A 111,693-nucleotide genomic window follows, 5' to 3' on the forward strand; every position below is an offset into this window, starting at 1 on the left:
CAGCAGCATCCGTCGGCTCCATCTGCCGTTGCTTGTGGAACAGCATCAACGGGATGCCCAGCAATTCGGCCGCCTTAGATTCGGACAAGTATTGCTCCCCCAGCGCCCTGTAGGCCCATTGCTCGAAAAGCCGTGGATGCTCGCGCGGCACCTGTTCGCCCGGCTCTTCGCGGCGCCAGCCCTTGGCCGAGAAGCGCCTCCACAGGGAAAGGTGCGTCGCTTCGGCGATCACGCCGCATTGCTTGGCGCGTTGCAGCCATCCCGCCATGCTCAGCCCGAATTCATGCTTGAGGGCGAAAAGCTCCGGCCATTCCAGGTTGCGCCGCGACTGACCCAGGGCCTGGATGACGGCCGATTTCGGGGCCAGGAAAGCCCCGGCGAAACGGTCGCACGCTTGCTCCTCGTCGATCCCCGGAGCCAAGCGTCCGGCGAGCAATGAATGGCCTAGCTCATGGGCCAGGGTAAACCGCTGCCTATCCCCACGCCAGCGGGAGGATACCGCGATCACGGGGTAAGCGCGCCCATCGGAAGCGCGGGCCGTCGCCGTCAATCCCGAGAACCCTGGGTTCTCCTCATCGACGGCGATCACTAGGAGGCCAAGGGTTTCCAGGGTATCGGTCAGGTCGGCGATGGGGTTGAGACCGAGCTTCCAAGCCTCCCGAACCTGGTCCGCGCAGGCTTCGAGGTCATCCAGGGTTTCAATGCGCTGGGACAAACCGGCGGGAGGCTCGAAACGCAAGATGGGCGATTCAGGAAAAACCCCCAATAACTCCACCCGCTTTTCGACCATTTCGACAACTTTGATCTTGAGCGCCTCCTGCGCCGTTTTTCCGAACGACGCCAAACGGCGGAACTCGGGATCGACCAGTTCGACGTCGTGGGTGCGGAAGAAATATTCCGTGCGGATGCTGCAAGCCCTGGCCAGCTTGAGCAGTTGCGAAGAAGTGGGGGTCAGAAGTCCCTTTTCATACTTCTGGATGGCGGTGTGGGTAACCCCAAGGTGTTCGCCCAACGCGCCCAGGGTAAGGCCCGCGGCGAGCCGGGCTTGGCGGATGCGGGTGCCGATCATAGCGGTTTCCGGTTTAAAAATTTTTGGGAATTATAAAGCTTTTAAACCGAAGGAATGGTGGATTAGAAAAATGCCAGCCCTGGGGAAAGGGATCGCCGTGGCACCCTTCTAATTCATCATGCGAATGTGCCATTTGCAGATGAGTGGATCATTGCACCCGAAGCGTGTTCGGACATAAACCAAGCCTTCCATGCTTCCGACCTCAGTTCGTATCGAACACCGCCACGATATCAGGGGCGTCCAATAGGTTGTCGGTCCAGGCTTCCAATTGCTCGATACCGGCTTCCGCGATCCGAAGCTGGACCTCTTCACCCAGCGGGCCGAAACGCTTGCCAAGCAGGCGCAGGAGCAAGGCTTGGGCTTCTTGCCGACGCCCTTCCTGACGCCCTTCGCCGTAGACATCCTGGTAAAAACGGGTTTGCTTGAGTTCGATGTCTTGTATGCCGACCACCGCTTGATCTCCCCGCGGGTAAGTTTGGGTAGTTTGTAGACCAGGATGATTTCGATCAAATCCAGCCATTCTTTCATAGGCAAGGGCGGTGCCGGTTGCGCGGCCATGCGCCTATACACACCTGCCTCTCCAACGTGAAATAATCCCCTCATAGATTCTAATTACCGCCTAGTCGAGCCGGGCTTTCGACCGGGCGAAGTGGTTCCCTCTACCAAGATCAGGAGGTTTGCCATGGCCCATTCCCACACTCGCGGGGCCGAGTTGCTCACGCACGCCCTGACGCCTTCCATCGATTTGGCGCGGTTGGTTGAACTGCTCTGCGAAAGCTTAACCACCCTTGGCGGCGTGCCGGGCGGTTTCCTGACTTTCCAGAACAGCCAGGCCAAGTTCAACGTCGCCGAGGTGCTGAATCGCCTGGAAACCCTGCCGGAATTCACGCGGCTTTGCCAAGGCGGGGACGACGCCGGATTCCTCCGGTTAGCCAAGGCGCCCTCGGGCTACGCCAGCGCCAAGATGGGCAGCCTGCTCGCGCCCGGCACCGAGAAACGCGCCAGCGCTGCCTTGGACCGCTTGCGCACAATCTTCGGCGAAGCGCTTGACCGGGGACTGTCCATGGAGCCCGCCGGTGCTTTGTGCTTCGAGTCGTTGGAAGCCCTGCTCGAAGCACTGCACAGCAAACTGGGCATCAAAGCCACGGCACCCCCCAGACTCGCCACCGTCCACGCCGTGGGTTTCGCCGCGAGGAACCGCAAGCCCGCCGAACGCTCCGGGGATGTAGCCCGGGTGATTTCAGCGGTGGAAACCGTCCAGGCCGGTTCTTGGTTCAAGGATTTTCAAAAAGGGATCGCCAACCATTTCCGCAACAACGACCACGATGACGACGAGATCGACCCGATCCTCGACGCCATCCAGGAACAACGGGGCATGCCCGGCTCCGAAATCCATCGCTTCGAATCCTTCCTGGCCGATGAGGCGCTGTCCCGTGTCCGACTGCGGGTCGGTTTCGGATTGATGCGGGCGCTGGCCGAGAAAAGCGGCCATCCCGGTTTCATGGGCTATGTGTCCCGCGCCATCGGGGGGTTCGAGCGCTTCGCGAGCCTGTGCGGGGAAGACCTCGAATTGGATGCCAGCGCGGCCTACGGCCAGTCGAGCGTGGTCCGGTTCGGGGAGTTCCTGCGCAATTCCGCCGCCTATCGCGCCCTGCCGGTCTGGGCTTGGTGGACCACCCAGTTTTTCGAGACGGTCGATCAATCCGACGGCGGGTTCACGGCGCGCCGGGAGGTGTGCTATCGGTTCACCGTGAACGGCACGGTCCCCGAGACCGGGAAATGTGCCTTCGAGTCCCGGCTGGACCGGATCGAAAAGCGGCTCTGCGACCCCGATGCCAAAAACAAGGGCGCAAGTTGTAAAACCGCCCTGGCCCAATTGGTTTTCCTGCGCTTGGCGATTCCCGCTGGGGTCGATGATCCCCATTCCTTCGATATCCGCCGCGAAGCCGAGGACTTGGCCGCGCGGCTGAAAACCGACCCCTTGAACACCGTCCGCGCTCTCTTGCATGAACTCAGGCACCGGATTCCCGAGGTGACGGAATTCGCCAAGGCCTTGATCGACACGATCAAGACCAACCCGGATTTGATCGAGAACACCCACCGCAAGCTGGGCAGGTTGTGTGTGTCCATCCACAGGCAGGCGGTGGACTGGCCCAAGTTGATGGCGGCCTCGAACTTTTCGACCGGGGATATGCTCGCCCGGCCCGATGCGGATTCGGACTTCGAAAAATCCACCTGGCTCAAATATCTCGAAGTGACCCCGAACGTGGTGGAACACACGGGTTCCCTAGTGTCCTTTCCGGTGGATACTCATCTGGACGAACGCTCCTTGACCCTGACCGGGGAAAAACGCGACCTGTCGGTGTCCCGCCTCGCCGGACCCAAGGCGTTGGCGGTGCGGGTCATTCCCCTGAAACCGAACAAGGCCGGTACCGGGTGGAGCTTATCGGACAAGTTCACCGGGGAATTCGATGGCCTGCCGGGTGCCGTGATTGGCTATGACCGGCATAGCTTGATGCTCCAGAAGCCCAAGAAATACCAGGATAAGACCGTCCTGGAACAAGCCAGGGCGGCCAAAGGGGTGGCATTCGCGCTGCTGTCCTACACCTTCCTGCTCGAACTGGGGCGCAGCTTGGGCAGGCGGGCGGACTCCGAAAACCCGGCCCTGTATATGCTCCGCCTGCAACCAGGCGGCAAGCAATCCAAGGAACCCGACGGCAACGACACCGTCTATGCGGCCTGCCATGCCATCGAATTGGCCTTGGCCCGGGATTTCAACGTCCGCATGCAGGGACTCGATACCGACGGGGACCAAGACACCCTGTTCTTCCGCAAGCGCAACAGCCTGGCCGCCCTACGGGCCGGTGCGCCGCTCAGGATCAGCGGGGATGGCGTCGTGGATCGCCTGTCGATCCTGACCTATTCGACGCGCCCTTGCGATAGCCACCCCGATTTTCCGGGAACCGAAAAATTCCTCCTGGTGGTCCGCAGATACGATGCCCGGCAACAAGAAGGCTGGATGGATATCCAGGCCGGACGCACCAAGACCTTCGTGATGGAGGGCACCGGGGAATTCTGGGATCCCACCCCCGTCCTCGAAGAGATCGCGGATATCGAGCGGTCGGGCGGACGGCATGTCGCGCTGCTTTCCCACCATTACGGCAACCGCCATATTGGCCGGGCCTCGGAACGCCACGCCCCGCATTCCAGCCGGGATTTCCTGGAATCGGTCTGCGGCAAGTTCCCGGAAGTCTGCCTTTATCCCCTCCGGCGCGATGTGTTCCCGGCGACCCGGCTCCGAACGCGCCGGGGCGGGGAAAGCGGATTCGAGGTGGCGGATTTCAAAGGGCACGGCGGGATGTATGGTCGCCGCGAACTCGAACTGCTCCTGGGGTCCGATCCCGCCTACCGGAATTCCCAACCCATCTATACCTTCGCCACCTTGGCGGTAGTGACCGAGCGGGGTCGGCCCCAATCCGGGTTCTGCACCTACTTCTTCGACATGGACAGCCGCTTATCCAACCTGCAATGGTGCGAGGCCGTCCGGCAAAACATCTTAGGCTTAACCCCCGCCACCCAAGCCATCCGCGCCTCCATCCTCGCGGCCCTGCGGGGATTGCATTACCTGGAAAGCGAACGGAGCGCCGACAAGGGCCAAGTCTTGCCGGTCCTGGATGCCTTCGCCTGGGCCAATCCCAGCCAGCAAGGCAGCACGGGCGAATGGAAAGTGGTGTCCAGCCGCCGGGGCGGCGACCTGTGGCTCTCCTTCCCGGCTTTGCTGGGACAAGCCGTCAAGGTCTATCAAAAACCCTCCCACGGCCCGAAATCGCGGGAGGAGCGCTAATGGATGCCCCGGAATTCAAACGCAGGGCGGTGGAATATGGGCGGGCCTACGAAATCTTCGTCAAACGCGGGGTTCTGGCCTGCCTGCTGCAAACTGGCCTCATTCGGCATGACGATCCCCGGTGGGCCGCTTGGCGGAACACTTCCCTAGGCCAGGTCTATTCGGCGGTGCTGAAACAACTGGCATTCGTGGATGAATTCCAAAAGCGGGTATGCATGGGGTTCCTCCGCCACCTGGCAGCCACGGCCTATGGCAACGGCTACACGGCGATGCGCGAATACCTGTCCAGGGTGCCGGGACAACAGAAGCGGCTCGACCTGTCGGTCGTGGCCTTGTGGTGTCCGTTGCAACTGCCCGGCCCCTTGCCGCCGGACGCCGTCGCCGAATCCAAACAAGCGACCGCCCGGGAAATCCACGCGCTGCTGGGCCTAGGCGGCGAACCGGACCCCGCCTTGGTCGGGACGGGCAACCCCGGAAACGCGGATTTCCTGTTGTGGCTGGTGACGGGGCGTGGAGTCAACCATTTGTTGGCACAGGAATATTCGTTCAACGCCCCACCCGGACTCGATGACTTCTATGCCGAGCCGGGGCACTTGACAGAGTTCCTGCGCCATGCCCGGCTCATGGGCAGCCGTGGCGTGTTCTCGATGATATCCGCCGAAGTAGACCGCGAGTATTTCGAGCTTTCGGACGCCATGCGCTTGCATCTGAAGGCCTTCACCAGCGAGGACAAACCCCTCTACAAACTTTGCCAGGCGTCCAGTTACGCCGTCACGACCCTCCGCGAACTGGAGCGCCATGACAGGTTGCAAGGGCCATGCGTGGCGCGGGCGTTGGCCATCACGCCGGATGGTTTGGAAAGTCTGGCGGCTGAATATCACGTCGGAAATTCCAGCATCGATCCCAGGTTCACCCTGATGGACAACCTCGGGCAGGCGTACCGGGCTTCCCGTGCGGCGGGCGCGGCGACCGAGGATGAACTGGTGGAAGAAATCCAGCGGGCCTTCACCCAAACGCTGAGGCGCCTCCCCAGAGCTTTGCGGAAGGGGCTACAGGGACTCGCGCACGCGCCCAAACCCGGACAGGACTATTCGCTCGTGTTCCAGGAAACCATCGAGGATTTCGCGAACCCGATGTCGGTGTATCCGAAAGCGCAGGCACTGGAGTGGGTCGAACCCAACGGGGAACTCGATGCCTACCTGGGCGGGTCCGCCCGAGAAGCGCTCGCCCAGGCCATGGACCAAGCGGCCCCGGCGGACGATGCGCTGTCGCTGCGGGATATTCACGCGGCGGCGGTGATCGCCGGGCTAGCCTCGGCCAAGGTCGGCGAAATCAATGTCATCGGGCTGGTTGGGAATCCCGGCATCGGCAAAACCACCGCCGTGGTGAAACACCTCTCCGGCCATGGCAGCGGCTATTTCTTCGCCTATACCAGCCCACGGGTGGTCATCAACCGGGAGGTCACCGAAAAATTGGCCCGGAAGAAGGATGGCCAACCCGCCGGCATCCTGGCGGTCACGTCCAACTCGGAGATGATCGCCGCCGCCGCGCGTTTCCATCAGCGGCGAGTCGAGCTTGGCTTGGACACACCCCGCGCCGTGGATGGTGCGGTCATGGCCGATGGCGTGGGGAATCTGGCCAAACCCCACGGCAGCCTTTTGGTACTGACGCCCCAGGAAGCCTCCCAGATCGAACGGGAGGTCGCCGGTAGCCGCTACGGCAAGATCATGCTGTCCGAAAGTGAAGACCTGCTCCAGGCGAAACCGGCCACCGGCGTGATGCGCGCCATCGCCAAGGCGGCACGGGAACTCATCCGGCTGAATCCCGCAGTCCGCCGCATGGTGCTGACCTGCGCGACCCAGGGCTTGAAGGACAAGGGCGCACGGGGGACCACGATGGACGCCTTGTCCGAGTTGTTCATCAACCGGGCCGATAGCGGTCCGGCGGCGGTCGCCGAACGCCAGCGGTTCGCGGAGAAAATGCCCACTATCGTGGTCATGGTCGACGAATTGGCGGGGGATGGCGCGGGTGCTTTGTTCGTCCATGGCGTCGCGAAATGGCTGAGGCGGGAATTCATCGACCCGTTTGACGAGCGGGGTTCCCCGTTTACTGTGGTCCTGATCGTCGCCGATGCTTCCCTGAGCAATGAAATGGTGCTGGACCGGTATTTGTCCGCTGGTCACCGGATTCCCGACAAAGTCTTGATCTCCAAATCCCACGGCAAGAAGCCCTTCGCCTTAGCCGCCACCCGCACCGCGATAGGCGACCGCAAACGCCAACCGGTCCTCCACGTGATGACCAATAGCTATCCGGCCCGATCCCTCGCTATCGACTACAAGATCAACCTGACCTCGGCGCGGATACAGGAAAAGCCCAATGGTTCCCTGGAGACCCCGCGCGAAGCGATCAGGCGGACCGTCGACGAAGCCCTGCTCCGGTCGGCGGCGCGTGAAATCGTGGCGGCGCGGATGAAAGGCGCGCGCCAGGTGATCTACTTCGCCCAGGACAAGCAGTTCCTGCGCGAGCTTCAGAACTGGCTGGCCGACGACCCGGAAGCCTCGGGCTGGCCGGGCGGCGAAATCCAGATCATCGACCAGTCGGTGCCCTCGCGCCAACGCGAAAAATTGCTGCAAGAGGAAACCCGCGACCGGATCGCCGTATTCCTGATGACCTCCTCAGGTGCCCGTGGCGTGTCCTTTCCCAGGGCGGACTGGATCATCGCGTCGGTTCCCCGCTTCAACGTTGAATCCTCCCTGATGGAGATCGCCCAGTTGATCTACCGGGGCCGGGGGATGTACCACGACGAAGAAGGACGGGAAGTTTCCGGCGATGATGTTCCCCGCCATTTGGTGATGTTGATCGACGATTACCTGGTACACGATGGCCCGCCCGACCGTCGGCAATGGCTGCGCCAATCCCTCGACTTGATGACCCTTCTCGTGATGCTGAGGTCCACCCTCCTCACCCGAATCACCGGGGATGCGGGCCTCCGGCAGGACCTCGCGCTGGTCCCGGTGGGACGCATCGGCTTCGAGGAAATCGCCAGCCAGATGTGCCAGCATGTCGAGGACTTCCTGCACGAATCCACAACCTGCGTGATGGATAGGCACATGGCGGAGTACGCCGGGCTATTGAAGGCCGCGAGCATGAACTGCACGAAACTTTTCAGCCGTTTCCGCTTGCGGGGGACGGGGCGGGAGGCTTCGGGAACGAAAAGCTTCGCCGAGGAAGGGTTCGCCCGTGGGTATTTCAAGCAGGCCTCGGAGCCGGGGGTCCGCTTGTTGCCCGAGGGCGAAGCCTTGCCGGAAATCCCCGGATACACCTTCTTTTCGGGACCGGCGGTACTGGAAAACTGGGCACACCTCGACAAGCGCGAGGAATTCCAGTTCGAGGGGCATCGGACCGATATTGACGCGATCGCCAGCGATCTCTACGGGCAGCTGAAAACCATCGACGCGACCCAAGGATGCCCATCGAAGCTCAGGATCGCAGCCCACAACCTGCTGCACATCTTCGCGAGGGAGAAGGACCAAGCCGGGAAATCCTATACCACGATCAATCCCCTGAGGTCCGACAATACCTGGATAGCGCTCCCGGCGACCTATCCCCAATTCGTGCATGACGGCATCCACGGGGAATCCGACGAGGATGCGGGCTACCGATGCGGCGCACCCGATATCTGGAAACTCTGCCTGGGCTTGGAGCTTTCATCCCACGGCACGGTGATGCCCCCCATTCCCCTCTACGATGGCAAGCCCTGGGCCGCCGCCGTCGGGCGCACGGATCCCTTGAAGCTCGGAACCGTTTTTGATGACCGATATTTCATGGCTTCCAACGAACTCAATTTGTTGAACGCGCTTTTGTTGATGGACTAGAAATCATCCGCAGGGGATGGCATTGGCACGGATGGGAGGACCGAAGTTCTGGTCCTTGCCAGCTGGGGTGGGGAAGGGGAAGAGTTCAAACGGGCGTGGTGGCTAATCGCACTGGCATTTTTCCATGGACTTTCGCGGAACATGGGAAAGAAATTAGAGGACTTTAGATTACCGTCGAGGAAGATGGCGGCTTTGAAATTTCTTGGAATGGCCAGAACTACTGGATTCCCAAATGGGATCGGAATCCATAAATCAGCAATTCTTCATCAATGCCGAGGGGGGTTACCCGAATGTCGAGATGTTATCAAGCATGTGGCAGCTAAAATGCAAACGTGAATATTCACCTATTTTTGGGACAGACGGAACCGTAAAATCCAAACGGCCTCAGTCTCCCCAGCAATTACCCGGATACATGGCTCATGCTGATGCAGTTTAGAGAAATCATCCAACTCCCCGAAACCGAGCGTGCAAGGCCGGGAATAGGAAAATGCATTAGGCCCTAGGAACCGCCCCGTGCGGTAAGCCATCAACCTCTGGCACCCTGACTGGGCTATCTCTGGATCGCCAATTACCGGCCAAGCGCTTTGGCTGGAAAAAAACAAGAAAACGTCATGGACAGCTTCGAACCGCAAGACCGCTCCATTCATTCCTCCGAAAACCCCGAGCCTTCTACCTCCGAACTCTTTTCGGGCAAATTGACCCTTGCCGAGGCGTTGCAGAAGGTCCGGGCCAAGCTCCTGGATCTTTCCTCGCGGAACCGGTTGTTGAACTACCGCCATCCCCGGGGTAAGTCGATCCAATTCATCGACGCCCCCAACCTCGACTTGGTCTACGTCAAGCTCATCGACGGAAAGGGAATACGTCTCCTGCCGGTCCCGGAACCGCTGCCCGAGGAATATGAGAACAAACGCCCGGACCCCAAAATCCATGCTGCGACCCTCGGGATCAAGGTAGACGTTGAGTTCCCGCCGGAGTGCTGCGCCGACACCACTCACCAGCACACGCCCAAACTGCAAACCCCGTTCTATCCCGATGGCCTCGACAAGCTATGCCGCAAGCTTTCCAGCGAGGCGCGGACCGTCATCGAGGAGACCGGCACCAATATGCTCTATCTCATCCCTGGATTCCTGGAATTCTATGAAAGCGAATCCTCGGAGAAACCGATGCTGGCCCCATTGCTCGCGGTGCCGGTGTCCTTTGAAAAGCAAGGCGTCGATCCCCAAACCCGGACTTGGAAATACGATCTCCGCTTCACCGGCGAGGATTTCCACGAGAACAAAACGCTCAAGGAAAAACTGGGCCAGGACCATTGCTTCCAACTTCCGGAGTTCCAAGAGGACGATCTCCCTAGCACTTATTTCGCGCGTATCCAGGAATCCCTGAGGACCAAGAAGAGATGGCGAGTACGCTATCAATTGACACTGGGGTTCCTTTCGTTCTCGAAGCTCGCCATCTGGGATGATCTCGATCCCGATAAATACCCAGGGTTGCTTTCGAACGAACTGCTGCGCGCGATCTTTTCCGGGAGCGACTCCGGGAAAGGGGGCCATACCTCGGAGGATTATGAGATCGACCGGCATCCGCAGGGCAACATGCTCCTGATCTACGATGCGGATTCCTCCCAGCACAGCGCCATCATCGACGTGATGGACGGCAAGGACATGGTGATCAACGGGCCGCCGGGTACCGGGAAATCCCAAACCATTACGAACATCATCGCTGCGGCGCTCCACGCCGGAAAGAAGGTGCTGTTCGTCTCCGAAAAGATGGCCGCCCTCGAGGTGGTCCGGCAGCGCCTGGACCTGGCCAACCTGGGACATTTCTGCCTCGAACTCCACAGCCACAAGACCAACAAGAAAAAATTGCTGGAGGATTTGCAGGAGCGCATCGACATGCGATTCGCGCCGCCGGCGCAATTCCATGACCGGCTGGCCACCTTGGCGCGCTACAAGCAGGTGCTCAACGGACATGCCGAAATCATGGCTAGCCATTCAGGCAGCCAATTGGGTTTGACAACCCACGATATTTTTTGGAGGACCGAACGGTTAAGGCACAACATCGAAGCGTATGTGCCCATCGTCAATTCCCTGTTCATCGATGAGGCGGTCGGGTGTAACTACGATCGGATCCGGAGCCTCCACGATCGCTTAGGGGCCTTGGGCAAATGCCACCAAGCCATCGTCCACTACGATGCTCGGTACCCTTGGTGGGGTTTCACCCCACAAGGTTTGAAACCCGGCGACGCGCAGGCGATTGAAAACCTCATCCTCGAAGCCGAATCCTTGGCGACTGAACTGCATGGCGCCTTGAACGAACTCCAAGAAAGGACCCGATATCCCCATGAACCCGGCTTGGCGGATATTCCAATTCTCTTGACGAGCATCGAGACCCTGGCTGGACCGCCAGCCCAACTCGATGGCAGGTTGCTTGAACGCCTCACCTCCTCCGATGGCGTCGTACTCAAGGAAAGGCTCGAAGTCCTAGAGGAACTGGTAGAACAGGTTTCCATGGCCAATGGGCTTCTCATGGAAGCCGGCGGAACCTTACCCACCGGATATTCCCCGGGTGAGGCTCTGCTTGAGGACTTGCCGGACGCTATCGCCGCCACGCTCCTCCCCCAAGCGCGTTCGCTTACCCTGGGCCAATTCGATGCCAAGGTGGTGGTCACCCGTCAAACCGCCGAGCGCTTCACACCCCTGGCAGGTAGGGACGGATTCAAGTTCGTCCGTTTCCCGCCCGATTTTTCGGAGGCGTTGGAAACGAGGATGGATGCGGTTTCGCCGATCATGGCTCACAGTCTCCCTCGGTCGCGACTGATGGCGGGAGCCGCCCTTCTCTCCACCGAAGCGGGCCGCCGCAGGGCAGCGCTCTCTCGTATCCGGGTCGTCGCTGATCGGCGTGGGTTCGCATTGGACGATACTCCTCCGGGATTGGCGGCACTTGGCGAGCGGAACCTGATCCCGGGCCTACTTCCGGAGGCCGTGGTCGACGACGCGGTCCTCCAAAGATCGGAGCAATTCGCCAAATGGTTGTTTCCGGATATCCCCCTAGAGGAAATCCACAGGCGCTCCACTGAATTGCGTGCATTGCACGGTCGCCTGTCGAAGTTGATTGGCCGGGCCGAAGAGATCGCCGGGGAACTGGACCTATCCTTCGATACCCGGAAATCCCTCGCCCACATGGCGGTTATCGCCAGCATTGCGGAATCGGCGCCGCTCGAGTTGATGGACTATCGGCGTCCATCCTTTGCGCGGCATGGAGCCATCGACCTACTCAACGATGCCGAACGCCTGCATTCGAACGAACGTTCCAAACGTCAATCCCTGGAGCAGGACTTCTATTTAGAGGATCTTCCAGAAGCGGACTTGTTGAAACAGCACCTGCGCCTATTCAGGGAAGGGGATTCCTGGACCCATATGTTCAGTTCCCGTTGGCGCAGGGCCAAGAAGCAGTTCAGGAGCCTCTGTAAGGACAAGAAGCGCAAGCGCAAGGCCGATGAATACGCCTCCGGCCTCGACGGACTGCTCGGTTGGATTTCCATCCGCATCGCCTTCGAAAACCATGGAGCGTTCAGCGAAGCCTTCGGTCCGTTGTTCAAGGGGGTGGATACCGACTTCACCAAAATCAAGCTGCTCCAAGCCTGGTATTTCCAGAGTTCATCCACCTTGTTGCAGCATTCGGAATTAGCCCAATCCATCGATCTTTCCACCATCGACAGCCTGAGGCTCTCCAGGCTGACCCAATTGGCGCCGGAGATCCAAGACCTCAAGACCGGGTTCGAGGAATGCACCCGGACGGTGGGCCTGCTGCTCGGATCGATCGCGGAAAAGTTCGAGGCACAGTTTGCGAAATCGTCCTTGCAGGAATACGCCGCGAAAGTCCAAGAACTCGCGGTGGGGCTGGGCGTCGTCGCGTCATTCCTGGACGGATTGGTCACCGCCAAGGTCACTCCCCGACAAGCCTTCGAGCTATTGACGGCCAAGCGGGAATTGTCGGGGCTCCAGGAAGATTTCGCCCTCTTGGGAGCCGGGTTCCCGGAATTGAAATCGGAGGCCGAAGCGGTTCTGCCGGGATTTTCCCGGATATCCTGTCAAGGATGGAACGATTACCTGGATACTCTCGAATCCCTGGTCCAATCGATCCACGGGTTATGCGATTTCTCCGAACCCTATGTGGACGACGGCATCGCCATGGGCGACCTCCGGGATTTCGTGGCCCATAAGGAGGCGTTGACGCAGGAACTGGATCGGCTGACGCCCCGGCCTACCACCCTCGCCACCGATTGGCCGGGTTACCTCGCGGAGAGCACCTCACGCCTGGAGTCGTTGGAATCCCTTGCACGGTCCTTGACCGGAGCAGGATCCCAGGACTCCACGCTGGCGGACATCGCGGCCGCCTTGGGAAAAATGCGCGATGCCCACCGGATCGCCAGGGCCATACAGCAAGACCTCACGGCTTCGCGCTTGATCTCGGATTTGTTCAGTGGCGCCCTCCCTCCGACACAACCTTTGGCGGATACCCTGGCTTGGGCCAAGGCGGTGAGGAACAACCCCGCGATAAATGGCACCCCGCTCGGGCGCTCGCTGCTTTCTCCGCGCGCGGCCGAAGAGTACCCGTGGATATTGTCCATGCTCCGCAAAGCGGACGGGTGCCTGGACTCAACCCGGCGAACCTTGTCGGGACTCGGAGCATTCGGCCAGTTCGATTGGCATCACTGGAATGGGCTGGAACGCTCCCCGGAACCTGCCCACTTGGCCAGCGAATTACTGGAGAGGGTAAGCCGCGCCGCGCGGGCCGCCGACGCCCTCACTCCCTGGCACCATTACCATCTCGAAAGGGCAAAGTGTTTGGATCTGGGGCTGGCGCCCTTCGTCGATTTGCTCGAGCGGGAATCACTGACTTCCTCGACGGTCGCGGACGCGTTCGAATTCGTGTGCTACCGCTCCATCGGACGCGCCATTTATCGGGAATTCCCGGAGTTGGAAGGCTTCTCCGGCATCCAGCATGATCAGGGACGTGCCCAGTATGTCGCGCTCGACAAGGAAATCATCGGCCTGACCGGCAAGTGTTTCGCCCACGAAATCGACCGGGCCAAAACGGTCCCTTATGGTATGAACGGCACATCGGTTTCCCAGAAATCCGAAAAATGCCTGCTAGACCACGAACTCAACAAGCAGCGTAAGCACCTGCCCATCCGGCAACTGATCAAACGGGCGGGGCGTGCCATCCAGGCCTACAAACCTTGCTTCATGATGGGGCCGATGTCCGTCGCCCAATATCTCGAGCAGGGCGCCGTGGGCTTCGACCTGGTTGTCATGGACGAGGCCTCGCAGCTTCGGCCGGAGGAAGCCCTGGGAGCCATCGCCCGTGGAACGCAGATCGTGGTCGTGGGCGACCCCAAGCAGTTGCCGCCGACCAACTTCTTCGACCGGTTGACCGACAGCGGGGACGACGACGAGGAAGAAGTGCCCGCCGTGCTCTCGGGTTCGGAAAGCATCCTCGATATTTGCCAGCAGTTGTTCACGCCCGTGCGTACCCTGCGTTGGCATTACCGTTCCCAGCACGAATCCTTGATCTCCTTCTCGAACCACCACTTCTATCAAGGTAAGCTGGTGATCTTCCCCTCCCCGCATGGGACAAACCCCCGCCTCGGCGTGCGCTACCGGTATTGAGTAAGAGCGAGATAAATGGAAGACCGGGCGCGAGATAAATCGAAATGAACCGGAATGATCGAGAACCAAGCGAAACGGGCTGAAAAAGCGAAAACGGCAAACGCTCTGATCCGAGGAGCTAAGGAACCTTCATATACCGCCGGGCGATCTCCAGGATCGACCGCGAATCGGAATCACTGATCCCCAAGAAGGGCCGGGCCGGGATGTCGCCCCACGGGATGGGATGGCCGCGTTTGTCGGCTCCGAACGCGCCCTCCTCCGCGCCGAATTGTTGGGTGGCGGCGTAAATCATTGGCGAACCCACCAGCAGCGTGTTACCCCGCAAGAGATAGGTGATGGTGTGGGCCAGTTGCTTGCTGCGCCCGATCAGCGGCTTTTTGCCCGCTTCCAGCCGCTTGCCTCTGGCGTTGAGCTTGCCTTTCTTGGTTTTTAGCTCTTTCCGGTCGAGGAACCGCGCCATGGTGGTGGCGCTGTTGGGTGCCCAGGGCTGGCCGTCCGGTGCCGTGCCGGTGTCGAAGCGTTGCTTGGTGCTGGCGGCGAGGTCTTCCCCGATCTCGGCCAACATCGGCCTTGGGTTGGCCAGGGCGGTTTCCATCCGCTTGAGGACTTCTTGTACCCGCCGGTCATCGATCTTGACGGCGATCAAGTCGGCCATGGGAAATCCAGGGCCGATCCCCCATTCGCCAGCGCCTCCCGGAGCGCCGCGATGCGGCGGTCGATCTCATCCTTCGGCGTCTTCAACACAAGGTCGCCGTTGTCGTCGATCATCACGATATCCCCGTCGCTCAGTCCCAATTGGATGGCGAGCCATTGGCCGGCATACGGGCCGGATTCGGCGGCGAGCTTGGCATCGGCATCGATCAATTCGGCGACGATGCCCTCGCGCCATGTTTCGAAGTCTTCCGCGTTCATGCGATCCATCCCAGTTGTTTGAACATCGCGTCGATGGCTTCCGCAATGGGGGAAAAATCGTTATCCGCCCATTGGGAATATTGATAAAGGTTTCCGAAACCCCTGGTAAAGAGTATACCCTCCTGCATGGCCTTATTCTGGCCGCGCAAGGCTATATATTGGGAGTATGACCGCGCCCATACTTCTTTCGGGTCGAGCAGGTAATCGCGGAATGGCTCGGATGGAAATTCCGCCAGCCGGGTGATCGCTTCGGATTCTTCCACCGCTGTGATCCACGGCAGCCAGAACGGATCGTCCATATCCCACGCGCCCGCCTTGCCCATCGCCTGCCAGTGCAGGAAGTGGCCGATCTCATGCGCCAAGGTCAGTTCCGGATGCGGGCTGTTTTCGCTGACCGAGATGCTGATGGGCTTTCCATTGAGCAGTGCCCGGAACATGCCGACATCGGTGCGCGAGGAGGTTTTCTTGATCGGTATTTTGGGCAACGCCCCATCCCCATGCACCGAATCCACCGTATCGAGGGCCGCCCGGAGTTGCCCGGCGAATGCCCCGCGCATCGACAGCGCCAAGGCATCCGACACCGGGGTACCGTGCGGCCCGGCTTCCTGCTGGGTGATGGCCTGCTCCAATGCCTTGCCTATTCCTTCTGGATAGGCCCGGTAGTCCGGTTTCCATGGACCATCGCCCGACTTTTGAAACCCATAATCCACGCCGGCCGGGATGATGTGGTCGCGGCCCTCACGGTCGGTATAGGTGTAGGTGGATTCCTTCGGTGCCTTGTCGCGGCCCGGCGTGGGTTCGGCCACGGCGCTCAGGTAGCAATGGCAGCCATAGGCTTTGACGGGCCGGTGCGTTTCGATCCAAGGATCGTCGTGGCGCAGGGTGAGGCCGTTCCAGGAAACATGCAGGGGGCGGTGGTTTTCGGCGGGGCCGATGTTGTACTTGAGATAGGGCCGTGCGGCCCGGAGGTCCGGGTCGGCCAGCTGCGCGTCCCGGCCCCTGGCGTAGCTGGTCAGCATGTTCGTCTCGTAGATCGTCCGGGTGCGGAACGAGGCCGAGCCGTTGTAGGCCCAGCCGTGCTTGGCGGCGATCTTGTCGAACTCCTGGCGGAACCAGTCGATGCCCTGGCCGTCCTCCATGGCGGCCAGGACCGAGCCGTGGAAATCCGCCAGCAAATCCGCCGCCTTGCCATTCGCCACCACGAATGCCCGCTCATGCACCTCCGCCTCCACATCGTCGAAATGCTCGGTCGGGATGTAGTTGCCGCGCTTCTTGCGGAAGAAGTCGATCTGCTCGGCGAACGGGAGCCGGGCGTTGTCGATGCTGAGGGTTTCGGCGTCGGCGTTAAGGGCCATTTCAGCGCACCTGTTGCAGACGTTTGAGCCCTTCGTCCGTGATTTTGAGGTGGGGGCACGTTTTCCCTTTGCGGTATTTGACGAATGGGCTGGGCAATTCCACCGTTTCGACCAGGGCTTCCCGCTCCAATCGATTGGCGACTCCCGGATTCATGGAACTACGCGGCAGCGGTTGTTCGCTGATGTGCCGTAATTCTTCCAACGCATGGGCCGAAAGAGGGTGCGTCTTGCTTCCATTTAATGGTTTTTTCATGGGTTCGTGGCTCTCTAGGCATCATCGTCGATGGATTCGCCACGCTTGATTTCGTTGATATCCCATCCTGGACGTTCTTCCGCCATGATCTGCCGCACTTCTTCTTCGTCTGCGGCGAGAACCGTTGCTTCATTGACTTCGCATGAAAGCTGCGAGCCTATTTTTTCGGTTTTGCTAAACCGGACATGCCATTCGTACATCTCAGTGCCCCTGTTGAACATCGAACCGACCCGCCAAATCCGCCGCCAGCATCGCCTGGGCGAACAATTCCACCATCGCCCGCTTGTCGAGCGCCGGGAATAGCGCCTCCAGTTTGGCTTTGAGCGCCGCCAAATCCTCCGCCTCATCGGCAGCTTGGCGGATCACGGCCACCCATTCCGCCAATGGCCCCGCCGCCCGTTCGGCCAGTTGCTCGGCCAGGAGGCCCGGCGTGTCGGTGGCCGCGCCCGCGCCCTTGAGCGCCGCGATCCGCGTCGCCGCCGGGAGGTTGATGCCCTTTTCGCTGGTGGCGTCGATCTTCGGGATTTCGACCGGCGCTCCCGGTGCCAGCCGGTCCTGGTCGTTTTCGGCCTTGGGGATCTTGGTCTTGTCGTTGAGCCATCGCTTGCTGAAATCGCCACCGACCGCCACCAGCGTGGGCAGCGCGTTGGCGAGCTTCTCGACATCCTCGGCGGCCGCCGTGTCGAACACATGCCGGGGACAGCGCCGCCGGTCGATGTTCGCGCCCTCGGGGTTCAAGGCCAGGATCAGCCAGCCGAACGCGGTGAGCGTGCGGTCGATCTGGCGGGCGTCCGTGGTGGTGAGGTCGGCCTTCACCTCGCGGCGCTCGTTGGATTCGGTGGCGGTTTTGCCGCCCAGGCGCTGCTGGCCGGTGACGATCTTGCTGGCGGTGTCCTCCGCCCAGTCGATCATCAGCTTGAACATATCCGCGGAACTCGACGCGGAGTTCTTCATCTCCTCGATGGCCATCGAATCCGGCACGATACCGCCCGCCCGCTTGCCGATCTGCGTGACGGCCTGGAGCAGCTTGCGCTTGTCGTCGGGGGTGGCGTTGGCGGGATGCTTGCCGACCAGGATCAGCAGGCCATAGGTGTTGAGCAGTTCGCCCAGGTCGCGGATGGCGTAGTTGGCGAACAGGTAGGGCCAGGCCAGCGAGCGGACCAGGCCGATGCGCGGGGCGTAGCCGGAGCGGGCCTGGTGCTTGTGCAGGATCCACCCGCCGGGCCGGAGCTTGGCCCCCTCGGCGCTGAGGTCGCGCAGGCGGATTTTGCTGTGGGTCCAGGGTTCGAGGCGGAACCAACCTTGGGGCCGATGCTCGATGGCGGCGGGGAGCCACAGGCTCCCTTCGCGCCGCCAGGTCAATTCCTGGGCGGAGAAACCGTGGCCCATGGCGTCGGCGCAGCCCAGGATGATGTTGTCGACGCAGGGCCAATCCTGCGCCTCCTCATCCAACGGGTCGCCGATCCCGAAGATGTTGTCGAACACATCGTTCAGGAACGCGGTGGCCTTCTTCTCGGCCCGGTTCGCGCCATCGGGTTCGACGAAGCGGCGTTCCAGTGTCAGGAGCGCCCGCTCGCGCTTGCCCATCTCGGCGTCGCAATGGCCCCACTTCTCGCGGATGTCCAGCCAGAGTTCGGACTGCTGTTGCAGGTTCCAGCGCTCGGCGTCCTCCAGGATTTCGGCCAGCTTCGGGGGCGTCAGGCCGCGCGAGGGGTGGGTCTGGTAGGTCCGCTGTATCCAGGAGATATTGGGGTCGCTGGTTTGCGGTTCGGCCAGTTCGGCGGATTGGATGAGGTTACCGTGGATGTCGACGATCATTGGAAGGGTCCGTAGGCGCGGCGTGTCTGGTCAGCCAGTTCTTGCAGCCAAGTGATGAAGCCGGTTTTGAGATAGCAGCGCTGTTTGCGCTGGTTGAAGTCGAGGAAAACCAATCCAGCCCCGGAGTTGTGGACGTCCGCGGCGATGGTATGGGCGAACGCGGTGAGGGTTTCGCCGTCGCCGTTCTTCCGCCCGGATCGTTCCCAGGCCAGGAGTCGGGCGCAGATCATGGAGCGATGCGGCTCCCAGGCTTTCACTTTCATCACCACGCGCCTTCCCCTTCGATTCTCGGCAGATCGTCGTCCTCCGGTGGCCGCATGAAGTTCGTCGGCGCTTGGGCCTTGCCCTCCCAGCTGGCAGGCTTGCCGGGGAGTGGGATGAAGTCGATCTCCCCCGCGTCGATCCCGCTGGCGTAGTTCGCCAGTAGCCCGGCGACGTAGGAGTCGCCATGGCGCTGGCCCTTGCTGTCGGTCTTGCCCTCGGGCACGCGGGGCACGCCCCGGACCAACCGTACCGCGCGGTGATCCTCCAGGATGTCGTCGTGTTTGATCAGGGCGATCTGCCGATCCTCGAACAACGCCTTGTAGCGCGGCCCCTGCTCCCGGTAGAACGCCTCCGAGAGTTGGATGCCCTCCACCCGCGAGCCGAATCCGTCCCGGGCGGCCTCGGCGATGTAGGAACCGTTGCCGCCCGCGTCGATGGCGACGCCGCCCAGACGAGGCAGCGCGTGCAGCACGGCGAACAGCGCCTGCTCCTGCTGGCGGTGCGGGACGTTGTGCATTTCCACGATGAAGGGCACGCGGCGGTCCAGGCGCTCGCCGATCTCCATCGGCACGATGTCGCTCATATCGCCCTTGCGGGCGAAGTCCATCCCGGCGCTATGCCGCCGCTTGGGGTCGAGCAGATTGAACGCGGGCCGCAGTTCGTCGCCGATCCAATCCTCCATGATGCGGCGGCGCTTGGGTTCCGGCGCTTCGTTGAAGGCGCGGTCGCCCTCGAATCGCAAGAGCGGCCCCGATTCCGACATGCACGCCTCGACGATGGCCCTGGGCAGATATGTCCCGCCCCCGAAGGCCGGGACGCAGAACAGTTCCTCGTCCTCGTTGGGGCGGTAGCGCTTGACCAGGGATTCCCGCCACGCGGTTTCCTTCCCGGCGCTCCACTCCTGCCCGGAAACCTGGCAGATACGCCGGTATAGGCCATCGGCGAGCGCGTCGTCCAGGGTGACACGGTGCAGGCTGTAGTCGTACCGGCCGGCCCGGACATCGTTGATGAGCGTGTTGAACGGGTTCTCGTCGCCGTTGTGGGTGCTGATGAGGTGGATTTCGCCGCCCCACATGGTCATGGCCATGGCGGCCTTGAGCAATTCGGCCAGGTCGTCCACGAACGCGGCCTCGTCGATCACCAGCCGGTCGCGGGGACGGCCCTTGGACCGCAGGTTGCGCGGATTGCTGGAAAAGGCGTGGATCACCTTGCCGCTGGCGAAGTCGAGGGTGTACTTGCAAATCGACTTGTCGGGATTCTTGGGGTCGGGGAAGAATTCCTCCCGTATTTCCGATGATGCCGCCGCCCCGAAGGTCTTGGCCCAATCGGCGCAATCCGAGATGAAGCCCTGCGTCATCTCCTTGTCGAAGGAGATGTAATAGACGTTCCCGCCTCCCGCGTCCGCCGCATGGAGTACGGAATCCGCCGCCTCGCCATAGCTGAGGCCGACACGGCGCGATTTTTCGATGATCTTGACCGGGCTATGGTCGTCCATCCACCGCCATTGATAGGCCAGGAAGATGTCCTGATCGATCATTGCATCATCCTCGACGCGATGGCGGCGCGGATCGCCGCGATGCCCTCGGGGGAGACACCCGACTTGCGCCCGGCATCGGTGGCGGCCTCCGCTGCGGCGGCGCGTTCCTCGGCGCGGATTTCCTTCTCGCGCTCGGCGTTGAATTTGCGGCTGGCGATGTCCGCCCGCCCCAGGTCGGCCACCGCCTTGGCGATCTTCGCCGTGGTCTCGGCCAGGAGGTGCGGATCGTCGCCCGCCTCCTCGGCCTCGCGCAGGGCCACGGCGAGTTTGAGCAGCCGGGTTTGCAGGGCGCGGATGGTGGCCTCGCGGACGACGCCTTCGGGATCGTCGTTGGATTCCAGGCTTGCCTTGGCGACGTGGTACAGCTGGCGGCTCTCGGCCATGTCGGCCTCGAACTCTTCCTGGAACGCCCGGCCATGCCGATAGACCGCGCTGCGCCCGATCTTGAGTTCCAGGCCGGTCTCGGACAACCGGCTGTTCAGCCAGTCCGTCATCCCGGTGTAATCGCTGAACCCGTCGTCGATCAACCGCGCGTTGAATTCCGCGAGGATAGCCTTGGGCACCTCGGTTTTCAGGGTCGAGCGGCGGGCCATCAGGCCAGTTCCCCGGGGCCGGGCTTGCGGATGCCGGGGATGTCCCGCGCCCCCTGGATGTGTTCCAGCCCTTCCTCGCCCAGCATCCCGATGAACACGCCGCCGGATTCCCGCAGCGCGATGGCCCCCACGTTGTCGAGCCAGGCCAGTTCGGTGCGCACCTGGTCGCGGGTGGCGACGGTGCCGGACTGCCCGAGCCTACGCCGGAGGGCTTCCTGGTCCGCCGTGTAGGCCGGGGATTGGTTGAGTTGCAGCAGCAGCAGGAGCCGCAGGTTGTCGCGGTCGGTCATTTCGGTTTCCCCATCGCTTCCAGGTAGCCCTCGATCCGGCCCATGGATTGGTTGGTTTTCCTGATTTCCTCCAGCACGGTGTCCACGCGGCGGTGGACGGCGGAAAGGTCGTCGTGGGTGATCGAGTTCTTGACCTCGGTTTCCAGCGCCTGGACGCGCTCGCCCAGGCGCTGGAACGTCATGCCGGTTTTCTCCTTGTGGGTGTCCAGCGCGTTGGCGGTGGCCCGGCCCCGCGCCGAACTGATGCCGTAGATCGCCAGCCCGAAATTCAGGACCAGCGCTATGGCGGACCAGACGTTGAAATCGAACGACACATTCATGGCCACAGCCCGATGTGGATCCATCCGCCCTCGTCCACGATCTCCGGGCGGCGGTGGGCGGCTTTGATGCGGTCCTTGCATTCGGCCAGGAGGTTGTCGAGCAGCGTCTTGTGCCGCTTCTTCATCAAGGGGATATCGACCAGCGAAGGGGTCTGGTTCTTGTTGCTGGTCTGGACGATGCCCTTGAAATCCATCGCCACGCCGTGGGCATGGTTGCTCCAGCGCGGGGGGCGGATCAGGGCACCGTTCGCCCGGCGGGCCTGCCGGGGGTTGTAGACGCCGACATGGGCGATATTCCAACCGGCGGATTCCAGCACGTCGTGCATCGCGGCCAGCACGGTGTCGGCGAACGCCCGCCCGCAGAAGATTGGGCTGGAACTCAGGGTGGGGCCGCGCTCGGTCACGTAATAGACCGGCTTGTCCATGGTCGCCAGGCAGGGTTCCAGGACCAGGGGCGCATCGGCGGGGCGCGATGAATGTTGGCGGGACGGGACGACGATCATGGTTTCGCGCCCTCTTTGATGAGGACCGCGCCCAGGCCGCCCATGATTTCGGCGGTGCCCTGCACGGGGTTCCCGGCGGCGACCGTGGCGATGCCGACGACGATGGCGGTCAGGCCAGCCCAGGTGGAGGGTTCGCGCAAACGCGCCCAGAGGTAGGAGAGGATTTTTCGCATGGTGTTGCTCCGGTTGGACGGGACACCACGATACGCGAATATGGAAAAGCCGAGCCGCTGAAGCGTTTCAGCGTCCCGGCTCCGGGGGGGATTAGAACAGTTCGGTCTGCCTGTTCTTGGCGGGAGATTGGGTGCCGCCAATGATGTTGTGAATTTGCCGTTCCGTCAAATGGTGGAGCGCCGCGAGGTCGGCGGTGGAGAATCCGGCCCGGCGCTGGGCCAGGATGCCTTCGTTGCGGACGCGCAGCCAGGCTTTATAACAGCGCGGGATATGGAGCCACTGGCCCGGATAGGCGTCGGCCAGCTTGGTGGCGGTGTCCAGGCCGAGTTTACAAGCGAGGGGTGTGGACTCCTTCACCGGCGGCACGGGCACCCAGATGCGCCGCCCGTCGAAGAGGCGGAGGACATCGACGGCGACCTGCCGACCGCAGCGCCGGGCGATGTCCTGCACCAGGGTGGGCAGGCTGTACCAGTTGAGGCTATCCAGCCCGTCGAGTTCCACGGCGGGATTCCCTGTGGGCCGGCGTCCAGGTCATCGGCTTCCCGCATTCCGCGCAAACCACCGGCCTTTCCCAGATCAAGGCCGTCGCGGCCTCGCGGGGGACGATGCCGGTATGCTCGCCGCAGGAGAGCCGTCCTTGCTGGATTTCGCGGTACAGCCACTTTTTCAACCGCTCGATGGCGGCGTCCCAATCGTCGGGACCGAACGCCTCCAGGAGCGCCGTGACATTGGCCGACCGGCTATTGCTGGCCCAGCTGCACAGCGCGGATTCCTCCGGGGATTGGATGATGCCCAGGGCATGGCCGCGCAGCCAGAGCTTGCGTAATTTCCGGGCCGGGTCGGTGCGGTCGATGGGGCGGCTTTTCTTGCCGTCCTGCTGCTTATGCTGGACCTTGAACCCGCACGCCTTGGCGTGGGCGAGGAGGCGTTCGCAGCCCGCGATGTCCGCGTCGCGGAGGCTATCGACCCCGGCGCAGCGGCGCTTGATCGCGGCCCATTCGTCGTCGTTCCATTTGAGGTTGGAGCGGGCCACGTTGCAGAGCTTGACGAGGCGTTTGAGTTCCGCCTCCTGGTTGGCGGCGAACTGCGACTGGGCGGCTGGGTGTTGTTGGTGGGTTGGCATCTTATCTCCCGAGCGGGTCGTGGTGGTGGGGATAGGTGTGGGCGGACGGCCCGGCCTCGGCCAGGTCGGTGAACGCATCGACGCCGGACATATGGATCACGGCACCGTGGTATATCTTGCCGTCGAGCAACGGCCCTTTCGGCTCGTCGGATTGGATGCGCTCCCAGAGCCAATGCAGATCGCCGGTGGACGCGGCCAGGACGATGAACTCCCGGCCTTCGATGATGAGGCCGGTGCAAAGGCCGGGATGACCGACATGGCCCTTACGGCTGAGTTGCTGGCCGACCAGGACTTTGGGAGGGGTGTGTGTGGGTTCGGACATGAAGGGTTCCTCAAGTTGCGCCGCCCCGGCCTCCAGGGCGTCGGCGGCTTGGTGTTCCTCGCGGATGCGCCGGGGCGAATCCTCGTACAGGGCGGCGAGGCGATGGTTCGCCGCCGCCCGCCGCAAGGCGGCGATCCGCGCTTGTGTTGCCGCGTCCATCAGGTGGCGTCCGGGATGCGGGCGCGGTCGATCTCGTAGCCGAAGATGTTCTCGGACTTGATGGCCGCGCCGACCGTGACGAGGGTTTCGGTGTCGAGGTTCTTGAGCGCTTCCTTGTCGATTTCCTCCTTGGTCCTGATGCAGCCATCGAGCTTGAGGTCTTTCAGCGCTTGCAGGGTGTCAGCGACGCGCTTGACCAGCACCTTGGTCGAGAGCCGGTAGCCGACCGAGCCGAAGACCATCTGCTTGGTCTTGGCCTTGGCGAACTCGTGGCGATGGGCCTCGCAGAACTCCTTGATCGCCAGTTCCAGCCCCGCCTTGCGTTCTTGCAGGGGGAGGGAACCGGCCTTGGCTTCCGCCTTGGCGCGGTCGATGGTTTCGTTCGCGCCCGCCTCGATCAAGCCGAGATCGCGGTCGATCTCGCCGATCTGGCGGAGGGTGGCGTCCACATCGTCCCAGCTGTTGAGTTGGGTGCCTTCGATTCGTTTTCTTGCCATGGGTTTATCCCTTCTGTTCGAGCATCTTGCGGATTGCGGCGAGGGCCGCGCGGCCCTCGTCGGTGAGGGTGGGGGCCGGGGCGGCGTACCGCTCGGCCAGTTCGCGGCCTTCGTGCCAGCCGCGTATCCAGTAGTTGCGGAGGTCGGCGCGGCGGTAGGGGCAGCTATCGAGCGGCCCGCCCGCGAGGCCCGCCGCCGATCCCTGCCCATGGGCCACATCCTGGTTAATCGCCTGTTGGTTCAGGCGGTTCGCCCGCCGCCGCGTCTCCCGGCTCATCGGTCGGCGACCCGTCCGGCGGCGGGCTGTCCGAGGATGCGGATGGCGGCGAGGGCGAGGCGGAGTACGAAACCCCGCGCAACCGGGCCTGGGTCGCCGCGAGATACGCCCCGATCTGGACCGGCCCGCCGGTGTCCGGGTCCAACATCATCCCCGGCGGCAACGGCGCGGAGGTAGGCGATGGCGCGGGCGCGGCTGGTGGGGCCGGTTGCGTTTCCCGCAGCCGTTGGTGGTGTTCCAGCACCGAGACCACTTGGCCCCGGTCGTCCACCATCATGCCCAGCGGCAACGCCGGGGCCGGGGCGGATTGCGCCCGGTCCCTGGGCAGGGCTTGCCGCCGCTGTTCCTCCTGCGCTTCCGCCTGGGCTTCCGCCTTGAGGTTGGCTTGCCGGATGCGGCGCACGATGATCGACCGCAGCAGGTTGTGGTTGTCCAATGGCAGGTCCAGCTTGCCTTCCGCCCGCATCTGCACCAGGGTGTCGATGCCCCCGGCCCAGGCTTCCCGTGGCGCGGCGTACACCTGCCCCTCCCACTTGATCTCCGCCGCTTCGATCATCGGCAGCAAATCCTCCAGGAGCTTCGCCACCCGCTCCAGGGTGAGCGAGCGCTTGGCGGGCCGGAACAGGCCCAGGTACATCAAGATGGGTTTTCCAATCGGGGCGAGCCGCAGCGCCCTTTCCACGGCGTCGCGGGCGGCGTCCAGCGCCATCAGCGTGTCGAGGCTCATTTCCGCCCCACAGCAGGGGCATCGCAGTCGCATCCGGGGTCTCCTTGTGCTTGGTGTAGCGGATCAGCATCCCGTGGAGCGGGATGAGGTAGTCGTCGTGGAACAGCCCGCCGCCGATGCGTTGGGCGTTGTCGAGCCGGTCCATCGCCGCCTGGTGGCGCACGATGAGCGTGGGCCGGGGCCAGGTCATCAGCACCGTCTCGATGTGCGGGACGATCCCGCGCTTCTTGAAGAACGACCGGGCATGGCGCAACACCTCGATGGTGCGGGCGGTGCTGTCGCACGCGCCCCGGTGGTGGGCCGGCACGTTGTGGGCCCGCCGGATGGGGGCGAGGTTGGCGTTGGTGTGCATGGGCATGGGCGGTCTCCTAGCTGTTGAGGTGCTGGATCGGCGCGGCGAGGTCGCGCAGGTGTTGCGGCATGGAGGCCAGGGACAGCAGCGCCCGGCCCAGGCCGATGGCCTCGGCGTTGGTCAGGTCGAGTCCGACATGGATGTGGCCATCGACGAGGATCACCACGGCGGGGGCTCCGGTCTCGCAGTTCATGGACGCGCGGACCTCGACTTGGACGGATCGGCCTTTGTGGCGGTAGTGGGCCATTAGGATGCCCCCCTCAACTGGCCGCGCACGTCGATGATGACCGTGCCGTCGTCGTCGATTTGCAGGTGGTTGATGGTGCAATCGATTTCCATCACCTTGATCTGGCCGCTGCCGCCTTGCAGCCTCAGGCGCAATGGGTGATCGTCTTCCAAGGCCAGGGCGTATACCCGTTTCCGTAGCATGTCGAGCGTGATGATTTGGCCCATGGCTACGCCTCCCGGACCACGTCGGCGGAAACCTGCGGCACGCCCAGTTCGGCGGCGAGGTTCATACTGGCCGTCACCAGGTTGTTCACGGCCAGGGGATAGGTCAGGTCGACCGCCACTTGCCTACGCCCACCCGCGCTTTGGGTGGTGGTGAGCCGGGCGCGTAGGGCATCCACGGCATCCGGCGCGAATACGCCGGCCAGGGTCAATCCAGCGGCGGTGAACCGCGCCTCCAGGTAGCCCCGCAAGTCGTCGCCCAGTGGCGAGAGCGTGAGAAGCTCGCAGCGCTGGGTAATCTGGACCACGTCCGGGTTCAGCGGGTCGAGCCGGTTGGCCAGGGCGGGCTGGCCCATCAGGATGATGGAGAGCAGCCGCGCCCGGCCCGACTTGATTTCGTAGAAATCCTTGAGATGGTTCATCGTGAACTTGTGCAGCCGATGCGCGTCGTCGATCACCAGGGCGAACCGCTGGCCTTGGGCGTGCCGTTCGGCCAAGGCCCGCTGGACGCCCCAGGCGAAGCCGGTCAGGTTGGCCTGCCGCTTGGCCGATGGGTCGATGACATCCATGATGAAGTTCAGGATGTTGCGGGCTTTCAGCGGGGCACCCTTGTCGGAGTCGATGTCCATGCCGATGATGGGCGGGCGGATGATGGTGACGGGTAGCGCGTTGCGGCGGATTTGCTCCTCGCATTCGACGATCAAGGTGGTCTTGCCCGCGCCGGATTCGCCGACCATGGCCAGGAATCCGCCATTCCGCATCGCGCCCATCAGGGCTTCGCGGGCATAGCGGATATTGGGCGAGAGGAACATGTCCTCGTCGCGCTCGACATCCCCGAGCGGGGGGTTCATCAGCTTGAAGTGCTTGCGGGCCTGTGGCGACAGGCCGGATTTTCTCGGTAACATAGCGGTGTCCTCCGCGGACGTTGTGCTTGCTTCGGCTTGGGCGGCGGTTGCAGCCGCCGCCCAAAGCCCCTCGATCTCGGCCAGGGGAATCCCCCGGCCTTCCAAATAACCCTCGATCTGCTGCTTGATTGCCTCCTCCGGCGTCGCCGCCGGGAATTTGCCGTGGTTGATAAGCAGGCTCATGGCCGAAATGCCGAACGGTCGTCCGGCGTTGCGCCCGCCTTGCTGGGTCAGGGCGCGGCCCAATTCGGCGGGGCCGATGTTGTGCCGGCTAAGGGTCTCGCGCAGGTTCATAGTCCCGCCAGGTTTTCCAGTTCGTCGATCATCTGGTCGGCGACATCCTCGGACACGCCGCGTGCGGCCAGGAAACCCGCCCATTTTTCGTAATGCTCCTTCAGGAAATCGGCTATCAACAGGTATTCGGTTTCTTCCATAACTCCCTCTTACTTCACTACTTTCAAAACCGGCTTCTGTGCCGGGGCTTTTCCGCCCTGGAACTCTTCCAGGAGCGATTCGATGTCCGCCTCCGGCACGCCCTTGGGGTAGCGGCGTTGGAGGTCGGCGAAATGTTCGGCGGTCCAGGCATCGCCCATGCGGCCCTTGAGCAGCTTCGCGGCCTGGATGTGATTCAGGGGGATGAGTTCCAACCCAGGCGCGGTCAGCATTAAATCGACGGCGTGCTTCTTAATCCGGATGGGCGGTTCGGCCTCCTTCGCGGCCTTGCAGGGGTCGATCCTGCCATCGAAAGGGACGAAATCCTTGCGCCTACGCTTCTTCTCGTCTTCTTCCTGGGTGGCCGAGTTGCTGGCGAGCAGGGTGATTTCCTTGCGCAGCGTGTCCACCTCGGTGTCGGGGCGGCTCTTGTATTCCTGGCCGTAGCGGGCGGTGTCGGTATGGAATCCCCATTGCTCGTTGGCGGGATCGACCGTGCCGGTCACATCCTCCAGTTCGATCAGGGTCTCGCGGCCCTCGGCGTCCTCGACCAAGGCCATGGCGCATTCCAGGAAGGGATGCCAATGCACAGTCACCTTGCCGCGCGGGTAGGCACCGGGCACGCCGACCACGCTATAGGTACGGCCCTGGAACTCGATCCGCATCGCGTCGGAAATCTTGGGGGTCTTGGGGTCTTTGGTCGCCAATGAGAGCAGCACATCCATGGGCTGGGTGCGGACGAGGTGTTCCTCGCGGATGTGCATCCAGGCGTCCATCCGGGTCATGCCGTGGCGTCCCACCGTTTTGGTGGGGTCGCTGTTGTAGCGCAACTGGTAGGTCTGGGCCAGGGCGTTCAGGTCGTCGAACGACTTGATCGTGTGGCGCTGGAATTTCAGTCCCGACTCGAACCGCAATTCCACCCGCAATTGGCCGTTCTCCACCGAGCCGGTGGCGCGGGCGCGGCGCGGCTTGTGCGACCTCAATTCGATTCCCAGGCGGCGGCAGAATGTCTGTACCAGCCGGTTGTTGCCGATGCCGGGGTCCACATAGAGATGCTCGGGGCGTCCCTCGAACGGGTCGATGCCGGGGTCGGGCTTCGGGGCCATCGCCCAGCAGAGGAACTCGACGACATGCTCGCCGGATTCGCTGTGGCGGTAATAGCGCCAACGGGTCAGGTTGGTGGTGTGGTCGGTGAGGACGTAGCGGATCACGCGCCAACTGGCGATGGCCTCCAGATTGTGGGGCTTGTTCTTGTAGTGGACGGCCTCGTCGATCTCCTCGACCACCGCGCCGCCGTCATTGAGGTAGTAGAGGACACAGACCGAGGCGTCGATCTGCCACATATGGTTGGGATGCGGGGTGTTGAGCCCGTTGGCCGGCGCGGGGTTGCGCATCTGGTCCGGGTGCAGGTGATAGGCCCGCATGGCCTTGCGGATTTGTGAGATGGACAGCCGGAAAATCTCGCCGGTCTCGGGGTCGACCCGGCCCGCGATGATCTCGCCGTTGTCCCGCAGGACGGACACGGCCTCGTCCAGGGGCACGGCGCGGCGTTTGCCGTTCTTACGGTAGGTTTCCATGATGTAGGTCATGATGAGTTTGGCTTCTTCCAGGGTCAGGGCGCTCACGCCCGCCGCCGTCGCGCTGGCCTTGCCCTCCGGGGGCGTGCGCTTCTTGTTCTTGCGGCCCCGGATTTTCCGGGCCAGGGTGTTGAATGTGCCGCGAGAGACCCCGAGTTCCGCGCACGCCGCGTCGATGACGGCCTGCTTTTCGCCATGCGGGGTGGCGTCGAGCTTGTCGAGATAGCGGGTGACGATGACGGCGCGGCGCGGGTCCATCCTTATTCCCCTTGCTCGGCGGCTTTCTGCGCGTCGAAGTCGCGCAGGGTGGCTTCCCAGAGGGCTTTTTCGTCGTCGCCGGCGGCGGTGGCGAATATGCTGGGGGCGTCCTCGTCGGGGAGGATGTCGAGGTCGGTGGCGATGGCGCGGGTGATGGACATGATCCGCCCGAGCGCCTGGGCGATCACGGCGCGGCCATGCTCGGCCATGTGGTCGGTGTGGGTCGATTGGACGGCGAGGCAGTCGCGGAGGGCCAGCGTGCCGATATCGGTGTAGATCGCGAGGACGGTCGCGTCGAGTGCCTCCACGGCGGCGCGGGCCTCGGCCAGGGGGTCGGGCGGGTTGTTCTTCTTTTCTTCCAGTTGGTCTTGCAGGCCCATGATCGTCTCGGCCTGTTTGGCGATGAAGCCGTCCTTGGCGGCGAGGTCGGCCCGTGCGCCCGCCGCCCGCGCTTCCTCCTGGGCGAGGCGGGCTTCGAGCGTGGCTTTTTCCTTGGCAGCGGCTTTCCTCTCTTTGGCCCGCTCCTCCGCCTGCATGTCGATGATTCGCAGCAAGGCGGATTTATCGCCACTTTCGGCGGCTTCCTGGGCTTGCGCCTTGATTTCGTCGGGCAACTTCCGAAGGAGGCGCTTGTCATCTCGAAGCACGCCGAGGCGGTTCAATGCGTCGTGCGCCTTGTCACCGAATTCTTCAAAGGTCTTGATTTCCTCGTAAACGACGCTCGGGCTGGTATCGAGGGCGTTCTCCAGGTACTCAGAAAAATTTTTCGCGCCGCGAAAGATTCCAGGTTCGATCTCAATAGGTATGTGCTTGAAAAGCTTACGATCTTGTATTTCCTTGAGGATTTTTATTTCCGCGACCGCGAAAAATTTCCTAGCCCCCCCGGCCAGCATCGCCTGTCCATGAAGCTGGTTGGCTATGGCGCTTAGCTGGCTGGTGGCGGGGGTTTCTGGTTCGATGACTTGGGGCGTCACGTCGATGATCTGGTTCATTCGGGCTTCTCCTGGGTTTGTTTCCGGGGTTCTCCGAACGGGGTATCGCCGAAGATGTCGTTCCAAAACTGGGTGGCTCGTTTATTCCGCTCCTTGGCGGTAAAAACGGTGATATCCCATTCCTCTCCATGCCAACCCTCGTCGCCCATCTTTCTCGCGGTGACATCGACCGCCATTTTGAAAAAGTGACTGAGGTACACCCGCCCGTCCGGCGTCAGGTTCAAAAACCCGGTGGCCACCATGCGGCCCACATCGCCAGTGGCCTGTCGGTGGCTGATGCGTAGGGCTTTCGCTATCTCTTCGGTGCCGACGCGGGCGTGGTCGCTGGTGACGGCGACATATCGCAGGATTTCAAAAATCCGCTTGGTTTCGGTGAGTTGCATCGCTATTCCTCGGATTCATTGGTGGTCATGGGTTTCTAACGTTCTGGGCTGTTTCTGAATTAGGCATTGTTCGGCTGTTCGATAGGGGTTCCGGGTTTTTCCGGTGTGGTAGAGTTACCCCTACGTCCACCAACTTCCTTCCGCCCGCTAATGGGTTGGCCGTTCCCGTCGTAGCGGGAGGGCCAGATTTCCCAGGGCTTCACGCCGATAGCTTCCGCGATCAGGCGTTGCCCATGGGGCCAAGGGCCGCGCAGGCAGTTGCCCAGCGCCGTCCTTATATAGCCGTGGTGGATCGATAACCGGCTCAAGCTCCACTTCTCCGGGGTCTTGCGGAGCGCGGCCACGATGTCGGCCCGGTGCCAATCCGTCACAATTTTTTTGTGACTTATTTCCCTATCGCGTAGGGTTTTTTTCGTATTTACTGGTGTCTTCATGGCGATAAAGCTTAGTCATATGTGGATGTCGAGTCAAGCACATATGGATGTTATGGCTCGCATATCTGAATGGAGATTGTGGGGATGACAGCTACAGCAAGAAAATCAATGCCTTACATGGGCGATGAGCAACCAAAAACGAAGGTCGGACAGGGGTCTCCGTTCCTTTCTGATCTTGGTTCGCGCATAAATGAAGTGGCCGCAAAGGTAGGTGGCGCGAAAGTTCTTGCAGATATGGCTGGAATATCCGAGTCACAAATGCACCGCTACATCGCTGGAACCAGCGAGGCCACGGTGAGCAAATTGGTCGCTATTGCCAAATATGGTGGCGTCTCGGTTGCATGGTTGACCGGGGAAAGGCCAGTGAAAGAGCAGATTGCCACTGACCGTTTGGAGATAGCCTTGGATTTGCCGCGCTTGATGGATGCGGTGGAAACGGTGGAGGCGGGGTTACAAGCCGCGCACCGGAATATGAAGCCCCGGCCCAAGGCCGAACTGGTGGCGCTGGTTTATCAAGCCCTGGAAGAAGAGGACACGCCGACCAAACTGCTGCGCTTGGTCAAGGACGTGATCGCCCGGACACAACAACAATCCGAGAATGCCCTATGAAGGAAGAAGATAAGGAAGCAATTGCCAGGCTGATTCAGGAGACATCCGAATCCGCCCTGCCTGCGAACGAACCCAGCGCCAAGCCCAAAGCGCCACGAAGCCGGAAGAAAAAGGAGCCCGTGATTGCCGTGAACGGGAACGGCAATCAAGTCGCGGGGGGCGATATCAACAACACCACTCATATCCGTGTGGCGGGCAGCAGCCGCCCCAAGATCGAAGTGCTACCGCCGCCCGGTAGTATCGGTGCCAACCCGTTACTACGTGTGCGAATCGACGACCTTTTCAAACAGATCAACGATTTCCGTCATAAGCGGTTGGGGAAAAGCTTTAGGTTCAGTGGGATTCATGGCGATCTTGCCAAAGCTTTTGGTTTGAAAAGCAAGGAGTGGAGGCAAATATGGCTATGGCAGGAATCCCGAGCCGACGAGGTGATCGCGTGGCTCGAAGCCAAGCGGGACAACACCCAGCAAGGGCGGATCGAAAAGGCGGCGCGAGGTGAAGGCTATCGCCATACGCGCCCGCATTTATTCCGCATCGAAAAGGAATGCCTGGAAAAGCTGGGGTGGGATGGTTCGTCGCCGGAGGTGCGGGCGATGCGCTACCGGATGATCGGCAAGGAGTCCAGGGCGGATATGAGCTACAACGAATTAGCCCGCTGGGTTGCTTACGTGCAGGAAGAAGTGAAGCGGTTTCATGGGGAATGATCGGCGCTGATGTTTGTTGCAATAATCGAGGGGGGAAATATGGCGAACAAAGCTTTTTGTGGCTTGCTGGTTTGGGGATTGTTGGTTGGGGTGGCCCATGCCGAGTACGAGCATACGATTGTCTCCGGGAATTGGATCGGCTGTGTGAGTAAGGATGCCTATGAAAAACTGGTTGGATTCGCGGTTGCCAAGGATATGGAAGCCGGAGCGCGGATGATGATGTCGGGCCAATGCACGATGTTGCAGGCGGGTACCACGGTTTATTTGGCGGATGTGGAAATATTCAGCGGGTCGATAGGCATCCGGGTACGGGGCCAGACGCAAACAATCTGGACGGCCCGCGAAGCGGTAAGCCGATAGTCTCGATCCGGCCCGGCCTTGAAATAGAAAGGGGCACATCATGGCGGTAGATAGCAATGATCCACTAGCAATGCGGAAGCGGAAGCTAAAAGACATGATCGACCAAGCCGACAATCCGAAGACGTTGGATGCCGTCCAAAACGATCTTGAAAGGGATGAACAGTACAGGGAGCTAAAGCGGGAGATGGCGGACTTGCGCCGCCAGGTGCAGGGGCAGCAGACCCAGCGGGTCCGCCATGCCGCATGATGGCAATCAGGCCACGTCCGGCGCAACGTAAATAGTTACATTGCGGCGCGGGGAGGAATATGCATGGGCGAAGAATTCAAGGCGGCGCTCGACGTGCTGGTCGACCACCTGGGGACGGGCCTCGCGCCCGAGCGCCTCGCGGCGATGCTATTGGAGGCCTACCCGCCCCAGGAAGGCGAAGGCCCGGAGGATGCGCTGGGCAGGCTCCAGGCCGAGTTCGACGAACTGTGCGAGGGGCTGATCGGCTCCGTGATGGGGCCGGAAGAGGGTTTTGGTGTGGATGGCCGCACCGGCTAATTCATCTGGGAGATTCAATGCAAAGCGATCACGAAGTTATCGAAAGGGCAATGGACATCCTTACGTCGGTGGTCAATGTTTCCACCGGCCTGAGCCATCCGCTGGACGAGGCCAGGGCCAAGGAATTATTCAGGGCGCTCCATCGGCGCTCCGTCGATCTCGGGTATCAAGAAATCCACGACCAAGCCATCAAGCGTTCGTGGCCGGAAAGGCACGCGGCGGCGCTTGCGAAACTCGCGGAAAAAATCGGCAATGGAGGCGCGGTGCGAATCAGGCACCCGAGGGATTGGGGTGAGCCGACCGTCGACAGGATATTTTCCGAGTTGGGCAGGGCTTAATCGGCCTGCAAATCCGTCTCCCATTGCCCAACAAAGAAAAAGAGATCGTCGCGGAGCGCGTCGGTGCCGCCATGTGCGGCCGCGAACCCGGCGTCCCCGACTGCCCTTTTATAATCGGCGGCGGCAAGACAAACCTTTTCGCCGACGCCCAGGTCCGCATCCTGTAGCGCGAGCGCCCTTTCGGTCCTCCGGGGTTGGGATTGGCCCGATTGCGGGAATTCGGGGGCGGTATCGGTGCGGTTCGGATTGGCCATGGGGGGACTCCAAAAGGCTGGGATGTGCCGCCCAAATCATACCCCGTCCGCCGCCGATGTCATCCTTCCGCGAAACCGCCCCGTAGCGCCGGAATCCCCGTCCCCGCACCCGTCGCCCCACTCGACCGCCCACCCGGCTTTATAAAGCCTCCCTGACGCATTCCCGGCTATCCCATCCCCGTCTCGGGATGCTAGCATTCCCCCTCCCATCCCCCCGTTCCCCCATGCGCTGAAACGGTTCAGCGCCTCAACCGTTGCCATGCCGCCTATGATGCGGTCCATGGCAACCCAATCCAGAAAGACACTCATCGCGGCGCTCACGGTGGCCGTCCCGGCCCCGGATGGCTCCATGCAGATTTTCCCCGCCGGGCAATTCGACGCCCCGCGCGGATCGCTGCTCGGTGCCGGTCCCTGGCGGCTGGACGCCGCCGCCGCCACCGCGCTCATCGCCCGAATCGGGGCGCTCAGCAACGATATCCTGATCGACTACGACCACGAATCGATCCAGGAGGACGCCAAGCCGCCTATCCTCGCGGCGGGTTGGCTCGCCCGCGACGGCTTCGAGTGGCGCGAGGGCGAGGGGCTGTTCCACCGCTCGCCGACCTGGACGCCCGTCGCCGCCCAGCGCATCGCGGACGGCGAACTCCGCTACGTCTCCGCCGTTTTCCCCTACGACCGCGCGACCGGCCATCCGCTGGACATCATCAGCGTGGCCGTGACCAATTCCCCCGGCCTCGACGGGATGCAGCCCCTGGTGGCGGCATTGTCGGCGCGGCTGGCCGAAACCCCCGCTCTAAACCCGAACCCGGACACATCTATGGATGAACTCCTCGAACAGTTGCGTTGGATGCTGAGCCTGCCGCTCTCGTCCGGCGCGACGGAAATCCTCGCCGAACTCCAAAAGCTGATCGACAAGATCAAGGGGGACGGCGAGGTCGCGGCCACGGGCCGCGCCAACCTCCTGGTCTATATCGCCGCCTTGAAAGCCTTGGTGGGCGAGCAAACCGCCGCCCTGGCCGCGCTCAAGACCGGCCAGCCCGACCCGACCCGGTACGCCCCCGTCGCCCTGGTGCAGGAGCTACAGGCCGAGGTGCGGGCGCTCCGCCAGGAAGGCACCGCCGCCGAGGCCGGGCGCGTCCTGGAGGCCGCGTTGTCCGTCGGCAAATGCGCCACCCCGGCCAAGCGGACCTACGCCAATTCGCTGGCGGGGCTGGACACCGAGGGCAAGGCCATCCCCGGCGCGGTCCCGAACGTGGCCGCGCTCCGCGCCTACCTGGATTCGGAGGAACCGCTCGCCGCCCTGGGCGGTAGCCAGACCGGCGGCAAACAACCGGAAGGCGACGGCCAGCCCGGCCAACCCAACGCCACCGAATTGGCGGCATGCCGGATGATGGGGCTGAGCCCCGAACAATATAAGGTCGGAAAAGCCGACCTGGCCAAACGGTTCGGAGGTGTGAAATGACGGCGCTGGCGGCAGAACGCAATACCCCGCAGTTGGACGAAGGCATCTACGGCCAGCCGGTCAAGGCATCCGTAAAAATCTACAAGGGTGGCTTGGTGGTGGCCAGCGCGGGCTATGCCGCGCCGGGCACGGCCGCCACCGGCCTGATCGCCCTGGGCCGGGCCGAGGAAACGGTCGACAACTCCTCCGGAGGCAATGGCGACAAGAACATCCGCATCCGCCCCGGAGTCTTCCGGTTCGGGAATTCGGCGTCCGCGGACGCCATCGCCCAGGCCGATGCCGGGGCCGATTGCTATATCGTCGACGATCAAACGGTCGCCAAAACCAACGGCTCGGGCACCCGGAGTCGCGCCGGGAAAATCCACAGTGTGGATTCCCTGGGCGTGTGGGTGTTGATCGGCCTCGGCAACTAAAGGAGCACCCTCAATGCAAATCACGCCCGATACCCTTGCCACCCTCAACAACGGGTTCAACGCCGCCTTCTTGCAGGGCTTCAACGCCATCGGCTCGCAAGGCAACCAATACCAGCAGGTTTGTATGGAGGTGTCATCCTCCCATCGCCTGGAGAACTATGGCTGGATGAAGGATTTGCCCGGTGTCCGCGAGTGGATCGGCCCGCGCTTGATCAACAACCTGGAAGCCACCGGCTACCAGATCGTCAACAAGGACTGGGAGCATACGTTGGGCATCAAGCGCCCAGACATCGAGGACGACATCCTCGGCGTGTTCACGCTGGCGGTTCAACAGCAGGGCGATATCGTCGGCCGCCACCCGAACGAACTGGTGTTTGCGCAGACCTTGCTCAAGGGATTCACGACCACAGGATTCGACGGCCAGTATTTCTTCGATACCGACCATATCGGCTATGACGTCAATGGCGCGGAAACCTCCTGGAGCAACGCCGGTGGCGGTTCGGGCAGTCCATGGTTCCTGTTGGACTTGTCGCGCACCTTCATGCGCCCCCTGGTGTTCCAGATGCGCCGCGCACCCGAGTTCACCCCGCTGGTCAGCCCCTCCGACCCGAACGTGTTCCACATGAACGAGTTCCTGTACGGGGTCTATGCCCGGTACGCCGCCGGGTTCGGGTTCCACCAGTTGGCCTATGGTTCCAAACAAACCCTCGACGCCGCCGCTTATGCCGCCGCCCGCACCGCCCTGGGTACCCAATATCGCCCGGACGGCTCGGCCTTGGCGGTGCGGGGCACCCACCTCGTGGTGGGGCCGGGCAACGAAGCGGCGGCCAGGCGCATCCTGCTCGCAGAGCGGGATGCCGCTGGCGCGACCAACATCTGGCAAGGTACCGCCGAGCCGTTGATCGTTCCGCAACTCGGATAAGGAGACGCCATCATGCCGATCAGAATCACCAGCAAGCGCGATGGGTTCCGCCGGTGCGGCGTGGCCCATCCGGCCACCCCGACCGAGTATCCCGCCGACCGGTTCACCAACGAGCAGATCGCGAGGCTGCGGGCCGAGCCGATGTTGTTTGTCGAGATCATTCCCGACGAGGCTGGCACCCCGGCCAAACACAAGGAAGTCACGAAATGACCATGGAGGCGCAGCGCCCCGACCGGGCATTCTCCTTCGTCCAGGTCGACGGGCTGGGGCGGTTGATGGTCGTCGCCGCGACCGCCCATCCCGTGGACGCGAGCGGCACGATAGCGGTGGGCGGGACGCCCCAGGCGCTGCTACCGGCGAATCCCGCCCGGCGCGGGGCCTGGGTGCAGAACCTATCGGCGGGCGACCTGTGGCTCAGCGATGTCGGGGCCGCCGCCGCCGCGCCGCCGGCGCTCAAGCTCGTGCCCGGAGCCTATTACGAGTGGCCCTATCCCACGGATGGCGCGGTATCGGTTTTCGGGGCCACCACCGGACAGGCGTATTCGGCGAGGGAATGGTGATGCTGTACGCGACCCCGGCCGACCTGGACAACAAATTCGGCGCGAAGCAGATATTGCTGCTCGCCGACCGCAACCGCGACGGCGTCATCGACGTGGACGCCGAGGGCAAGACGCCGGTCGACCTGGCGCTCGAAACCGCCGCCCGGCAGATCAACAGCCGGATCGGCCAGCGCCTGCCCAACCCGCTCACGCCCGAGCAAGCGGAATCGCTCCGCGACTATGCCTGCCACCTGGCCCGCTACGAACTCTATTGCGACGTGACGCCGGACCACGTCATCAAACGCCGGGACGACGCCATCAAGGAACTGGACATGATCGCGCGGGGCACGCTCCAATTCGGCCTGGCCGGTGGCGACCAACCCGCGACCGTCCCCGCCGAATCCGGTATCGAAATGACCGCGCGGAGCGGCAACGGCCAATGGGACCGGGGGGGATTTTGACGGCCCCGATCATTTCGCAAGTCGAGGACGCCATCCAGGAGGCCATCCGGCGGGCGCTGCCCGGCGTGTTGCGCACCACGGGCACGATCCCGGGCGCGTGGGATGTGGAGGTCGCCCAGCGCGTCCTCCAGATGGCCCCGAGCGTCTGGGTTTCCCAGGAGGGTTTCACGGGGACCGGGCAGCCGCGGGTTTTGGATTGGCGGTTCGGGGTCTACGCGGTGGCGTCGATGGGCTATGAGGAGGACCGCCGCCGGGGGACGCCGGTCGAGATCGGCACCTATGCCATGACCGAACGCATCATCAGCTTCCTCGACAGCCTGATCGTCCCCGGCGTCGGCACCTTGCAGCTGCAAACCGGCCGGCCCCAGTTCATCGAGCCCATGATCGAACTGGGCGGCACGGTCGAGGGGTTGTTGTTCGGGATCCGGCTGCAATTCCCCCGGCCCGATACCGCCGCCCAGGGCGTGGAGCTATCGGATTTCCGCCAGTTCCATGGCGATTGGGACTTCGCGCCCATGACGTCCGGGCGCTGGGACGAATGGCTGGCCCAGGACCATTCCGGCCTGGAACCGGACGCACAGGACGATGTGGCCGGACCTTGAGCTTGGCGGGGAGGACGATCCCCGCTATATTCCCCCCGCCCACGCCCCGCCCCATGCGCTGAAACGGTTCAGCGCCGCGCCGCCCCTCCCGGACCCTACACTAGCTCATCCCTACCAGGAGATGCGCTATGCCCCGATATGTCCCCGCTCCCGGCCTCAAGGTCCGGGCCAAGAACGGACCCGTGATCCCGCCCGCCGGGATCGAGGTCAACCCCAACGATTCCTACTACTACCGCCACATCCAGGAGGGGGCGTTGGTCGCGGCGCCCACCGACCCGCCCACCGACCCGCCCGCCGACCCGCCCGCCCCCGCCAGGGCATCCGGCAAGAAGGCCCCGGAGCCGGAGGCGTCGAATGGATAACATCATCATCGCCGATGTGCCGACCAACCTACGCCTGCCCGGCGCGTACATCGGTGTCGATCCCTCCCAGGCCACCGGCAACCTGGTCCCGGCCATCCCGCGCAAGACCCTGATTTGGGGCCAGCGGCTCAGCACCGGCAGGGTCGCCGCCAACGTGCCCTACCGCATCAACGGCGCGGACGACGCGGCGCAGGGGTCCGGCTACGGATCAATGATCCACCGCATGGCGATCCGCGCCCGCGCCGCCGCGCCCTATGCCGACATCTGGTGTATCGGGTTGGCCAGCGATCCGGCCGGTGTCGCCGCGACCGGGCAGATCGAGGTCACGGGACCGGCCACGTCGGCGGGCGTCGTCTACCTCTACATCGCCGGCCAACGGCTTACGGTGGGCGTGTCGTCCGGCGACAGCGCCACGACGATAGCGACCAATATCGCCATCGCGGTCCAAGCCTCGGCCAGCCTGCCGGTCATCGCCACCCGCGCCGACGCGACCATCACCCTGACCTGCCGTTGGAAGGGCAGCACCGGCAACGATATCGATATCCGGTTCAACTATTACACGGGCGAGCAACTGCCCGCCGGGGTGCATGTGTCGATCACCGCCATGGCCGATGGCGAGGTCGACCCCGACCCGACCGCCGCGCTCGCGGCCATCGCGGGCGAGTGGTTCTACACCTGGATTTTCCCCTACACCGACCCGGCCCTCGCCGCCATCGTCGATCCCGACCTGGCCGACCGTTGGGGACCCATCGACCCGCGCCCGGCCCAGGCGTTCCGCCATATGAACGGCTCCCACGCCGACCTGACCACGTTCGGCGAGTCGCGCAACTCCATCCACTTCTGCACCCTGGGCCGGCGCGGCGTGCCCACCCCGCCCTGGGAGGACGCCGCCGCCTGGGGCTGTGCGGTCGACGCCCACGCGGCCAACACCGACCCGCTCTATCCGTTCGTGGGGCTGGCCATCCCCGGCATGATGGCCCCGGCGGTGTCCGACCGTTGGAGCGGGGTCGAGAGCAACAACCTCTGCTATTCCGGCATCTCGACGTTCACGGTCGACCGTGACGGCACCTGCCGGGTGGGCCTGGTCATCACCGAATACCAGACCAACAGCCTCGGGGTCGAGGATATCTCCCTGCTGTACCTCAACCACAAATGGGGCGCGGACCTGTGCCGCTACGAGGTGCGGGTGTGGGCGACCGCCTTGATCGCCCAAGGCTTCAAGCTCAGCCAATCCCCGAACGTGCAGAAGGTGGCGGGCGTGCTGGACATGGACCAAATGAAGGCGCTCAGCTTCCCGCTGTTCCGGTCCTGGGAGTCCAGGGGCATCGCCCAGAACTTCGACCAATTCAAGGCGGACGTGCGGTTCGCGGTCTCGCAGACCGACCCCACCCGCGTCAACGCGATCATCCCGCCGCAGCTGCTTAGCCCGCTGCATATCATCGCGGCGGCGGTCCAATTCAGGCTCTAAGGAGATATCGATATGGCACAGGTAGCAGGCCGCAGCCTGATCTTCCTCAACGGCACCCTTTGGGAATCCAAGAACGGCTCGACCCTCACGTTCGGCGGCATCAACCGCGAGCCGGTGGTCTCGGATAACAAGGTGGTCGGCCCCCGCGAAACCATCGCCGCCCCTTCGGTGGAGGCCACGTTCATACAGACCGCCGATCTCGACCTGGTCGCGCTCAACAGCTTCCAGGGATCCATCACGTTCCAGCAGGACATCGGATCCACCTGGATCATGTCGGACGGGTTCTGCGATGGGCAATGCAAGGTCAGCAATGGCGAGGTCACCGCCAAGTTCTATGGCAGCCGGGTGGAGCAATCGGCATGAAAACAGTCACCCTGAAAACCGGCTTCAAGATCGGCGATACCCACTATCCCGTAGTCACGATGCGGGAAGCAACCACCGCCGACCTGTTCGACGCCGAGGATATCGCCCCTTCGGACAAACCCCTGCAATATTCCGGGGCGCTATTGACCCGACAAATAACCACCGTCGCCACCATCGAAGGCCGTTCGCTCCAAACGCCGATCTCCTTGCAAATGATCCGCAACCTGTCGCCCGCCGATTATTTGGCCCTCCGTCTCGCCCTACAGGAGATGAGCGCCATGGGGGAGCCGCAATCCGCGAGCGGCGCGGAACCTACGAAGCCGTCCTCCTGATCGCCTTGAAAACCGGGTGGAGCGAGTCCGATATCCTGGCTTTACCCCGGTCCCGGTTTAACTTCTACTTGCGTACCATTCTCGACGCCACGAAGGAAAAATGAGCGGCAACCTGCGCCTGGTCCTGGAATTCATCGCCAATACCGCCAACCTGGTCAACGGCATGGGCCGCTCCCGGTCGGCGGTCCATGGCTTCGCCCAAGGCGTCAAGAACGAATTCGCGGCACTGCGCGGCACCTTGAACTCGGTGCAGGGCCAACTCGCGGGGATCGGCGTATCGGTCGGCGTGGTCCACCAGATCATGGAATCCGCCCGCCTGGACAAGTCGCTCGGACTGATCGGCCAGACGGCCGGCGCGAGCGATGCCCAGGTCGCGGGCCTGCGCGGCGAGTTGTTCCGCATGGCCAGGGACACCGGCAAAAGCGTGGACGATCTCAAGGAGGGGTTCGACGTGGCCGTGCAAAGCGGCCTCAAGATGGGCGAGGCGCTCCCGGTGCTGGACGCGGTCAATAAGGGCATGGCCGTTTCGACCGCCAGCGCCCAGCAATTGACCGGCTCGCTGGGGGTAGCCGCCGCCGCATACCAGTTCGATCTCGCCAAGCCCGGCCAAGCGCTCAAGCTGCTCGATGAGATGGTCGTGGCGGGCCGACTCGGTAACGCGGAACTACAAAACCTCAGTGATATCTTCGCCCGCGTCGGCGTCAATGCCGGCAGCGCCGGGATGGGGTTCGAGCAAACCCTGGCCTTCATCGAAGGGTTGTCTCAGGTCGAGCGCCAACCCGAGCGCCTCGCCACCCTGGCCGACAGCACGTTGCGCCTCTTCACCAATCTGGACTACGCATCGGCGGCGGCGAAGGCTTCCGGCGTCCGGTTCTTCGATAAGAAGGGCGGCCAGCGCGATCCCTTCCAGGTCTTGGCCGACCTCCGCGCCAAGTTCCGGGCGCTCAAGACCGAGAAGGAACAGGCGATCTGGATCGATCAAGCCTTCGGCAAAGCGGACCAGGACACCAAAAAAGGGTTGAAGACCCTGTTCCAGGGCGACGCCTTGGACAAGGTGAAAAGCTTCACCAACGAGATCAAAAACGCAACCGGCACTATCGAGCATGATTTGCCCAAGGCGATTTCCAACAGCATCGACCAGGTGGGTAGGCTCAAAGGCGCGTTGCGCCAAGCCGCCGACGAGTTCGCCCAGCCGATCAACGATACCCTGACCAATCTCATCAAGTTCGGCCTGGACAAGAAGGAGAACGGTGGCCTGGAGCTATCGGGGAAGGACATCCTGGGCGGGGCCGGTATCGGCATCCTGGGAACGATCCTCGCGGCCCGTTACGGCGGGAAGATGATCGGTGGCCTGGGTTCGGCGATACTGGGGACCGGCGCGGGCGTCGCCACCGGCAAGGCGGTGGAAGCGGCCACCGGGATAACGCCAGTGCGTGTGACCAATTGGCCGGATAACCTGGGCGGCGGCTCGATTGCCAGCACCGCCGCGGGTACCGCCGCCACCGCCGCCGGTGGCGCTGCCGCCGCCGGATGGCTCGCCAAGCTGCGTCCGGCGCTGGCGATCCTGGGCGGGGCCGAACTCTCGACGCTGCCCCTGTTCGGCGCGGGCGCGGTGGCGACCGCCGCCGGTGGCGTGGGGCTGGCCGGGTTGGCGGGGTATGGGGCCGGATCGCTCATGTATAAAGGTATCGAAGGCACGGAGTTCGCTGACAACATGGGCCGGGACATCGCCCGCATCCTGGCGCTGCTCGGCAACTCCGACGCCCGCGCCGCCCTGGACACCGAGCGCCGGACCCACGCCGCGGAGGGCACCCGGCAAACCCAGGATGTGATGGCCGCGGCTTTTCCCGTGACCGGCAACCTCGATTCGGCCCGTATCGGCACCGATATCGGTCGGGGAGTCCTGGGCATCCTCGACCAACTGCCGCGCCCGGCCCACGGCCCCATGCCAACCGACACCCAGGCCGCGACCCTGGCCGGCCACCTCGATCCGGCCCGCATCGGCACCGATATTGGCGACGGGGCCAAACGCATCCTCGACCAGGCGCTCTCCGGCGAGACCCAACGCGCCCTGGACCTCGCCCTCAAGGTGGACAACGCCGGGGCCGAGTTCGCCCGCAAGTTGCAAGGGATCGACCTGGGCGGGCAAATCACCCTCAGGATCGAAGGGGCACCGGCCCGCGTCACGTCCATGCAACCCAATAACCCGGCCATGCGGCTCAACGTGGATGCCGGGCCGACCATGGTGCTGCCGCAATGACCTGGCGCGACCAATACCAAACCGGATCGTTCCGGGGCGTCGGGTTCGGCACCCGGGCCGCGCCGCTGGAAGGCGGACGCCGGGTGGCCCTGCACGAATATCCGTTCCGCGACCTTCCCTACCCGGAGGACCTGGGCAGGAAGGCCCGGCGCTATTCGTTCGAGGCGGTCTTGATCGGCGCGGACTACTTCGCCGCCCGCGACGCCCTGATCGCCGCCCTCGAGCAGCGTGGCCCCGGCCTGTTGGTCCATCCCTATTTCGGGCGGATGCAGGTCCAGATCGAACGCTACCACTGCCGCCAGTCCACGGCGGAGGGCGGCACGGCCCAATTCGATATCGAGTTCTACGAGGCCGGGGCGGCGGCGCAACCGGACGCCACGCCCGACACCGCCGAAGCCGCGCAATCCGCCGCCGACGACGCCGAGGCCAGGCTCGAGGCCGCGTGGCCGGACGGATGGGCCATCGACAAATACCCACCCATCCAGGAGGACGCCGGCGGCATCGTCGAGGACGCCCTGGACGGGATCGACACCGCCCGCAAGGCCATCGGCACGGTCACCACCCAGGTCAACAGTTTCGTGGGCACGGTCCAGGCCATCAAGGCCCGCGTCTCCTCGCTGGTCCTGGCCCCGGCCAACCTCGCCAGCAGCCTGTTGGGCGTGGTGGCCTCGGTGCGGACCCTGGCGTCCACCCCGCTCGCCGCGCTCCAGGTCTACCAAGGACTGTGGGTCTATGGGCAATCCATGGTCGATCCCACCGGTACCGGCAAGGTGGCGACCGCCCAGGCGCGGAACCACCAAGCCCTGCGCCGCCTGGTCCGCACCTCGGCGGCGATCAACGCCGCCCGCGCCGTGGCCGACGCACAGGTCTACCGCTATATCGGCCCGGCCTCGCCCATCTATTCGGCGACCGGCACGCAGGCCGTCCAGGTCAATGGCCGCGCCGTGGTGCTGGCGGTACCCGACACCCCGGGCGCGGTGCCGGGATTCGCCAGCTGGGCCGAGGCCCAAGCCGCCCGCGACGCGGTGGTCGACGCCATCGCCACCGTCCAGATGGACACCGACGACGCGACCTATGTCGCGCTGTCCGCGCTGTCCTCCGCCGTGGTCGCCCACGTCAACGCGCAGCGCCCGGCGCTCGGCTGCGGCGGCAGCTACACGGCGGGCGCGGCCCAGCCGAGTTTGGTCCTCGCCCACCGCGTCTACGGCGACGCCACCCGTTCCGACGAGATCGAAATCCGCAACCACATCCGCCATCCCGGCTTCGTGCCGGGCGGCGTCCCCATCGAGGTGATCCGATGACCGTCTTATCCGCCATCGCCGCCTGGGCCATCGCCATCGGCATCCTGGCTTGGCTGCGGAGGAGGGCTGGGAAATGAACGAACTCACCCTCCTGGTCGGCGGCGTCCGCTTCGGCGGCTGGACCGAGGTCGAAGTGGTGCGCGGCATCGAGCAGGCGGCGGGCACCTTCCGGGTGGTCTATACCGACCGCTGGGATGGCCAGCCCACCCCTGGCCCGATCCAAAGCGGCGCGGCGGTCCAGGTATTGATGGACGGGGAGGTGGTGGTGACCGGCCACGTCGACCGCACCCTCGTCGAGTTCGATGCGCAGCGGCACACGCTCACGGTCCAGGGCCGGGACGCGGCGGGCGACCTGGTCGATTCCAGCGCGGTCCCGGCGCATGGCGGGCAATGGCTGAAGACCGACCTCCTGACCATCGCCCGCGAACTGGCCGCACCGTTCAAGGTGCCGGTCGCCGCCGGGGCCGACCTCGGCGAACCCTTCGACTCGTTCACCTTGCAGTCCGGCGAAACCGTCCACGAGGCCATCGACCGCATGGCCCGGATGCGCGGCCTGCTGCCGATGTCCGACGGGCGCGGCGGCCTGGTCCTGGCCAGGGCGGGCACCGCGACCGCCGGGGCGCTGATCGAGGGGCAGAACATCAAGGCCGCGCGGGCGGAACTCGACCTGACCGGACGCTATTCCACCTATATCTGCCGGGGCCAAATCCAGGCGCTCGACCACCTGGACGCCGACACCGCCTACGGCCTGCAAGGCACGGCCGGCGATCCGGGCGTCGAACGCCACCGGCCCCTGGTGGTGCTGGCGGAGGACCAGGGCCACCAAGCGTCCATCGACGCCCGCGCCGAATGGGAGTGCCGCCGCCGCGCCGCGCGGGGTGCCCGCCTCTATATCACGGTCCAGGGCTGGCGCGATTCCAGCGGGGCGCTCTGGAAACCCAACACGCGCAGCGCGATCCGCAGCCCCACCCTCGGCGTGGACGGTACCCTGCTCATCAGCGAGGTGCGGCAAACCCTGGACGGGGAGGGCACGCTGACCCAACTCACGCTGGGCCAGCCCGAGGCGTTCGACCCGTCGCCCAAGAAGGCCAAGCGCCGGAAGGCCAAGGCCGACAAGTACGCGCCGCTATGATCGACCAAATCACCAAGCTCATCGCCCCCCTGCACCGCCGGGTGCGCGGCATGGTCGCGCGGGGCATCCTGCGGTTGGTCGACGATGCCGGGGGCGTGCAGCGGGTGCAGGTGCAGGTGGGGCCGCAAACGCTGGACGGCATCGACCGCCCCCAGATGTACGGATTCACCAGCCACCCGCCCGCCGGCGGCGAAGTGGTGGTGGTGTTCGTGGGCGGCAACCGGGACCAGGGTGTCGTGATCGGCGAGGGCGACCGCGCCCACCGGCCCCAAGGGTTGGGGGATGCCACGGCCATCTACGACCATCGCGGCCAGGTCATCGTCCTGACCGCCGATGGCATCGAGATACGCGGGTCGGGGCGGAACCTCAGGATCACCGGCTGTCCCAAGGTCGAGGTGGACGGCGACATCGAAGCCACCGGCGACATCAAGGCGGGGGATATCAGCCTGCGGCACCACCTCACCGGCGGTATCCAGCCCGGTACCGGCGATTCCGGGGAACCCCACGCATGAGCGATATCGCGATCCGCCCGGACGGCACCGGATTCGACTTCGGCCTCCTCGAGGGCGACCTGGAGATGGACGCCACCCTGGAGACCGCCATCTGGATTTCGCTGTTCACCGACCGCCGCCTGCCGGACGACCAGGCGCTCCCGCCCGGCGTCGACGACCGGCGCGGCTGTTGGATGGACGCCTATCCGGAGGTTCCCGGCGATGCGATGGGTTCGCTGCTCTGGTTGCTGGCCTACGAGAAATGGTCCGAACCCGCCCGCCAGAAGGCCGAGGCATGGGCGCGGGAGGCGCTGCAATGGCTGCTCGACGACGGCGTCGCCGAAGCCGTCGATGTCGTGGCCACGTTGCCGCGCCCGTTGATGCTGGGCCTGGCGGTGGCGATCACCGATCCGGCGGGCCGGGTCAGCGCCTGCCAAACCACCGCGCCCTGGCCGGCGGCCTGACGCCTTCCGCTGAAACGGTTCAGCGCGTCATCGCCTCCCGCCCCGCCTACACTAGATGCTCCCCACCGGAGGCGTACCAATGGATAGCATCGTATTCCCGGATATTCCCACCAGCATCCGGAGGCCGGGGGCCTATATCGGCGTCTACGGCCCCTGGACGGGTGCGCCCGCCACCCGCTCGACTTCCGGCGGGGGGTGTTCGCTGTCCATCGCGGCCACGGATGCCGACAAGTTCGAGGGGGACGACGGCGCGACCGATTTCACCTTCACCGTGACCCGCACCGGCCCCACCACCAGCGATGTGTCGGTGGATTGGGCCGTGTCCGGCTCGGGCGGGAATCCGGCGACCGGCGCGGACTTCGTCGGCGGCGCGTTCCCGGCCGGCACGTTGACGATCCCCGCCGGACAAACCTCCGGCGTCATCGCGGTGCAGGTCCAGGGAGACACGGACGTGGAGCCGGACCAGGGATTCACCGTGACGCTCTCCAATCCCACTTATCAACCTTGAGGGCAAACCATGGGCTGCTCAATCGGCACCGCCAGCGCCACCGGCACGATCCGCAACGACGACTGCTCGCTCTCCATCGCGGCCACGGATGCCGACAAGTTCGAGGGGGACGACGGCGCGACCGATTTCACCTTCACCGTGACCCGCACCGGCCCCACCACCAGCGATGTGTCGGTGGATTGGGCCGTGTCCGGCTCGGGCGGGAATCCGGCGACCGGCGCGGACTTCGTCGGCGGCGCGTTCCCGGCCGGCACGTTGACGATCCCCGCCGGACAAACCTCCGGCGTCATCGCGGTGCAGGTCCAGGGCGACACGGACGTGGAGCCGGATCAGGGATTCACCGTGACGATTTCCAACCCCGTGCTTGGGTGAGGACATACCATGGCCTGCTCCATAGGCACCGCCAGCGCCATCGGCACCATTCGGAATGACGATGTGGGCCTATCGGTTTCCAACCTCGTGGCGGATGGGGACGAAGGGGATAGCGGCACCACCGAACTCTCCTTCACCATCGACAGGGTGGGATATTTGGATAGGGACGTATCCGTGGATTGGGCGGTGGTGCCGGCGGATACGGATTCCGCCGACGCGGCGGATTTCGTGGGGGGCGTATTCCCCTCGGGTAGCGTGACGCTGTCGGCCGGGGAGGCGTCCACGGTGATCGTCGTACCGGTCCAGGGCGATACCGATGTGGAGCCGGACGAGTTTTTCGTTGTCGAGCTATCCAACCCGGTGGGGTGTACCCTCATGGGAGATGGCGAGGGGGCCATATACAACGACGACACCGGGGGCAATGTATTATCCGGCGAGATACTGCTTTTCAGCATTTATAACGGGACGTTCTAGCCATGCAAATGAACTGGCCCACGGGGCAGCTAACCGCCATCTTGCAGGACTTGATCGATATATTGAGGGACGGCGGGGCACCGCCCCCCTACGACTATACGATATCATCGTATGTGTTCGGTGCCGCGCCCCCGGCCACGGAAAACATGCTGCTACAGGCGTCCGGGAACCTCGGACATGCGCCTATAGGCCCATTTGTGAGCCTGGATGGGACATACGCCAGTGGCAGTTGGGCCATCCGGAACGGCGATAGGGCGACGGCCGGTTTTGGGCGGCAGGTGGGGCTCCCGGGCGGCGAATTGCTCTATGCGGTATACGGACCCAACCTGGCGGGCTTTACGGAAGAGGAGCCGGAGGAGATACCGGGGGAGCCACCGCCCTATGATGTCAAGGACGGGTATTTCTATTCCAGCGATATCGGCGCGGGTATCTTTGGCGTCCAGAACGCCTCCAATAGCGTCGAGGACGAGACCGCCTTTATCCCGAACAAGCTGACGCCCCTCGCAAGGATGGCCATATTGAACGGCACGGTGGCGAAACTGGGGGTGCGGGCCGATCTCGTGGACGCCTCGGACACCCTATTGGCCACATGGACGTGGGCCTCCCGGGTGGCCCCGACAGTCTCCGGGCAGGTTTCCGTCCTGGCGTCGGCACCGATAGCGCCCACGGTCGCCGCGGTGGCTTCCGGTACCGCCGCGTGGCTGGTGTTCAGGACCGCCCTGGGGGTGGAGACGGCCCGTGCCGACGTGGGCGACAGCTGCTACCTGGGATTGACCAGCATCACCGTGACCGAGGGCGAACCCATGACGTGGGGCGCGGTGCGCCTGCATTCCGGGGGACCCTAGCCATGCCGTGGTCCAGACCCTCCCTGCCCGATCTGCTCGCCCGCTGCCGGGGATTCATGGCCTCACGCCTGCAAGGGGCCGACCCGGCCCTGCGGCGCAGCAGCAACCGCGTCCTGGCCGACCTCAATGCCGGGGCGTCCCACGAGATGCACGGCCACCTCGCGTGGGTGGGCCGGCAAATCCTCGCCATCACCGCCGATCCCGACTGGCTCGATTACCATGGCCGCGAATGGATCGGCCCGCGCACACCGGCCAGCCAAGCCCAAGGGGGCGTCCGGATCACCGGCACCGATGGCGGCGTCGCGCCCGCCGGTACCGTCTGGCGGCGTGCGGACGGGGCCACCTATACCCAGGACGCCGACGCCACCATCGCCGGCGGCATCGCGACCGGCGCGTTGACCGCCGTCGATTATGGCGCGTCCACCAACGTCGACGCCGGCGCGGTCCTCACCATCGCCAATCCCATCCCGGGCATCAATTCCTCCGCCGCCGTTGCCGCCGGTGGCCTCTACGGTGGCTCGGATGCCGAGTCCGACGCCGCCTACCTGGCCCGCATCCTGGATCGCAAGCAGCGGCCCCCCGAGGGCGGCAGCGCGGCCGATTATGTCCGTTGGGCCAAATTGGTGCCGGGGGTCACGCGGGTTTGGGTGACGAACGAAATGGGCGCGGGCACCGTGGTGGTGCGCTTCGTGCGCGATGGCGACCCGTCGATTTTCCCCAACGAGGCGTCCCTGGACGATGTCCGCGCCGCCATCGCGCCCCGCGCCCCGTTCCCCTCGGACTGGTACGTCTACGCGCCCACCCCCCAGGCCATCCCTTTTTCCATTTGGCTCTCGCCCTCGACCGCCGCCCTCCGCGCCGCCATCCAGGCCGAACTGGCCGATCTGTTCGTGCGCGAAGGTGTCCCCGCCGGTACGATCCCATGGTCCCATTTGGTGGAATCCATCGGTTTCGCCGTGGGATCGGGCGATTTCCGGCTGTTGTCGCCCGTCGACGATATCGTCCTCGCCACCGGCCGGATGCCGGTCCTGGGGGATTTCACATGGACCTGACCGGCACCGACTATCTGTCGATGCTCCAAGCCCTGTTGCCGCGCGGCCCCGTGTGGGCGGGCGCGGGCCGGATGGGGCAGGTCCTCCAATCCTGGGCCGACGAGTTCGCCCTGGTCGACGCCCGCATCCGGCCCTTGCTCCTGGAGTCGGAGCCGGAAACGGTCGACGAGCTATTGCCGGATTGGGAAGCCGAGTTCGGGTTGCCCGAGCCCTGCGATCCGGAGGCCGAACCCACGGACGGCGAGCGCCGGACCCGGCTGGCCGCGAAGGTGCATTACCTGGCCGACCACACCGAACCCGGTTGGCAGGCGCTGGCGGCACGTTACGGCGCGACCCTCCGGCTGGAATCGTTCCAACCTTCGGAGGCGGGCCTCCTGGTCGCGGGCGGGGAACTGCTCGGCGACCGGGCGCGGTACTCGTGGCGCGTCGTCGTCCTCACGCCCACGATCACGGTGCGCGAACCCATTTGCGGGGATTTCGTGGCCGGCGACCGCCTCGGCGACTGGGACCGGCTCCCCATCGAATGCGCGATCCGGCGACGGAACCACGCCCATTTGATACCCATATTCGGCTATACCGAGGATTAGGCAATGCGGCGGATCACCCACCCCATGGAGATGTAGGGCCATGCTCTTCGCACCCCAAGCGATCCCATCCACCACCATCGCCGCGCTGCTGGCCCTGCCCGCCGCCGCCTACGCCGGGCGGATGGTCCGCGCCACCGACTACGGCGTGGGCCACGGCTCCCTGTGGTTCTCCGATGGTTCGGCCTGGCGGTTGGCCGGGCCCACGGAAATCTACAACACCACCACCGATTTCGTCGGCACCTACGCCGGGGCCACGCTGGTGGCCCAGGTTATGTTCCCCGCCAATTCGCTGCGGGTGGGGGATGCCTTGTCGCTGGTCATCCGCACATTGAAATCAGGGTCCGCTGATTCTTTTGCCCGGAACATCCGGTTCGGCGGCACCGGGGATATAGGCATCGATAGCAGCGTGTTCTCGTTGGGGTATGGGTCCACCAACACCCATACCGCCGAGAATCCACGCCTCAAGATCGTTTCGGCCACGTCGATCCGGGTGACGACCGTCGGCTCGACGACCTCGTTCAGCGGCGGCACGTCCGCCGTGGGCGCGTCCGACACCACCATCCCGGACATCGCCGCGAACAACAACTATCTCAGCATCACCTTCAACAAGAACGCCGGGGCGGCGGGGGAAACCCTCACCACCAAGGAATTGACGATCACCCACCATCCCGGGCCCTAGCCGCCATGCAGAACGTCAAGACCCTCCAAGAACGCGACAACCTCAACCCGGTCCTGGCCATCCATGTCGAGGCGGACGGTTCGTGGGACTGCTACCTGCCCGGAGATGAATTGCCGCCGATGCCGCCGCCGCCCGAGAGCATCGTGGTGTCCCCCAATCAATTCCGGCTCGCCTTGCTGCAAAGCGGCCTGCTCGACGCGGTGGAGGCGTATGTGGCCGCGCAGCCACGCCCGGTCCAAATCGAATATGGCTTCGCCCCGCGAATCCATTCCCAGAATCCGCTGATCGCCGCCGCCGCCCAGGCGTTGGGGCTGACGGACGGACAGCGGTTGGCCTTGTTCCAACTGGCGGAGACGCTGTGAGGGTTGCCGACGCCCATCGAATGCGCGACCCGGCGATGGGTCCGCGTCCATTCAATACCTATATCCGGTTATGACGAGGTTTAGATAATGCAGCGAATTACCCACCCCAGTGCCGCCGCCGAATTACCCTCGGCCCGCGATTATGGTTCCGCTCCGGGGTATTTCATACAGCGCGACGTGGAAAATGGGATCGCGGGGACTTTGGTCACCAACGATTGGCTGAACGCGGTCCAGGAGGAGTTGATCAATGTCGTCATCGCGGGGGGAGGCACCCCCAATGCGGCCAACCTGGGGCAAGTGGCGGCGGCGATCTCCGCGTTGATCGCGGCGGCGATGGTGCCCGTCTGGAACCGCATCGGTGGCGCTAACGGCGATGTCGCCGGATACATCGCCCCGGACATCGACGCGCTATACGTCCCCGGCGAATATTATTACGGCACCTCCACGGGCGGCACGAAGCCGTCCACCTATGGGCTGGTCAAGGTCTGGCGCGAAACCGACCGCCTCATCTATCAAGTGGCCCAAGCGTCCAGCACCGGCCGTCTCTATAGCCGCTATATCAACAGGGACAGTGGGGATGGTTGGTCGGATTGGGAGTGCCCGGCAGCGGCGGCGGATTTGGCCCTATCCCGCCAAGGCGGCGTGGACGGCAACTTGCTGGAACATCCCGCCCCGGACATCGACGCGCTATACGTCCCCGGCGAATATTATTACAGTCCTTCTACGGCCGGGACGAAACCGTCCGATTACGGACTCGTCAAGGTCTGGCGGGAAAGTGCCGGCACCATTTATCAGCATGCGCAGCATTCCGGCGATGGCCGGTTCTCAACCCGTTATTACACGTCGGGCTCATGGACCGAATGGCATTTGTTCGCCCCCTACTTGGCCCGCGACGGCAGCATCGTTGGCGGTCCCGGCGAACAAGTGTTCGCGGCGGGTTCGACGGATTTCCAGCGAGGGACCAGCTATCAAGGGGATTTGCTGACGGTCAATGGGCCAGGAGTAGGGGCGTCCCATTTCGGGGAAGAGACATGGTGGATGTCGATGGGATCGTGGCCTATCAGCGGGACCGGCGATCCGGGCGATCCAGTCATATACGCGGGGATGTTCGTGCGGGTGGCTTGATTCCACGGTGAAACCGGCAATCCTCTACCGGTTTCACTTCCATTTATCTCGCGTCTGGGGGTTCATTTATCTCGCGCGGCTTCACGGTATTTGGAGAACGGAGCCTACAAGGACCGGCAAAATATCCTGGAAGCCCAACGGGTGGCCGATGCCGTGATCCACCACATGAAACGCCATCCCGAAGAATCCTTGGGCGTGGTGACTCTCAACCAAACCCAGAGGGACCTCATCGAGGATGTGCTGGACAAAAGGCTCCGCGATATTCGGGAGACCCAGGACTACCTGGCCGCATGGGAAAAAGAAGGTTGGCCCTTCTTCGTGAAGAACCTGGAGAACGTCCAAGGCGACGAGCGCGATGTCATCGTGATTTCGACCACCTTCGGGAAAGCCGAAGGTTCGGGAAAAGTCCGGCAGAATTTCGGTCCGATCAGCCGTCCCGATGGGTGGCGCCGCCTCAATGTCCTCTTTACCCGCGCGCGCCGGAAAATCGAACTCTTCACCTCCATGCAGCCCGAGGATATCGTTGTGGACGCAACGACACCAAGGGGTACCCGCGCCCTCCGGGACTATCTGGAATTCGCCCGGTCGGGCATCCTCACCGACACCCAAGTCACGGATCGTCCCCCCGACAGCGACTTCGAGATCGCCGTGGGGGAAATGCTCAACCATCACGACTACGAAGTGGTCCCCCAACTCGGGGTGGCCGGCTTCTTCATCGACCTGGCTGTGCGCAACCCCGACCGTCCCGGGGAGTTCCTCGCCGCCATCGAATGCGATGGCGCCACCTACCATTCCAGCGCCTCCGCCCGCGACCGGGATCGCATCCGGCAAGCCATCCTGGAATCGCTTGGATGGAAGGACCGGATTTGGCGGATATGGTCCACCGATTGGTTCTTCGATCCCCGTAAGGAATCCGCCCGTCTCCTCGAATTCCTGGCTGCGCGCCGCCAGATCGCTAAAACCGAGGGGGCGGCTTCCATCGTCTATGAGGAAACGGATGCGCCTTCCCTGGATACGGCGGGCGGTATGGAAATCGAGCCGATCGAAATGGATTCCGAGGCCACCGGGGAAGATTTGTATGTGGAGGTCGGCGACCGCGTCTTCTATTGCGATACCGATAATCCCGGGACCCGCCACGAGGCCACGATTGTGGATTATCCCAGCAATCCTAAAAAGGATTTGGTGAACGAAAATTCCCCCTTAGCGCTGGCCCTGCTAAACAAGGCCATCGGGGAGGAAGCGCGGTTCGAGGCGGTTGAAGGACATCCCCAAAATATTCGGATTTTGAAGATCCAGCGGCAAGCGAGCTTATGGACCTGACGACTCACTTGCCCATAAGTTTACGAAATCGGATTCGCTACCAACTTTTTCAAAAGACAAGACTTCGGCCTTTCCGGCCATCCGCGTTCCGGCCCCGATCTTTTCGAATGACAGCTTTCCGGGCCTGAAAACCTTACTGGACTGATTGGGCGAGCCCTACGGTAACCGGGGTGGCCTGGCTATTCAGCGGGGTCAGCCTATGACACACGCCCGGCGAAGACCCGGTCCGCCCGCTCTGGATCCTGGTCGTGGACCCCTTGGCGAAAAACCGGCCCCAGGCCTACTTTGTCACTGACACCGGGTTGACGCCCGAGCGGATCGTGGAAGTGTTCGTTTTGCGCTGGAGCGTGGAGGTCACGTTCGAGGAGGGTCGCCGTCACCTCGGCGTGGAAACCCAGAGGCAGTGGTCCGACCTTGCGATTGCCAGGACCACGGCGTGAAAGGCTCAAGTCGAGAACCAAGGCCCTCTTTCCCAATTCAGGCGGGCTATCCTTGCCGGAACCGGTCGGGCGACGACTGGATTGCTCATTTGTCGCAAAGAGGTACGTCGCCAATCCGGCGGAAGTATTTACCCTGTGCCCCTAGGAAAATTCCATCGAAACCCTTCGGAGGGAATATTCCCCTGAGATTCCCGTTGCAGGCGCTGCCCTCGGCAATATTGAACCATAGCTCTTGATTGTCGCTAGATTCCGAGGTTCCCACCGAGTATATCTTAATACTTGTCCCCTGCTTGATCGTATACTCCTTCCATAAATACCCCTTGTCCTCTACAGCGTCTGAATAGGTTTTCACATCCTGTGTGGCGACGTATTCACCCGGTTTAAAATCATCGCGTGGCGAATATGAATAGCCGTCCGCTTTAGCCGAATCGTAAGGGCTGGGCGGATAAGCGATATTGAGTAATTGATTGATCTGGGCGTCATAGGCCTGCTCTAGGCAGGCTACGTTTTGACATTTGTTCCTTACATTTTTCATCCAAGTAATTTGTTTATTTTTAAGAGATATTTTGGATGAGGACTGATTCAGGGCGGCCTTATAGGTTTCGCTCAATATGTCATCGAGCTTGGAAAGGGATTCGTTAGAGCAGATTGCGTTTTCTATGAAAGTGCTTGCTTTTTTGCAATCGAAGCTGACGGCGGCGGCGTTAGAAACGGCACATAGAATGGCTAGGAATATGGCGGCTTTCGTGTACATGTATCGGCCTATTTTCTTGGGCGTTGATTCGTAAATACGGGATGTTTGTTTTTCCCCTTACCCCTCCGGGCTCAGGGCATGCCGAGGGCGGTCATGGTGTTCATATTCGGGTTTGGTTATTTACCGGTTCCAGCAAAAAACCTAGCCACCTTTACCATAGCCAGCGTATCCAGCCCGCAATAATCCAAGAGCGCCCGGCGTAGGGCCTGCCGCCGGTCTTCAGTCGTCGCGGGATCGAGTATTTCCTGGAAGGCGGCCTGCGCCATCTGCCCGTCGGCGACTTCCATGCCTTCGTAGGCCATTTCCGGGGCGATGGTGGGCAAGACCGCCTTGATCGACCAAGAGCCGTGCTGCTCCGGGTGGTAATAATGCTGGCGGGCGATGGGCAGCAGATCGACGATGCGCCGGATGACATTGTCGATCCGAACCGCCAAGTCGGGGAATATAGGCCCGTCATTTCGCGTAAGCGGCTCCTTTCAAATGCTGCGTTGTATACGAAGACCGGGCCGGTTTCCCGCACTGCGGATAACAGGCTTTCGGTGAATGGACGGCGTGGATCGTCCGGCCCTTCCGCCAAGTAGGCTTGATGGCTCAGGCCACCATCGACAGATTCCACATGGCAGGACCATTGGAACGGTACCTGGGCATAGGGGCGGGTGCCCGGCCATATTGGAACGCAGGGCGCGTAGGTCTCGAAATCAATGAAGAACCGGGGGTAAGGCAGATTCCCTAAAATAGCCTTGGCCTGGGGGTCGAGATAAGCACTTCCATTTTGCGCGCAGGCTTGAACGCGTTGATGGAGGGGGTTCGTCAGGCGATCCACAGGAACATCGCGCAGGTCGTCGTAGCCCTCCGTGCGCAATTGCTCGGCCAAGGACTTGCCCCTGGGCAAATCATCCACGGAATAGCCGGGTTCGGTGGCTATCGCCGGTGGGGCGCAATATTCGAGGAAAGGACAGGGGAAAGGGGTTTCGCATTGTGGGCCCGGCGCGATGCTCGGTTCTCCGCCGTCCAGGGTCGACCGTGCCCCGGCTACCCATTGGGGAATATCGCCTAGCAAGGGCTGGATCTCTGCATCGACGGAAACTTCCTTGAGCAATCCCCGGTAATCGCCGTTGCCCGGATAAACGAAGCCATTGTCGATATGGCCGATCGCCACTTCCTGGATCGTCAAACCCGCCTGCCGGGCAACCCAGGCCTGCACCGCAGCGTCGGGGAGGTGATAGTCCTTGATCGAAGTCGAGGATTTAACCTCGATCAGGCGATAGCCATCCGCCGCTGGCAGTAGCAGATCAAGGCGGACCAGCACGCCTCCATGCTCGAAGGTGGCCTCGAACAGCGGCCTTGTCGGTTGGGCCAACAACGCTTCGGCGGTGTCCCGCAGGGCTTGCCGTAGATCGGCGGCCTCGATCAAGAGTCCGCCGGGATGGAGTGCGCGGGCGATGACGCCGACTTGATTGCCCGAATCCAAGCGGGCTTGGGTGGCGGCATCGAAGGCGGGTGCTAGGATCGGTTTGTGGACTTGCAGCCACAGGCGTTTCGGGCATTGCCGATGCGCCAGCAAACGGGACTTGGACAATCCGGACATGGTCGGCTCCAGGCGATGAAGTCACGCTCAGTATCCCTGGGCTGAGCGACGGTATAAGTCGCACTGTGGTCCGTCCAGGCAGTCCCTTACCAGGCCGGACCCTTGCAACTGTAGTCGAGGTTCACAAAATCTGAAGAATAGCCACGCGCCCGTCCTTGGAGCGCGGCTTTGGGCCATGGCTACGGGCTTGCCGATGCCGTTCCCGATGCTTGAGTTGGGGCCGTCCCTGGTTCCGCTGGGTTGGGCCTGGAGCGGTTGGCCTCCCACCAAGCTATAAACGATTTCGATAAGCCGTTCTCATCAAAATCCTCGGGGGTCAAATCCTTGTCCTCGGCCTCTATATACGTCAGATACTTCACCGCGCGGGAGGGGAATATTTGTAGATACCCACGCCACGAGTGGAGGATGTCCGGCATATCGACCTTGGCCAAGGCAAAGTCCAGGTAAATCCATTTACCCTTGGGTAGCCAAGGCGGTGCGCTTTCGCAGCCGAAACCGATTTGCAGTATCGGTTTCCCCGCCGACCTTTTCAGTTTGAAATGGAGGACCGGTTCCATCGCTCCCCATGAACTCCGCTTGCCGACGGTTGGCAAGCCTTCAAGCCAGTTGCCTAGGCTTGTGGCCTCACCGACAGTGAGGGCAGGATCCCGGAAACGCCAATTGCCCTTGGGATGGATGATGTCACCCTCGATCATCAGCCAATCGTCGAAAAGGGGCCGGTTTATTTCCGGAAATTCATAACCAGCGATGCGCAGTTCAACGGCGATGCCGTGTTCGTTCTCGAATTTCATGGATAAACCCTCTTGCTCGGAATAGAAATGCGGCTTTGGCGCGGAGCCTGAAGCCGGGTTCCAAGCGGAGCGGGTCAATATCCCGGTGTCGTGATGGGAGATTCCATGCGTTCCACCCTCCGAATCGCCCCGCTCAGGTTCCGGGGCTCACGCAACCGGGTTTGGGCTCCGCATGGTGTCATTATCAGAGGGGGGTGCGACGGAATAAGTCGCAGGAAACGGTTTTTTGGAATGCAAGTGCCGTCGCCACAAAACAGGGGGTGGAACTTGGTAGGGGTACCGGAAAGCTTTTGGTGCGCACCCACCGCGCCGCACCGAGAACATCCGGTCCCCACTTCGAAGATCAAAGCTTGGCTTGGACCAGCGCCTTCAATAAGCCCGCGCCCAAAGCTATCCGATCCTCGCTATCCACCTCACCGGCCTGGCGCACCGGGCACAGGTTGTTCTGTATTCCATACTGGGCGAATACTTGGTTTAGGGCGGCCAACTGGACCGGATCAGCCGGGATATCGGAAAGCTGCCATCCCTGATCCACACATTCGATCTTAAGTCCGCTCGCCTTCAAGGCCATGCGGCGGGATTCGGTCTCGTAACCATAAAACCAGGGCCATTGCTTGGAAATGGGATCGTCACCAACCCCACTAAGCTCCCACATCGCGTACAAATAGGGATCGCGGTAGAAGCTGCTCATCCTGGTCTTGTCGAGCATGCACGCGCCGTAGCCCGAGTTTTTGATCGCGTAGCGGCCCGAAGCGCCCTCGCGCATGGCCGGGTATTTCACGAAGTAGTACCGCCAGTCCAGATATTGATCCGGTTGCCGGACTTCGCAATCCCGCAGAAATTCCTGCTGTAGGGTGGCCAGGCAAGCCGGGATGTTGCCGCTCGAATGGGCAACCCGGTCGAGCAGGGCCATCAGCGGAACGACCAAATTTGGTTGGCCGCCGCCGAACACATAACGCCATGGAAGTGGCTCCGAAGCGGCGCCGAAAGCGGCCATCCGATAGCCGTTCCAGCGGTCCCATTGACGCGAATAGTCGCCCAGGGCCAATAAGGCTCCGGTTAATTCCTTCCAGAGATCTGGATGGTTGAACAACACCTGGAACGCCTGGGCCCGGCTTTGGAAAACGCTGGCGGACTGCGCGGGATCGAGATCGAAGGCGGTTAGGCGGCCCCTCAGCAAATCATGGTCTTCCAAGCCGTGGAGCGCATCCGCCAGGGTGGGTTCTCGATCCAGCAAAGCGGTTTTTTCGGCCTCGTTCGCCACTTGGGCCTGGTTGAGCGCGGCAATCCCCGTCAGCTTGTGATCGACCACCACCGCTTTCACGTCGGCGAGCAGGTCCGGCATCTTGTCCGCGCGGATTTCACCGCCAAGCGAAGCCTCGATCAGGTTGCGCAAACGGCGCAGGCGGCATGGGAAGTCGGGGGTTTTATGGATACGGTGCAGCAGCGTGGCATAAAGCAGCAAGCTATGGGCGAAGGTCCAGCCCGGTGCGCCATAGCTCCGGCAACAGGCCGCGAACAGGTCCACGGGACTTTCGTTGCGGGGCGCTTGGCCAAAGGCATTGAACAGCAACAGCGGAACGCTCGGGCCACCGGGCGTGGCGGTCATCCGCGCCTCGAACCAGGCACGGATATCCTCGCCCTGCCAAATATCGAAAGACTGGAACAGGAATTCCAGATGGGGGGTGGCTTTCCGCAGGTCCTGGGCGTAGACCGATGCGGCCAGATCCTCCAAACGGGTTTTGGCGTCGAAAGCCACACCGCCCACCCAGGCGTGCAATTCGGCGATGAAGCGGAAGTAGCGCATGAATTCGTCGTCGATGAGATGGTCGTCACCCCGGTAGCGCCAAAGGATATCCGACCATGCAGTATCCACCTTGAACGCGAAATCGCTGACCCGCGCCTCTGGATGGCTGGCGGCTTTCAGCGACTCGATGAATTGCGCCTTGAAATTCTCGAACTCGGTCAGCGGTTTGCCGCGCGAGTTCATCTTGATGTAGAGGTCGCTGGCCGTTTGCTCGGCGGGTATCGGCAGCAGATAGAAGCCGATGGCGGGGTGTTCCGCATCGACCAGTCGCGCCCACGCGGCCCGGCATCCGTCTTCGCCGCAATCCCCGAACCGTGCGTGCAGCGCGTCTAGCATCATCAGCATGGCTTGGATGGTCGGATCGTGTTCCCAGGTGTAGAAGTACCAAGGTTGGTCCCTTAACCAGCCGGAGAGCCCGCCCGCGTTGCGAATGTCTGCCTGGCCCGGTCGCACCACCTTAACGAGGCGCTCGCAGAACATGCGAGCACTGTCGCGTGTGTCATAGGTGAAGTGAGTCCAGGTTTGGCTGTCGAGGGGAACATCCGCCCGCCAAGCCAGGTACCAATGCAGCAGGAACAGTGTAGTAAGGCGTTGTTGCCCATCCAGGGGATGGAACGCGTCCCCTACCTGATCCCCATAGATGAAATCCAGTTTGATGCCCGCGCCATCCACCGTCACGGCCTGGTAAAGGGCATCGAGGAAACGCTCGCGGATGCGTTCGACTTCCTCCCCCGGACGACCTTGGGCATAGTCGCGCTGTATCAACGGGATTTGGATACGCCTTACTGGTGATGCTTCGAAAAGCTGGGCAAAACTGGTATTGGTATCGAAAGCGATTGAGGCCGAATTCATGGCATGGCTCCTCAGGGGGTGAGATAGGGCTGGAGCAGGTCAACGATGGCCCGGTAATAAGCCTCCCGGTCCCTTCGGCCCCAGAAGTGGATTTGCTGGGCGTCTTCCTCGGTGTAGTACTTTAGGAAGACATTGCGGGTGCAGATGGGGATATAGCCCCCCTCCCGGTCGATCTCCAATACCAGCCGCCGCTTAACCTCGAATACCGCGTTGTTTAGGCGGCTGTTGTCGTCGCGGGATAGCAGGGCGAGATTATCGATGGCGTGCAGGCCGTCGTCCGGGGTCATGCGGTAGTCGGGGTGGGTCAACTGGTCGATGACACGCTGGGACAAGGCTTCGAACTTGGAACCTAGGTTATCCGCTGTCTCGAACACCGCCAGCAAGGCTTCGATTCCGGCGATCAAGTCGCCGGTATTGGGCAAGGCCGGGAGCGCCTTAGCGTGCTCTCTCAACCAAGCTTCCCACTGTTGTTTTTTGGTAAGGCCCTGGGCGTTTTGGGCATGGATATGTTCCAGCGACCAGACCTTGCCCACATGCCGCCGGAATGGGAACCGCTGCCCGCTGCGCGAAAGGGTTTCCACGTTCATCAGCAACAAGATGTTGAGGAGTTTGAGATAGTCGGCCTCGTAGCTCAGGTCGCGGAGGTTGGATTGGCGAATGGCGATCCTGGCACGGATGCATTCATTCAATTCGCCCTCGAAATGGCTTTTGGTCAGTTCCTCGCGATGGACCCAGTTCCATAGCTCGCCGAAGTCCGTGCCGCTCGCCACCAGGAAGCCGATTTTGTTGTGGAGGCGCGGCTCGCGGAACCAGCCCAAAACCAGGGCGTGCATGTCCAACATCTGCTCCCAGAAGGCGACCCAGTCCCGTTCGATCCGTTCGCGCAGGGTTTCGAAGGTGTAGTGGGCGGGGCGCTTGCGTCCCCGTGGATAATCCTCCGGCAAGGGCGCGAGGGCGTCCAGCAATAGGCCGATGTGGGTTTGATATTCCCCGGTCGCCTCGGTCCCGGCCACGAAGGCCCAAATATCGGGATCGCGGAGGTCGCGTTCGATCATGTCCCACTGTGCCGCGACTTCCTTCGCCCGGTCGCTCTTCGAGAGCAATAAAGCCTTGACCAATTCCGCATCGGTCAAAGGAATCCTGCCGATGTTGAGGCGGGCGAACAGTGCGGCGGAATCCCTTTCGTTGTCTTCCGGGTGGTCGGGCGCTTCGTACCAGATGACCCGCACATTTTCTACCAGGAATGTGTGCAATTTGCTGGCTACTACCTCCTGGTGCAAAGGCTTTCCCCGGCCTTTGAACCAATCGCCAATGCATTTATAGGCGCGGTAAAGATGGAAGTAATCGATGCACGCCTCGCTTTCCTCGGGAAGCAGCGTGGTCAGATAAGTTTCGCTACCGAGGCGGGTTTCGTAGCATATCGAGTAAGGCGCGGCGTTCATCTTCCAACCCTGCCGTTGGATATAGAGGAAAATCAGGTAAAGCGTGGTCAGCCTTTGTTGTCCATCGATCAACTCCCATTCCTGCGCGCTTTCGTCGGCGGCTTGGCCGCGCGGTTTCACGACGATGGGTTGGAGGCTATAAGGCTTGCCCCCGCACTCCCAGAGATCGTCGAGCAGGCGTTTTACGTTATCGGTGTCCCAACGGTAACCGCGCTGATAGCGTGGCACGAAGAAGCGGCCTGAAATATGGCCCACCGGTTTATCGCAGAGCGGACTTTGCTTGGTTTGGGGCATAGGTATATTTACCGAATCTTTATTCATGTTATTGATACCTTGTCTTGAGTCTGAAAATAAGGGAGTTATTAAGTCGATGAGAGGCCAGGAATTCTGGCTACCGGAAACTGTAGCCCTAAGCCCATGGAATCTACTGAATCACCGGAATCCTCTCGGATTGCGAGGTCCAGATAATAAGGGCTTGGGTTCCCGTGGTGCCGTTACCGAAGGGGCGTGCGAGAGGAGTGGCCGCCATCGCTAGTCGCCCTTATATTTTTTGCCCATCCAATAAGTCTCCTTGGCCATGAATTCCCTGAGGTCGGGCGGTTCCATCACTTCGACATTCGAGCCGAACGACAACAGCCACCATTCCAGTTGGGCGGTGCGCAGCACGGTGGCGGTGATTTGCAGATGGTAGGTGTCGAAGTCCTCGGCCACTTGGTCCGCCGAGAGCGGCGTATCCAGCAGGTGCTGGGCGGAAGGCTTGTAGAACCGGGCCACCAAGCGGATTTTTTCCCGGCTGCCGCCCATGCCCATCAAGCCGTCGGCCAGGGCTTGATCCAGATCGAAGCCGGGTGGTCGGCGCGCCCCGGAACTGAGTTGCGGAAACCAAGCCCGCTTGATCCGATGCAGCGACAACACCCGCACATCCTCGTAGTCGTCCAGCATGCAGGCTAGGTACAGGACCAAGCCCTTCTGGATCAAGCCCAAGGGATGCACCCGGTATTCCACCGGCTCGTCCTGCCAGGGCTTCTGATAAAGCACGGCCAGTTCCCGCTCCTCGTGCAGGGCCTCATAGACCCGTTCCCGGACTTCCGGGCAAATCACCGGCGGCAATAGGGGTTGCTGGGCGGGCACCGCCCGGACCTTGTCCAGCCAGGAGCGCTTGTGCAGGTGCATCCTCAGCTTGGCGAGATGCTTGCGCGCCTGCTCGAACGCGCCGCTCAAGGCGGCCAGGGTCTCGCCGTGCAGCAAGGGCTTCAGGTATTGCTCCACCAACAGCAGAGTGATGGCCTCGTTGCGGCTCATGGCCGGAATGTTGAGGCTGGCGTCCTTGCGCCAGGCATAGCGGTGGGGTTTCCGGCTCTTGTCGACAACCAAAAGCTCGCCGAAGCGTTCTTCCAGCATCTCGAAAATGCGCTGGCCCCACCGGGCGTCGCTGTTGCTCACATCGTCCCAGCCCATGTCGAGCAGGAGGTTCTTGATGGTCTTGCCCTTCCCAGGCTCCGCGCGGGGTATCGCTTCCATGAGGTCCAGCACTTTCAGTAGCGAGGTTCCGTAGTCTTTTTGCGGCATGGCGATGGCTTCCGGAGCGGTGTTCAGACAAAGCCGATGGCCGCTCTGGGGCGGTCCGGCTTCAGGGCGCATTCGTTTTCCAAGGCGGCGAGCAAGGCCGCGCCCGTGGCGATGGGGCGGAAGCGGTGCTGGCGGGCGACGGTGGCGAAATCCCCCGGGGTCAGTATAGACAGCCTGGACAGCGCCGGACGCAAGGCCTCGGCGGGCGGCTCCAGGCCGAGTTCTGAACATTGCCGACAGAACAACAGCCAAGCCTGCCAGGGCAGGAGATAGTCGAACCGCAGCTTCAGGTCGAAGCGGCGCAGCGCCGCCGGGTCGAGCGCTTCGGCGAAATTGGTCGAGGCGGCCAGCAGCCCGCCGAATTGCTCCAACTTCACCAGGAATTCGTTGACCTGGGACACCTCCCACGCGTGGGTGGCGGCCTTACGCCCCGCCAGGAAGCTGTCCACCTCGTCCAGGACCAGCATGGCCCCGGACGCTTCGGCCTCGGCGAAGGCCTCGGCGATGTTCCGCTCGGTTTCGCCCACCCACTTGGACAGCACGTCGGCGGCGCTCCGGCCATAGACGGGCATGCCCAGTTCGCGCGCCAGCCAATGGGCGAAGGCGGTCTTGCCCGTGCCGGGCGGACCGCAGAACAGCAGCCGCCCGCTCTTGCAGCCCGCCAGGCCTTTGGCGATTTGCGCCAGGTCCATATCCACATTGACGAAAGCGGTGTCATAGGTGCCCGGCAGAGGGATGGCCACCCGGCTGGCCATCCCGGCTGACCGCTGGATCTTGACCGCGTGGCCCAGCAGTTGGCGCGCCGTGTCGGCGATGGCGGGTTCGGGCAGGTCGCCCTTGACGGTGTTGACCATGCCCGCGATCCGGACCAGGGCGCGGGGGGCCAGGTGGTCGGTTTCAGCGATCAGATGGATCACATTGGCGGGCAGGTCGAAACGGAAATGCTCGCGCAACAGCCGCTCGCGTTGGGGGGTGGGTGGAAAGGCCAGTTCCAGCACCATGTGGAACTCGTCCAACACGGACGGATGGATGTCGTCCAAGGACTTTACCGTCCAGAGGGTCGGCGCGGTGTTGTCCGCCAGCGTGCGGAACAGGCGGCCTAGGTAGCGGGCGGTGTTGGCCTCCGCGGAAGGTTCGACTCCCGAGCGCAACACCGGGTCGGCATCGTCGAACAGGACCAGCCGGACGCTTCCCGCCAGGCCGCATTGCGCCGCGCGCAATCCCCGCAGGCGGCGTTCCCGGTCGAGGAGATAACCGTCCTCGTCCCAACGGTAGGGCTCGACCGAATCGCAATCCAGTTCTTCCACCAGGACGCGGCCCAATTCGGTCCGGCCACTACCGGCAGGGCCATGGATCAGGATGTTGATTCCGGTGATCCCGCCCGTCATCGCTTCGCGGAGATAGCGCAGCAGCAAATCCAAGGGCGGTCCGAGATGCTCGAAATGCCCGATGGACAAGCGGGTCGTCCGTCCCGGACGCAGCGATTCCTTCAGGAATTCCATCGGTTCTTGCTCAGGTCCCAAGAGCCTGGTGACGAGGCTGCGCGATAGCGGGTCGAGCTTGGTGGCCAAGTTGCCCGGCGCACGGGGATCGAACCAAAGCAGGCCCGACAGGAACAGCCCGCCCTTGAGCGACAGGGCGGCGCGGATTTCCCGGATAGGCAAATCCAGCAATACCGCAAGGACGTGGCTGGCCTCGTCCCTGTCGAGATCGCCCAACATCTCGACCGTTTCCATCAGCAGGCGGTGCCCGCGCAGCAAGGCCACGAACTCCAGGATGCGATAGTCGGTTTCCGAGAAACGGTAGGCGATGCCCCGCGAAAGGAGGCTTACGACGTTCCGGGCCAGCGCCTCGGGCACCTGCGCGGCGCGGTACCGTTCCTCGGCCCGCTCGTGCAGGCTGGAAAGCTCCGCCCAAGCGCTGGCGGGATCGAACACCCCCGAGAAAAATTGCCCTTGATCAACCAGGCCCAGGGCTTTGGCGAGCCACTGGCTGGAAAAGCCGTGCTCGTGGATGAAGCGCGTATGTCCGTCCAGGGGAACCAAGGCCCGGAGCATCCACTTCTTGACGATTTTCGGGATGGCTTCGCGTCCCGGAACTTGGGTTTGAAAGTCTTCGATGTCCATGACGACCTCCTGATGAAAGGTGACATGGATATTTTCGGGAAACCATGCGACATATTGGGTCGCACGGAAGGGCTAGGGCAAAAGGAATTTTTACTCGATTTTGGCTATTTTCGCTTCCGCCGAAAGCGGGAGGCTGCCGCCGTAGGACAAGGATCGTCCGTTCGAGTGGGTTGCCGTCACCTCGGCGTGGAAACCCAGAGGCAGTGGTCCGACCTTGCCATCGCCCGGATTACGCCCGCCTTGATGGGACTGTTTTCCCTGGTCTGCCTGATTAGGGCTGATGGAGGACGGAACGGCCGGCCGCCTGGCACCCAAAGACCGGCGCAACCTTCTCCGACATGCTGGCCTTTGTCCGCCGCCACGGCGTGAAAGGCCAAAGCCGAGGCCTTGTAGATAGGTTTTAAAAGGGGCGCGTTCTGTTCTCTTGATTTTTGAAGAAAACGGTCATCCATGAATGACCGGTATCGGTCAGGGCGAATGACCGCAATGGCCGAACTTGAGACCTTCACGCTGGTTCTGACCAGCGGATTCCCTCACGAGTTAACCCAACTCAACAACCACCAGCTAAAGCTGGTGGGTTGACTATCGGCGGACTGAACCGCCGACTGAAGAGAAAACGGCTGAAAGCCGGTGGTTTGCACCACGGGCATCGCCCTTCGGGCGGGCTAAAGCCGCCTGTTGGAAAATCAACTCTCATTAGGAAGGGGCAAGGCGCTACGATCGACCACCCGCCGCAACACGAAGCTGGTGTGCACCCCGGTCACCCCGGCGATGCGGGTGATCCGGTTCAGGAGGAGTTCCTGATACGCCTCCATGTCCTCGACGACCACCTTCAGTTGATAATCCGCCTGCTGGCCGGTGATGAGCAGGCATTCCAGCACTTCCGGGATAGCGGCGATGTGGGCCTCGAAATTGGCGAAGCGCTCCGGGGTGTGCTGGTCCATGGAGATGCCGATCAGCGCCATCAGCGTCAACCCCAGTTTCTTGGCGTCGAGTTGAGCGCGGTAGCCGACGATCAAGCCCTCCGCTTCCAGGGTCCGCACCCGGCGCAGGCAGGGCGAAGGCGACAGCCCGATGCGGTCGGCCAGGTCCTGGTTGTTGATGCGTCCTTCTACTTGCAGGACTTCCAGAATCATACGGTCGTAGCGGTCGATGATCATGGGTTTTTCCCTCTGGTTTAGTCTTCGGCAAGCATAAGCCTAGATACGCCAGATATGCGCAATTAAATTGCCAAAAATGCGCATTTTCCATCCAAAAACGCAAGCGCCTGCGGGCCGGGATTGCCTAAGATTGCTCCATCTTCACCCCTGTTCAGGAGCATCCCATGTTGCAGCATCCCGCCCGCAAATACCGGCCCTACGCCCCGGTGCCGCTCGCTGACCGCCAGTGGCCCAACCGGGTCATCTCTTCCCCGCCCATCTGGCTGAGCACCGACCTCCGGGACGGCAACCAGGCGCTGTTCGAGCCGATGGATGGCGGGAAAAAACCGCGCATGTTCGAGGCCCTGTGCCGGATCGGCTTCAAGGAAATCGAGGTGGCCTTCCCCTCGGCTTCGCGGACCGAGTTCGACTTCACGCGCATGCTGATCGAGGCGGGACACATCCCCGGCGACGTCACCATCGGGGTCCTGACCCAGGCCCGCGAACACTTGATCCGCCGGACCTTCGAGTCGATCCGGGGTGCGCGCCGGGCCATCGTCCATATCTACAACGCCACCTCGAATGTGGACCTGGTGACGCTCGCCCTCAACCTCTATACCCAGGGCGTGCCTCCCGGCCTCGACTTCGCGGATATCAACGCCGTGGCCCGGGTTTACGAGGATTGCACCCAGTTGCCGGTCCATCCGCGCCACCCTTACGCCGGGGATTTGGTGTTCACGGCGTTTTCCGGATCGCATCAGGACGCCATCAAGAAGGGGTTCGCCATCCAGAAGGACGGCGAGCTTTGGAACGTGCCGTATTTGCCCATCGATCCCGCCGACGTGGGCCGGAGCTACGGCTCGGTGGTCCGGGTCAACAGCCAGTCCGGCAAGGGCGGCATCGCCTATCTCCTGGAAACCGGATACGGGGTGGTGATGCCCCGCCGCCTACAGGTGGAATTCTCCGGGGTGGTGCAGCGGCATACCGAGGCCAGCGGCGGCGAGGTGAGCGCCGCCGAAATTTGGCGGATCTTCTCGGCCACCTATTTGGACACCGCCGCGCCGGTCCGCTACCGGGAGCACCACCTGTTCGAGCGAGGCAAGAATCAGGGCATCCGGTTGTCCCTCGATATTGATGGGACTTCCCACCTGCTCACCGGCGAGGGCAACGGACCCATCGACGCCGCCATCCATGCCTTGCGTAGCGTGGACATCCATGCCCAGGTGCGCAGCTACGAGGAACGTTCCATGGCGGCCAGCGCCGACGGCGGCGAGGCCCAGGCCTGCGCCTTCGTCGAGATCGCCGCGGAGGGCCGGGAGTGCTATGGCGTCGGTATCGACGCCAACATCGTCACCGCCTCGCTCAAGGCCATCGTCAGCGCGCTCAACCGGTGCGGCACAGCGGCCTATGCCGCGAATACGCCGCATCCATCGGCGGCCGGCCGACAGGTTTGATCGCGATTTCCAACCCAGCCCAGGAGAACCCCATGAACCCTTCTTCCGCACAGCGCTTCAACACCCTCGCGGGCGGCTACGCCACCAGCGAGGTCCATTCGGCCAGCCCCACGCTCGACCGCCTGCATGACTTACTGCCGCAGGTCGGCTCGGTGTGCGATATCGCCAGCGGCGCGGGGCATACCGGCCTGCGGTTCGCGGGCACCGCCACGCGGATCGTCGCGGTCGATCCAGCACCCAACATGCTCGCCGAGGTGCGGCGTTTGGCCGCCCAGCGCGGCGTCGCCGTGGAAACCGTCGAGGCGTTCGCCGAGTCGGTGCCACTGCCGACCGGCAGTTTCGACCTGGTGGTGTGCCGGGTGGCCGCCCACCATTTCTCCGACCTGCCAAAAGCCATGGCGGAAATGACCCGGCTGGCCAAGCCGGGCGGCCATGTGGCGGTGATCGACATGGAGGGGGACGAAGACCCCCGGTTGGACGCGCTCAACCACGAGATCGAGGTGCTGCACGACCCCACCCATGTGCGCTCGTATACCGCGCAGCACTGGCGGGGATTGTTCGCGGCGAATGGGCTGGACGTAGTGGCGTGCGAAACCCGGCGCTGGGAAATTCCCGGCGGGATGACGGTGCGGCGCTGGTGCGAACTGGGTCAGTCCGGCGAGGCGGCGTTCCGGGCCATCCAAGCGCGCTTGGCGTCCGCGCCCGCAGAGGATTTGGCGGCGCTGGAAATCACCCGGGACGCCGTTGGGGATTTCCGGCTGCCGATCCGCACCTTACTGATGCTCGGGCGCAAAGCCCAGGTTTGACGGGGTGCCGAAGCCGCCCCGGTTCCGGCGCTTCGGCGTCCTGGCGAGCGCCTGCCGCTATCGGCTCAATGGGCCGCGCGGGTTTCGGTGGCAACGCCGGGCCGGGCTTGTCTTGGATGCCGCCCCTCGGCGAACTCCTCGATCATCTTCCGGTTGAAATCCGGCAGGTCGTCCGGCTTCCGGCTCGACACCAGGCCCTGGTCCACGACCACGGCCTGGTCCACCCATTCCGCCCCAGCGTTCTGGAGGTCCCGCTTGAGCGAGGGCCAGGAGGTCAGCCGCCGCCCCCGCACCACGCCCGCGTCGATCAGCGTCCACGGCCCATGGCAGATCGCCGCCACCGGCTTGCCCGCGTCGAAGAAGCCGTGGACGAAGGCGACAGCCTCCGGGTTCATCCTCAGTTTGTCGGGGTTGATGACCCCGCCGGGCAACAGCAGCGCGTCGAACTGGTCCGGGCTGGCCTGGGCCAGCGGCACGTCGACCGGGACGTTCTCGCCCCAGTCGGCGGCATGCCAGGCCTTGACCCGGCCCGCCGTGGGCGAGACCACGGAAGCCTCCGCGCCCGCCTGTTCGAGCGCCCGGCGCGGCTCTATCAATTCGGATTGTTCAAAGCCGCTCTCGACCAGGATGGCGACCTTCTTTCCTTGCGGTGGCTGGGCCATGGCGGTTCTCCTTTGGGTGGGGATTGTCTGGCGTAGGACTACGGATTGGCCGGATATGTCCCACTCATCCGGGGGAATTTTCGGGGAGGACTGCCTTGGATGGGTATCATAGCGCGCGCTAAAGTCCGCTCCCGCAATTGCGCAGCTAGCCGTCCAATTCCTTGAGATAGACGCCGTATTCCACACCATGGATCGCGGGCGCACTGGATACCCGCTTGAATCCCATGCGTAGGTACATGGGTAGGGCAACCTGCATGCAACAGCCATGGTCTCGGCCTCTGGTGGATTGGTTTATCGGGCAAGCGATTTGCCTTGCAGACGGATATTTGCCTTGGATCATAAGGCTTACAAAGACTTCATCTATCGCGGGTTGGATATCGCTTTATTTGGATGACATGGGATAATTTTTGTAAACCAAAAAACAGCCATCCGATGAACTACGCCACCCTGCAAACCCACCACGACTCCCTGCTGTTCGAGGCCGTGAGCGGCAGCCACGCCTATGGACTGGCCCTGCCGACTTCCGACACCGACCTCCGGGGCGTCTTCATCCTGCCCAAACGCGCCTTCTACGGCTTCGACCGCACCGAACAGGTGAGCAATCCGAGCCAGGACGAAACCTACTACGAGGTGGGCCGCTACGCCGAACTGCTGTGCCGGAACAACCCGAACCTCCTGGAATTGCTGGCCATCCCGCCCGACTGCGTGCGCTACCGCCATCCGCTGATGGCGCGGTTCACGCCCGAAATGGTCCTCAGCAAGCTGTGCGAGCAGACCTTCGCGGGCTACGCCCATGCGCAGATCAAGAAGGCGCGGGGGCTGAACAAGAAAATCCTCAACCCCGTCGAACCCAAGCGGAAAACCATCCTCGACTTTTGCCATGTCGCCGAAGGCCAGGGCAGCGTGCCGCTGGTGGAATGGCTGCGGCGGCGGGGCTGGCGGCAGGAGGATTGTGGCCTAGCCGCCGTTCCGCATTTCCGCGACGGCTACGCGCTGTTCCATGAGGTCAACCCGCCACCGGGGGAACAGTACCGGGGCATCGTTTCGGGGCTGGATGCACAGGAAGTCAGCCTCAGCAGCATCCCCAAACCCGCCGTTCCGGCGGGGCTGATGCACTTCAACAAGGACGGCTATTCGGCCTATTGCCGCGAGTACCGGGAATATTGGGATTGGGTCGAGAAGCGCAACGAGGCCCGCTACCAAAACACCCTGGACCACGGCAAGCACTACGACGCCAAGAACCTGATGCACACCTTCCGCCTGCTGCACATGGCCCTGGAAATCGCCACCGAGGGCCGGATCAACGTCCGCCGCGCCGACCGGGAGTTCCTGCTGTGCATCCGCCGGGGCGAGTTCGATTACGCCGACTTGCTGGGCCGGGCCGATGAGAAGCTGGCGGAAGTCCGCGCGGCTTATGCGGTTTGCGCCTTGCCGGAACAGCCGGATGTAGCGGCGGTGGAAGCCGTGTTGGCGGAGATTCGGGAGAGCGTTTACCACTGAAGCGCCCCTAGGCGGACCTTACCGGAGCCGGGCGGGAAGGTGGTTTGAAATGCCGGTAGAGGCACAGGGAATTAGATCAGCCAGTGATAAATAGCATGGGCGCGCAATCACTAGAGTTCCGTTATGCTAACAACCCCGCACTAGCTGGAATAAAAACGTGAATTTCGACGCCAATAATGACGGTGGCACCGCCATCGATGTCTTGCTGATTTGTGCCCTCAAAGATGAATACGACCAAGTTCTGCACGTTGCCGACGGTCTGGTGTCACCAGAATGGAAGGAGCATCGTTTGCCGGACGGGTGGATCGTGGCCGACAGCGCTTTTTCCACCGCCCGAAATTCCCCATTGACGATCCGCGCCACCCATGCCGAACACATGGGCCGGGAACATGCCCAGGCCATCGCCAGCAAGCTGATTCAGCAACAATCCGCCCATTGCATCGCCATGAGTGGAATCTGCGCCGGGCGGCGCGGCGAAGTCGCGTTGGGCGATGTGATTTTCGCGGATCGGCTCGGGTCTTACGACGCCGGAAAGTTGGTGGTGGACGAAGACGGGGAGCGGCGATTCCAGGGGGATATGTTCCAATTCCGTCCATCGCCGGTTTGGGCGCAACGCATGCAGCATGTCAAAACACCGACGGATTGCGCGTGGTTGTCCGAGCGTCCGAAATTGCCGCTCGAAAACCAAGAGAACTGGGTTTTACTGCGGATTTTGGCGGGAGATGATCCCCGCCAGCATCCCGACTTCAAAGAAGCCTGTCCCGATTGGAATAAGGTTCTCACGCGATTGTGGGAAAAACGTGGCTGGCTGGAAAAGCCATTGGTTTTAACCGCTAGCGGGCGGGCATGGGCCGAAGAACTCAACCTACGTTATCCCGCTGAATTGCCCGAACCACCCGCCTTCAAAATCCATACGGCCCCGATATTGACGGGTGCCGCCGTCACCGAAGACGCGGGTATTTTCCCGCGACTTTCCAATTCCACCGCCATGCGCAAAGTGCTAGGTATCGAGATGGAGGCCAGCGCTTTGGGCGCGTTCGGGGAAATCCATAATTTGCCTGTGCTGGTGGCGAAAGGCGTATCGGATTATGGCGACTCCTTCAAGGACGACCGTTACCAGACTTTCGCGGCCCGTGCGGCGGCGGAGTGTTTGATAAAGCTGTTGCGGGAATCGGCGGATTTGTTTCCAGCAAAAAAGGCGGCGGTTCATGTGAGTTCTGCGATTTTTCTCCGCCCCTCTTCATTGGGTATTCCAAATGATTTGATACTTGCTCTCGCGGAATTTTATCCCGACGTTCGAGAGGCACGCGCTTTGTGGGAACGGGCGGGTGGCCGGGGCAGCGAGGTCGAGAATATCGCCCGGCCACGGGATTTATGGCAGCGGCTTTGGCAAAACAGTATGCAAGGGTCAGCGGCGCGGCCCGAAGCCTTATTGCGGGCGGCTTTGGAGGATTATCCGGCTAATCCGGTGTTCGCCTCGCATCTGGCAAGCCTGATTCGCCAATCAACCTGAACTATCAACCGGATTAAAAAGCAAAATTGGGGGATTTGAATGACCACGCTGTTGACCGATTTGTTAGCCGCTGGGCTTATCGACACTGTAAACAGTGACGAGAACTTTGCCAGAATAGAACGCGCCGCAGAAACAGTGGCACAAGAATTTCGGAGAAAACCGCTACAACTTATCCGTGGTATTTTAGCGGGGCTTGATCCTGATACGCCAGCAAATGACCCACTTATGGCCTTTGCAGAAAAGGCGCTGGTGGCTGAATGGAAAACCATGCGTAATCATCACGCTGATTCTCCAATCAATTTATACAGGAGCGTTTTATTAGAAGCTTGCAATTTAGTAACGGATGAAAGAAATTATCCATCTATATTATGGATGACCGCAGCAGACGCTTTTCTATTTGTTCGTCAAAATCGTGAACAGGCCGTACTACTACAAGCATTTAAAGCGTGGGCTTCAGCAATCGAAGCAGCAATCTTAATCTCACCTTTCTCATCAGAAAAAAAGCCGCTATCGGCAGTACACGAGCTTCCAAAAACATCTGGCTTGATACTCTCAGAGCCAAGACAAGTTGACCGACAAAATCTTTTAAATCGTGTGGCAGCAGCCTCAGGACAAAACTATAATAATAATCCAGTAGATAATCCAAACCCATATTGGACAAATACTCAACAACACTGGTCATGGGCGTTTTCTGATCGAATGCATTCCCTCCTTGCTGATGAGCTAGACGATTTAGCAGCCGATATGGTTGAGATTCAAAACAAACTTGGCGAGGAAATGGAAACCTTTCTTGCCGACTTGACCAACGCCATAAAAAACAAACTGGCTTCACAAGTCCAGACAGTTCAAGAAACCCTTTGGGCTGAACAAACCCGCCTAAATTCCCTCTGGTGGTCCGAAGCCCTTTATTCCCCTTCGCTGCGTTGCGGCTATCGCGAAATCCCGCCTGAACTCGCCGCAACCATCATGGCCTTCGATCTGCTCGCCGAAGTGTCGAAACCCACCCCGGCCAGTGTCGCCCACCTGCTGGCCGAGACGGTCAACCGCCTGCCGGGCGCGGGATTCGACCGGAAGCAGGGCTTCCGGGATTGGCTCCTCGAAATCTGCAAAACCAGGGATCAATTCCCGCAAGCCGTGCTGAAAGACCTCATCCCTCCCCCCGACGAAGGACGCCTGAGCCTACGCGACGCCGTCGTGCTGGCCTTGGGCAAAAACCCCGATGTCGATGCCGCGCTGCGCCGCACCGGTATCAGCGACGACGCGGAACTGAGCCTGCCGGTCTTTTCCCGCGCCTTGTTTCGGCAAGAACAAGCAGTGCGGCTGGCCGGAGGTCGCGCATGAATCCGCAATGCCAGGATGTCGAATGCTACGCCCACGAAGGCGAAAGCTGCCGCTTGGGCGAAGTCGATCACACCCAATGCGCCAAATGGACCAACGTTGCGCCGGGCACCGAACCTGAAACCGCAACCCCTTCCACACCGGCGGCGGCGCGGGTGTGCTGGTCCGGCAGTGCCTTGGGGCTGGCCGACATCGCCAACCTGACACCCCGCGCCCGTTCCATCTTGATTGGCGTACTGGGGGCTTACGATGCGGGCAAAACCACCCTCCTGATTGGCAACTACCTCCAACTCCTGCGCGGCAACACCCTGGCGGACGCCCATTTCGCCGGTTCCCGCACCTTGGGTGCCTGGGAATCCCTGGCCGCTTGGACCCGCTATGACGATGTGGTCCGTCCGCCGCGCTTCCCGCCGCATACCCCCCGTGGCACCAGCCGGGTTCCGGGCCTCCTGCACTTCGCCTTGCGGGGTGCCCACGATGAATTCCGCGATATCCTGCTCACCGACGCGCCGGGCGAATGGTTCACCCGCTGGGCCATCAAAACGGACGCGCCCGGTGCCGAAGGTGCCTGCTGGATCGCGGAAAAAGCCGATGCGTTTTTGGTGTTCGCCGATTGTGCGCGGCTTTCCGGGCCTAAACGTGGAGAGGCAAGAGATGATCTATGCCAACTTTTGGAACGCTTGGGCAATGAAGTCAGTCTGCGGCCTACCGCATTGGTATGGGCGAAAGACGATCAAACGGTTCCAGAGCGCATCCAAGACACCCTCCGCAAGGTGTTGAATGAACGAATTCCTCAAGCGACCGAAGTTCGCGCCAGCATCACCCGCCCGCAATCGTTGGTGGATGTGCTGGCAAGCGTAATCCGCCCCGCGTGGACGGCCCCTTTGGCAAAACCCTTGATCGAACCCGTCCTCTACCACCACGCCTTCGCAGCATTCCGGGGGCACCATGCAAGCGCCTGAATTGATGCTCCTAGGCGGACCAAACAGCGGCAAAACCCACTACGCCGGACAGCTTTATGGACGGTTGCGGCGCAATCCGGGCTTGCTCCGACTCAGGGATACCCCCCTCGACCTTTCCCTCCTGGAAGAAGTCTTGCGGTGCCTGTCCGAAGGACGGGCAGCGGAACATACCGCGGCGGATACTTGGGGCGAGGTTTTATTCCCTTTGGAGGATGAACGGGGCAACGCCTTGGACCTCCGCTGGCCGGACTATGGCGGCGAACAACTACGCAGGGTATTCAACGAGCGGGCGGCGCAAGAGAAATGGCGGACGCAACTCCGCGAAGCGCGGGGCTGGCTCTTGCTCATCCGGCTCAAGGGCGAAACCGTATATCGCGACGCCTTGCAAGAACTCATCGAACTTGCGGATGGGCGCAATGGCAGCACGGAGCGGGCAAGCAAATGGGACGCTAACGCCTACTGGGTGGAATTGCTGCAAATCCTCCTGTATGTCGCCGGCCTTGGCACCGTCGTCCGCCGCGCCCAACCACGCTTGGCGGTGCTGCTTTCCTGCTACGACGAGCTAGAAGGGACCGACGGTTTGCAACCGCGGCAGGTGCTAGCCCAGCAGTTACCGCTGGTGGCTAGCTTCATCGATAGCGCATGGTTTCCCAACGCGGTAAGCGTATGGGGATTGTCGGCCCTGGGTCGCCATTTGGAAAAAGACAGTACCGATGAACTCTTCATTGATGATGGCCCGCAATTCCAAGGCTGGATCATCGCCCCCGAAGGCGGCCAACCCGACCCCGATTTGAGCCGCCCGGTGGCTTGGCTGCTGGGGGAACCATGACACTTCCGTTGCGGGCCAGTTATGGCGCGGTCGACAACCGGCATGACCTACTGGACTGGGATGGCAAGCCAGGCCATCCCCCCGCCGAGTTGCTGGGCTTGACGGACAAGCCGCCGGGCTATCTGAATCCCGGCGAACGCTGGTGGCCTTGCCTGGGTTGCGGCCCGGTGGAGGGCGGATGGGCGCTGTGGTGGACGGAACCCGACGAAAACACCCGCCGCGGCGGCATGGTGCGTAGCGAGGTGGCCTTATGGCCACTGGACGCGATTGGCAATGTCGCCGACCTACGCCCGTTCATCGCGGAGTTGGCTGGGGGGAAATCTATTCCGCCCTCCAACCCCGGCTTGCTGCTGGCGGTAGCGGAAGCCTTGGTTGCGCCAAGCGCCCACAAGCCTCCCGTGCTACCGGACCTGGAAGCCTGGCCGGGCGTGGTCGCCGATGTGTGGGCGCGGCTATGGCCGGAAGCGCGGCGGGCCTTCGCGGCGCGGATCGCTATCAATCCCCCACGCGGCGGGGAATCGGCCTGCCTGCCTTGGCTATACGGCATCCCGGCCAAGCGGGCGCCCGAGTGGATAGAACATCGCACCATCAGCCCCGACGATAACGGCCAGCCCAGCCGGGCCGCCGCATGGCTGGTAGGAAACCCCGATGCCACCCTCAAAGAGATTCTGGAGTCCTGCGAACGTTTGCCCGCCAAATTGGATGTTCTGAGTATTGTCGCCCGTGCGGCGGATCGCTTGGACAAACTAAGGGGCTACCCAAACCCACAGAATGCCGTAGATTTACTGCGCTCTTTGGCAGTTTTAGCGCCAAGCCCGGAAGATGCGATAAACCCAAAGCTGGAAGCCTTGCGTGAACTGGCGCGGGGATTCGCCGACACCACGCCGGAGCTTGTGCGTTCGCTGATGAATATCGATCCAGCCAACCTGCCTACCGATGGCTTACCGCACCGGGAACTTAGGGCTTGGGTTGGCCTTCGTGCGCCCACGCTGTCACCGAAGGACGCGGCAGAACTGCTGGAAAAGCTGGCCCCCGGCATTCAAGCGAAAGCTTGGTGGAGAGAAGGGATACGGGAGGCTTTCACCGAAGGCTTAACCCATACCGACAGCCACTGGGCCAAGGCCGCAATTCGCTGGATGGGAATCGCGTCCTGCGGGAACGTGCTTGGCGAAATCCTTCCCATGACCGAAGCCACCGAAACCCGCGTTCTAAATGCCGCGGCCGATGAAAATATGGCCGGGCCTAATTTGGAGCAAATCCGGGTATTCACCCAGAACCGTGCATGGTCCCGCTTGCACGCCTGGGCCGCGATGAAAGGACTGGCTGCCCGCGAAGCCTTTCAAGCCCAGCGGCAATTCCCTAATAAACCGCTTCCAGGCTTGGAATTTCTGGTCGAGCGCTTGCCCGGCCCGGTGGTGGTTGAAGAAGCGATTGCAAACCCCGACTCCCAAACCATCCAATTGGTAGCCCGGCGCACGTCACGGGAACCGGACTTACTACGCCCGTTGGATGTCGCTCAACCCGCATGGAGAACCCTATGGGCCGCGCATGTCGCTGCCAAAGGCACGCCCTGGCCTCCGGGCGCAAACCGCGAAATACTCGGCAATGGGTTATTGGATTCGGTTATGGCGGGAAACGAGCCAGCAGGCTTGATCGCAGTTCTTGCCAGGGATTTGGGGGGATTGGCTTTTGCGTACCCAAAACGGGCCGAGCTTTGGCGCAAATTAAGCCGTGAAGGACAGGCGGCTTTGCTTGCCGAAACCGCCCTGGCTTTGTTGCGGGCTTGCGAAACCGGCGCGGAGGTTTTCCAGCCCGAAATGCCATTGGCCGAGGAAGTGGTCAGGCGGATGAGGGCTGCGCCATCTTCGGCCAGAGTTATGGCGACTGTTTTGCCGTGGGATGTGTCTTTGAGCGAGCGGGAGTTTATCCAATGGCTGCATGGTTCCTCGCGAACCGAATGGCTGCCGACTGTTTCAGCGGCCATTGGGCGGGCTATTGGCGTCAAGCATTGGAAGAATGCGGCGGAAGCGATTTATGACCGCTGGAAACCAACGTGGCGCTGGCTATTAGGATGGTCAATGCCGATACCAGAATATAAACCAGCCCTGGAAATGTGCTACAGCTTGTTATCGTTGCGCCAATGCTATTTGGCGCCTTTATATGGCATAGGGGATAAATCCACCGCTTTCGACGAAGGGGAAATTATTCGCCAAGTTGCGAATTTAGGAGCCGATATTGCCCCGGATAGTTTGGAGGATATATGGGAACGTGCGGGCGGGAAGCGCAAGCAGTTAAAGGAAGGTGGAACTCCGGCCACCCGGTGGCGGGAAGCGGCGAATATGGCGAGTCAAGCCGCATTAAAGGATGGCTTGCTGGATTTGTTGCGCGTGTTGGAGGAAGAGCGGCCACATAATGAGGAAATACAAAAGGTTAAGCTGCTTGTGTCCAGCTTGAATAAGCAGCGTAAGCGATAAGCTGGTTTGGTCTTCTGGGATATGCGCGGTTAGGTCGCACCTGATTAGCGTCGATTGAAGCCATCACATGGTATTCACAACCCCAGTCCGCCCCTGCGCCATATCGCGGCTAAACCGGTAAAAGTGATAGTGGCAAACGCTCTCCATCACATAATCCAGCACCCGCATCGGATAAGGCCGGTGCGAAACATAGTTCAGCAGGCGCTTGAGGTAGAACCCACGCAAATCCTTTACCTCGACCCGCCATAACAGCCGGACCAATAGCCAACTGGTGAAACTCCACGAAATCAGCAGGTACTTGGCCCGCAGCCAGCGCGGAATGTTCGGCACCCGCACCGCCTCGGCGTGGTCGTAGAAGCGGCGGCGGATGTACAGATCGTCCAGCCGGTCGAAATACGCCGCCGGTTCATAGACCTCGGCGATCAAGTCCAGGAAACCCCGCGTCAATTGCTCGCGCCCCATCCCGACGGGCACGACATTGGTGCCGAAGGCAGAAAAATCCTCCTCGTCAAGCCGCCCTTCCCGACGCAGCCGCTCATACAGCGGCGTCTTGGGAATCGCCGCCAGCAAACCCACCATCACCTGCAAGATGCCCGTCTTCGCGATAAAGCGCCGGTGGCTCTCGAAGATGTCCGGCGTGTCCGAATCGAAGCCCAGGATCAAGCCGCAAGTCACCTTGATGCCCTTGCCCTGGATACGGTGGATGCGGTCCAGGATGAACGACGCCGCCGCTTCCGCGTCCGGTTCGCCGCGCGGCTGGCGGCGGTCGACGTTCTGGAACTTGCGGGTTTCCAGCAGGGCGGCGGGGTTGGGGCTTTCGATGCCGACGAACACCGTGCGGATGTTGGCCGCGACGAAGCGTTCCAGCAGTTCCGCGTCGTCGGCCAGGTTCAGCGAGGCCTCGGTGTGCAGCGAGACGATGTAGCGGTGTTCGCGCTGCCAGGCCGCGATCCGGTCGAGGATGGGCAGCAGCGCCTTGCGGTTGCCGATCAGATTGTCGTCGACCAGGAACACCGACCCGAAACCCGCCCGGCGCCACTCATCAAGCTCGGCGATAACTTGGTCCGCCGCCTTGACGCGGGGCTGGCGACCGAAGGTCACGATGATGTCGCAGAACTCGCAGAGGAAGGGGCAGCCCCGCGAGACCTGCACGCTGCCCTGGAGATAGCCGTCCAGCTTGAGCAGGTCCAGGCGCGGCGCGGGCAAGGTGGTCATGTCTGTGCGTTCCGCCTGCTCGTAGCGTGCTGGGTGGTTACCCTCCGCCCATTCCGCCAGGAACTGCGGCCAAGTCTGATCCGCTTCGCCGACGAAGACGACATCGGCCAGCCCCGCCAGATAATCCTCCTGCACGGTGATCCAGGGTCCGCCGACCACCAGGAATTTCCCCAAGGCTTTCACTTGCGTGGCGATCTCGCGCATGCGTTCGCGCTGGACGATCATGCCGGTGAGGCCCACCAGGTCGGCCCCGGCGATAGCCTCCCAATCGAGGGGCTCGACCGCCTCGTCGAGCAGGCGGACTTCATGTTCCGGTGGGGTCAGCGCCGCCAGCAGGGACAGGGCCGCCGTTGGCACCATCGCCTCGCGGCCCAGGATGTCGAGCGAGTGGGTCATGCTCCAAAAGGACACCGAGAACCGGGGGTTGATGAGGACGATCTTGGCCATGAGAGATGGAAGTATTGGTGGAGTGGGGATTCGGCGTCATTAAACCACCTGATTAGAAACCTTCTTCAGCCAACCCGCCAAAATCGGGTTTGCCCACTGGATAAGGCGCATACTGGTCGCCAACCCACCAAGGAGGGGCCTGTCATGGCGATGAACCGCATCCAATTCCAACCGGGCCTGTCGTTGCCCGCGTTCCTCGGGCAATTCGGCACCGAGGCGCAATGCGAGGCCGCGCTGGAACAGGCTCGGTGGCCCGAGGGCTTCCGCTGTCCCCGTTGCGGCCAAGCGGACCATTGCCTGCTCCATGTCGGCGTCCACAAGACCTTCCAGTGCGGGGGCTGTCGGCTTCAAACCTCGTTGATCGCCGGGACCCTGTTCCAAAGCACCCACCTGGCGCTGACGGTCTGGTTCCTGGCGCTCTACCTGGTGGGCCAGGCCAAGACCGGCTTGTCCGCCCTGGCCCTGAAGCGGCAACTGGGCGTCAGCTACCCCACGGCCTGGTTGATCCAGCACAAGCTGATGCAGGCCATGGCCGAGCGCGACGCCCGCTACCGGCTGGACGGCCGGGTCCAGGTGGACGACGCCTACCTCGGCGGCGAACTGGCCGGCGGCAAGGCCGGGCGCGGCTCCGAGAACAAGGTGCCATTCGTCGCGGCGGTTTCGCTCGATGCCGAGGGGCACCCGGAGTACGTCAAGATGGCGCCGGTGCCCGGCTTCACGCGCAAGGCCATCGCCGACTGGGCCAAGGCCGACCTCAGCCCAGGTTGCCGGGTGGTTTCCGACGGCCTGGCGTGCTTCGCCGGGGTGGCCGACGCCGGATGCCAACACCGGCCCATCGTCGTCGGCGTCCGCAAGCCCAAGGACTTGCCGGAGTTCAGTTGGATCAACACGGTGTTGGGCAACCTCAAGACCAGCTTCGGCGGCACCTACCATGCCTTCGACTTCGCCAAATACGGCTCGCGCTACCTGGCCGCGTTCGCTTATCGATTCAATCGGCGGTTCCATCTCGAAACGCTCCCGATGCGCCTCCTCGTCGCCGCTGCCGCCATCGGCCCGCGTCCAGCGCCTTGGCTTCGTCGGGCTGAAGAATCTTGCTAATCAGGTTAAACCATGGGTGTGACCATCGGCAACGTGGGCACTCCGGTCAAGCCAAGCCACGCAGCAGGCGTTCCGAGCGGGATTCGATCACGCCCAGGATCGCCCCGTAAATCTCCGAGGCCAAGACCTGCGTCTGTAATTCCTCAGCGAGCTTCCGGGCCTGTTCCAAGGTTTTGGCGACCATGCGTTCGAGGTCACGGTTCAGGGCGTTGCGGGCGGTGGCGGTGTCCGGCACCAGGCGGTGCCAATGGCGGCGCAGCACTTCCTCGGGCAGGTAGCGCCCGCCGATCTTCATCGCCATCTTCGGGCTGAGGCTCGGATAGACCGCCGTGCTGAGTAAATCGTACGCGGGTGCTAGGCGCGGCTTGCCCTGCCCGTACAGGAAGGAGAAGTTCTTCCCATGGGCGTCGGCGTTGCCGATCAGGTAGTTGAAGATCAGGGTCTTCAGGAAAGTGATCCGGTCGGGCACCGGCTGGACGCTGAAGGCCTGGATCAACCCGAGGCAGGCGGCGATGCCGGGACCGCCCTCGCGTTCGTACTTGTTCTCGGGCGGCACCGAAAGCGCCTGGCAGAAATCCTCCTGATGCAGGCGGATGACCCGTTCCCCCTGGATGATCCGGTCGTAGCGCCCGACGAGCAGGAACGGCTCGTCCCCCGCCCTGCCCACTTCCGCGCGCGCCGCCGGGATCCCCACCCGCGCGGCCAGTGTCAGGCAGAACAGTTCGTTATGGACGCTGTCCCGGATATCCCCATCGCTCCGAATCAGCGGCTTGAGGATATGGGTGGTGGGCGCGCCGCCGCGCATCAGGGCCAAGCGTCCGTCCACCCTTCGCACTGCGAGTTTGTCCTGCGCCCCGGCCAGGGAGAGGCGCATATCGTCCCCGCCCGCCAGCAAGGGACGCTGCTTCAGCAGCGCGAGGATTTCCCGGAGCCGATCCTCGTCCAAGAATTCCATGGCTGCGGCATTTTCAGGGACCGGGGCCATCCCCTCGGGATAAAGGGACAAGGCGCCCGCGCATTCCCCGCCGACCGCTTCCAGCAATGAGAAGGGATTTTTATCCGAGACGCCCAGCCAACGGGCCAAGCGATGGCGGGCCGACTCGTCCGGCAACAGGCCGGAGAAAAACGGCTTGGCGATCCGGTCCCCATAGGGTTCGGCGCGCACCGGCATGGACACGGACAAGGGCCAGGGGCTTGTTCCCGCGAGATAGGCGTCGGCGTAGGCGAAGGACAAGCGCCCGCTGTCGTCCTGGACGAAGCGGCCCGCCCGGTTCCCTAGGAACCAAACCTCCAGTACCCGGCTCATGGCAGGTCATCCCCCCGACTGGCGAGGTGCACGCTCAGTCCCAGAGTGGAAAGCACCGAGAGGGCCTTGCCCAGTTGGCAGGTCGGCTTGCCGCTTTCCAGGTCGACGATGAAGCGGCGTCCGACACCGCAGGCGGCGGCGAGTTGTTCCTGGGTCAAGCCCTGTGACTTGCGGGCGCTACGCAGGGCATTGCCCAGTTCCGAGATGTCCGCGATGGCTTGCATGGCTTAGCCCAATGTTACCGAACGGGATCGACATCCTAGGCCGTTCCGGTGGGTCCGGCAACAAGATACCGGTCGGTATCACACATTGCCGGTTTCTTTGCCATATCCCTAATCTACAGTTGGAAGGTGATGCTGATCTATCCAAGCCCGCCCATCACCAGGTATCCATGCGGATTCCTCCATATTGAACCCCAAATCGATGCCCTTCCCAGCCGCCAGCCGTGCATGTTCGGCCACGCCCTCCCACGCCAAAACGTCCAGTGGAACGGACGCAGGCGGCGGTTGCCCATTGTCCAGTTGCATGAAAATTCCCCATAGCGCTGGCCATTGCGATCTTCTACTAGCCTTCCGGGAATTTGCGAATGGGTTCCCGCTTCAGCCACGATGTCGGCGCCATGCATCACGGCTTCGGCCAACAGGACTCGCAGTCTTGCCGTAGTTCGGAAATACAGTCCCAAGAATTGAAATCCCGGCAGGTAGCCAGACCGTATCAATCTCCCCCCAGAAAGCCCATAGCGGACGCGAACATGCGCAGCCCTAAATCGTGATCGCCAAGCGGCCACCGGGACGGACCGTCCGGCATACCGGACGGGTAATGGTTAGTCGTTCTGGCTGACTTGCCGCTGATCAGACGGCTACTCTGCGACTTCCTATCTTCTTCTCGGCGGTCAGAACAAACAGATCCCATCACGATCGTGCATGAACCTAGAATTTGTGGGTAGCCGGTGGCGCGTGAAGAAATTTGCTTTCGAAACTGATTTTTTCGAGCGCTGCTACGGCAGCAGAAGTATGACAGATACTTAATACACTTGCGCCATCATTTCTAAGATCGCATATACTCAATCCGCGCTCAATAAGCAACCTGCATATTGATAGCATTTCTCCTGTGTACACTTCATTTATATAGTTTAATGCATCTGCTGCCACATGCAGCAACGTGCTGCCATCCGGAAGTCTTGCATGGATATTTGCTCCGCGCGCAAGTAAATATTGAACATTACTAATAGCTTCTTTTTGATGTCCGATCAAGTCCATCGCTTCAAAAATGGGCGTATAGCCCGCGTTGTTTACCGGATCAATATTGGCACCAAAGTCCAGCAATATACCGATTAAATCTGTAGCCACAAAGTCGCTAGCTGCGGCGTAATGCAGTGGAGTCCAACCATGGTCATTTTTTGAATCGAGCTTCGCGCCAGCAAAAATTAGAGGAAATAGAGTACGGCATGCCCCGTACTGCGCAGCTATATGCAGCAGAGTAAAGCCATCAGAATAAATTTCGTTAACATCCGCGCCAAACTCGAGCAATAGATGAATAATCTCACCTCTATTATATTGAATAGCATCATAGATAACGCCTTCCATCCTATATGGCGTTTTTCCATATTTCTTTATATATGTTTTTAAAACCTCGCAATCTCCTTCTTCAAGGGCGCATTGAAACATGCAATTTTTATCTGACTTAGGAAAGTCATCATCCAGTATAGCTTCTATGTTTGTGAGGGGCATTTTTCTTTTAAAAAATTGTGGCACTAACTTATTAAATCACATCACCCCTCCAAAAAATTCTAAAATCCGGCGGTCGGTCGATTAAATTAAGGCAAGGCTGTTGGTGGAAACCTAGCGGTATCTTGCATAGTTTTCGACTTTGAAAGCGCAGATAGTCTTACGGGCTAGCTTAGGCATTTAATCCTCGTCCTGAACAACAACAGGTTACTGCTCTCTATGCGCTGAATGTGGTACTTGCCGATGCGCTTGTCAGGCGGGGTCAGTTTGGTGCAGCTACCCCAGTCTTCGATGAAATAGCGGGCAGTAAAGGCCGCCAGTTTGTCCAGCAACGACCGACACACCGCATACGGTATGCAAAGGTAAAGGTCGGCATCCGCACGAGAACTCATTTGATGGCGAAACAAAGCCAGCGATCCATAAGTTTCGGGAACGGGAGGACGTACATCGACAGTACGTCAGAGCTTATTTTTTATCCAAAAAAATAAATTTTTGAATCCTCAACATTTGTGAAAGAAGCAGCCTAATATGTGTTATATAGATAATTATCCAACAAAAATTTTTTGAAGAGCTCTCATTTTTGCGCCGAAAAACGAAGAAGCTGCTTTCAACTAGAAGATTAATCAGGTGAAATATGACTTTAAACCACACTCAACAAAACTCTTCGCAGGCAATGCATTGCGATTCTCACTCCTTAGTTTGCCCAGACTTACGCATCAAATTCGCAATCGGCGAAGGCAGAAACCCTGAGTTGGAAGTTTTATATCTGCGAGATGATTTGCTTGGATTTTTAAGGTTTACGCATGGCTACCCTCTTTATCTTAGGAACAACTATGCTATGACCGTGGATGATGAATATGACGGCATAGAAACTTGGGGGTTTTTCAGGCATGGATCGAAAAATAATTTTTACACACTTGGCATGACAGATACTGAAATTTACGAATATATTCGCACCGGAATTTATCCATTAAGGATCGAACGATACTTCGACCGCAAATTTAAAACTTTCGGAACGGTTTCCTAAAAATTAACCAGCACGCCTATTTAAATTAAACACGGAAAAATTCGGTACTTTGCGGCTCCAAGCAGCTAGCGCAAAGAGATTAGCGAATTATAGATACCGATAAAACGGATGACATACTAACACTGTAGCCTAATGTCTAAAATATTGGCCATCGCCGGTAAATTGATTCTCGCGTATTTAATAACCGTGGCTTTCGCTTACTTATCGCTTATTGCTTGCATAGTGGAATATCCATGGCTTGCAGCGGCCGCGTGGTATTTTTGGTTATTATCTTCCGCATTGATGATTGACTATGCATACATGGCAATCGAATTTTTATTTAAGGCCAAAAGCTGATGTTTATAGGTGGCGTCATAGCGCACTGCCACCTCTTGCAATTGCCTAGGGGTGGCGCTTAACGATTACTGGCATAAGCTGAACTTTGCAGGGACTAGCAAGCACCAGTCCCTGGTTTTTTCCGGCAATATCGCGGCCTTGGAAACATGCGACCAATCCACTTCGACCGTATCACGCCGGTCAATGCGGTAGGCGTCCAATATAGTTTCTCGTTCATAATCCGCGAATAATTTGCCATTTGCTTGATCTTCACGAATTCTCTTGATGAGCTCTTGCGTAGTCCAAGGTTTCGCATGCTCTGCCTGAATCCGCTGCAAGAGTATCTTATGCGCCCATACCGCGACTTGCGCATCTGGTGCATCATCCCAGATAGCCCGCCGCTCATCGTCAAACTCTTCCACAGTCCATATGTCGTTGTCGCCGGTTGCTGGATACCGTAGAAACTCTGCCAGCGTCTTTCGATGAGGATATCGGTGTACTCGGAAAGAATCGCCATTAATAAGAAGCCCACAACTTTCATAAGCTCGGTATCCTCTGGCGTTTTCGCTAGAACATATAACTCCATCATAATTAATATATGCGCACCTCGAACCGCCCGATTGTACCGGCGATTGCCGTTTACGCTTGGGAGGTTTTGACCTTATGACAATTTCCATTAATAATTCCTGTGAAAATCAAGTTCACTTTGTCCAGAAGACGGCTGCTCTTCTGCACTCTTTATTGTTTCACAAAAAATATTTTTTCCTTACAAAATCCATGAAAACCAAAAAATTTTTGGTTTGCCAGTTAACCCTAGGTGTTTTGTCAATCTAAAAAATAATTGATCGCTGTCAAGGTGAAATATTAAACGGATTTTCGCTAGGCAATAAAAAACCCGCATGCTGCGGGCCATTTCTTTCTTAAAAAGTGTATCCTGCTAGGTATTGAGTTTACAACGCCTCCTATGTTCCTATCCCGAACGACCTAGCCAGTAGACGTTTCGCTCCCTAGTCGTATTCTTTAACAAAACAAGTTTCTAGCTCATGGCTTAGCCTGTCTTTAGCAAGCCAAATATCTTTGATTATTTGATCAGATAGCTCCTTTTTTTCATATTTAGCAGAATCAAAGTTGCTCAGAGTTATCGCTTTTCTTAGCTCTATGTGGTATTTCTTGCACAATCTCAGTTCTAGCGAACGCTTCGATAGAATTTCAAATTTTTGGTGTAATTTTAGCCCTAAAGCCCTTTTAAGAAAAAATGCCCGCTGAACTGTTGCCTCAACAGTATGATATTCAACAGCCTGAATTTCTATTTCATCTAATAACTTCTGAGTTTGATCAAGCAATGCTCTGAGTTCTTTTCTTTTTTCACGACTATTATTCTGTCGATTTACAAGGTACCACCCAAGAACTACCAGTAACCAAGGAATTGACTGGATCCACGCAAACTCATTCATGTCCAGCATCCTCAATGTATTCCTGAATTTCCTCTATTAAGCTATTGTCCTCGGAGTGGAGATTAAACGCATCTCTGACTTGCCTTACTGTGAATCCGAGCCGAACGAGACCGCCAAATGCCTCCTCCAAAAATGAGGATCCATAGCCAGCTGTATTATCAAGCTCAATCGTTGTCTTACCCTGCATATCTAAGACAGGAACGAGGAACTTATCTCGAAAAATTTCACCACAATATGGGCCATCGCTTATAAAACGACCTGCCGGATATCGGGAGAAGTCACGTCCTATATCAATGATATTGCTCTGATTGGTCATAATTGCTCTCCGCAGGTTTTTGCAGCGGAATTGTCCAAAGGATAAGCGTGCCTAGTATGGAACGCTTAAATGTTTTAACTTCCTCACGCCCCGAGTTATTCAATATATAGGTGTAGCCGCCACGGTTGCTTAGTATTGAAAGTCGGCCACCCTGTATCATCTCGATGGCTTTCAGCATATCCAATAATCCTTTACCGCGATGTCGTTTCTGGGTCCGGCTACGTTTAATTTCAATGGCAGCTTTAATCAATGCGCCATCCGTCAATTTTCCTACGCCAAAAAGCTTTTCGAGCAACGCGTTGAGCAAGCTCTGATCTTGGGTTCTCGGGAGTGTTTCTGGAATTCCAATGCCCAGATCGCAGAACGCAACGAAAATATGCTCGTCATCTTCTCGACAAAACATCCACCACCCTTTCTCATTAGCAAAATCCAAGCCATCTCTTCCGGAATCGAGATAGGCATGCTGTGAAACATTGGTCATTGCTTCAGACACCCCTCGATATAGTTTCTTGGATTGCCATTTGGGTAATTTGCTCTGGCTCTCGAGGATTTTTCCTACCTCCCGCGCATCAGTATTCTCACCGTATGCTGCCCGCCAACTTAGGACATCAGAGCGATCAGGCGCAACTTGAGATTTGCAATTCAGCATACTCAAAAATCCTAAATGCTGAAGCACTTGGGCAACCGTCTCGTTGCCGGGGTTAAGTGGACCCCCGGTCAAGACACATCCGAATTGGATTTAAGAGGGTAGCGGATCACTTGCAGCGGAACGGCGCTGCCCCGGTTCGGCCTCGGCGGATTTGCTGGGAGCGGCCTTCTTCCCGCCGAATTTGTCCACGATTCTGGCACCGCCACCGACGGCGGTCCGGTAGACCTCGTCCGGCGTGCGGTAGCCCAGCGACTGGTGGCTTCTCTCGGCGTTGTAGAACCCGAAGTAATTCGTCAGCCCGACCAGCAACTCCGGCAGGCTCCCATAGCCCCTGAGATACACGTCCTCGTGCTTGACGCTCCGCCATAGGCGCTCGACGAAGATGTTGTCCAGGGCCCGCCCGCGCCCGTCCATGCTGATGGCGACGCCGTGGGCCTTGAGCGCCCCGGTGAAGGCTTCCGAGGTGAACTGGCAGCCCTGGTCGCTGTTGAAAATCCCGGGGGTGCCGTAGGCCCGGATCGCCTGCTCCAGGCAGTCAACGCAGAACCCGCCGTCCAGCGTGTTCGAGACCCGCCAAGCCAGCACCTTGCGCGAATACCAATCGATCACCGCCACCAGGTAGACGAACCCGTGAGGAAGGCGCACGTAAGTGATATCCGTGCTCCAAACCTGGTTCGGATGGTCGATTTCCAACCCGCGCAGCAGATAGGGATAAACCTTGTGCCGGGGATGCGGCCGACTGGTGTTCGGCCCCGGCGCCATGCCCGCGAGCCCCAACTTCCGCATCAGCCTTTGGACCCGCTTGCGGTTGACCCGGTGGCCCAGGCCGCGCAGGTAGGCCGTCATCTTGCGGCTGCCGTAGAACGGATGCCGCGTGTATTCGGCGTCGATCAGCGCCAACAGTTCCAGTTCCTCCCGATCCGGTTCCGCCGCGCGGCGGGGCGCGTAGAGGAACGAGCGGGAGACGCCCGCCAGCGCGCATTGGCGGCCCGGCGCTAACGGTCCCCCTTTGTCGATCCAGTCCCGGCGCTCCCCTAGGGGCCGATCCCGGACTTTTTTTTCAGCCAGTCCAATTCCATCTTCAAGCGCCCGATCTCGGAGTAAAGCCGCTCGGGACTCGCCGATGGGTCCACCGGCTTGGGGCCGCGCTTGGCCTCGAACAGGCTCCCAGCCTGCTCCTGCAATTCCTTCTTCCAAAGCCCGACTTGGGTCGGATGCACCCCGAACTCCTGGGCGATCTCGTTGACCGTATTGACCCCGCGGATCGCTTCCAAGGCTACTTTCGCCTTGAATTCGCCATTGAAAACCTTGCGTTTCTTCTCGCTCACAACAGACTCCATTTCCTCGACCCCCACCATCTTAAATGACTGTCCGGAAAACGGGGTCCACTATAGCGTGGCGGACTGCGTGCGTGGCTCGAACACTGGAAGGCACCAAACCCCCCGCCTTAGCAATTTGCGCCTGGCCATAGCAGGATCGCGTCCTGTCCGCTCTATGGCCGAGTGCTTGGCTCAGTGCATCCCCAAAGCCCCGATGGTAACGCTTGAGATCGCTCGCGAAAGCATGGCGGAAGCAATATGGTGTGATCGCCTGCTGCCGTCCTGGAAAAGCTCGCCGACCATAATAAGAAACCGAGGCAGAAAAAGCGTTGGCATTATCGATAGACATCATACGATAGCCTCCCGCTTTCAGAATCAACCCCGCTAAATTGGAGACCAGGCATTGTTCAGCGGGCAAGACATATTCGATCACCCGGACCGGTTGCCCAGAATGAACCCCCAGTTTTGCCCCGTTAATCGTTAAGCGCATAACGTTACCGTCGATTTCGACTGATATTCCGGCGACCATTTCGACGGGCCGACATCCGGATACCGCTGCAACCAAGGCCGCGAGGTGGTGTTTTGAATTCGCCATCTTGTCGATTAGCTTTTCCCGCCAATCCGCGGGTAAGCCGGACAGCGCACGGCGCTTGGATCGCCTCGGCAGCCTCCGCTCGGTGGGTATCGGGCACTTATTGCCCAGCGCGGAGATTGCCTTTGCCAACCTTAGCCAACCATCCAGCCAGACCAGCTGTTCCGGCGATAAAATTCCCTCAACAGGGGCTTCAAGTGTGGTCATCAAACTATCGATTCGCAAGGACAAAATGGCCAGCAACGCATATTTGCGTTTGTAGTAGGTGCTGACTCTCCGGGTATCGCAGAGCGCTTCAATTACTAATCGTATGGAACCGGATTTTGTAATCCTGGCGAAGTCACGAAAATATTGGGCCAGGGTGTTTTCCGAGACTTGCCTCACCGGGTGTTTTGAAAGATAAAACCTTGCCTGCCCCAAGAGTTTATCGGAATCAACTTTACTGGCATTCCTCATGGCGCTCTGTGCTCCTCAAAACCGGCTTGGTCCCCGCAGTACATATTATTCGATAGTCAATAATACATTTGGATAACAAAATTATATCAGGCCACCCTTGAGAGCCTTCCTAAAAAATCTCTGAAATGCGGGCAACCATGAAAAAATAATCACACCATTCGGAGGCATCGCATGAGTTCCAAGAAATTAAAAGGCGAACTTGAGTTTTGAAAGTTACTTTGGGTACAAGCGGTATAATGAGTTAAAAAGCATCAAACCGCGCTTTGGTGAAGCCAGCTTCGATGAATCCGAATACCGCCAAGAAATCTTGATCGAATCCTGACCGGAAAGTGCCGAAATAAAATGCCGAATCAGCCCGTCCGCCGCCATGCCGATCGCCGGAAATCGCCTTGCACGGAGGTGATCACGATTCCCGGCAGACCGACAAGAGAAGTAAAGCGTGGGGAAGCCATTCATTGGTATTTATCGAAACAGGACATTTGGGCTATTCGGTACCTGCTGAAAAACGGCTATCCGGTTGATTCCCGCTGCAATACCGGACAAACCCCGCTCCATCGAGCCACGCTCCATGGCAATACTCAATTGGTGGCACTGTTACTGACTGCTGGAGCGGACCCGAATGCCAGGGATGGGGATGGGGAAACACCGCTGGCGACTGCGGTTTGGAATGGTCATCTGGAAGTCGTTCGGATGTTAATTGCGGCAGGCGCCGACCTTGAAGCAAAAGATGGGGGCGGCTGGACTCCGCTGCATGAGGCAGCCAGCATTGGCGACGTAACGATGATCGTCACCTTGCTGGAGGCCGGAGCTAACCCACAGGCCCTTACCGGAGAGGAAGAATCGTCGCTTGATCTTGCGCCATATCCGGTCCGGCGCGTGTTGCAATCCCTTTTAGAAAAGCGCGCGTTTGAGGCCAGTTTGGCGGATTACTTTAAGCACGGTGACTTTGGGGAGTGGGCCGGGCTGAATATCTAAGCGGGATTATTCGCTCGGCAGCGAAAATATCATTCTTACGGTGGGCAGTAAACAAGGCGACCACCGAGAGGTGAGAGGTGGTCTCGGAAATCTGAACAGTCGGCTAAGTGGATAAACTGCTCCCTGACGGCGTGGGCAACGCCGATGGACTGGAGCATACGATGAGCAAACGACCACGCCGCAACCATTCAGCGAGTTTCAAGGCCAAAGTGGTCCTGGCGGCCCTGCGGGGCGAAAAGACCCTGGCCGAGTTGGCGCAGGAATTCGATATCCATCCGACCCAGATCGGTGAGTGGCGGAGCCAACTTCTGGAACGGGCCGCCAGCGTGTTCGGTGGCGAGAACGACAAAAGCGAACCCGCCGTGGACCTCAAAGCCCTGCACGCCAAGATCGGCCAACAGGCGCTGGAGATCGATTTTTTATCCGGCGCGCTCAGCAAGGCCGGAAAGCTGAGCGCAAAGCGATGATCGACCGGGACCACGATGTTTCCCTGACCCGACAGGCGGAATTGCTGGGCATCAGCCGGGGCGGCGCCTACTACGCGCCCAAGCCGGTGCCGGAGTCGGACCTCGCGCTGATGCGGCGGATCGACGCGTTGCACCTGGAACACCCGTTCATGGGCGCCCGGCTGCTGCGCGACACCCTGAACCGGGAAGGCTTCCGGGTCGGACGCCGCCATGTGGCCACGCTGATGGCCCGCATGGGCATCGAAGCCCTGTACCGGCGTCCCAAAACCACCCAGAGGCATCCGGCCCACAAGATCTATCCCTATCTGCTACGCGGCCTGACCATCGACCGGCCCAACGCGGTCTGGGCCTTGGACATCACCTACATCCCGATGGCACGGGGCTTCGTCTACCTGTGCGTGGTCCTCGACTGGGCCAGCCGCAAGGCCCTGGCCCATCGGGTATCGGTCGCCATGGACGCGGGCTTCTGCGTCGAGGCCCTGGAGGAGGCGCTGCGCCGCTACGGCCCGCCGGATATCGTCCACACCGACCAAGGTTCCCAGTTCACCAGCGGGGAGTTCATCGAGGTGCTGACGGGCCGGAACATCCGCATCAGCATGGACGGCAAGGGTTCCTGGCGCGACAACGTCTTCGTCGAACGCCTCTGGCGGACGGTGAAGTACGAGGAGGTTTACCTCAAAGCCTACGACTCGGTCCGGGAAGCCCGCGAATCCATCGGTCGGTACCTGGATTTCTACAATACCCGGCGGCCCCATTCGAGCCTGGACAGCCAAACCCCGGATGAGGTCTACTTTAAACCCCGACCGGCCCTTCCCAAGGCCGCTTAACCCAGCAGGGTATCCACTTATCCCGGCTTAAATCTTGTTCAAACAATCGGGGCCACCTCTGTGATCGCCAAGAAAACTTCTGATGGCGTGAATTATTTTTTGGCTTTAGCCACAAAGCTCTCGTAGCTTATATGCGAGAGGTCGATTTCATATCTTAGCTTCTCGATGTCATCCTTTAGCGTTTTTATTTGAATTTCATCTATATAAATGAAGGTTGTCTTGTATTCCTGCTCATGGCCTATCATCTGAGCTAAACGCTCGACCGGAATATAGTTGATAAGCTTGGAGGCGAAAGACTTTCGAAAAGAATGGAAAACTTTTCCAGAATTGGCAGTGAATCCACAATTCTGCTTGTATCCCTTGCATGCGGAGTCCCCGTTAAACCAACGACTGGCATTTTTGCCCCATTTCCCTTTTGCAGCATAGCTAAGTCCGGTCGAGAAAATTTGACCTGATTTGCCGCTGATAAACTCAAGGAATCCCAGTTCTATCAATTTTGAATGGATGGGCACTTTACGGCGACCCGCCTCGGATTTGACGCTCTTTTTCTCCTGCTTATCTTCCTGTTCCTCATCGGTAATATCTATGTACCAAATTCCGTCAGGAGTCTTTTTTATATCTTCAACGAGCAACTGGCAGAGTTCATTGAGCCTGGCACCGGTATACATCGCCAATAGTGGAAGCCAAAAATGATAATCGTGGTTGGCCGTGCGGGATGCCTTTTCAGGAAGAAAGACGTGACCATGGATCAGTTTATCAAGATCCGCATCTGAAAAAGGTTTATAAGAATTCGCCTTGCTTTCCTTTTTGGAGACCTTGATTGTTAGATCTTCAATAATATCTTCGAGAATATACTTTTTCTTTTTAGCAAACTTGATTAGGGAAACAAATAATTCCCAATGCACTGCTTGGTTACGCTTTTCCCAAACCGGCAATTTGGCACGTTTGGCCTCGGCTATTTTTTCCGACAACGTCGCCAGTTTAGCCAGGCTGCCCTTATTGGGATTGGTGGGTATTTTGGGCAAAGTTTCCCAAACATGAATCGCATCTTGATTGGTGATTTCAGAGCAAGGCTTATCCCCAACGATTTCTAGAAGCAGCCCCAGTCGTTGTTTGCCTTGTTCATGAGCATGCTCACCTTCGGTCCATCCATTTCCGAGTTTGTGTTGCACAAATTCGTCGATAACCGAGGCAAGCCGGACAGAACTGGCGACCGGGATCAGCGGCGTCGTTGGGCTGGTCGCGAGGGCGGGCAACCCCAAAGCTTCTATTGCGGCTTGTACGGATTTACGCTCTTCCTCTGGCGCATTCGGGTGGTCAGAGTGGTCCACCGAAATTTGGCCCTGAAATCTGGCGCCGTTAGGCAGGGTAAATAGGCCTGAAATTTGGGTAACGCGAAGGATGTCTTTCGGATCGGGGAAGGGGAATTTCATGTTTTGCAGTTCAGCTACAAATTGGTCGAGCACCGCCCGGTAGGCCCGCGCCATTTTTATAGCTGCGCGCTTGCTGTCGGTGCGGAGTGAGCGCTTGATTTCGCGCTTGTGCTGAAAATGTAGACGAAACTCTTTGGGAATGAAGAGCCGGACGTAATAAATTCCGTGCCGGTTACGGGAGATATTGAGGGCGGTTTTCATGGGTGCCTCGGGCTGGGAGGCGGGGCGACCGGCTCACCGGATCGTCCCACCTTATCGTCTCACCCAGCACTTTTGGCTGAAAACCGCTTCAAAAACAAGATGTTGGTGGAGGTGGCGGGAATTGAACCCTATACCGCCGGGAGCCCAGAAAAACAAGCCCAGCATAATCAACGGTTTGGATAAGTAAAGATACGCAGAGCGGCGGTAAACCGGAGAAAGTGGAGGCAGGCGACCTCCACTCGGGCGCGGGGAGCAGAGCGGGGAAGGGAAGAATGGAAGCGAGAAAGGACGCTCACGCATGGATTCGAGGGGAAACCCGCGCACGCACACACCCACACACGGAGGATCGCCAAAACCTTCCTGGCCTAGGGAACCCCGTTAACCGTGCAACATAATCTAAAAAGCGTGATTTTCCCTTTCAGATTCAGCAGGTTGCAGAAAGTGTTAAATGCAATATCAGTGTAATATCGTGCAACAAATATCGCACGGCGAGGTGTCGGCAATATTGCACTACCAAGGCGGCGCAAAACCCGCTCTAAAGCCATTACGGATCAACAGCTTAGGCCGGATGCGCCGAAAACCCAGGTTGCACGATATTACACTAATATTGCACTAACCGACGATGACGTAAGTCTATGATTTTAAAGGTGAAAACCCCGCTTTTCCGGGGCCGTGTTGCACGATTAACGGGGTTCCCTAGGCCACGACAGGATGAGCGCTAGGCGAGGGGGTTTAGGCGGATGGCGTCGGCCAGATGTTCGGGGGCGAGGTGGGCGTAGCGCATGGTCATCTTGATATCGCTGTGCCCCAAAATCTTCTGCAAGGTCAACAGGTTCCCGCCGCCCATCATGAAATGGGAGGCGAAGGAATGCCGCAGGATGTGGCTACATTGCCCGCTCGGGAGTTCCAGCCCGGCCCGTACCACCGCCCGGCGGAACGCGCCGATACAGCCAGTGAACAGCCGGGCCTCGGGCGACCGGCCCCCGGCGTAGTCCACGAGTTGCTTGAAGAACACCGGGTCGAGCGGCACCGTCCGGGTTTTCTTCGACTTGGTGAACTCGAAAGTCACCCGCCCGTTGTGCAGATGCTTCCGCTTCAGTCCCTCGGCTTCGCCCCACCGCGCCCCGGTGCGGATGCAAATCTGCGCCACCCACCACGTCGATTCATTCAGGCACCCGCTGCTAATGGTGTCCATCAACGTCCCGATTTCATCCTTACTCAAGTAGGAAAGCTGGCGCTCTTGAATCTTGATGGCCTCGACCTCGACCAGCGGGCATTCGTAGGCGATGACCTTCAACTTGCGGAGCTTGTGGAACACCGCCGCCAGATAGCCCTGGTGATTGTTGAAGGTCTTGGCCGTGATCCGCTGTTCCGGTGGATCGGTGACAGTCCGGCGGTAGCGGAATTTCACCCAGTCCTCGGCGGTCAAGCAGGCCGCGATGGGGTTGCCCAGGGCGGCGCAAATCGCGTCCAGGCACCGCCGCCGTTTGTCGTGGTCGGCGAGGTTGATGCCGTGGTATTGGTCCCACAGGCCGATCAACTCCGAAAGCTTGCGCCGGTCTTCATCGGCCCCGGCCTTGGGCAGGTGTTGGGCCAGATAATCCCGCTCGAATGCCTCGGCCTGAACGCGGGTGGGGAATTTCTTCCGCACACGCTTGATGCCCTTGCGATCGATGTCGGCTTCGTAGCGCCCATCGGCCAGCGCCTTGATCGCCACGGGCTAGCTTTTCCAGCCCTTGGTATACCGCAACTCCCCGGACTGCCAGCGTTCCAGCACGTAGGGCTGGGCCAGCCGGAACAGGTCCAGCCGGGTGTAGTCCTCGCCCGGCACGGCCCCGGCGTCGATCAAGGCGTCTTCGATATTGCGGGCGAACAGCAACAGCGTGTCGTGGAAAGTGGTTTCGTCGGTGGATTCAAAGGGGGGAATCAATGGAGTGGGCATGGTTTACCTCTTGGGTGGCTGTGTCAGGTGGTCGAAGTCGGTGCCGGAAACCTCGAATCGGCGGGCGTCCATCATGATGTGCCGGGATTGGTCCGCCGCGCTCAAGTCAACCGCCACCCGCAAGGTGGCTTTTTTCGTTGCCGGGTCAATGGCCTCGATCGCCACGAAGTACGAGGTGCCCAGGGGCGCACCATGGACGAAGTGCGTCCCACGCCAATCAGCATCGACCGCCACCGGCCCCGTGACATCGCAATGGAGGCATGCCTCGAACCCAGCCCGGATATCCTCGCGCCGCAAGGTGATCGACAGGTGGTTGTCCTGATCGCCGCCCAGGTGGACTGTGACCGCCGGACGCCCGGACAAGGTGAATGGGAAATCTGTTACCGATAGCACATGGTCCACGTCCAGCGGCTCGGCTTCCCCGCATCCCGCCGCCATCAAGGCCAGCCCGGCCAACCATCCCCAGCGGATTGGGTTAATGTCCATGTGCCCCCTCTTTCAATGTCCGCAGATGGATTCGCACGGAACCCCATCATGATCCCGGTCCAATTTCGATAGGCCGCAATCGTTCAGATAATGTCGGGCTTCGGCGCAACTGGTCATTTGCCCGCAGGCGCTTTTTGATCCGCACGTCCCACCGCCGCCGGTTCCTCCGGCGTTGGCGGTGTTGGTCTTGGGTTTCTTCTGGCTGCCGTGGCGGTATTCCCAGGGCGGTGTAGGGTTCGCCTTGGCCCACAGCCCCGCGCCGTCTGCGCGGGCTTTTTCTTCCGCCGCCTTGATGGCTGGATCGTGGCCGTACTGGACATAGAACCAGGCCATACCCTGTTCGGCCTGTTTGAGGTTGGCGTCCACGCCATTGCAGGCCACCCGGCCCAGCGTCCTTCCATAGTGATCCTTGCCTTGGTCCCGCACAGTCGCATCCGTGCCAAAGCAGATATCGGACAAGCTTTGCTTCGAGCGCTGCCCGTAGTCCTGGTCGGATTCGGGCGCGTCGATTTCCACTAGGCGCACCTTGGTTCCCTTGCCGTTTTGCATGACGGTGAGGGTATCCCCGTCATGAACCCCCACAACCTTTCCCGTCCAATCGGCGGCGCATGGGCCGCTCATCGCGATCAATAGCGCGGCGCTATAAATCCCCCGCATGGCTTTCCCCTTTTGTCAAGGTGAATATTCACGTTCAAAAACGTGTGACCCGGTTCACATAATCGTGTGTAGTCCCTTAACTCGCCTTGCGGAAACGCCGGATGACTTTCACCCTGGCCGTCTTGGCTTGTTCAACTTTTTCGACAAGGTCTTCGATTTCGTCCCTCTCTTCGGGGTCGAGCATCCGCAGTTTCGCGACAATCACCTTTTCCTGCTGTGAGTACTCTTCTTCCGTGGGTGGAGGCGGGGCGGGCGCTGGCGTTTGGGGCTGCATCCTGGCCCCGGTCAGGATGTAGAAGATATCCGCTCCGACCTTCTCGATAGCCTGCAAATATTCGATATCCGGGGAACTTTTCCCCTGTTCATACGCTATTTGCGTCTGTTTTTTGACCCCGCCGAACCCGCCAAAAATGGGCTGGGAGTGCCCCAGTCGCTCCCGTTCCTCGCGTAGCCGTGCGTGCCAACCATCGGCAAAGAACATTTTTTTAGACCTTCTCTTGCATGGTCGATTTTTTTAGACCACAATAAATCAACACAAGATTTTCCAGGAATCCACAAAACACAATACGTAGGAACCCACGGTAACGGCGTGGGGATGGTTGCCTAGGTATTGGAAAGTTCTGTGTTTTCTTGGGAGTTTACCACAGCCCGGAAGCTCCCCCATGACCCAGAAAAAGAACGCGATCAAGGCGGCACGCACCCGCCAACAAGCCAGGGATTGGCTGCGCCGACAAGGGAAGTCGGTCCCCCAGTTCTGCCGGGAAACCGGCCTGGATACGCAAGCCGTCTACGACCTTTTGAGCGGTCGGGCGGCGGGCACATTCGGCAAATCCCACCGCGCCGCCGTCGCCCTCGGCCTGAAGCTGCCGCCGCCGCCGGACGTTCAAGACCCGGCATAGCGTAGGCCGCCCCCCCACCATCCCAAAATCGGACACCCACCCTAGGAAAAATCACCGATGGACAGCCTCCCCCATGCCCTGCTGGCCGAACTGATCGACCCCGGCCCCTGTACCCCCCGCGAGGCGGAAGTGGTCCGCCTGCTGTGCGAGGGCCGGCCCGTGAAGGGTATCGCCCGCCGCCTGGGCTGCACACCGAAAACGGTGTCCACCCACCTGGAGCATGTGCGGTTCAAGCTGGGGGCGCATAGCCCGGTGCAGGTGGCCTTGATCGCGGTGGCCGAGGGGATGGTGCGGGTATCGCGCCGGGCGGCGGGCGTGCTGTTCGCGCTGGCGATGGGCTGGCAGGCGCTGGATAACGACGCGCTCAGACCCAGGGCGGCGCGGCATCATCGAGCGGGCGCGCGGGTGGCTCAGACCTGGGTGCGGGCCGGGGCGGGGAGGGCGGCGTGAATATGGGCCGCGCCCCCGTTCGCCCCTTCAACCACAGCCCAGCGAGGCAAACCATGAGCGCAAGCGCCACCCAAACTCCGGTTCAGGATTCTGGCCGGGTCCGTCTTTCCCTGGAATTCGCCGGGGTCATCCTGCCCATAGCCAAGGACGAACACGGGCGGGACATCGTTCCCTTGAAGCCTATTTCCGATGTTTTCGGCCTGGATTGGGAAAAACAACGCATCAAGGTCAACAACGGAATCTCCCGCAGATTGGGAACCTGCACCCACCTTATGGTGGGTGGTGGTCAAGGCCGTGAAATGACGTGCATCCGGTTGGACCGGGTAGCGGCCTACTTGAACACCATCAATCCAGAGAAGGTAAGGGCTGTTGGCAACGAAGTCGGGGCCGACTTCCTGGAGCGGAAACAAGAGGAATGGGACGACCTGATCCATGCCTATGAAATGCGAAGCGGGATGTTCGCCACCCAGGCCCAGCGCGAGGCGTCGGCCCGCTCCCGCAAGGTCCGCGATCTGCTGGCCGTGGCGAAGGAGAAGCGCAACACCCAGGACCAAGCCGACCGGCGCGTTTTGGGTGGCTTGATGAAGGGACTCGCCGCAGACCTGGGCGTCCCGTACCAGGAAGAACTGGACGCCTGAAACGAAAGCGGCCCGGAGGTCGGAACACCCTCGGGCCGCGAATACCCACACAAAGACCGGAGAACTGTAATGCAAACCACCGAACAAGCCAACACCGCCAACCGCCCGCCCTATAGCCGAATCACCATCGGCAGGAAGGGCGATCCTGGCACCCTGACCTATAGCATCCCCAACGATGCCCGCCGCATCACGGGCGAAACCTTGATGGGCTTCGTCCGGCGCGTGGGCACCGTGGTTCCAGCCACCCGCTGACCGATCAACCCCGCTGCTCCCGGCGGAATCTCGGGAGGATAACCGGAGGGTGTCGCCTCGACGCGGGCAAACTTCCGGCACTTGGACCCACCGCCGCCGGTAGCTCTCTCCCGGCGGCGGCGCGGCCCTTCCAACACACCAGGAACCGGACCATGAGCGACGATCCCCATAAAACCATCGCCCTGCTACGGGAAGCGCTCAGGATCAACGCGGTGGAAACCAACAAGGTGCGGGCGCAGAACGACGCCCTGCAAAACGACTTGAGGCGCACCCGGCTGGAACTGGCCGATGCGCGGAAAGAGATTGCCCGGCTCTCCGGGCATGAGCGGCAAGGATGAAGCGAAGCGCAGGACGCCAAGCCAAACAGCGCAAACAGTAGACCAGGCGGGATGCCGAAACAAAAAGGGCGGGGCTTCCAGGGGAAGGAAAGCCGCCGCCCATTCCGTCCGCCGGGGATGCTGAATCCATCCCAGGCCGATACCGAACAGGAGCATCATAATGTCCACGATACCGAATGTCACCCAGGGGCAGAATCCGCCCGCCATCCCCCCGCAACTTCCGTTTTCCGCGCTAGTCGCGGACCTCATCGCGGCGGACCGAAACGAGGACGCCTATCAGTTGGTCATTTCCTACGGGATTTGGCTGGAAAATCATGGTGCTTTCGCCCGCTACGCCATCGGCAATGAAGAATCCGTCTGGGTGAACCACGATTTGGAAATCATCCAAGACCCCGACGAAGCCGAGCGCGAAACCGAAGAGGCCGCTTGCTGGGACAACGAAGCGGGGGAATTCTGATGGACGCCCTCGCCCAAGAAAAAACCTGCCCCAACTGCGGCGGCGACGGCTACGTGCCGACCCAGGACCGGACCGGCATCGGTGCCCAGCCCTGTGAAATCTGCGACGCGGCGGGCACCCTCCCGCCCCACGCCCCGCTGTACCAGGAAGCGCTGGACGCCCGCGCCCGGCGGCTGAACCTCAAGCACCAAGCCACCGCCAAGCGCGGCGACCTGGAGCGCCACGACGCCCACGCCCGCAAGCTGGCGAACATCACCGCCGACCGCACCGCCGAGGTGGTGCAAATCCTGTTCCGCGAAGGCCCGCTTTCCCCCGATTTGAAGCTGGCCGCGCTGGACCTGCAAACCGCCGTGAACGTGCTGGTCGAGGTGGTGTCATGAGCGCCACGATCCACCGTTTCCCCACGCCACAGCCCGTGCCGCGCCCGCCGATGCCCTTGGAGCAAGTGCTTCCCATCCTGCCCCAGATGCTGGCCCAAATCGCCCGGCGCGTGGCTCACGGCCAGCCCCGCCAACTCGCCACCGCCCACGCCGAACTCGCGGCGCTGGCCGATTACTTCACCCAAATCAGCGGGGGAACGAGCCATGGCAGACCGTGATGTGATTGAAAACGCATATCCAGGGCAGGAAATTGGCGGCTGGAAGTGTCCGGTATGTGAAGTGGAAATGGCAGATGCGCAGTCGATTGTTTTTACATGTTGCGCTAATGGTCATTATGTTGAATTGGGGCCGATAAGGCGCGGCTGGCGTCCAGCGACTTCATTTTGCCCCGGATGCCACGGTTTCAGTTCCCCGGCCCGGCCCGAGGATTCCGCCGAACGCTGCGAGATGTGCGGCCAGTGGTTGGATGTGTCCTTTTGACGGGCACCCCGCCCCGCCGCTCAGCCTGAATCCCACACCCCAGGTTCCCGCCCGGCCCAGCGCCGGGCGCGGACCCCGCACGCCAAGACACCGCCATGCGCACACAACACACCCGTATCGACCTAGCCCCCGAGATCGCCGCCCGGCTGATCCGGGAATTCCAGTTCAAGGAAGAGGGCACCCACCTCCGCAAGGGCGTTTGTCCCGCCTGCGGCAAGAAGGAGCTTTGGACCTGGGCCGAAAAACCCTTCCACATCCAATGCGCCCGCCTGTCCAAATGCGGCTGGGAGTCCGGCGCGAAAGCGCTGTTCCCGGAACTCTTCACCGAATTCAACAAACGCTATCCCGCCACCCCGGCGGACCCGCTCGCCACCGCCCGCGCCTACCTGCAATATCACCGTGGATTCGATCCGGCCCCGCTTGAGGGCATGTACACCCAGGGCACCTATTGGAATCCCCACGGTGATAAAGGCACCGCCACCGTGCGCTTCGCCCTGGCCGAGGGCGTGTACTGGGAAAAGCTGATCGAACCCGTCCGCATCCAAGCCCCCGGCGAGGAACCCGAAACCCGCGGTGAAAATTTCGGCGGCAAATACAAGGGGCTGGCCTGGGCACCGCCCGGCCTGGAACTGGCCCAGGGCGACAAGCTGTACATGGCCGAGGGGATATTCGACGCCCTGGCCCTGCGTGCCGCCGGAAAGAAAGCCATCGCCCTCATGTCCTGCGCCAACTTCCCCGAACATTTCATCGCCGATCATCGCGACCTGGGTATCACCTGGATTCTGGCCCTCGACCCCGATCCCGCCGGGCGCAAGTCCACCTTGAAGCACATCGCCCGCCTGAAGGACATGGGCCAGAAAACCGGCTGTGTCCTGCCATCCGAAGGCGAGGCCAAGGTGGATTGGAACGATCTGTACCAGCAAGGCAGGCTTGAGGAACCCAGTGCCTGGAAGAACTTCCGCTACTACGGTTCGCTGCTCACCGCCGAGACCCGCGAGGATAAGGCGCGGGTGATTTTCGGGCATAAGGGGCTGAACAGCTTCATTTTCGAGTTCGGCAACCGCACCCACGCCTTCAAGTTGGATGCCGACAAGTACACCAAGGCGCTGGCCGAGGCGGTGGACATCCCCACCATGGCCGGGGACGAAGAGGCGCAGAAGCGCTACGCCCTCGAAGCCTCGGGCAACATCAAGGAAATCGCCACGGTGGCGATGGAATTCCGCTATGTCGAGGTGGCCGAGGAAACCGAAGAAAGCTTGAATTTCCTGCGCATCCGCTACCCGAACGGCACCCCGGCGCAGAACGTGGGCCTACCCGGCAACGTGTTCGCCAGCGCGTCCGACTTTAAAAAACGCCTGCTGTCGGTGGCTCCCGGTGCCCAATGGACCGGCACATCCGACCACCTGGACACGCTCTACCGGGGCTGGTTCTTGCGCCGCCACACCACCATCAAATCCATCGACTACATCGGCTACGACCGCGCGTCCGGGGCGTACCTCTACCACGATTTCGCCATCCTGGCCGGAAAGCTCATCCCCAAGAATCCAGACGACTATTTCGAACTCGGCAAGGCTGGCGGCATGAAAACCACATCGACCATCGGGATCAAGCTGTCCACCGAGATCGACTTGTCATGGTTCGCCGACTACCGCGCCGCGTTCGGCCAGCGTGGCCTCGTGGGGCTGGCGTGGTGGTTGGGTTCGCTGTTCGCCGAACAAATCCGCGAACGGCACGAGAGCTATCCCTTTTTCGAAATGTGCGGCGAACCCGGCTCCGGTAAATCCCGGATGCTGGAATTCCTGTGGAAGCTGTGCGGGCGGAACAATCATGAGGGGTTCAATCCCAACCTCTCCACCATGATCGGGCGGTCCCGCGAGTTCGCCCAGGTGTCCAACCTGCCCGTGGTGCTGATCGAAGCCAACCACTACGACGACCGGCCCCACGTCCGGGTGATGAACTGGGAAGAGCTTTTGACCTTGTTCGATGGGCAAATCGGGCGCGTGTCCGGCGTCAAGAACCAGGGCACCACCACGCGGAACCCGCCGTTCCGGGGGGCGCTCGCCATGAGCCAGAACACCCCGATCAACGCCAGCGAGGCATTCCTGTCCCGCCTGGTGCAAGTGAAGTTCGACAAGCGCGACCACACCCCGGCGGGCCGCGACGCCTCCGAGCGGTTGAACCTGATGGCGGTGGAACGGCTGTCCGGGTTCCTGCGGGCGGCGGTGTGCCGGGAAAAGGAAATCCTGGACCTGTTCAACAGCAAGGTGCGGGCGCACGAGAAATGGATACTCGGGGCGGGCGGCGTGTCTATGGTCCGCATCGCGACCAACCACGCTTATCTGATGGCCCTGGTGGAATGTCTCGCCTTGCTGTTGCCGCTCTCGGAAGAGGACGTGACTCGCGTCCACGGCGTCCTGTACCAACTCGCCATCGACCGCCAGAACGCGCTCAGTTCGGATCACGAGGTGATCGAACGGTTCTGGAACGTGTTCGAGCTCCTGGACCGGAGCGCGGGCAAGGATGCGATGGGCCAGCCTGTTGAGTTGGAGGGCTGGCAGAACCACAGCCGGAACCCCGATACCGAGATCGCGGTGAATATCGAATCGTTCCAGGCCGCGTGCAGCAAGGCGGGGATTGAGGCGTTCCGGGAGAAGGATTTGCGGGCGCTGTTCCCGGACTCCAAGCGTTATAAGTTCATGGAGAATAAGCACGTCAATTCCCGGATTACCGGGACCACGTTGCGGTGTTGGGTATTTTCTAAGTCGGGAGGGAAGTGATATGGCTGCACATGATGTAATCATTTGGGCATCATTTGTTGGTGTGATGATAGAGGCTAGTGGTCCTGATAGATGGGGGAAAATAGATATTGATATATGGGTTTTAAATCCTGCCGTTTTTAGATATCCGCGATGGGATGATCTTATTGGCGCAATAAAGGAAAATGCGGCGGAAATATCGGACATCCTGCCTAAGCATGAGAATATCCAAAAGCCAGTTTGGTTTATTCTGCCTGGGAAAGAAGATGTTGTTGAATCGCCACAGCTTGATTTATTCAACCAGGCGGCTTAGGTGAAACCATGATCACGATCACCGATGAACTAGACCCCTGGGTCAACGGCTGGCTATCCGGCAAGTATGGCGAGCCCGCGTAACTCCGATTAGCGTAGCGTAATCGGAGGAATTAAAACCGTGCGATTACGCTTCGCTAATCGCACTTACGGTCCTTGTGGGATGCTGGGTATGTTGCTGGCGGCAGTGTGGGATATTTTGTGAGGAGGCTTTATGTACAGTGAAGCGCATAAAAGCGAAAAACGCAGGATTATTGGAATACAAGGATTATCAGCAATAAAAGGGGAACCTATAAAATGCGGGGGCTGTGAAACGAAAATGCCAGCTTGGCGCATGTATAAGTGTTTTCATTGTGGAGTTTTTTATTGCGACGAATGCGGAAAATCTCATTTTGGTCCAGATAATGGACCAAGCCGATCAATCCCCCCATAAATCCCCCAACTTAGCCCGCTCCCCCGCCGGTAGCGCCTTGATGACGGCCATTGCCAGTTGCGCGGTGATCGCTACCGGCGGGTTAATCACATGCTTCAGCGCCAAGGTGTACACGAACGACGCCCCGCACCCCATCGTATTCCGGCACTGGCAATACAGGTCGGCGGCGGTGGGCGTGTGGGTTTGGCGGCTGGTGATGACGGCCTTACCGCCACAATGGGGGCAAACAATACGCATGTATCGCCTCAAGTGCTTGGATTTGAAGCGATTATAGCGGACCCGGCGCACGGGGATTAACCCGCCACCGCGCCAGTCCAAACCGGCGGATCGAACCTGATCCGACCGGCGGGCGGCAAAATATCGTTCAGCGCCAGGAACGGCTGCTGCATCGGCGGAACCTCAAGCTGGCAGTAGACCCGCATCACTTTTTCCAGGTCGCCGAACCCGGTCATGTTCTCGGGCATGACGCCCGCGATCCCCGGCTGCATCCGGTGCATGGCGAGCGCGTCCGACCGGGTAATGCTGCTGATCGACATGAGATCGTCTTTGGTGGCGATATCCCCGATGGGGATGACCTTCACCGGCTCTTTCGAGTTGCTGGACCGCCCGATGTTGATGTAGAGGTTCCTGAAGTTCCCCGGCCCCTTCGCGCCTTTGATCTTCTCTTCGATCATCGCCGCCGTTTCATCGTTGATCCCGGCATCGTGGGTGACGAACACATAGCCCATGTGCGCCCCGTTGCGGTAATACTTCCGGCGGAACAGGATCATATCCTCCCGTAGGAATACCGACTGCAACCCGCCATACCATTCCGGCTTGCCGTAAATATCCTGCACCGGATCGTCTTCCTTGATCTGGATAATCTCCCCCGGCTGGTATTCGACCGGCTGTCGCCAGTAAAGCGGATCGGTCCGCAACTCGAAAAACCGCCCCGGCTCCACTCCCACCCGCATATACAGCGCCGGACGGCGTTCCAGGCGCAACACCTGTCCGAACACGTTGCGCACCACCCGGAAATAAGCCATCCCGAACGTATGCCAATCCAGCGCCGCCTTGCGGAAATCGGCATAGCCGAGCATGGGCGAGGGTTGGAACCATTGCGCCAGCATGTTGCGCTTGAAGTAGACGATGGGGCCGTGGTGGGCGTTCGCGTCCAGGCTACGGGCCAGCCCTTCCAGGAAGATCGGCGGAATCCAGTAGCCGAACGTGCTATCCGCGAACACGCCCAGATAATCGGGGACGCGCGATTTCAGCACGGGTTCGGGGTCGCCGAACGAAAAGACGACCGGCATTCCGCCGCCATCGTCGCGGGCCACAAGCTCGCCGGTTCGGGGTTCCAGGGTTTCGGACATGGTGGGCCTCAACTGAAGGCCACGCGGGTGCTGTTCCCGGCGGCGTTGATGGGTTCGTAGATGAGCGCGTGCATGATCGCCCAGGCCACATCGGCATGGCCCAGGGCGTTGGTCCGCGCCGAGTGGTAGGTGATTTGGTTGGTGCCGGGCGTGGTGGTGGTGTGGATCATCAAAAAGGCCGCGGTGATGTCCTTGTCCTTGGCGTCGAATTGCAGGCGCGGCGGCGGCTGCACCACGTCCAGCGCCTTGGTCACAAGGTCGGCCTTGAAATTCAGGTTGTACGTCATGGGCATGGCCTGCGGTAAATCCTGCAAATACGGCCACACGCCTCGACCTTCGCCGCTTACGTCCACCCCGATGTGAACCACGTTGTAGCGCTTCAGGAATTCCTTGATCCGCCGCGCCTGGGACTCATACGACACCTTGCGCATGTCGATCCGTTCCAGCACCCGCCAGGGGTCGGCGGGCTTCAAGGGCACGGCCAGCACCACCACGCTGGCGTTGTCGCCGGTCCGGCTTGGATCGTAGCCAATCGCCACGGGCCGGTTGCCGAAAGGCCGCGCCGCCTTGGGGTTGAAATCCTTCCACTCGCCCGGATCGACCCCGCACGCCAGCAACAGCGCGAGGTTGAAGGCGCTCTTGCTATCGTCGATGAAGTGGCACAGATATTTGTTGCGGAAGGCATCGCCCGCCCTGCCGCCGTTCTCATCCTGCAACTGTTCCAGGTCGAACAAATCACAGCCCGCCGCCGCCGCGTCCTCAATGGTGACGATCTGCCGCCAGAACCGATCCGCGCCTTTCTTCCCGGCTTTCAGCCCGGCATGGGAAATATCGAACTCGGCTTGATCCTTTTTCGCCTTGGCCTTGTTGAAGTGTTCGCCGGACCAAAGCTCATAGGCCGGGTGGCTGATAGCCGAAGGCACCGAAAACAGCGTGCGCGTCCATTTCTTGTGCGAGGCCATACCGGACGCCTGATCCCACACCTTGCGGAAATTGGGAATCCAGAAAATCTCATCGACATAGAGGTGCCCGTGATAGCTGGCGGCGGTGCTGGCGTTGGTGCTGACAAACCGGAGTTCCGCGCCATTGGATAGCGTGATGGCCGGACTGCCCTTGAGTTCCACGCCAAAGTGGGCTTGCGCGAAGGCGATGATGTACGCCTTGAACACCTCGGCCTGATCGCGGGAACTCGACAGGAAAATCTGATTGTCGCCGGTCAAGACGGCGTTCTCGAACGCCTCCCAGGCGAAGTAGTAGGTTGCGCCGATCTGGCGGCTCTTCAGGATGAACCGGGTCCGGCGCGTCTCGGGATCGTAGCGGCGGGCGTGCCACTCAAGCTGATAGCTGAAGAACAACTTTTCCCGCACCGCCGCGAGCTGCTCGGCAGTGATCCCGGACACATCGTTCTTGACCTTCTTTTCCCGCTTGCCCTGGCCGTTCTGGCGGCGCTTGGGCTTGGCCTCGGCTTCGTCCGCTTCGCCCTCGTCCGGCAAGGGCGCGTCCAGCGGGGCGCGGTCGATTCGACGGGCCTTCGCGAGCGGCACGGCCAGCGCTTCCAGCCGCTTCAACAGCATATCGAGTTCGGCCTGTTCGGTCTTGCTCTTGTTCTCCCGGTCCGCCAGCACGCAAATCCGGCGCGATACGACCTCTTCCACGCCCGAGGTGGGCGCGAGCGCGTCCCATCCCTCTTGTTTCCGCCAGTCGTAAATCTGCCGCACGTTGGGTAGGCGCAGTTCGGCGCGGATTTCTTCCATGGTAAAGCCACGGAGGAATAGCCGTTTTGCGGAGGCGCGGATTTCTGGGGAATAGGGTTTTGCCATGCCGGTATTGTGGCGGCGCGTAAGCCATGGGCGAACCGGCAAAATTCCTATTCGGCTCCTAAATTGAAAATCTAGGAATTATCAGGAATGAAATGGTTTGATGGGTGGGGAAATACTGCCTAGCCTATAGCCTCGAATGATTTCAAGGCAGGCCGGAGCGGCGATGCAGAACCTCAAAACCGACTGGAAAAACCTGGGATCAAGCGGGCCAACTATCGACGGTAGGACTATTCCGCCAGAAGCCGTGATTTCCGCCGCTGAAACCTACGATCCCGAGTTTTTCGCAGGCAAAATGTTCCCCGATCATGACCGGGTATTCATGCCAAACTTCGGGAAGATACTAGCCTGCCGGGCGGTGAAAAATTCAGATGGAAGTGTGACTATGCAAGGCATTATCGCGCCCAATGAAAACTATATTTATGCCAACCAGAAGGGGCAGTACCTGAATTTATCCATGGAATTGCTCCCGGATTTCCCGAAGAAAGGGCAGTGGTATTTGATCGGTTGCGCTCCCACCGACAAAGAGGCTGCTACCCGCACCAGTGAAATCAGGTTCTCCACCGATACCGATCCCGCCATTTTCGCCTTGAATACCCCGTGCGACCTCGGCATCACCCCCCCTATCCAGCCCAAGCCGAACTTTTTCAGGCGGCTGTGGAATCCGCCCAATCCAACCCCTGAGGACGATGACATGGCCGACAAAGCCGCCCTTTTGCAGTTGCAAACCCAACTGTCCGCCCTGCAAACCCAGTTCGCCGCGCTGAACCCGGCTAATCCGCCCATGCCAGCCCCGGCCCCGGCCCCCGCTGCCGCCCCGACTGCCGAGGAATTCACCGCACTGAAGCAGCAATTCACCGAGCTATCCGCCCAGGTGGCCGCGCTGGTCAAACCCGCCGATCCGGCCCCGGCTCCCGCGCCCGCACCGGCCCCCGCGCAGAACGATTACAAGGCGCTGGCCGATGCCATTGCCGCCTTGAGCGCCCAATTCACCGCCGCGCTGGGAGCGCCCGCGCCGGGCACCACCCCGCCCCCGACCAATCCCGGCGGCGGCGGCAGCACCAAGGCGTTCCTGTAATCCCATCCCAAAATTAGGAAACCGACATGGGCATCCTTTCCGATACCGGGCGCAGACGCGCCGAAGAGTTCCGTTCCCAGTTGCGGCAGTTCCATGGCGCGACCGATGGCGTCCAGGCGTTCACGGTCGATCCCGCCCGCGCCCAGGAAATCCACCTGCTGATGGCGCAAGACGCCTCCCCGTACTTGGGCCTGATCGACAACCAGCCACGCTCCGATATGCGAGGCGACGTGCTGTACATGGGCGATTCCGGCCTTGTGTCCAGCCGCACCAATACCGCCGCGCCGGGCACTGAGCGCACCCTGAAGAGCGTCCACAGCCTCGATAAAAACACCTATGACATGTACCCGGTGGAGCGGGACATCAAGATCGGTTATTCCGTCATCGACTCGTGGTCGCACCTCCCCAACTTCATGGATGTGTGGGCAGCGATGGTCCGCCGCGCTATCGGCAACGATATTTTGCGAGTGGGCTGGAACGGCACGTCCTACGCCGCAAGCACCGATATGACCACCTATCCGCAGGGCCAGGACGTGGCTAAGGGCTGGCTGGAATTGGCACGCGACTCCGATTCCGCCGAAGACTACTACGTGGACGGTTCGGGCGGCGAGGTGGCGCTGGGTTCGGAGGAGTTCCCGAACTTGGATTACATCGTGGCCACGACCAAAGGCCGAGTGCATGTGGTGTACCGCAATGACCCGAACTTGGTGGCGATTGTTTCGCAAAACCTGATCGACCATGAAGAGCAGCAGTTTTACAAGCAGAACGGGCGCAAGCCGACTGAGAAATCCAAGTTGCTGGAAAACGGCATCATCGTGAAAACCTACGGTGGACTGCCCGCCTATTCCCCGCCGTTCCTGCCCGATGGCGTGGTGGGCTGCACTACATGGAAAAACCTACAGCGCCTCTTTCAGCCGTCCAGTATGCGCCGCAAGGTCGAGGACAAGCCGGAACTCAACGCCTACGCCGACTGGAACAGCGACAACGAATGCTACGCCATCGGCGACTACCGGGCCTTCGCCCTGGTCGATGGCATCACTATCGAAGAAACCCAGCCGCTTGAATAAGCGCCCCTACCCAGCGCAGAGGCAAACATGAGCATCATCAAAGCCATCCGCCACCGGGCGCGGAGCATGGTCGAGCATATCCGCAACGCCATCGGCGCATCCGCCGTCAACGCGGTCAAGGCCACGGACATCCTCGACCTGGGCGCTGTTCACAGTTTCACCAAGATTGTCGCCGTCAAGCGCGGCTTGGCCAGCACCGGGGAAACCCTGCTGATCGAGCAAGCCCACGATGGCGATCAAGAGTCGCCCACTTGGGTATCGTGCCCGGCGGCGGCATTGACCGGCCTCGTGTCCAGCCCGGCCAGCGCCGCCAATATGGTGGTGGCGGCGGTGCCCACGGCGCGGTGGGTGCGCGTCAAGCACACCAACGGCAGCGACAACGCCCAAACGGCGCTGATCCTGGAACTCACCGCGCAATAGGCCAGCCATGAACCCGCTATCCCGCATCGCGGCAAAGCGCCGCGAACAGAAGGCGCAAGCCCAGGCCAAGCCGAAGGCGCAAGTCCCGGCCCCGGCCCACCTGAACCCCTTGGCCCGGATCGCCGCCAAACGGCGCGAACAGAAAGCCCAGGACGAGGCCATGCCGCCGGCACAAGCCCCGACCCGCCGGAACCGCCTGCCGCCCGCGAATGCCCAGCGCAACGCACCGCCCGAGGCCGCGCCGGAACCCATCGCCGCCGACGAGGCATCGCCCGTCGCCCTGGGCCACATCGCGCAATATCAAGCGGCGGTGGATGCCCATATCGCGGCCATGGCCCCGATGAAAGACCTGACCGAGCGGCAAGCCTACAAGGCGGCGACGGCCCTGCCCGAGATCATGCCCTTCGTGGATGGCTACATCGACAACGGCGACCGTTACCCAAACAGCGTGGCGGTGCAGGCGATGATCTGGCTGTTCGACGTGGGCAATATCGGGCGGGCCCTGTCGCTGGCGTTCCGCCTGATCGCCCAGGGCATTCATCCCATGCCCAATCGGTTCGACCGGGACATGCGGACCTTCGTCTGCGATGCCCTGTATGACTGGGCATCCGAACAACTGAAGGCCGGGCAAGACGCGGCACCGTATCTGCCGCAGTTGCTATTCGCCATCGAGGCGAACAAGTGGCCGCTACACCCGGCGGTGATTTCCAAGCTCTACGTGATGGCGGCCAAGCACCTGGAACGGCTGCAACTATTCGGCGAAGCCGCGAGCGCATGTATGCGAGCCATGGAGGCAAACCCCGAGGGCCATGGCTGCAAAGGGCTGTATGCCCGCTGCTTGCAGGCGCAGAAACTGGCGGACCAAGCCAGCGCATAACGATTACATCATTTGGGATATAGCCATGTTTGACTGGATTAAATGGCTTTTTAAAAAGCCTGCGGCTTCCTCCAATAAGCAGCCGACGAGATTACCGAAAGCTCCACCCAGACCAGCACAAACCAGTGTCACAAAGATTCATCCAGCCGAATCACGGCGAGCCGATGACGATTATTTGGCAAGCCCGCTTCACCCATTAAATCAGGCGCTGCTTAACAGTTCCGCGAGTACCGACGCCGGGCATTGCTCATCAAGTCATTACAGCGGCTATAGCGACACGGGATCATCGGCGGGCGATAGCGGATCGAGTACCTGTGGCTGTGATTCCGGTTCATCTTCTGGATGTTCATCCGATTAACAACGATTCCTCCCCGCCGGGGCGGGCGAGGTGAAGGCGTGGGATTTTCAAGCTTTCCCAGCTCGCCGGACCCCCGTTCGCACCGGCCCTAATTCGGAGCCACCATGGCCGCACTCACCGGCAAGCCACCGTCCACCCTGAGCCGCACCATCGGCAACGATGGGTTTTGGCCGGACGTGGACGTGCGGGCCTGGATAGAGGCGCACCGCATCCCGGCGGAATATCAGGACGCCCTGATCCTGGAATGCCTGCGGACGGCCATGGTGGAAATGAACCGCGACTTACGCGAGTGCAAGGCCGCG

Annotated in this window: 121 protein-coding genes and 1 pseudogene (3 of these 122 running past the window's edge); 62 read left to right on the forward strand and 60 right to left on the reverse strand. The window is 61.2% G+C overall.

Translation table 11 applies throughout. The features are described from left to right. A protein-coding gene (locus B9N93_RS05355; RefSeq protein WP_085211556.1) for a PIN domain-containing protein crosses the window boundary here: on the reverse strand, positions 1-9 show its 5' end (the start). 477 nt of this gene lie to the left of the window's left edge; only the first 9 of its 486 coding nucleotides appear in the window; it begins with the start codon at positions 7-9; its stop codon lies off the left edge, out of view. Next, positions 1-1,069, reverse strand: partial view of a helix-turn-helix domain-containing protein gene (locus B9N93_RS05360; protein ID WP_085211558.1) — the 5' portion only. 11 nt of this gene lie to the left of the window's left edge; only the first 1,069 of its 1,080 coding nucleotides appear in the window; its start codon is at positions 1,067-1,069; the stop codon falls past the left edge of the window. Before B9N93_RS05360 ends, B9N93_RS05355 begins: the two co-directional genes overlap by 20 nt. Before the next feature lie 202 nt (positions 1,070-1,271). After that, entirely contained in the window at positions 1,272-1,520 is a 249-nt protein-coding gene (locus tag B9N93_RS05365) for a DUF4351 domain-containing protein (protein ID WP_176225130.1), read from the reverse strand. 231 nt (positions 1,521-1,751) lie between these two features. Between B9N93_RS05365 and B9N93_RS05370 the strand changes: the two genes are divergently transcribed. From B9N93_RS05370 to B9N93_RS05380, 3 genes are all read left to right on the forward strand, one after another. Continuing rightward, positions 1,752-4,913 (forward strand): hypothetical protein, encoded by a 3,162-nt coding sequence (locus B9N93_RS05370; protein ID WP_085211561.1) that lies wholly within the window; start codon positions 1,752-1,754, stop codon positions 4,911-4,913. Next, positions 4,913-8,788 (forward strand): helicase-related protein, encoded by a 3,876-nt coding sequence (locus B9N93_RS05375; protein ID WP_085211563.1) that lies wholly within the window; start codon positions 4,913-4,915, stop codon positions 8,786-8,788. Before B9N93_RS05370 ends, B9N93_RS05375 begins: the two co-directional genes overlap by 1 nt. A gap of 611 nt (positions 8,789-9,399) precedes the next feature. Beyond that, positions 9,400-14,460, forward strand: coding sequence for a DUF4011 domain-containing protein (locus tag B9N93_RS05380; RefSeq protein WP_085211565.1), 5,061 nt, complete (start codon positions 9,400-9,402; stop codon positions 14,458-14,460). A 118-nt stretch (positions 14,461-14,578) separates the two neighbouring features. Here B9N93_RS05380 and B9N93_RS05385 read toward each other — a convergent pair whose 3' ends face one another. The 27 genes from B9N93_RS05385 to B9N93_RS05505 form a co-directional block, all read right to left on the reverse strand. Continuing rightward, positions 14,579-15,115: a phage virion morphogenesis protein gene (locus B9N93_RS05385; protein ID WP_085211567.1), complete on the reverse strand. Its 537-nt coding sequence runs from the start codon at positions 15,113-15,115 to the stop codon at positions 14,579-14,581. Continuing rightward, entirely contained in the window at positions 15,103-15,372 is a 270-nt protein-coding gene (locus B9N93_RS05390) for a hypothetical protein (RefSeq protein WP_085211570.1), read from the reverse strand. The genes B9N93_RS05385 and B9N93_RS05390 overlap by 13 nt, the downstream gene beginning before the upstream one ends. Beyond that, positions 15,369-16,727 (reverse strand): phage head morphogenesis protein, encoded by a 1,359-nt coding sequence (locus tag B9N93_RS05395; RefSeq protein WP_085211572.1) that lies wholly within the window; start codon positions 16,725-16,727, stop codon positions 15,369-15,371. Before B9N93_RS05395 ends, B9N93_RS05390 begins: the two co-directional genes overlap by 4 nt. 1 nt (position 16,728) lies before the next feature. Further along, positions 16,729-16,980 carry a hypothetical protein gene (locus B9N93_RS05400; protein ID WP_125468848.1) on the reverse strand — a complete coding sequence of 84 codons (252 nt, stop codon included), beginning with the start codon at positions 16,978-16,980 and terminating at the stop codon, positions 16,729-16,731. Positions 16,981-16,994: 14 nt separating this feature from the next. Next, entirely contained in the window at positions 16,995-17,180 is a 186-nt protein-coding gene (locus B9N93_RS05405) for a hypothetical protein (RefSeq protein WP_085211578.1), read from the reverse strand. A gap of 1 nt (position 17,181) precedes the next feature. Next, positions 17,182-18,798 (reverse strand): DUF935 domain-containing protein, encoded by a 1,617-nt coding sequence (locus B9N93_RS05410; RefSeq protein WP_085211580.1) that lies wholly within the window; start codon positions 18,796-18,798, stop codon positions 17,182-17,184. After that, the gene (locus B9N93_RS05415; protein ID WP_085211582.1) at positions 18,795-19,061 is read right to left on the reverse strand and encodes a hypothetical protein; all 267 of its coding nucleotides are present in this window, start codon (positions 19,059-19,061) and stop codon (positions 18,795-18,797) included. The genes B9N93_RS05410 and B9N93_RS05415 overlap by 4 nt, the downstream gene beginning before the upstream one ends. Further along, positions 19,061-20,599 carry a terminase large subunit domain-containing protein gene (locus B9N93_RS05420; RefSeq protein ID WP_085211584.1) on the reverse strand — a complete coding sequence of 513 codons (1,539 nt, stop codon included), beginning with the start codon at positions 20,597-20,599 and terminating at the stop codon, positions 19,061-19,063. Before B9N93_RS05420 ends, B9N93_RS05415 begins: the two co-directional genes overlap by 1 nt. Then, a complete protein-coding gene (locus B9N93_RS05425) occupies positions 20,596-21,192 on the reverse strand; it encodes a phage protein Gp27 family protein (protein WP_085211586.1) in 597 nt (198 codons plus the stop codon). Before B9N93_RS05425 ends, B9N93_RS05420 begins: the two co-directional genes overlap by 4 nt. Next, positions 21,192-21,482: a VpaChn25_0724 family phage protein gene (locus B9N93_RS05430; protein ID WP_085211587.1), complete on the reverse strand. Its 291-nt coding sequence runs from the start codon at positions 21,480-21,482 to the stop codon at positions 21,192-21,194. Before B9N93_RS05430 ends, B9N93_RS05425 begins: the two co-directional genes overlap by 1 nt. Beyond that, a complete protein-coding gene (locus B9N93_RS05435; RefSeq protein ID WP_085211589.1) occupies positions 21,479-21,802 on the reverse strand; it encodes a hypothetical protein in 324 nt (107 codons plus the stop codon). Before B9N93_RS05435 ends, B9N93_RS05430 begins: the two co-directional genes overlap by 4 nt. Next, the gene (locus B9N93_RS05440) at positions 21,799-22,305 is read right to left on the reverse strand and encodes a hypothetical protein (RefSeq protein ID WP_085211591.1); all 507 of its coding nucleotides are present in this window, start codon (positions 22,303-22,305) and stop codon (positions 21,799-21,801) included. The genes B9N93_RS05435 and B9N93_RS05440 overlap by 4 nt, the downstream gene beginning before the upstream one ends. Further along, positions 22,302-22,478 carry a hypothetical protein gene (locus B9N93_RS25315; protein ID WP_176225131.1) on the reverse strand — a complete coding sequence of 59 codons (177 nt, stop codon included), beginning with the start codon at positions 22,476-22,478 and terminating at the stop codon, positions 22,302-22,304. Before B9N93_RS25315 ends, B9N93_RS05440 begins: the two co-directional genes overlap by 4 nt. Positions 22,479-22,569: 91 nt before the next feature. Continuing rightward, positions 22,570-22,980 carry a Mor transcription activator family protein gene (locus tag B9N93_RS05445; protein WP_085211593.1) on the reverse strand — a complete coding sequence of 137 codons (411 nt, stop codon included), beginning with the start codon at positions 22,978-22,980 and terminating at the stop codon, positions 22,570-22,572. Further along, the gene (locus tag B9N93_RS05450) at positions 22,958-23,602 is read right to left on the reverse strand and encodes a regulatory protein GemA (protein WP_176225132.1); all 645 of its coding nucleotides are present in this window, start codon (positions 23,600-23,602) and stop codon (positions 22,958-22,960) included. The genes B9N93_RS05445 and B9N93_RS05450 overlap by 23 nt, the downstream gene beginning before the upstream one ends. Position 23,603: 1 nt before the next feature. Next, the gene (locus B9N93_RS05455; protein WP_085211597.1) at positions 23,604-24,083 is read right to left on the reverse strand and encodes a hypothetical protein; all 480 of its coding nucleotides are present in this window, start codon (positions 24,081-24,083) and stop codon (positions 23,604-23,606) included. Continuing rightward, a complete protein-coding gene (locus B9N93_RS25320; protein WP_176225133.1) occupies positions 24,083-24,580 on the reverse strand; it encodes a host-nuclease inhibitor Gam family protein in 498 nt (165 codons plus the stop codon). The genes B9N93_RS05455 and B9N93_RS25320 overlap by 1 nt, the downstream gene beginning before the upstream one ends. Positions 24,581-24,584: 4 nt before the next feature. Next, entirely contained in the window at positions 24,585-24,857 is a 273-nt protein-coding gene (gene rmf, locus B9N93_RS24480; RefSeq protein ID WP_125468849.1) for a ribosome modulation factor, read from the reverse strand. Next, positions 24,805-25,617 carry a hypothetical protein gene (locus tag B9N93_RS26690; RefSeq protein WP_125468850.1) on the reverse strand — a complete coding sequence of 271 codons (813 nt, stop codon included), beginning with the start codon at positions 25,615-25,617 and terminating at the stop codon, positions 24,805-24,807. Before B9N93_RS26690 ends, rmf begins: the two co-directional genes overlap by 53 nt. A 335-nt stretch (positions 25,618-25,952) precedes the next feature. Next, the gene (locus B9N93_RS25325) at positions 25,953-26,129 is read right to left on the reverse strand and encodes a hypothetical protein (RefSeq protein WP_176225134.1); all 177 of its coding nucleotides are present in this window, start codon (positions 26,127-26,129) and stop codon (positions 25,953-25,955) included. Positions 26,130-26,182: 53 nt separating this feature from the next. Then, complete coding sequence (locus B9N93_RS05475; protein ID WP_085211605.1) at positions 26,183-26,389, reverse strand: hypothetical protein; 207 nt, start codon at positions 26,387-26,389, stop codon at positions 26,183-26,185. 2 nt (positions 26,390-26,391) lie between these two features. Continuing rightward, complete coding sequence (locus tag B9N93_RS05480; protein ID WP_176225135.1) at positions 26,392-27,585, reverse strand: ExeA family protein; 1,194 nt, start codon at positions 27,583-27,585, stop codon at positions 26,392-26,394. After that, on the reverse strand, positions 27,582-27,725 hold the full coding sequence (locus tag B9N93_RS25330) for a hypothetical protein (RefSeq protein WP_176225136.1): 144 nt from the start codon (positions 27,723-27,725) through the stop codon (positions 27,582-27,584). The genes B9N93_RS05480 and B9N93_RS25330 overlap by 4 nt, the downstream gene beginning before the upstream one ends. 9 nt (positions 27,726-27,734) lie before the next feature. Next, entirely contained in the window at positions 27,735-29,558 is a 1,824-nt protein-coding gene (locus B9N93_RS05485; protein WP_085211607.1) for a hypothetical protein, read from the reverse strand. Positions 29,559-29,560: 2 nt separating this feature from the next. Then, the gene (locus tag B9N93_RS24485) at positions 29,561-30,550 is read right to left on the reverse strand and encodes a hypothetical protein (protein WP_125468851.1); all 990 of its coding nucleotides are present in this window, start codon (positions 30,548-30,550) and stop codon (positions 29,561-29,563) included. Continuing rightward, positions 30,547-30,933, reverse strand: a complete 387-nt coding sequence (locus B9N93_RS05500; RefSeq protein WP_085211612.1) for a helix-turn-helix domain-containing protein — start codon at positions 30,931-30,933, stop codon at positions 30,547-30,549. The genes B9N93_RS24485 and B9N93_RS05500 overlap by 4 nt, the downstream gene beginning before the upstream one ends. Positions 30,934-30,992: 59 nt before the next feature. Further along, entirely contained in the window at positions 30,993-31,304 is a 312-nt protein-coding gene (locus B9N93_RS05505) for a helix-turn-helix domain-containing protein (RefSeq protein WP_254899341.1), read from the reverse strand. A 147-nt stretch (positions 31,305-31,451) separates the two neighbouring features. Between B9N93_RS05505 and B9N93_RS05510 the strand changes: the two genes are divergently transcribed. The 6 genes from B9N93_RS05510 (at position 31,452) to B9N93_RS05530 (ending at position 33,922) form a co-directional block, all read left to right on the forward strand. Beyond that, positions 31,452-31,976: a helix-turn-helix domain-containing protein gene (locus B9N93_RS05510; protein ID WP_176225137.1), complete on the forward strand. Its 525-nt coding sequence runs from the start codon at positions 31,452-31,454 to the stop codon at positions 31,974-31,976. Next, positions 31,973-32,680: a hypothetical protein gene (locus tag B9N93_RS05515; RefSeq protein ID WP_085211618.1), complete on the forward strand. Its 708-nt coding sequence runs from the start codon at positions 31,973-31,975 to the stop codon at positions 32,678-32,680. Before B9N93_RS05510 ends, B9N93_RS05515 begins: the two co-directional genes overlap by 4 nt. 39 nt (positions 32,681-32,719) lie before the next feature. Then, positions 32,720-33,040 (forward strand): hypothetical protein, encoded by a 321-nt coding sequence (locus B9N93_RS05520; RefSeq protein ID WP_125468853.1) that lies wholly within the window; start codon positions 32,720-32,722, stop codon positions 33,038-33,040. A 94-nt stretch (positions 33,041-33,134) separates the two neighbouring features. Continuing rightward, the gene (locus B9N93_RS25335) at positions 33,135-33,287 is read left to right on the forward strand and encodes a hypothetical protein (RefSeq protein WP_176225138.1); all 153 of its coding nucleotides are present in this window, start codon (positions 33,135-33,137) and stop codon (positions 33,285-33,287) included. A gap of 63 nt (positions 33,288-33,350) precedes the next feature. After that, entirely contained in the window at positions 33,351-33,584 is a 234-nt protein-coding gene (locus tag B9N93_RS05525) for a hypothetical protein (RefSeq protein WP_085211622.1), read from the forward strand. Positions 33,585-33,601: 17 nt separating this feature from the next. Beyond that, positions 33,602-33,922, forward strand: a complete 321-nt coding sequence (locus B9N93_RS05530) for a DUF1889 family protein (RefSeq protein WP_085211624.1) — start codon at positions 33,602-33,604, stop codon at positions 33,920-33,922. Here B9N93_RS05530 and B9N93_RS05535 read toward each other — a convergent pair. After that, entirely contained in the window at positions 33,919-34,176 is a 258-nt protein-coding gene (locus B9N93_RS05535) for a hypothetical protein (protein WP_085211626.1), read from the reverse strand. The two genes, B9N93_RS05530 and B9N93_RS05535, sit on opposite strands and share 4 nt — an antisense overlap. Positions 34,177-34,456: 280 nt before the next feature. Here B9N93_RS05535 and B9N93_RS05545 point away from each other — a divergent pair, with 280 nt between their 5' ends. From B9N93_RS05545 to B9N93_RS05670, 26 genes are all read left to right on the forward strand, one after another. After that, positions 34,457-35,638 (forward strand): phage protease, encoded by a 1,182-nt coding sequence (locus B9N93_RS05545; protein WP_176225139.1) that lies wholly within the window; start codon positions 34,457-34,459, stop codon positions 35,636-35,638. Then, entirely contained in the window at positions 35,635-36,051 is a 417-nt protein-coding gene (locus B9N93_RS05550) for a hypothetical protein (protein WP_085211632.1), read from the forward strand. Before B9N93_RS05545 ends, B9N93_RS05550 begins: the two co-directional genes overlap by 4 nt. A gap of 13 nt (positions 36,052-36,064) precedes the next feature. Next, positions 36,065-36,973, forward strand: a complete 909-nt coding sequence (locus B9N93_RS05555; RefSeq protein ID WP_085211633.1) for a Mu-like prophage major head subunit gpT family protein — start codon at positions 36,065-36,067, stop codon at positions 36,971-36,973. Between the two features lie 12 nt (positions 36,974-36,985). Next, the gene (locus tag B9N93_RS05560) at positions 36,986-37,183 is read left to right on the forward strand and encodes an HI1506-related protein (protein ID WP_085211635.1); all 198 of its coding nucleotides are present in this window, start codon (positions 36,986-36,988) and stop codon (positions 37,181-37,183) included. Between the two features lie 2 nt (positions 37,184-37,185). Then, a complete protein-coding gene (locus B9N93_RS05565; protein WP_125468854.1) occupies positions 37,186-37,533 on the forward strand; it encodes a hypothetical protein in 348 nt (115 codons plus the stop codon). After that, the gene (locus B9N93_RS05570) at positions 37,533-37,973 is read left to right on the forward strand and encodes a DUF1320 domain-containing protein (RefSeq protein ID WP_176225140.1); all 441 of its coding nucleotides are present in this window, start codon (positions 37,533-37,535) and stop codon (positions 37,971-37,973) included. Before B9N93_RS05565 ends, B9N93_RS05570 begins: the two co-directional genes overlap by 1 nt. Then, positions 37,970-38,575: a phage protein Gp37 gene (locus tag B9N93_RS05575; protein WP_176225141.1), complete on the forward strand. Its 606-nt coding sequence runs from the start codon at positions 37,970-37,972 to the stop codon at positions 38,573-38,575. The genes B9N93_RS05570 and B9N93_RS05575 overlap by 4 nt, the downstream gene beginning before the upstream one ends. Before the next feature lie 128 nt (positions 38,576-38,703). Next, on the forward strand, positions 38,704-38,937 hold the full coding sequence (locus B9N93_RS05580) for a DUF2635 domain-containing protein (RefSeq protein ID WP_085211642.1): 234 nt from the start codon (positions 38,704-38,706) through the stop codon (positions 38,935-38,937). Further along, a complete protein-coding gene (locus tag B9N93_RS05585; protein WP_085211644.1) occupies positions 38,930-40,405 on the forward strand; it encodes a phage tail sheath subtilisin-like domain-containing protein in 1,476 nt (491 codons plus the stop codon). Before B9N93_RS05580 ends, B9N93_RS05585 begins: the two co-directional genes overlap by 8 nt. A gap of 12 nt (positions 40,406-40,417) precedes the next feature. Beyond that, the gene (locus tag B9N93_RS05590) at positions 40,418-40,768 is read left to right on the forward strand and encodes a phage tail tube protein (RefSeq protein WP_085211646.1); all 351 of its coding nucleotides are present in this window, start codon (positions 40,418-40,420) and stop codon (positions 40,766-40,768) included. Continuing rightward, positions 40,765-41,100, forward strand: coding sequence for a phage tail assembly protein (locus tag B9N93_RS05595; RefSeq protein ID WP_176225142.1), 336 nt, complete (start codon positions 40,765-40,767; stop codon positions 41,098-41,100). The genes B9N93_RS05590 and B9N93_RS05595 overlap by 4 nt, the downstream gene beginning before the upstream one ends. A gap of 100 nt (positions 41,101-41,200) precedes the next feature. Next, complete coding sequence (locus tag B9N93_RS05600) at positions 41,201-43,360, forward strand: phage tail tape measure protein (RefSeq protein ID WP_085211650.1); 2,160 nt, start codon at positions 41,201-41,203, stop codon at positions 43,358-43,360. Continuing rightward, on the forward strand, positions 43,357-44,661 hold the full coding sequence (locus B9N93_RS05605; RefSeq protein WP_085211652.1) for a DNA circularization protein: 1,305 nt from the start codon (positions 43,357-43,359) through the stop codon (positions 44,659-44,661). The genes B9N93_RS05600 and B9N93_RS05605 overlap by 4 nt, the downstream gene beginning before the upstream one ends. Positions 44,662-44,734: 73 nt before the next feature. Beyond that, a complete protein-coding gene (locus B9N93_RS05610) occupies positions 44,735-45,793 on the forward strand; it encodes a phage baseplate assembly protein (protein WP_085211654.1) in 1,059 nt (352 codons plus the stop codon). Next, positions 45,790-46,305 carry a phage baseplate assembly protein V gene (locus B9N93_RS05615; RefSeq protein WP_085211656.1) on the forward strand — a complete coding sequence of 172 codons (516 nt, stop codon included), beginning with the start codon at positions 45,790-45,792 and terminating at the stop codon, positions 46,303-46,305. Before B9N93_RS05610 ends, B9N93_RS05615 begins: the two co-directional genes overlap by 4 nt. Beyond that, a complete protein-coding gene (locus B9N93_RS05620) occupies positions 46,302-46,748 on the forward strand; it encodes a phage GP46 family protein (protein ID WP_085211658.1) in 447 nt (148 codons plus the stop codon). Before B9N93_RS05615 ends, B9N93_RS05620 begins: the two co-directional genes overlap by 4 nt. 79 nt (positions 46,749-46,827) lie before the next feature. Further along, positions 46,828-47,256, forward strand: coding sequence for a hypothetical protein (locus tag B9N93_RS05625; RefSeq protein ID WP_085211660.1), 429 nt, complete (start codon positions 46,828-46,830; stop codon positions 47,254-47,256). 9 nt (positions 47,257-47,265) lie between these two features. After that, complete coding sequence (locus B9N93_RS05630; RefSeq protein ID WP_085211662.1) at positions 47,266-47,628, forward strand: hypothetical protein; 363 nt, start codon at positions 47,266-47,268, stop codon at positions 47,626-47,628. Positions 47,629-47,637: 9 nt separating this feature from the next. Further along, complete coding sequence (locus B9N93_RS05635) at positions 47,638-48,102, forward strand: hypothetical protein (protein ID WP_085211664.1); 465 nt, start codon at positions 47,638-47,640, stop codon at positions 48,100-48,102. A gap of 2 nt (positions 48,103-48,104) precedes the next feature. Beyond that, positions 48,105-48,947 (forward strand): hypothetical protein, encoded by an 843-nt coding sequence (locus B9N93_RS25340; protein WP_176225143.1) that lies wholly within the window; start codon positions 48,105-48,107, stop codon positions 48,945-48,947. Positions 48,948-48,949: 2 nt separating this feature from the next. Further along, on the forward strand, positions 48,950-49,999 hold the full coding sequence (locus B9N93_RS05645; RefSeq protein WP_176225144.1) for a baseplate J/gp47 family protein: 1,050 nt from the start codon (positions 48,950-48,952) through the stop codon (positions 49,997-49,999). Then, positions 49,990-50,586, forward strand: a complete 597-nt coding sequence (locus B9N93_RS05650) for a putative phage tail protein (protein ID WP_176225145.1) — start codon at positions 49,990-49,992, stop codon at positions 50,584-50,586. The genes B9N93_RS05645 and B9N93_RS05650 overlap by 10 nt, the downstream gene beginning before the upstream one ends. Positions 50,587-50,626: 40 nt before the next feature. Further along, positions 50,627-51,265 (forward strand): hypothetical protein, encoded by a 639-nt coding sequence (locus tag B9N93_RS05655; protein ID WP_085211672.1) that lies wholly within the window; start codon positions 50,627-50,629, stop codon positions 51,263-51,265. Positions 51,266-51,270: 5 nt separating this feature from the next. Further along, positions 51,271-51,627 carry a hypothetical protein gene (locus B9N93_RS05660; RefSeq protein ID WP_085211674.1) on the forward strand — a complete coding sequence of 119 codons (357 nt, stop codon included), beginning with the start codon at positions 51,271-51,273 and terminating at the stop codon, positions 51,625-51,627. An 87-nt stretch (positions 51,628-51,714) separates the two neighbouring features. Then, positions 51,715-52,752, forward strand: coding sequence for a pyocin knob domain-containing protein (locus tag B9N93_RS05665; protein ID WP_085211676.1), 1,038 nt, complete (start codon positions 51,715-51,717; stop codon positions 52,750-52,752). 90 nt (positions 52,753-52,842) lie between these two features. Continuing rightward, the gene (locus B9N93_RS05670; protein WP_085211679.1) at positions 52,843-54,072 is read left to right on the forward strand and encodes an AAA domain-containing protein; all 1,230 of its coding nucleotides are present in this window, start codon (positions 52,843-52,845) and stop codon (positions 54,070-54,072) included. Between the two features lie 525 nt (positions 54,073-54,597). Here B9N93_RS05670 and B9N93_RS05680 read toward each other — a convergent pair. The 9 genes and pseudogenes from B9N93_RS05680 to B9N93_RS05725 form a co-directional block, all read right to left on the reverse strand. After that, complete coding sequence (locus tag B9N93_RS05680) at positions 54,598-55,266, reverse strand: lysozyme inhibitor LprI family protein (RefSeq protein ID WP_085211682.1); 669 nt, start codon at positions 55,264-55,266, stop codon at positions 54,598-54,600. A gap of 116 nt (positions 55,267-55,382) precedes the next feature. Continuing rightward, positions 55,383-55,700, reverse strand: a complete 318-nt coding sequence (locus B9N93_RS26805; RefSeq protein WP_368655824.1) for a DUF2779 domain-containing protein — start codon at positions 55,698-55,700, stop codon at positions 55,383-55,385. A gap of 20 nt (positions 55,701-55,720) precedes the next feature. Further along, positions 55,721-56,854, reverse strand: a pseudogene (locus B9N93_RS25940) (DUF2779 domain-containing protein); the annotation flags it as partial. Positions 56,855-57,033: 179 nt separating this feature from the next. Then, on the reverse strand, positions 57,034-57,645 hold the full coding sequence (locus B9N93_RS05695; RefSeq protein WP_085211686.1) for a WapI family immunity protein: 612 nt from the start codon (positions 57,643-57,645) through the stop codon (positions 57,034-57,036). 343 nt (positions 57,646-57,988) lie between these two features. Then, positions 57,989-60,304, reverse strand: a complete 2,316-nt coding sequence (locus tag B9N93_RS05700) for a GmrSD restriction endonuclease domain-containing protein (RefSeq protein WP_085211688.1) — start codon at positions 60,302-60,304, stop codon at positions 57,989-57,991. A gap of 11 nt (positions 60,305-60,315) precedes the next feature. Further along, on the reverse strand, positions 60,316-62,040 hold the full coding sequence (locus B9N93_RS05705) for a DUF262 domain-containing protein (RefSeq protein WP_085211690.1): 1,725 nt from the start codon (positions 62,038-62,040) through the stop codon (positions 60,316-60,318). Positions 62,041-62,277: 237 nt separating this feature from the next. After that, the gene (locus B9N93_RS05710) at positions 62,278-63,315 is read right to left on the reverse strand and encodes a helix-turn-helix transcriptional regulator (RefSeq protein ID WP_176225146.1); all 1,038 of its coding nucleotides are present in this window, start codon (positions 63,313-63,315) and stop codon (positions 62,278-62,280) included. 23 nt (positions 63,316-63,338) lie between these two features. After that, positions 63,339-65,441, reverse strand: coding sequence for an ATP-binding protein (locus B9N93_RS05715; RefSeq protein ID WP_085211694.1), 2,103 nt, complete (start codon positions 65,439-65,441; stop codon positions 63,339-63,341). 686 nt (positions 65,442-66,127) lie between these two features. Continuing rightward, entirely contained in the window at positions 66,128-66,601 is a 474-nt protein-coding gene (locus B9N93_RS05725; RefSeq protein ID WP_085211697.1) for an Lrp/AsnC family transcriptional regulator, read from the reverse strand. Positions 66,602-66,765: 164 nt separating this feature from the next. Between B9N93_RS05725 and B9N93_RS05730 the strand changes: the two genes are divergently transcribed. Then, entirely contained in the window at positions 66,766-68,034 is a 1,269-nt protein-coding gene (locus tag B9N93_RS05730) for an alpha-isopropylmalate synthase regulatory domain-containing protein (RefSeq protein ID WP_085211699.1), read from the forward strand. 32 nt (positions 68,035-68,066) lie between these two features. Continuing rightward, a complete protein-coding gene (locus tag B9N93_RS05735) occupies positions 68,067-68,840 on the forward strand; it encodes a class I SAM-dependent methyltransferase (RefSeq protein WP_085211701.1) in 774 nt (257 codons plus the stop codon). A 65-nt stretch (positions 68,841-68,905) separates the two neighbouring features. Here B9N93_RS05735 and B9N93_RS05740 read toward each other — a convergent pair whose 3' ends face one another. Beyond that, positions 68,906-69,502, reverse strand: a complete 597-nt coding sequence (locus B9N93_RS05740) for a type 1 glutamine amidotransferase domain-containing protein (protein ID WP_085211703.1) — start codon at positions 69,500-69,502, stop codon at positions 68,906-68,908. Positions 69,503-69,934: 432 nt separating this feature from the next. On the opposite strand from B9N93_RS05740, the gene B9N93_RS05750 reads away from it, so the two are divergent. From B9N93_RS05750 to B9N93_RS05780, 6 genes are all read left to right on the forward strand, one after another. After that, positions 69,935-71,002 carry a DNA polymerase beta superfamily protein gene (locus B9N93_RS05750; RefSeq protein WP_085211705.1) on the forward strand — a complete coding sequence of 356 codons (1,068 nt, stop codon included), beginning with the start codon at positions 69,935-69,937 and terminating at the stop codon, positions 71,000-71,002. 376 nt (positions 71,003-71,378) lie between these two features. Beyond that, the gene (locus B9N93_RS05755; protein WP_254899460.1) at positions 71,379-72,515 is read left to right on the forward strand and encodes an effector-associated domain EAD1-containing protein; all 1,137 of its coding nucleotides are present in this window, start codon (positions 71,379-71,381) and stop codon (positions 72,513-72,515) included. 39 nt (positions 72,516-72,554) lie between these two features. Further along, positions 72,555-73,856: a GTPase-associated system all-helical protein GASH gene (locus B9N93_RS24490; RefSeq protein ID WP_125468856.1), complete on the forward strand. Its 1,302-nt coding sequence runs from the start codon at positions 72,555-72,557 to the stop codon at positions 73,854-73,856. Further along, on the forward strand, positions 73,853-74,815 hold the full coding sequence (locus tag B9N93_RS05770) for a TRAFAC clade GTPase domain-containing protein (RefSeq protein ID WP_085211713.1): 963 nt from the start codon (positions 73,853-73,855) through the stop codon (positions 74,813-74,815). The genes B9N93_RS24490 and B9N93_RS05770 overlap by 4 nt, the downstream gene beginning before the upstream one ends. Beyond that, complete coding sequence (locus B9N93_RS05775; protein WP_085211715.1) at positions 74,802-75,644, forward strand: TRAFAC clade GTPase domain-containing protein; 843 nt, start codon at positions 74,802-74,804, stop codon at positions 75,642-75,644. Before B9N93_RS05770 ends, B9N93_RS05775 begins: the two co-directional genes overlap by 14 nt. After that, positions 75,641-78,118 carry a GAP1-N1 domain-containing protein gene (locus B9N93_RS05780; protein WP_085211717.1) on the forward strand — a complete coding sequence of 826 codons (2,478 nt, stop codon included), beginning with the start codon at positions 75,641-75,643 and terminating at the stop codon, positions 78,116-78,118. The genes B9N93_RS05775 and B9N93_RS05780 overlap by 4 nt, the downstream gene beginning before the upstream one ends. Positions 78,119-78,181: 63 nt before the next feature. Here B9N93_RS05780 and B9N93_RS05785 read toward each other — a convergent pair whose 3' ends face one another. Next, positions 78,182-79,780 (reverse strand): B12-binding domain-containing radical SAM protein, encoded by a 1,599-nt coding sequence (locus B9N93_RS05785; protein WP_085211719.1) that lies wholly within the window; start codon positions 79,778-79,780, stop codon positions 78,182-78,184. 144 nt (positions 79,781-79,924) lie between these two features. On the opposite strand from B9N93_RS05785, the gene B9N93_RS05790 reads away from it, so the two are divergent. Continuing rightward, on the forward strand, positions 79,925-80,878 hold the full coding sequence (locus B9N93_RS05790; RefSeq protein WP_085211721.1) for an IS1595 family transposase: 954 nt from the start codon (positions 79,925-79,927) through the stop codon (positions 80,876-80,878). 46 nt (positions 80,879-80,924) lie between these two features. Here the strand turns inward: B9N93_RS05790 and B9N93_RS05795 are convergent, their stop codons facing one another. The 3 genes from B9N93_RS05795 to B9N93_RS05805 all read right to left on the reverse strand — a co-directional run bounded on the left by B9N93_RS05795 (position 80,925) and on the right by B9N93_RS05805 (position 83,914). After that, positions 80,925-82,184: a type II toxin-antitoxin system HipA family toxin gene (locus B9N93_RS05795; RefSeq protein WP_085211723.1), complete on the reverse strand. Its 1,260-nt coding sequence runs from the start codon at positions 82,182-82,184 to the stop codon at positions 80,925-80,927. Further along, complete coding sequence (locus B9N93_RS05800; RefSeq protein WP_085211725.1) at positions 82,181-82,408, reverse strand: helix-turn-helix transcriptional regulator; 228 nt, start codon at positions 82,406-82,408, stop codon at positions 82,181-82,183. Before B9N93_RS05800 ends, B9N93_RS05795 begins: the two co-directional genes overlap by 4 nt. Positions 82,409-83,113: 705 nt before the next feature. Further along, positions 83,114-83,914, reverse strand: a complete 801-nt coding sequence (locus B9N93_RS05805; protein ID WP_085211727.1) for an ankyrin repeat domain-containing protein — start codon at positions 83,912-83,914, stop codon at positions 83,114-83,116. Positions 83,915-84,545: 631 nt separating this feature from the next. Here B9N93_RS05805 and B9N93_RS24495 point away from each other — a divergent pair. After that, a complete protein-coding gene (locus B9N93_RS24495) occupies positions 84,546-84,938 on the forward strand; it encodes a hypothetical protein (protein ID WP_125468857.1) in 393 nt (130 codons plus the stop codon). A gap of 401 nt (positions 84,939-85,339) precedes the next feature. Here B9N93_RS24495 and B9N93_RS24500 read toward each other — a convergent pair whose 3' ends face one another. From B9N93_RS24500 to B9N93_RS05845, 6 genes are all read right to left on the reverse strand, one after another. Next, the gene (locus B9N93_RS24500; RefSeq protein WP_125468858.1) at positions 85,340-85,675 is read right to left on the reverse strand and encodes a hypothetical protein; all 336 of its coding nucleotides are present in this window, start codon (positions 85,673-85,675) and stop codon (positions 85,340-85,342) included. A gap of 585 nt (positions 85,676-86,260) precedes the next feature. Beyond that, positions 86,261-86,707 carry a hypothetical protein gene (locus B9N93_RS24505; protein ID WP_125468859.1) on the reverse strand — a complete coding sequence of 149 codons (447 nt, stop codon included), beginning with the start codon at positions 86,705-86,707 and terminating at the stop codon, positions 86,261-86,263. Further along, positions 86,700-87,023 carry an STAS-like domain-containing protein gene (locus B9N93_RS05825; RefSeq protein ID WP_085211737.1) on the reverse strand — a complete coding sequence of 108 codons (324 nt, stop codon included), beginning with the start codon at positions 87,021-87,023 and terminating at the stop codon, positions 86,700-86,702. The genes B9N93_RS24505 and B9N93_RS05825 overlap by 8 nt, the downstream gene beginning before the upstream one ends. Beyond that, the gene (locus B9N93_RS24510) at positions 86,998-87,672 is read right to left on the reverse strand and encodes an ATP-binding protein (RefSeq protein WP_125468860.1); all 675 of its coding nucleotides are present in this window, start codon (positions 87,670-87,672) and stop codon (positions 86,998-87,000) included. Before B9N93_RS24510 ends, B9N93_RS05825 begins: the two co-directional genes overlap by 26 nt. A gap of 90 nt (positions 87,673-87,762) precedes the next feature. After that, positions 87,763-89,012, reverse strand: a protein-coding gene (locus tag B9N93_RS05835) for an IS3 family transposase (RefSeq protein WP_254899342.1) whose coding sequence is annotated in 2 segments (ribosomal slippage) — positions 87,763-88,724 and positions 88,724-89,012 — 1,251 coding nt in all. Because the reading frame shifts where the segments join, the coding sequence is not laid out codon by codon here. Between the two features lie 19 nt (positions 89,013-89,031). After that, positions 89,032-90,039 carry a site-specific integrase gene (locus tag B9N93_RS05845; RefSeq protein ID WP_085211744.1) on the reverse strand — a complete coding sequence of 336 codons (1,008 nt, stop codon included), beginning with the start codon at positions 90,037-90,039 and terminating at the stop codon, positions 89,032-89,034. 342 nt (positions 90,040-90,381) lie between these two features. On the opposite strand from B9N93_RS05845, the gene B9N93_RS05850 reads away from it, so the two are divergent. Further along, complete coding sequence (locus B9N93_RS05850) at positions 90,382-91,014, forward strand: ankyrin repeat domain-containing protein (RefSeq protein ID WP_085211747.1); 633 nt, start codon at positions 90,382-90,384, stop codon at positions 91,012-91,014. Between the two features lie 161 nt (positions 91,015-91,175). Next, positions 91,176-92,308 (forward strand): IS3 family transposase gene (locus B9N93_RS05855; RefSeq protein WP_125468861.1). Its coding sequence is split into 2 segments (ribosomal slippage): positions 91,176-91,425 and positions 91,425-92,308, totalling 1,134 coding nucleotides; the frame shifts between segments, so codons are not numbered across the junction. Between the two features lie 92 nt (positions 92,309-92,400). Here the strand turns inward: B9N93_RS05855 and B9N93_RS05860 are convergent. From B9N93_RS05860 to B9N93_RS05885, 6 genes are all read right to left on the reverse strand, one after another. Next, a complete protein-coding gene (locus B9N93_RS05860; RefSeq protein WP_085211749.1) occupies positions 92,401-93,942 on the reverse strand; it encodes a site-specific integrase in 1,542 nt (513 codons plus the stop codon). Positions 93,943-94,660: 718 nt separating this feature from the next. Continuing rightward, on the reverse strand, positions 94,661-95,659 hold the full coding sequence (locus tag B9N93_RS05865) for a phage integrase (RefSeq protein WP_085211751.1): 999 nt from the start codon (positions 95,657-95,659) through the stop codon (positions 94,661-94,663). A 3-nt stretch (positions 95,660-95,662) separates the two neighbouring features. Further along, entirely contained in the window at positions 95,663-95,884 is a 222-nt protein-coding gene (locus B9N93_RS05870; protein WP_085211753.1) for a hypothetical protein, read from the reverse strand. A 3-nt stretch (positions 95,885-95,887) separates the two neighbouring features. Then, entirely contained in the window at positions 95,888-96,370 is a 483-nt protein-coding gene (locus tag B9N93_RS05875) for a hypothetical protein (RefSeq protein WP_085211755.1), read from the reverse strand. A gap of 12 nt (positions 96,371-96,382) precedes the next feature. Further along, entirely contained in the window at positions 96,383-96,952 is a 570-nt protein-coding gene (locus B9N93_RS05880; protein ID WP_176225147.1) for a thermonuclease family protein, read from the reverse strand. 151 nt (positions 96,953-97,103) lie between these two features. Further along, positions 97,104-97,508, reverse strand: a complete 405-nt coding sequence (locus B9N93_RS05885) for a helix-turn-helix domain-containing protein (RefSeq protein WP_085211758.1) — start codon at positions 97,506-97,508, stop codon at positions 97,104-97,106. 181 nt (positions 97,509-97,689) lie between these two features. Between B9N93_RS05885 and B9N93_RS05890 the strand changes: the two genes are divergently transcribed. The 10 genes from B9N93_RS05890 to B9N93_RS24515 all read left to right on the forward strand — a co-directional run bounded on the left by B9N93_RS05890 (position 97,690) and on the right by B9N93_RS24515 (position 103,990). Beyond that, the gene (locus B9N93_RS05890) at positions 97,690-97,926 is read left to right on the forward strand and encodes a DNA-binding protein (protein WP_085211760.1); all 237 of its coding nucleotides are present in this window, start codon (positions 97,690-97,692) and stop codon (positions 97,924-97,926) included. Between the two features lie 57 nt (positions 97,927-97,983). Beyond that, a complete protein-coding gene (locus B9N93_RS05895; protein ID WP_085211762.1) occupies positions 97,984-98,376 on the forward strand; it encodes a response regulator transcription factor in 393 nt (130 codons plus the stop codon). Positions 98,377-98,429: 53 nt separating this feature from the next. Then, positions 98,430-99,014 (forward strand): phage antirepressor N-terminal domain-containing protein, encoded by a 585-nt coding sequence (locus B9N93_RS05900; protein WP_176225148.1) that lies wholly within the window; start codon positions 98,430-98,432, stop codon positions 99,012-99,014. A gap of 69 nt (positions 99,015-99,083) precedes the next feature. Further along, positions 99,084-99,266 (forward strand): hypothetical protein, encoded by a 183-nt coding sequence (locus B9N93_RS05905; protein WP_085211766.1) that lies wholly within the window; start codon positions 99,084-99,086, stop codon positions 99,264-99,266. 152 nt (positions 99,267-99,418) lie between these two features. Then, positions 99,419-99,604: a hypothetical protein gene (locus B9N93_RS05910; protein WP_085211768.1), complete on the forward strand. Its 186-nt coding sequence runs from the start codon at positions 99,419-99,421 to the stop codon at positions 99,602-99,604. Between the two features lie 160 nt (positions 99,605-99,764). Continuing rightward, a complete protein-coding gene (locus B9N93_RS05915; RefSeq protein ID WP_085211770.1) occupies positions 99,765-100,061 on the forward strand; it encodes a hypothetical protein in 297 nt (98 codons plus the stop codon). Continuing rightward, entirely contained in the window at positions 100,061-100,441 is a 381-nt protein-coding gene (locus B9N93_RS05920) for a hypothetical protein (RefSeq protein WP_085211772.1), read from the forward strand. The genes B9N93_RS05915 and B9N93_RS05920 overlap by 1 nt, the downstream gene beginning before the upstream one ends. Then, complete coding sequence (locus B9N93_RS05925; RefSeq protein ID WP_085211774.1) at positions 100,438-100,659, forward strand: hypothetical protein; 222 nt, start codon at positions 100,438-100,440, stop codon at positions 100,657-100,659. Before B9N93_RS05920 ends, B9N93_RS05925 begins: the two co-directional genes overlap by 4 nt. A 357-nt stretch (positions 100,660-101,016) precedes the next feature. Beyond that, positions 101,017-103,698, forward strand: coding sequence for a toprim domain-containing protein (locus B9N93_RS05930; protein WP_085211776.1), 2,682 nt, complete (start codon positions 101,017-101,019; stop codon positions 103,696-103,698). Position 103,699: 1 nt separating this feature from the next. Then, positions 103,700-103,990: a hypothetical protein gene (locus tag B9N93_RS24515; RefSeq protein WP_125468862.1), complete on the forward strand. Its 291-nt coding sequence runs from the start codon at positions 103,700-103,702 to the stop codon at positions 103,988-103,990. A gap of 417 nt (positions 103,991-104,407) precedes the next feature. On the opposite strand, the gene B9N93_RS05935 is transcribed toward B9N93_RS24515, so the two are convergent. Genes B9N93_RS05935 through B9N93_RS05945 form a run of 3 tightly spaced genes read right to left on the reverse strand, consistent with a single transcriptional unit; the run spans position 104,408 to position 107,594 of the window. Beyond that, positions 104,408-104,659: an ogr/Delta-like zinc finger family protein gene (locus B9N93_RS05935; protein ID WP_085211778.1), complete on the reverse strand. Its 252-nt coding sequence runs from the start codon at positions 104,657-104,659 to the stop codon at positions 104,408-104,410. Positions 104,660-104,715: 56 nt separating this feature from the next. Continuing rightward, positions 104,716-105,774 (reverse strand): phage portal protein, encoded by a 1,059-nt coding sequence (locus tag B9N93_RS05940; protein WP_217807271.1) that lies wholly within the window; start codon positions 105,772-105,774, stop codon positions 104,716-104,718. 8 nt (positions 105,775-105,782) lie between these two features. Next, complete coding sequence (locus B9N93_RS05945) at positions 105,783-107,594, reverse strand: terminase large subunit domain-containing protein (protein ID WP_085211780.1); 1,812 nt, start codon at positions 107,592-107,594, stop codon at positions 105,783-105,785. A 163-nt stretch (positions 107,595-107,757) separates the two neighbouring features. On the opposite strand from B9N93_RS05945, the gene B9N93_RS05950 reads away from it, so the two are divergent. The 5 genes from B9N93_RS05950 to B9N93_RS05970 all read left to right on the forward strand — a co-directional run. Then, on the forward strand, positions 107,758-108,669 hold the full coding sequence (locus B9N93_RS05950; RefSeq protein ID WP_176225149.1) for a GPO family capsid scaffolding protein: 912 nt from the start codon (positions 107,758-107,760) through the stop codon (positions 108,667-108,669). 26 nt (positions 108,670-108,695) lie between these two features. Beyond that, positions 108,696-109,736 carry a P2 family phage major capsid protein gene (locus B9N93_RS05955; RefSeq protein WP_085211784.1) on the forward strand — a complete coding sequence of 347 codons (1,041 nt, stop codon included), beginning with the start codon at positions 108,696-108,698 and terminating at the stop codon, positions 109,734-109,736. A gap of 27 nt (positions 109,737-109,763) precedes the next feature. Further along, a complete protein-coding gene (locus B9N93_RS05960) occupies positions 109,764-110,156 on the forward strand; it encodes a hypothetical protein (RefSeq protein WP_085211786.1) in 393 nt (130 codons plus the stop codon). A gap of 7 nt (positions 110,157-110,163) precedes the next feature. Continuing rightward, positions 110,164-111,033, forward strand: coding sequence for a phage terminase small subunit (gene gpM / locus B9N93_RS05965; protein ID WP_085211788.1), 870 nt, complete (start codon positions 110,164-110,166; stop codon positions 111,031-111,033). A gap of 462 nt (positions 111,034-111,495) precedes the next feature. Beyond that, a protein-coding gene (locus tag B9N93_RS05970; RefSeq protein ID WP_085211790.1) for a head completion/stabilization protein crosses the window boundary here: on the forward strand, positions 111,496-111,693 show its start. 339 nt of this gene lie beyond the right edge of the window; only the first 198 of its 537 coding nucleotides appear in the window; its start codon is at positions 111,496-111,498; its stop codon lies beyond the right edge, outside the window.

It is taken from the genome of Methylomagnum ishizawai (genome assembly GCF_900155475.1).
Lineage (GTDB): Bacteria > Pseudomonadota > Gammaproteobacteria > Methylococcales > Methylococcaceae > Methylomagnum > Methylomagnum ishizawai_A.

Excerpts from the sequence above, each read along its gene's own strand:
- B9N93_RS05370 (WP_085211561.1), top strand. The coding sequence starts at position 1,752 with ATGGCCCATTCCCACACTCGCGGGGCCGAGTTGCTCACGCACGCCCTG.
- B9N93_RS24515 (WP_125468862.1), top strand. The coding sequence starts at position 103,700 with ATGGCTGCACATGATGTAATCATTTGGGCATCATTTGTTGGTGTGATG.
- B9N93_RS05480 (WP_176225135.1), bottom strand. The coding sequence starts at position 27,585 with ATGAACCTGCGCGAGACCCTTAGCCGGCACAACATCGGCCCCGCCGAA.
- B9N93_RS26690 (WP_125468850.1), bottom strand. The coding sequence starts at position 25,617 with ATGCGACTGCGATGCCCCTGCTGTGGGGCGGAAATGAGCCTCGACACG.
- B9N93_RS05410 (WP_085211580.1), bottom strand. The coding sequence starts at position 18,798 with ATGATCGTCGACATCCACGGTAACCTCATCCAATCCGCCGAACTGGCC.
- B9N93_RS24490 (WP_125468856.1), top strand. The coding sequence starts at position 72,555 with ATGACCACGCTGTTGACCGATTTGTTAGCCGCTGGGCTTATCGACACT.
- B9N93_RS05585 (WP_085211644.1), top strand. The coding sequence starts at position 38,930 with ATGGATAACATCATCATCGCCGATGTGCCGACCAACCTACGCCTGCCC.
- B9N93_RS05875 (WP_085211755.1), bottom strand. The coding sequence starts at position 96,370 with ATGGACATTAACCCAATCCGCTGGGGATGGTTGGCCGGGCTGGCCTTG.
- B9N93_RS05680 (WP_085211682.1), bottom strand. The coding sequence starts at position 55,266 with ATGTACACGAAAGCCGCCATATTCCTAGCCATTCTATGTGCCGTTTCT.
- B9N93_RS24485 (WP_125468851.1), bottom strand. The coding sequence starts at position 30,550 with ATGAACCAGATCATCGACGTGACGCCCCAAGTCATCGAACCAGAAACC.
- B9N93_RS05525 (WP_085211622.1), top strand. The coding sequence starts at position 33,351 with ATGGGCGAAGAATTCAAGGCGGCGCTCGACGTGCTGGTCGACCACCTG.
- B9N93_RS05935 (WP_085211778.1), bottom strand. The coding sequence starts at position 104,659 with ATGCGTATTGTTTGCCCCCATTGTGGCGGTAAGGCCGTCATCACCAGC.
- B9N93_RS05825 (WP_085211737.1), bottom strand. The coding sequence starts at position 87,023 with ATGACCAATCAGAGCAATATCATTGATATAGGACGTGACTTCTCCCGA.
- B9N93_RS05870 (WP_085211753.1), bottom strand. The coding sequence starts at position 95,884 with ATGCCCACTCCATTGATTCCCCCCTTTGAATCCACCGACGAAACCACT.
- B9N93_RS05430 (WP_085211587.1), bottom strand. The coding sequence starts at position 21,482 with ATGACCGACCGCGACAACCTGCGGCTCCTGCTGCTGCTGCAACTCAAC.
- B9N93_RS05915 (WP_085211770.1), top strand. The coding sequence starts at position 99,765 with ATGTCCACGATACCGAATGTCACCCAGGGGCAGAATCCGCCCGCCATC.
- B9N93_RS05920 (WP_085211772.1), top strand. The coding sequence starts at position 100,061 with ATGGACGCCCTCGCCCAAGAAAAAACCTGCCCCAACTGCGGCGGCGAC.
- B9N93_RS05665 (WP_085211676.1), top strand. The coding sequence starts at position 51,715 with ATGCAGCGAATTACCCACCCCAGTGCCGCCGCCGAATTACCCTCGGCC.
- B9N93_RS25315 (WP_176225131.1), bottom strand. The coding sequence starts at position 22,478 with ATGCGAAAAATCCTCTCCTACCTCTGGGCGCGTTTGCGCGAACCCTCC.
- B9N93_RS05955 (WP_085211784.1), top strand. The coding sequence starts at position 108,696 with ATGGGCATCCTTTCCGATACCGGGCGCAGACGCGCCGAAGAGTTCCGT.
- B9N93_RS24510 (WP_125468860.1), bottom strand. The coding sequence starts at position 87,672 with ATGCTGAATTGCAAATCTCAAGTTGCGCCTGATCGCTCTGATGTCCTA.
- B9N93_RS05695 (WP_085211686.1), bottom strand. The coding sequence starts at position 57,645 with ATGAAATTCGAGAACGAACACGGCATCGCCGTTGAACTGCGCATCGCT.
- B9N93_RS05845 (WP_085211744.1), bottom strand. The coding sequence starts at position 90,039 with ATGAGGAATGCCAGTAAAGTTGATTCCGATAAACTCTTGGGGCAGGCA.
- B9N93_RS05375 (WP_085211563.1), top strand. The coding sequence starts at position 4,913 with ATGGATGCCCCGGAATTCAAACGCAGGGCGGTGGAATATGGGCGGGCC.
- B9N93_RS05520 (WP_125468853.1), top strand. The coding sequence starts at position 32,720 with ATGGCGAACAAAGCTTTTTGTGGCTTGCTGGTTTGGGGATTGTTGGTT.
- B9N93_RS25325 (WP_176225134.1), bottom strand. The coding sequence starts at position 26,129 with ATGAACTGCGAGACCGGAGCCCCCGCCGTGGTGATCCTCGTCGATGGC.
- B9N93_RS05930 (WP_085211776.1), top strand. The coding sequence starts at position 101,017 with ATGCGCACACAACACACCCGTATCGACCTAGCCCCCGAGATCGCCGCC.
- B9N93_RS05890 (WP_085211760.1), top strand. The coding sequence starts at position 97,690 with ATGACCCAGAAAAAGAACGCGATCAAGGCGGCACGCACCCGCCAACAA.
- B9N93_RS05560 (WP_085211635.1), top strand. The coding sequence starts at position 36,986 with ATGCCGATCAGAATCACCAGCAAGCGCGATGGGTTCCGCCGGTGCGGC.
- B9N93_RS05510 (WP_176225137.1), top strand. The coding sequence starts at position 31,452 with ATGACAGCTACAGCAAGAAAATCAATGCCTTACATGGGCGATGAGCAA.
- B9N93_RS05785 (WP_085211719.1), bottom strand. The coding sequence starts at position 79,780 with ATGGCCAAGATCGTCCTCATCAACCCCCGGTTCTCGGTGTCCTTTTGG.
- B9N93_RS05500 (WP_085211612.1), bottom strand. The coding sequence starts at position 30,933 with ATGCAACTCACCGAAACCAAGCGGATTTTTGAAATCCTGCGATATGTC.
- B9N93_RS05715 (WP_085211694.1), bottom strand. The coding sequence starts at position 65,441 with ATGGACATCGAAGACTTTCAAACCCAAGTTCCGGGACGCGAAGCCATC.
- B9N93_RS05790 (WP_085211721.1), top strand. The coding sequence starts at position 79,925 with ATGGCGATGAACCGCATCCAATTCCAACCGGGCCTGTCGTTGCCCGCG.
- B9N93_RS05395 (WP_085211572.1), bottom strand. The coding sequence starts at position 16,727 with ATGGCCCTTAACGCCGACGCCGAAACCCTCAGCATCGACAACGCCCGG.
- B9N93_RS05750 (WP_085211705.1), top strand. The coding sequence starts at position 69,935 with ATGAACTACGCCACCCTGCAAACCCACCACGACTCCCTGCTGTTCGAG.
- B9N93_RS05455 (WP_085211597.1), bottom strand. The coding sequence starts at position 24,083 with ATGGACGCGGCAACACAAGCGCGGATCGCCGCCTTGCGGCGGGCGGCG.
- B9N93_RS05590 (WP_085211646.1), top strand. The coding sequence starts at position 40,418 with ATGGCACAGGTAGCAGGCCGCAGCCTGATCTTCCTCAACGGCACCCTT.
- B9N93_RS05605 (WP_085211652.1), top strand. The coding sequence starts at position 43,357 with ATGACCTGGCGCGACCAATACCAAACCGGATCGTTCCGGGGCGTCGGG.
- B9N93_RS05710 (WP_176225146.1), bottom strand. The coding sequence starts at position 63,315 with ATGCCGCAAAAAGACTACGGAACCTCGCTACTGAAAGTGCTGGACCTC.
- B9N93_RS05945 (WP_085211780.1), bottom strand. The coding sequence starts at position 107,594 with ATGGCAAAACCCTATTCCCCAGAAATCCGCGCCTCCGCAAAACGGCTA.
- B9N93_RS05440 (WP_085211591.1), bottom strand. The coding sequence starts at position 22,305 with ATGATCGTCGTCCCGTCCCGCCAACATTCATCGCGCCCCGCCGATGCG.
- B9N93_RS05535 (WP_085211626.1), bottom strand. The coding sequence starts at position 34,176 with ATGGCCAATCCGAACCGCACCGATACCGCCCCCGAATTCCCGCAATCG.
- B9N93_RS05600 (WP_085211650.1), top strand. The coding sequence starts at position 41,201 with ATGAGCGGCAACCTGCGCCTGGTCCTGGAATTCATCGCCAATACCGCC.
- B9N93_RS05425 (WP_085211586.1), bottom strand. The coding sequence starts at position 21,192 with ATGGCCCGCCGCTCGACCCTGAAAACCGAGGTGCCCAAGGCTATCCTC.
- B9N93_RS05940 (WP_217807271.1), bottom strand. The coding sequence starts at position 105,774 with ATGTCCGAAACCCTGGAACCCCGAACCGGCGAGCTTGTGGCCCGCGAC.
- B9N93_RS05595 (WP_176225142.1), top strand. The coding sequence starts at position 40,765 with ATGAAAACAGTCACCCTGAAAACCGGCTTCAAGATCGGCGATACCCAC.
- B9N93_RS05650 (WP_176225145.1), top strand. The coding sequence starts at position 49,990 with ATGGACCTGACCGGCACCGACTATCTGTCGATGCTCCAAGCCCTGTTG.
- B9N93_RS05610 (WP_085211654.1), top strand. The coding sequence starts at position 44,735 with ATGAACGAACTCACCCTCCTGGTCGGCGGCGTCCGCTTCGGCGGCTGG.
- B9N93_RS05775 (WP_085211715.1), top strand. The coding sequence starts at position 74,802 with ATGCAAGCGCCTGAATTGATGCTCCTAGGCGGACCAAACAGCGGCAAA.
- B9N93_RS05770 (WP_085211713.1), top strand. The coding sequence starts at position 73,853 with ATGAATCCGCAATGCCAGGATGTCGAATGCTACGCCCACGAAGGCGAA.
- B9N93_RS25330 (WP_176225136.1), bottom strand. The coding sequence starts at position 27,725 with ATGGAAGAAACCGAATACCTGTTGATAGCCGATTTCCTGAAGGAGCAT.
- B9N93_RS05565 (WP_125468854.1), top strand. The coding sequence starts at position 37,186 with ATGGAGGCGCAGCGCCCCGACCGGGCATTCTCCTTCGTCCAGGTCGAC.
- B9N93_RS25335 (WP_176225138.1), top strand. The coding sequence starts at position 33,135 with ATGATCGACCAAGCCGACAATCCGAAGACGTTGGATGCCGTCCAAAAC.
- B9N93_RS05885 (WP_085211758.1), bottom strand. The coding sequence starts at position 97,508 with ATGTTCTTTGCCGATGGTTGGCACGCACGGCTACGCGAGGAACGGGAG.
- B9N93_RS05850 (WP_085211747.1), top strand. The coding sequence starts at position 90,382 with ATGCCGAATCAGCCCGTCCGCCGCCATGCCGATCGCCGGAAATCGCCT.
- B9N93_RS05385 (WP_085211567.1), bottom strand. The coding sequence starts at position 15,115 with ATGGCCGACTTGATCGCCGTCAAGATCGATGACCGGCGGGTACAAGAA.
- B9N93_RS05960 (WP_085211786.1), top strand. The coding sequence starts at position 109,764 with ATGAGCATCATCAAAGCCATCCGCCACCGGGCGCGGAGCATGGTCGAG.
- B9N93_RS05660 (WP_085211674.1), top strand. The coding sequence starts at position 51,271 with ATGCAGAACGTCAAGACCCTCCAAGAACGCGACAACCTCAACCCGGTC.
- B9N93_RS24495 (WP_125468857.1), top strand. The coding sequence starts at position 84,546 with ATGACTTTAAACCACACTCAACAAAACTCTTCGCAGGCAATGCATTGC.
- B9N93_RS05700 (WP_085211688.1), bottom strand. The coding sequence starts at position 60,304 with ATGAATTCGGCCTCAATCGCTTTCGATACCAATACCAGTTTTGCCCAG.
- B9N93_RS05635 (WP_085211664.1), top strand. The coding sequence starts at position 47,638 with ATGGCCTGCTCCATAGGCACCGCCAGCGCCATCGGCACCATTCGGAAT.
- B9N93_RS05645 (WP_176225144.1), top strand. The coding sequence starts at position 48,950 with ATGCCGTGGTCCAGACCCTCCCTGCCCGATCTGCTCGCCCGCTGCCGG.
- gpM (WP_085211788.1), top strand. The coding sequence starts at position 110,164 with ATGAACCCGCTATCCCGCATCGCGGCAAAGCGCCGCGAACAGAAGGCG.
- B9N93_RS05450 (WP_176225132.1), bottom strand. The coding sequence starts at position 23,602 with ATGCCAACCCACCAACAACACCCAGCCGCCCAGTCGCAGTTCGCCGCC.
- B9N93_RS05620 (WP_085211658.1), top strand. The coding sequence starts at position 46,302 with ATGAGCGATATCGCGATCCGCCCGGACGGCACCGGATTCGACTTCGGC.
- B9N93_RS05780 (WP_085211717.1), top strand. The coding sequence starts at position 75,641 with ATGACACTTCCGTTGCGGGCCAGTTATGGCGCGGTCGACAACCGGCAT.
- B9N93_RS05400 (WP_125468848.1), bottom strand. The coding sequence starts at position 16,980 with ATGAAAAAACCATTAAATGGAAGCAAGACGCACCCTCTTTCGGCCCAT.
- B9N93_RS05485 (WP_085211607.1), bottom strand. The coding sequence starts at position 29,558 with ATGGACCCGCGCCGCGCCGTCATCGTCACCCGCTATCTCGACAAGCTC.
- B9N93_RS05390 (WP_085211570.1), bottom strand. The coding sequence starts at position 15,372 with ATGAACGCGGAAGACTTCGAAACATGGCGCGAGGGCATCGTCGCCGAA.
- B9N93_RS24505 (WP_125468859.1), bottom strand. The coding sequence starts at position 86,707 with ATGAATGAGTTTGCGTGGATCCAGTCAATTCCTTGGTTACTGGTAGTT.
- B9N93_RS05515 (WP_085211618.1), top strand. The coding sequence starts at position 31,973 with ATGAAGGAAGAAGATAAGGAAGCAATTGCCAGGCTGATTCAGGAGACA.
- B9N93_RS05910 (WP_085211768.1), top strand. The coding sequence starts at position 99,419 with ATGAGCGACGATCCCCATAAAACCATCGCCCTGCTACGGGAAGCGCTC.
- B9N93_RS05905 (WP_085211766.1), top strand. The coding sequence starts at position 99,084 with ATGCAAACCACCGAACAAGCCAACACCGCCAACCGCCCGCCCTATAGC.
- B9N93_RS05405 (WP_085211578.1), bottom strand. The coding sequence starts at position 17,180 with ATGTACGAATGGCATGTCCGGTTTAGCAAAACCGAAAAAATAGGCTCG.
- B9N93_RS05630 (WP_085211662.1), top strand. The coding sequence starts at position 47,266 with ATGGGCTGCTCAATCGGCACCGCCAGCGCCACCGGCACGATCCGCAAC.
- B9N93_RS05475 (WP_085211605.1), bottom strand. The coding sequence starts at position 26,389 with ATGGGCCAAATCATCACGCTCGACATGCTACGGAAACGGGTATACGCC.
- B9N93_RS05625 (WP_085211660.1), top strand. The coding sequence starts at position 46,828 with ATGGATAGCATCGTATTCCCGGATATTCCCACCAGCATCCGGAGGCCG.
- B9N93_RS05805 (WP_085211727.1), bottom strand. The coding sequence starts at position 83,914 with ATGCCCCTCACAAACATAGAAGCTATACTGGATGATGACTTTCCTAAG.
- B9N93_RS05545 (WP_176225139.1), top strand. The coding sequence starts at position 34,457 with ATGGCAACCCAATCCAGAAAGACACTCATCGCGGCGCTCACGGTGGCC.
- B9N93_RS05950 (WP_176225149.1), top strand. The coding sequence starts at position 107,758 with ATGCAGAACCTCAAAACCGACTGGAAAAACCTGGGATCAAGCGGGCCA.
- B9N93_RS05580 (WP_085211642.1), top strand. The coding sequence starts at position 38,704 with ATGCCCCGATATGTCCCCGCTCCCGGCCTCAAGGTCCGGGCCAAGAAC.
- B9N93_RS05570 (WP_176225140.1), top strand. The coding sequence starts at position 37,533 with ATGCTGTACGCGACCCCGGCCGACCTGGACAACAAATTCGGCGCGAAG.
- B9N93_RS05435 (WP_085211589.1), bottom strand. The coding sequence starts at position 21,802 with ATGAATGTGTCGTTCGATTTCAACGTCTGGTCCGCCATAGCGCTGGTC.
- B9N93_RS05555 (WP_085211633.1), top strand. The coding sequence starts at position 36,065 with ATGCAAATCACGCCCGATACCCTTGCCACCCTCAACAACGGGTTCAAC.
- B9N93_RS05895 (WP_085211762.1), top strand. The coding sequence starts at position 97,984 with ATGGACAGCCTCCCCCATGCCCTGCTGGCCGAACTGATCGACCCCGGC.
- B9N93_RS25340 (WP_176225143.1), top strand. The coding sequence starts at position 48,105 with ATGCAAATGAACTGGCCCACGGGGCAGCTAACCGCCATCTTGCAGGAC.
- B9N93_RS05755 (WP_254899460.1), top strand. The coding sequence starts at position 71,379 with ATGGGCCGGGAACATGCCCAGGCCATCGCCAGCAAGCTGATTCAGCAA.
- B9N93_RS05725 (WP_085211697.1), bottom strand. The coding sequence starts at position 66,601 with ATGATCATCGACCGCTACGACCGTATGATTCTGGAAGTCCTGCAAGTA.
- B9N93_RS05380 (WP_085211565.1), top strand. The coding sequence starts at position 9,400 with ATGGACAGCTTCGAACCGCAAGACCGCTCCATTCATTCCTCCGAAAAC.
- B9N93_RS05550 (WP_085211632.1), top strand. The coding sequence starts at position 35,635 with ATGACGGCGCTGGCGGCAGAACGCAATACCCCGCAGTTGGACGAAGGC.
- B9N93_RS05795 (WP_085211723.1), bottom strand. The coding sequence starts at position 82,184 with ATGAGCCGGGTACTGGAGGTTTGGTTCCTAGGGAACCGGGCGGGCCGC.
- B9N93_RS05925 (WP_085211774.1), top strand. The coding sequence starts at position 100,438 with ATGAGCGCCACGATCCACCGTTTCCCCACGCCACAGCCCGTGCCGCGC.
- B9N93_RS05415 (WP_085211582.1), bottom strand. The coding sequence starts at position 19,061 with ATGAAAGTGAAAGCCTGGGAGCCGCATCGCTCCATGATCTGCGCCCGA.
- B9N93_RS05615 (WP_085211656.1), top strand. The coding sequence starts at position 45,790 with ATGATCGACCAAATCACCAAGCTCATCGCCCCCCTGCACCGCCGGGTG.
- B9N93_RS05420 (WP_085211584.1), bottom strand. The coding sequence starts at position 20,599 with ATGATCGATCAGGACATCTTCCTGGCCTATCAATGGCGGTGGATGGAC.
- B9N93_RS05730 (WP_085211699.1), top strand. The coding sequence starts at position 66,766 with ATGTTGCAGCATCCCGCCCGCAAATACCGGCCCTACGCCCCGGTGCCG.
- B9N93_RS05705 (WP_085211690.1), bottom strand. The coding sequence starts at position 62,040 with ATGCCCCAAACCAAGCAAAGTCCGCTCTGCGATAAACCGGTGGGCCAT.
- rmf (WP_125468849.1), bottom strand. The coding sequence starts at position 24,857 with ATGAGCCGGGAGACGCGGCGGCGGGCGAACCGCCTGAACCAACAGGCG.
- B9N93_RS05800 (WP_085211725.1), bottom strand. The coding sequence starts at position 82,408 with ATGCAAGCCATCGCGGACATCTCGGAACTGGGCAATGCCCTGCGTAGC.
- B9N93_RS05530 (WP_085211624.1), top strand. The coding sequence starts at position 33,602 with ATGCAAAGCGATCACGAAGTTATCGAAAGGGCAATGGACATCCTTACG.
- B9N93_RS05900 (WP_176225148.1), top strand. The coding sequence starts at position 98,430 with ATGAGCGCAAGCGCCACCCAAACTCCGGTTCAGGATTCTGGCCGGGTC.
- B9N93_RS05655 (WP_085211672.1), top strand. The coding sequence starts at position 50,627 with ATGCTCTTCGCACCCCAAGCGATCCCATCCACCACCATCGCCGCGCTG.
- B9N93_RS05740 (WP_085211703.1), bottom strand. The coding sequence starts at position 69,502 with ATGGCCCAGCCACCGCAAGGAAAGAAGGTCGCCATCCTGGTCGAGAGC.
- B9N93_RS05860 (WP_085211749.1), bottom strand. The coding sequence starts at position 93,942 with ATGAAAACCGCCCTCAATATCTCCCGTAACCGGCACGGAATTTATTAC.
- B9N93_RS05735 (WP_085211701.1), top strand. The coding sequence starts at position 68,067 with ATGAACCCTTCTTCCGCACAGCGCTTCAACACCCTCGCGGGCGGCTAC.
- B9N93_RS25320 (WP_176225133.1), bottom strand. The coding sequence starts at position 24,580 with ATGGCAAGAAAACGAATCGAAGGCACCCAACTCAACAGCTGGGACGAT.